The following is a 114,078-nucleotide window of genomic DNA, read 5'->3' on the forward strand; positions in this document are numbered from 1 at the left end:
CACCTTGGCATCGGGCGCCACGGGCAGGCCAAAGCGCCGGGCCACGTCCAGCAGCCTGGCACGGGCTGCTCTGCGACGTGAAAACAGTTGCCACAGCGGCTCGCTGCTCAGCATCACGTTGTCGAGCACACTGAGGTTGTCGGCCAGCGTGAAATGCTGGTGCACCATGCCGACACCCGCCGCCAGCGCGGCCTTGGGGTTACCCGGTGGCAGCGACTGGCCAAAGATTTCGATGTGGCCTTCGTCGGCGGTGTAGTGGCCAAAGAGGATGGACACCAGCGTGGACTTGCCGGCGCCGTTTTCACCCAACAGCGCGAGGATTTCACCGCTGTGCAGTTGAAGCGAAATCGCGTCGTTGGCAACCAGCGGGCCGAAGCGTTTGGTGATGCCGTTCAGCCGCAGCACCGGCGGCTGTGCGTTCTCAGCCGAGGGATGCCCAGTGGTCATGCCGGTCGCGCCGCTCCTGGCGGTAGTTGGTGATCTCCAGACGAAGGCCGTCGGGGTCGGTGAAAAAAGTGGCCCAGTAGTCGGGTGCGTATTCGCCGTGGTTGTGCGGCTCGCTGGCGTTGATGCCGGAGGCCTGCAGCAGCCGTGCGCATTCGGCCACGTCTTCGATGGTGTCTACGCGCAGGCAGAAGTGATGAAGGCCGGGCGAGTATGAGTCGTGCGCGGCTTGCGAGCGGGCTGGCCGCAGCACATAACCAAAGTGGCGGTTGTAGTACTGGATGTGCGGGTCGCCGCCGATGGTGAAGGTGTTTTTGCGGCAGCTGAGTGCCTTGAGCATGAGCTTGTCGTAGAACGCTTCCGACTCGGCCATGTTGCTCACGGCAATGTAGATGTGGTCGATGCCGGTGAGCTCGGGCATGTTATTTCCAGGCCGCGAGAAACGCCAATAGAACCTTGGCCGAGTTGTCGGCAGCGATGTTCATGAAAGTGACCATTTCATTGGCGGCTTCACCGCCGCCGGCCAGGTCGCTGAGCGACCGGAAGGCGATGTAAGGCACGCTGTTGCTGTAGGCCACCATGCCCACGGCGGCGGTTTCCATGTCGAGTACGTTGGCCTGGAAGGTCTTGAAGGCGTATTCGCGGAAGGCAGCATTGTCGACAAAGGCCTGGCCCGACACGCCGTTGCCGCCCACCATCAGCTGCGGTTTGTGCGTGAGGCATACCCCCGCGTTGCAGGCGCCGAGTTCGATGTTGCCCATGCCCCTGGCAACCGCGAGCATCCGGGGGTCGACTTCAAACCAGAACTTGCGTACGGGCGCCGGGTTGGCGGCGGTGCGCGTTTCAACCGGGCGCGGGTGCAGCATGCCGAAGGGCGCCAGGGTCTGCGCCTCCATGCGCGGCGGGATAGTGAAGCGGCCCGGCGAAGTTTCGCGTGCCATCAGCACTTCAAGGTATTGGCTCCATTGGGTGGGTACGCTGACGTCGCCGATGTGCAGGGCCGGGTTGACGCCACCGGCGATGCCGCTAAAGACGATGTGGGTGATGTTGAAACGGTCCAGCACCAGCTGCGTGTTCATGGACGCATTGACCATGCTGATGCCGGAAAGGAACAGCACGACCGGCTTGCCCTGCAGGGTGCCGGTGGTGAAATCGACGCCGTTGATGCGGTGCCTGGCGGGGCCTTGCAAGCGGTTGAGCAACAGGGTCAGTTCGGGCTGAAAAGCCGACATCACCGCGATGCGGGGCGTGGCGTCAAGCCGGACAGGAATGCCCGCAGCTGCGCCTGATGGATTGGATGGGACAGACGCCGGACCCGCACATCCCAACAGGCCAAATGACAGAAAGGCCAGGAAGGCCAGCGGCGCCGCGGCCCGCCAGGCAACAGGCTGACTGAAAAGAAAACGCCGCAGGCAAAACAGGGAATGCATACGGCGCTTTCAGGTGGGGCGGTGAAACGCCGGCTTATTTGGCGGTGGACTTGGGCTGGCCGTCGTCGACCTTGACGGTGAACTTGCCGGCCAGGATGTCGGCTTCTTTGGCCTTGACCTTGGCAACGATGTCGGCGGGCACCTTTTTCTCGAAGGTGCCCAGCGGGGCGAGTTCGGAGCCCTTGTACTTCATCATGGAATACTGGCCGTAGTCTTCGGCCTTGAATTTGCCTTCCTTGACGGCCTTGATCGCGCGGTCGATGCTGGGCTCCATGTTCCACAGGGCCGACGCCACCACGGTGTCGGGGTATTTGTCTTGCGTGTTGATGACGTTGCCGATGGCCAGCTTGCCCTTTTCCTTGGCGGCGTCGCTCACACCGAAGCGCTCGGCGTACATCACGTCGGCGCCCTTGTCGATCATGGCGAAGGCGGCTTCCTTGGCTTTGGGCGGGTCAAACCAGCTGTTGATGAAACTCACGCTGAACTCGACCTTGGGGTTGGTTTCTTTGGCGCCTGCCATGAAGGCGTTCATCAGGCGGTTGACTTCGGGAATCGGAAAACCGCCGACCATGCCGATCTTGTTGCTCTTGGTCACGCCGCCGGCGATCATGCCGCTTAGGTAGGCCGGCTCCTGAATGTAGTTGTCGAACACCGAGAAGTTGGGCTCCTGCACCTTGCCGGACGAGCCCATGAGGAAGGACACTTTCGGGAAGTCCTTGGCGACCTTGCGGGCCGCGGCCTCCACCGCAAAAGCTTCGCCGACGATGAGCGCGTTGCCGGCCGTGGCGTATTCGCGCATGACACGTTCGTAGTCGGCATTGGAGACGTTTTCAGTGGCCTTGTATTCGATCTCCCCGCGCGCTTCGGCGGCTTTGAGCGCCTTGTGCAGGCGGCTGACCCATTGCTGCTCAAACGGCACGGTGTAGATGGCCGCAACCTTGGTTTTGGCTGCCTGGGCAAGGGCCAGGCCGGGCAGGGCGGTTGCGAGGGCGGTTGCCAATAGAACGAGCTGGCGGCGCTTGAAAATCTGAGGCATGGGATTCTCCGGTTGGGTTTTCAGGTGGGTTGGCGGTGTCTGGAAACTGCTATCAATTCAGGAGCTGCTTGCGCACGTCCATAAAGGGCGGAGGCCTTATTTGGTTCCGAAGATCCGGTCGCCCGCGTCGCCCAGGCCCGGCAGGATGTAGCCATGGCTGTTGAGTTCGCGGTCAATGGCGGCGGTGTAGATGGGCACGTCCGGGTGGGCGGTCTGCAGGGCCTTGATGCCTTCGGGGCAGGTCAGCAGGCAGACGAACTTGATGGACTTGGGGTTGAGCTCCTTGAGCCGCTCGACCGCCGCGATGGCCGAGTTGCCGGTGGCGAGCATTGGGTCGACCACGACAATGTCGCGCTCTTCCATGTCGTGCGGCATCTTGAAGTAGTACTCGACCGCCGTCAGGGTTTTCGGGTCGCGGTACAGGCCGACGTGGCCGACGCGGGCGCCGGGCACCACGCTGAGCATGCCTTCAAGAATGCCGTTGCCGGCGCGCAGGATAGAGACAAACACCAGCTTCTTGCCGTCGATGACTTTGGAGGTGGTGATTTCGAGCGGGGTCTCGATCTCGATGTCCTGCATCGGCATGTCACGCGTGACCTCGTAGGCCATCAGCATGCTGAGCTCGTTGAGCAGGGTGCGGAAGGTGTTGGTGGAGGCGTCCTTACGGCGCATCAGGGTGAGCTTGTGCTGTACCAGCGGGTGGTCGATCAGGTGGACTTTGTTGCTCTGGATGGTCATTTTCTTGTGTGCCTCTGTGTTCTGTCTTTGTTTTGTTCGGTTGTTATTTTTATTCTGCTTTTACCTGTGCCTGTGCCCGTCGGGTCCGCGCATCTTTCGGGATCGATGTTCAGAATACGGTGCCGTCGCTTTCGATGTTCAGGGGCGGCAAACCTTGATGCAATTGCTGTGCCAGTGCACGCCCTGCGGCCCAGGTGCCGCCTTCGAGCACGCAGGCCAGCGGCATCTGCTCGGCGGTCAATCCCAGCTGCTCACGCACCAGTGGCGCGAGCTCGTCGAGAAGGGCCACGGTAAGCGCGCGCCACTCCACGATGAGTTCGTCGCCGGCGGCATGCAGGCGCCCAGCCTGGGCCGGGTCTTTCAGCACCAGCACACCGGCGTCGAGGAACAGGCCGCCGTTGCGGTATTCGGGCAGGCCGGTCAGCGCGTCTAGCCCTTTGACCTGCACACCGGCCCACTCGAAAGGCTCCAGCAGTGAATAGGTGAGCCACTGCGACAGCTTGTGGAAAGGCATCCAGCCATGGCTGGGCCCAGCTTTTTCGGATTCATCGTCGCCTGCCGCGCTGTGCTGCCAGCAGTCGCCCAGGGGAATGTTGCCCATGACATTTTGGGCTGGCCAAATAGACGAGAGGCTGGTGAGCAGCACCGACAGCAGCTCGTGCGCCTCGATAGCACTTTGCCCGGGTTGCGCCAGCGCTTCAAACAAATGGCCGGGACGGCCGCGCTGGCCAAAGAGCGCAGGCTGGTCCTGAAGTGCCTGGCCGAGGCGCCGCAGCAGCGCGGCGCGGCCTTCGAGGCCGATCAGCGGGTTTTCGGGCGTGACCTGAAAAGCCAGGGCAAGCTGGTCTGCGGTAATGGTTTTGAGCTTGAGGGCATCGGCCTGCAGCGGTTGCTGTGGATCGCTGGAAAAGAGCCCAGCCATGAAGGCGTGAAAACTTGCCACCCCCAGGCCTTCGGAACGGCTGTATTCGCTGCAGGGATGCTCTCCCTGGGCGGCTTCGAGGTAGTGCCACTGGGCGCCGGCACCGGCGTCCAGCAGCACGCTGATGAGCGCGAGGTCAATCTGCGCGCGGGCGCGCCCGGCAGGCGTGGCGGATGCCAGTGCTGCATTGAGTAAACCCAGGCGGTCAATGCCGCCAGCTTCAAAATGTCGCCAGCGGCTGTGGTACGGAATGTCCAGGTCCGGGTAGCGGGCGCGGGTGATTTCAGCAACCAGCGCAGCGGCGGTGGTCATGGCGCCGTCGTTGACGGTAAACCAGGCGGATTCGCCGCGGCGTGCGCGCTCAAGCAGGGCAGAGGCGCGGGCGCGTATGGTTCTGGTGGAACGCAATTCTGCGGCGGCGCTGATCCCGCGCAGGTTTCCGGCGATGGTATAGGTGGCGTTGGCGGGGTTGCTGGGACTGTCAGGAGCGGGTGTGGTTTCAGACATCCAGCCCCCGGCCCTTGGCTTTTTTCAGTTCTTCGGCGTCGGGCACCGCGCCGGGGGTGAAATAGCCTGCGGCCATCTTGGCGTCCATTTCGACCTGGGCGTCGGCCGGGATCATGTGCTCGGGAATATTGATGCGCTGAACTACCTCGATGCCCGAGCGGGTGATGGCGTCGTACTTCATGTTGCTCATGGAAACGAGCCGGTGGATCTTGCGGATGCCCAGCCAGTTGAGCACGTCTGGCATGAGTTCCTGGAAGCGCATGTCCTGTACGCCGGCCACGCATTCCGTGCGGTTGAAGTACTGGTCGGCGGTGTCGCCGCCCACCTGGCGCTTGCGGGCGTTGTAGACCAGGAATTTGGTGACTTCGCCGAGCGCCCGGCCCTCCTTGCGGAAATAGGACACAAGGCCCACGCCGCCGCGCTGGGCACCCTGGATGCACTCTTCAATGGCGTGTGTGAGGTAGGGGCGGCAGGTGCAGATGTCTGAGCCGAAGACGTCGGAGCCGTTGCATTCGTCATGCACGCGGGCTGTGAGCTCGATGTCGGGGTTGGCGAGGTCGCGCGGGCGGCCAAAGATGTAGGCCGTGAGGCCGCCGATGGGCGGCAGGAAGACTTCCAGGTCGCTGCGGGTGACGAGCTCGGGGTACATGCCGCCGGTTTCTTCAAACAGCACGCGGCGCAAATCGGTTTCGCTGCAGCCAAAGCGCCGGGCAATTTCGGGCAGGTACCAGACCGGTTCAACGGCGACCTTGGTCACCATGGCCGCGCCGCCGGCTGTCAAAAACTTGCCGTCGGCCTTGAGCCTGCCGGACTGCAGGGCTTCGATCACCTCGGGCAGGATCACGTGGGCCTGGGTTACGGCGATGGTTGGCCGGATGTCGTAACCCGCTGCCAGCTCACTGGAAAAAACGTCGGCCACCATCGCGCCCCATGGGTCCATGGCGACGATACGGCCAGGCTCGCTCCATTGCGGGTAGGGGCCGATCACGTCGGTCGGCGAGGTGTTGGTGAGGTCGGCCTTGTGGCTGGCCTTGAGCGCGCCGGAAGCAACGGCGAGCGCGCGGTAGACGCTGTACGAGCCGCTGTGCGTGCCGATGACGTTGCGGTGGCTGCGTTTGGTGGTGGTGCCCACCACCGGGCCGCGTTCGGTGGCAGTGGCGGCGGCCCAGCGGATGGGCAAGGCGCCATAACCTCCTGCGTGAGAGGTCAATCGGATGTGGGAGACCGCAGGGCTGGCCGGAGCTGTGGAGGAGGCAGGCGCAGAAACAGGCGAGGGGGAGGCCGGCCTTGGATCGGGTGATTTGGCGGCAACTTCAGCAGGCATTGCGGATCCTTAAAAAATCCAATGTAGCGATGCGTGCCGGGATTGACAAGCCCGGCAGTTTTGCCGGGTCGTTAATTTGCGACAGGCCCGGCCGAACGCACCGGGTCTGTGCGCAGGCTCAGCGTTTTTTGCCGCCGAAGATGCTGCCGAGGACGCCGCGGATGATTTCCCGGCCCACGGCCGAGCCCATGGTACGCACGGCGGACTTGGCCATGCTTTGCGCCAGGCCGTCGTGTTTGCCGCCGCGCGGGCCCGTGGTGCCGAACAGGACGTCGTTGAGCCCGCCCATGATGCCGCCCGAATCGGTTTGGCCGGCCGCGCCGCCCTGGGGAGCTTTGGCCGCTTCCGTGGCCGCGACTTCCGCGCGGCCTTTGATGGCTTCGTAGGCCGATTCGCGGTCTACGGTCTTTTCGTAGGCACCGGCCACCAGTGAGTTTTGCAGCAGCAGCTGGCGTTGTGGCGGTGTGATGGGACCGATCTGGCTGCCGGGCGGCAGCACGTAAACGCGTTCCGTCACGCTGGGACGGCCCTTGCTGTCGAGAAAGCTCACCAGGGCCTCGCCAACGGCCAGTTCGGTGATCGCGGTTTCGATGTCGAGGCCGGGCTTTTGCCGCATGGTCTGGGCGGTGGCCTTGACGGCTTTCTGGTCGCGGGGGGTGAAGGCGCGCAGGGCGTGCTGCACCCGGTTGCCAAGCTGTGCCAGTACTGAATCGGGAATGTCCAGCGGATTTTGTGTCACGAAATACACGCCGACGCCTTTGGAGCGCACAAGGCGCACCACCAGCTCGATGCGCTCCACCAGCACCTTGGGCGCTTCGTTGAAGAGCAGGTGGGCCTCGTCAAAGAAGAAGACGAGCTTGGGCTGGTCAGGGTCGCCAATTTCAGGCAGTTGTTCGAACAGCTCGGACAGCATCCACAGCAGGAAGGTGGCGTAGAGGCGCGGCGAGTTCATGAGCTTGTCGGCGGCCAGGATGTTGATCACCCCTTTGCCATCAACGGTTTGCATGAAGTCGCTGATGTTGAGCATGGGCTCGCCGAAGAACTTGTCGCCGCCCTGGCTTTCGACCTGCAGCAGCCCGCGCTGGATGGCGCCCACACTGGCGGCGCTGACGTTGCCGTACTTGGTGGTGAACTCGCTGGCGTTGTCGCCGACGTACTGCAGCATGGCGCGCAGGTCTTTGAGGTCGAGCAGCAGCATGCCGTTGTCGTCGGCAATCTTGAACACCAGGTTGAGCACGCCGGCCTGGGTTTCGTTGAGGTTGAGCATGCGGCCCAGCAGCAGCGGGCCCATGTCGGAAATGGTGGCGCGCACGGGGTGGCCCTGTTCGCCGAAGACGTCCCACAGCGTGGCGGGGCAGGCCAGCGATTCGGGGAGGTCGATGCCGCGCTCCTTGAGGATGGTGGCCATTTTGTCGCCGATGGTGCCGGCCTGGCTGATGCCGGTCAGGTCCCCTTTGACGTCGGCCATGAAGACCGGGACACCGATTTTCGAGAAGTTTTCGGCCAGTGTTTGCAGCGTGACGGTCTTGCCGGTACCCGTGGCGCCGGTGATCAGCCCATGGCGGTTGGCCAGGGCGGGAAGGATCTCGCAGTGGATGGAATCGTGCTTGGCAATCAGTAACGGCTCGGCCATGGGGTGTCCTGGAGTGAAAAAGTAAAATGCGGGTTGTAGATTAAATCAATTAATCAGTCTGAAAAGGGATTCTTCGTGGCCGGTCACAGTAAATGGGCGAATATTCAACACCGCAAGGGGCGCCAGGATGAAAAGCGCCAGCGCATCTGGACCCGTGTGATGCGTGAAATCATGGTGGCGGCCCGCATGGGCGGCGGCGACCTGGGCACGAATCCGCGTCTGCGTCTGGCAGTGGACAAGGCCAAGGCGGCCAACATGCCCAATGAGAACGTCAAATACGGCATTGCCAAGGCCACGGGCAGCCTGGAAGGCGTGCATTACGAGGAAGTCCGCTACGAAGGCTACGGCATCGGCGGTGCGGCCATCATCGTGGACTGCATGACCGATAACAAGGTGCGTACCGTGGCTGAAGTGCGGCACGCTTTTTCCAAACATGGCGGCAACATGGGCACCGAAGGCTCGGTGGCTTTCCAGTTCAAGCACTGCGGCCAGCTGATTTTTGCGCCCGGCACCAGCGAAGACAAGATCATGGAAGTCGCGCTGGAGTCCGGCGCCGACGACGTCATCACGCATGAAGACGGTGCCATTGAGGTGTTGACGCCTTACACGGGCTTTGAAGCCGTGAGGAACGCGCTGGAAGCCGCCGGCCTCAAGCCCGAGATTGCCGAAGTCACCATGCGCGCCGACAACACCATAGAACTTGCCGGCGAGGATGCCCGCAAGATGCAAAAACTGCTGGACGTGCTGGAAGACCTGGACGATACCCAGGATGTGTTCCATAACGCCGAGTTGTCTGAATAAGAAAACCAAACACGCAGCCACAATGAAGCAACAACACCACAACAGCAAAAGCAAAGCCAGGCACACAATGAAAGCAGCAGCATGAAAGTTTTAGTGGTGGGCGGCGGTGGCCGTGAGCACGCCCTGGCCTGGAAACTGGCGCAGTCTCCCAAGGTTCAGGCGGTGTATGTCGCCCCAGGCAATGGCGGCACTGCGCTGGATGCGCGCCTTGAAAATATTGACATCACCGACGTGAAGGCGCTGCGCGAATGGGCGCTGACCGAAAAGATCGCGCTGACAGTGGTGGGCCCCGAGCAGCCGCTTGCGGCCGGTATCGTTGACGAGTTCCGTGCGCACGGCTTGCGGGTCTTCGGCCCGACCAAGGCGGCGGCGCAGCTGGAAAGCTCCAAGGCGTTCTCCAAGGCCTTTATGAAGCGCCACGGTATTCCGACGGCTGAATATGAAACCTTCACCGACGCTGCGGCGGCCCACGCCTACGTGGACGAAAAAGGCGCCCCGATAGTCGTCAAGGCCGACGGCCTGGCGGCCGGCAAGGGCGTGGTGGTGGCCATGACGCTGCACGAGGCGCACGAGGCCATCGAATTCATGCTGGCGCCAAATCCCGACTTCAACCCGCTTGGCGTGGCACACAACGAGGGTGGCGCTCGGGTGGTGATTGAAGAATTTTTGCAGGGTGAAGAAGCCAGTTTCATCGTGATGTGCGACGGCAAGAATGTGGCCGCCATGGCGACCAGCCAGGACCACAAGCGCCTGCTGGACGGCGATGAAGGCCCGAATACCGGCGGAATGGGAGCCTATTCACCGGCCCCGGTCGTTACCCCCGAAGTGCACGGCCGCGCCATGCGCGAGATCATCCTGCCGACCATCAAGGGCATGGAAAAAGACGGCATTCCGTTCACCGGCTTTTTGTATGCCGGCCTGATGATTGATGCGGAAGGCAAACCGAAAACACTGGAATTCAACTGCCGCATGGGCGACCCGGAGACGCAGCCGATCATGATGCGCCTCAAAACCGACCTGTATGAGGTGATGATGGCCGCCACCTCGGGTGCGCTGGACCAGATCGAGCTGGACTGGGACCGCCGGCCAGCCCTGGGGGTGGTGATGGCTGCGCACGGTTATCCACTGAGCCCGCGCAAGGGCGACGTGATTCATGGGCTGCAAAAAGGCGCCGATGCGGCCGAAGACGCGATGGTGTTTCATGCCGGAACACGAAAACAGGGCGATTCGACGGTAACGGCTGGCGGCCGGGTCCTGTGCGTGACGGCACTCGGCAGCACGGTGAAGGCCGCGCAGCAACGTGCCTACGAAGTTGCCCAGGACATTGGATTTGATGGTGCGCAGTACCGCAAAGACATCGGCTGGCGCGCGGTCAAGTCTTGATCGCCAAATGAGCGCTGGTTTTTCCCTCCGCCCTTCGGGTAACACTGCAGCATGACCGATATTTCAAGCGTTCGAGACTTTCTGTTGGCGCTGCAGCAGCGCATCACCGGCGCGGTTTCCGGGATCGACGGCCAGTCCTTCACGGCGGACCATTGGCAGAAAGCGCCCGGCGAGACGCTGCAGGGCAATGGCATCACCATGATCCTGGAGCAGGGCCAGGTGTTTGAGCGTGCCGGCTGCGGGTTCTCGCATGTGCGGGGCCCCAAGCTGCCGCCTTCGGCGACGCAGCACCGTCCGGAATTGACAGGCGCACCGTTTGAGGCCCTGGGGGTTTCGCTGGTGTTTCACCCGCGTAATCCCTACGTGCCGACAGTCCATATGAATGTGCGCATGCTGGCCGCGACCCCGGTGGCAGGCTCGGGCGAGGCCGTCTGCTGGTTTGGTGGAGGCATGGACCTGACGCCTTATTACGGGTTTGAAGAGGACGCGGTGCATTTCCACCAGACCTGCAAGGACGCGCTGGCACCGTTTGGCGACGACAAGTACCCCCGGTTCAAACAATGGTGTGATGAGTACTTTCACCTGAAGCACCGGCAGGAGCAGCGTGGAATTGGCGGCGTTTTCTTTGACGACTTCCAGGAGCTGGGGCCGGACCGGAGTTTTGCCCTGATGCAAAGTGTGGCTGACTCTTTCTTGCAGGCCTATTTGCCAATTGTTGAGCGGCGCAAGGACACGCCATATGGTGAGCGGGAGCGCGAATTCCAGCTTTACCGGCGCGGCCGATATGTGGAGTTCAACCTTGTGTGGGACCGCGGCACGCACTTTGGTTTGCAATCCGGGGGGCGCACGGAGTCGATCCTGATGTCCATGCCGCCGCTGGCGAGCTGGTCTTATCAGCGGGGCGTAGAGACTGGCAGCCCTGAAGAGCGCCTGTATACGGAGTTTTTGCCGAGACGGGACTGGGTTTGATGGCAACGCCGTCACCTGCGCAAAAGCGCATCGGCATGTTTGGTGGTGCGTTTGATCCGCCGCACAGCGCACACGTTGCACTGGTTCAAGAGGCGATCAGGCAGTTTGGCCTTGATACCTTGTATGTCGTTCCGACCGGCCACGCCTGGCACAAATCCCGCGCCTTGAGCGCGCCGGCTCACCGGCTGGCCATGGCCAGGCTGGCTTTTGGCGATATTTCCGGCGTTCGGGTGGATGAGCGCGAGGTGCAACGCACCGGGCCGACTTTCACCATTGACACGCTTTTGGCGCTCCAGGAGGAGAATCCGGGCGCCCAGCTTTACCTGTTCATTGGCGCAGACCAGTTTGCCGTCTTCAGGCAATGGCACCGGTGGCAGGACATTCTTGACCTCGCTATAATTTGTATAGCTGATCGCGCACAATCCACGCTGGCTGGAGCTCAATTTGAGTCCTACGAAAGCCGCAGCAACCGTTTTGTCCTGCTCAATCTTCCCCTGATGCCTGTCAGCGCCACCCAGATTCGCCAGTTAATGGCCTCCGGAGCCGCGGTGACAGGGGGAATTACCCAGTTGGTCCCTGAAGCCGTTGCGCGTTATATTTCACTTCACCAGCTGTACGGTTCCCATTAATTTCCCACTTTATCGAAGCAAAACACTGCATGACATCCACCACCGTCAAAACCTCCGCCGCCGCCGACAAAAAGGACGTGCAGAAACTGCAGCGTGCCATCATTGACGGTCTGGAAGACGTCAAGGCGCAGGACATCCAGGTGTTTGACACGGAGCACATCACGTCATTGTTCGAGCGCGTGATCATCGCCTCCGGCAGCTCCAACCGCCAGACCAAGGCATTGGCCGCCAGCGTGCGGGATGCCGTGCGGGACGCCGGTTTTGCCAAGCCGCGCATCGAAGGCGAAGACAACGGTGAATGGATCATTGTTGATTGCGGCGCCGCTGTGGCGCACATCATGCAGCCGACCATTCGCCAGTACTACCATCTGGAAGAACTCTGGGGCGACAAGCCCATCAAACTCAAGCTGGGCGCGCCCGCGCCACTGGTGAAGGCGTCCAAATCCGAGGCCGAACCGGAGGCCAAACCCAAGACTTCCCGCGCTGGCGCGAAAACTTCCGCGAAACCAGGCGCAAAGACCACCGCGAAGTCGGCGGCCAAAGCACCTGCAAAGGCGCCGACGGCCCCCGATTCAAGCTATGTGGGCCGGGTCGGCAAGACCAACGACTGGACCGCCAAGCGCAATGCCGCCACGCCTGCGACCGAACCAGCCGCCAAGCCGGCCCGGGCAGGCGCCAAAGCGGCTCCTGCCAGGTCATCGGCAAAACCTGCGGTTAAGACACCAATTGTCAAAGTGCCCGTAGCCAAAAAGGTGGCGGCGAAGAAAACTGCGGCCAAAACCGCCGCTAAAACAGCAGCCCGCAAACCCGCCGCCAGGAAAACTCCGTCCCGGAGCAAATGAGGCTCACGATCGTAGCGGTCGGCCAGAAAGTGCCCGACTGGGCGCAAACGGCCTATGACGACTACGCCAAGCGCTTCCCGCCAGAGCTGAAAGTCGAGCTCAAAGCCGTCAAGACCGAGCCTCGCGCCTCCAAGACCCTGGAAAACCTGCTGTCGGCCGAGCGCGGGCGCATAGAGGCGAGCATCGCCCGCGGCACCCGCGTCGTGGCGCTCGATGAACGCGGCACGGCCGTCACTACCGTGGCACTGGCTGAACGACTCAAAGCCTGGCAACTCTCCGGTGACGACGTCGCCATCGTGATCGGCGGGCCTGACGGGCTGGACGCCGGCTTCAAGCAGGCCGCGCACGAGCGCCTGCGCCTCTCGGACCTGACCTTGCCGCATGCCATGGTGCGTGTGCTGCTGATTGAGCAGCTTTACCGCGCCTGGAGCATCACGATCAACCATCCTTACCACAGAGAGTGATGAAGCCCCCACGGTCGCTCCCTTCGTGTAGCTTCCTGCCCCCGAGGGGGCCGCTGCGCCTGCGGCCCGGCAAAGCCAGTTCCGCGGCTCCTGCTGGTTTGAATATCCAAATACCTGAATAACCTGCTGTATGCCTGAATTTATCTACCTGGCCTCGCAAAGCCCACGGCGGCGACAACTGCTGGAGCAACTCGGCGTGCGTCACGAACTGCTGCTGCCGGACGCCGATGAGGACGCCGAATCGCTGGAGGCGGTGTTCAAGAATGAAGCGCCTGCCACCTACGTCCAGCGCGTCACCGGCCTGAAGCTGGATGCCGCGGTCACCCGCATGAAGCGGCGCAAACTGCCGCCGGCGCCCATCCTTTGTTCGGACACTACGGTGGCCATGGGGCGGGTGATTTACGGCAAGCCGGAGGACGCGAAAGACGCGGCCCGCATGCTGCGCGAGCTTTCGGACGGTACGCACAGGGTGCTGACCGCCGTGGCGGTGCAGTCCGGGCGCCGTCGTTTCGAGGCGCTGAGCATTTCGCGTGTCAGTTTTGACGCGCTGACGACCGCGCAGATCCGCAGCTATGTGGCCAGTGGCGAGCCTATGGGCAAGGCCGGCGCATATGCCGTGCAGGGCAGGGTGGCGATGCACATCAGCCGTATCGATGGCTCCTACAGTGGCATCATGGGGCTCCCGCTGAGGGAAACCGCCCAGCTGCTGCAGGCCGCGGGTATCCGCCTCTAGCGCCCCCAAGCCAACTCAATCTCCCAAAAGACATGCAACAAGACATCCTGATCAACTGGTCTCCCCAGGAAACCCGGGTGGCGGTGGTCGAACACGGCGCAGTGCAGGAGCTTCACGTTGAACGCACCCTGGAACGCGGCCTGGTCGGCAATGTGTACCTGGGCAAGGTCGCCCGCGTGCTGCCCGGCATGCAGTCGGCCTTTATCGACATCGGACTGGACCGAGCAGCCTTTCTGCACGTGGCCGATCTCATGAGCAGCATCAACAGCCGCCATGCCGACACGGATGCCCAGGCGGCTGGCGGCTTGACGTCACCGGCCATGGCGTCGTTACAGCCGATTGAAAAGCAGCTGTTCGAAGGGCAGGCCGTCATGGTGCAGGTCCTCAAAGACCCGATAGGCACCAAGGGCGCGCGGCTGACCGCGCAAATCAGCATTGCCGGCCGGTTGCTGGTGTTTTTGCCGCAGGACAACCATATCGGTGTGTCGCAAAAAATACCACCCAGGCAACGCGAAGAGCTTCGTCAACGGGTTCAGGCCCTGACTGCGGACATGGGTGGCGGATTCATACTGAGAACCAACGGCGAGGATGCGACAGACGCTGAACTGGCAGAGGACATCACCTACCTGCGCAAGACCTGGGGACGGATCAAGGATGCGTCTGTGCGTTTACCCCCCGCTTCCGTGCTGCACCAGGACCTTAATCTGCTGCAACGCGTGCTGCGCGACCTGGTGGTAGAGGAAACGCAGACCATCCGCATTGATTCACGTGAGCAGTTTGAAAAGCTGAAGGCATTTGCTGTGGAGTTCATGCCGGCAACCGAGCCGAAGCTTCAGCACTACGGTGGCGAACGTCCTATTTTTGACTTGTTCAACATTGACGAGGAAATTGCCAAAGCACTGGGCCGGCGGGTCGATCTCAAATCAGGCGGTTACCTGATCATCGACCAGACGGAAGCGCTGACAACCGTCGACGTCAATACCGGTGGATTTGTCGGCGCCCGCAACTTCGACGACACGATTTTCAAGACCAACCTCGAGGCATCGCAGGCGATTGCCCGGCAGCTGCGCCTGCGCAACCTTGGCGGCATTGTGATCGTCGATTTCATCGACATGATCAAGGAAAACCACCGAGATGCGGTGCTGACCGAATTTCAGAAACAGCTTTCACGAGACCGCATCAAGACCAGTGTCAACGGGTTTTCCGCACTGGGCCTGCTGGAGATGACACGCAAGCGCACCCGCGAATCCCTGGCCCACCAGCTTTGCGAGCCCTGCGCAGCCTGCATGGGCAAAGGCGTGGTTAAAACGGCGCGGAGCGTGACCTACGACATCCTGCGCGAAATCCTGCGCGAAGCGCGGCAGTTCAACCCGCGCGAATTCAGGGTGGTGGCTTCACCCAAGGTGATCGAACTTTTCCTCGATGAAGAGAGCCAGCACCTGGCCAGCCTGAGCGACTTCATCGGTAAACCCATTTCCCTGCAGGCGGAAGCGGCGATGGCTCAGGAACAATACGACATCGTGCTGCTGTGACCTTCATGCCCCTTTCAATGTTCAGCCAGAACCGCCAGCCCATTCCCATCCTGGTCTATCACCAGATCGCCGAGGCGCCGCCAAAGGGCAGCCCTTTTCGCGGCCTGTACGTGGCACCTGCGGCCTTTGCGCGGCAAATGGCCTGGCTCAAACTACTCGGTTACACCGGCCTGTCCATGAGCGCCTTGCAACCTTACCTGCAGGGCGAGCGCAGCGGCAGGGTGATTGGCATCACTTTTGACGACGGCTACCGGAACAACCTCACGCATGCTCTGCCGGCGTTGGTGAAGCATGGCTTTTCGTCTACCTGCTACGCGGTCAGCGGGTTGTTGGGCAAAACCAATATCTGGGACGAGAACATCGGCATTCCGCAGACACCGCTGATGGACGAGGCCGAGATCCGCCAATGGGTGGCGGGCGGGCAGGAGATTGGCTCGCATACGTACCGGCACGTCAATCTGCTGGAAACCGACGAGTCTGGTTGTCGCCAGGAGATGGTGCTCGGAAAAACCGGGCTGGAGGCCGTCATAGCCCGGCCGGTCGAGCATTTCTGCTATCCCTACGGCCATTACGAGGCCAGGCACGTCGAGTTGGTCCGGGAACTGGGTTTTGCTACCGCCACCACCACACAGCGCAGTCGCTGCCATAGCGGCGCTGATCTGCTGCAGTTGCCGCGGGTGCCCGTACTGCGCTCAACCACCTTGCCGGTGTTCTGGCTCAAGATCGCCACGGCCTACGAGGACCGCCGGAAAAAATGAGCCCGCCCGATTCCCCATCCCAGAAACTGCGCGTTGCCGTCTTCAACCGCACTTTTTCGCCGACCGGCGGCGGCGCTGAGCGCTATTCCATCGCCCTGGTTGAACAACTCTCGGCCCGGCACGAAGTGCATGTGTTCGCGCAGGAAATTGATCACCAGTGGCCCGGCGTGACTTATCACAAGGTATCGGCCCCGATACGCAAGCCGCGCTGGATCAACCAGCTGTGGTTTGCCACAGCAACCTGGTGGGCGACGCGCCGCGGCTTCGACGTGGTGCACTCGCATGAAAACACCTGGCACGGCGAGGTGCAGACGGTGCACGTGATGCCGGTCAAACACAGCCTGTTCCAGGGTCGCGGTGGGCTGCGCCGCTTCCTGCGCTGGATCAAGGTTGTCACCAGCCCGCGTCTGCTGGCTTACCTGGCACTGGAGCGCGCGCGCTATACGCCGCACCCAGGCCGGCAGGTGGTGGTGACCTCCGAAAGTCTGCGGCCCATCATGGAGGCCGCCTATCCGGCGTGCCGCGCGGCCGTTTCGGTCGTGACCCCGGGCATCACGCTGCCCAGCTTGCCGGTGACGGCGGATCAAAAACGCGAGGCGAGGGCTCGGCTGGGCTTGCCGGCAGAGGGCCGTTGCCTGCTGTTTGTGGGCAACGATTACCGCAAGAAGGGCCTGGAGGCTTTGCTGCAGGCTCTGATGCAACTGCCGGCCGAGGTTGTGCTGGCGGTGGTGGGCAACCCGGCCCATATTGCAGAATTCCGCGCGCTGGCCGAGACGCTCAAACTCGGTGCGCGGGTGTTCTTCCTGGGTGCGCTCAAAGACGTCAGCCCAGCCTACGAAGCCGCCGATATCCTGGTGCACCCCACCTTCGAGGACACCTTTGCGATGGTGGTGCTGGAGGCCATGGCCCACGGCCTGCCGGTGGTGGTCAGCGGGCCGAAGTATTGCGGCATCGCCGGGCTGCTGGTGCAGGGTGCCAATGCGATGCTGCTGGACGATCCCCGGGATGCGGGCGAACTGGCGCGGGTGCTGGGGGATTTGCTGGGCCAGGCCGCGCTGCGGGAAACGCTGTCAGAGGGCGCGGCGGCCTTTGCCGCGCATTACCAGTGGCGGGAAATCGCACTGCAGCAGGAGGCGCTGTACTTTTCGGCGATGGCGGTGAAGGGCGCGGGTTCCTGAAAACGCCTCAGGCCACCAGCTTGAAATGCTTGCGGCTGAAGTCCAGACCGGTCAGTGTCTCCACCTGCCGCATGAAATGGTATTTGTTTTCCTTGGGCGTGGGCTTGTAGGCCGGGTCGAGGTTCAGGACCGGTTCAGCCTCGGTGGCCAGCCATTGCCGCACGGCCTCGGGGTGCGTGCCGGTAAATGGGGCGAGGGCGCGGCGGTCGAACTGGCTGTAGGTGATCTGCGCCGCCAGGGCTTCGCCCCAGTACTTGCTGACCTGGTCCAGCTTCTTCTGCATTTCCTCGTTGCGGCGTATCCAGCCGTAGTGGTAGATATGCGCGTTGGCCAGTGCGGCCTGCGGGTTGCGCCCGCGCTTGTGTCGGGTGGTCACCAGCCAGTACTGGCCATCGGGTGCATAGCTGCGTATGGTGTTGCGGATCAAACGGCATTCGCGGCGGTACCAGCCGGGGCTGATGGAGATCCAGTCGGGCGAGCCGTAAAAATGCAGGTAATCGAAGACCAGCGCCTCGACGGCCGGGTTGTTGTGGTGGCGCTCGACGCTGGCGCGTATGGCGGCCAGTTCGCCCTCATGCACGACTTCATCGCCTTCAAGGTAGAAAGCCCAGTCGCCGGTGCACGAATATTGCGCGATCATTTTCTGCTGTGCATACACAAAGCCGCGGTCGGCCATGCGCTCGTTCCACAGGGTTTCGATGATGCGGATTTTCGGGTCGCCTATGGCCTTGACGCGCTCCAGCGTGTCGTCCTCGCCCTTGCCCACTGCCACGACGAATTCATCGACCAGGGGCAACAGGGAGCGGATGGAGGCCTCAAAGGGAAAGCCCAGGCCCACGCCGTTGCGAATAAAGGTAAAGCCGCTGATGGAGACTGGCATCGGAAAATGACTTTCTAGGCTGCGCCCTGGAAGCCCAGGCGGTAAAGGTGGGCATAAGCGCCGTTGTTCTGGAGCAGCTGAGCATGGCTGCCCTGCTCGACGATGCGGCCGGCGTTCATCATGATGATGCGGTCGGCATGCTGGATGGTGGACAGCCGGTGGGCGATGATCAGCGAGGTGCGGCCCGCGGCCAGCCGCTGTATGGCTTCCTGCACGGCTTTTTCCGACTCCGTGTCCAGGGCCGAGGTGGCTTCGTCGAGGATGAGCACGGGCGCATCCTTGTACAGCGCCCGGGCAATCGCCAGCCGCTGGCGCTGGCCGCCGGACAACTGCATGGCGTTGTGGCCGAGCACGGTGTCTATGCCCTGCGGCAGTTCATCGAGCAGCTGGCCCAGGTTGGCGGCGGTCAGGCAGCGCATGACCTTGTCCCTGTCGAAAGACTGACCCAGCGCGACGTTGAAGGCCATGCTGTTGTTGAACATGACGACGTGCTGGCTTACGAAGGCGAACTGCGAGCGCAGCGAAGCCAGGTCCCAGTCCCGTAGTTCCGTGCCGTCCAGCAGTATGCTGCCGGCGCTGTAGTCGACAAAGCGCGGAAGCAGGCTGGCCAGCGTGGTCTTGCCAGAACCGGACGAGCCGACCAGCGCCACGGTCTCGCCGGCGCGTATCGCCAGGCTGATGCCGTCCAACGCCGACGGCGTATCCGGCTTGTAGACAACGCTGACGCCTGAAAATTCAATGTCGCCGGCGACCCTGGCCGTGCTGAAGCTGCCGCTGCTTTCGTCCTCGATGAGGTCGACCAGGTCCAGCCCGCGCTCGATCGCTGCCAGCCCTCGCGTGATGGGCGTGGCGCCGTCGGACAAGCTTTTTATGGGGGCGATCAGCAGCAGCATGGCCGTCACGAAGGCCACGAAGCCGCCCACAGTGGTGGTGTTTTCCGAGCCCTGGAGCAGGGCGATGGAGATGACGGCCGATAGCGCCATTGCGGCCAGCACCTGGGTGATGGCGCTCATGCCTGCGTAGGCGACGGTGGATTTGATGGACAGCCGCCGCAGCGTGTTGCTCAGCGCCTCGAAGCGCGAAGCCTGACCGGCCTGCGCGCCATGCAGCCGCACGTCGCGGTGAGCCAGAACGTTTTCTTCGACGACATAGGCCAGGTTGTCCGTGGCCACCTGGCTTTCACGGGTCAACCGGTAAAGGCGGCGCGTCAGTAGCTGAATCACCAGCGCGACGGCCGGGAACAGCAAGGAGACGATCAGCATCAGCTTCCAGTTCAGGAAGAGCAAGTAAGCCACCAAGGCCACCAGCGTGAGAACGTCGCGCGCCAGCTTCATGACCGCATTGATCATCATCGACGAGCCGTTGAACACCTCGTAGACAACGGTGTTGGCGATGGCGCTGGAGGACTGGTCCGCGAACAGCGACAGGCGCGAGCTCAGCAGTTTGCCGAACATCGCCCGGCGCAGCGACTGGAGGCCCTCATTGGTGACCTTGGCCAGGGCGTACTGCGCCAGAAACCCGGAGAGTCCTCGCAGGGTGAAAAGCAGCATCAACGTCAGTGGAACCAGCCAGAGATTGAATGAGTCCCGCTGAAATCCCCGGTCCAGGAGTGGCTTGAGTAATGCCGGTACAAACGGCTCGGTTGCCGAAGCCACGATAGTGGCACCAATGGCCAATGCCCATCCACCGCGTGAGCTGCCGAAATAAGGCCAGACTCTCGCAATCCTGTGCTGCAGGGACGGCTTTGATGGTGAATCCAAGGAGCCTGTTTCAGTGCTGCTGCTCATGCTATTGCTTCGTTTTTAGATCGACCAGCAGATTCTTGCGTCGGGCTGCGAAGCCCTAAAACCAGCAACAAACCGAGCAATACACAGAAAAAATCCCCGATCAGCGCGTCATAAATGGATGCATTGAAAAAGCACGAAGCAGCCAGTGCCAGCAAAGTGGACTGCACCGCCCGGGCACATGCTTTGTTCATCCCGGCGGTATCTTTGAAGATCGAAAACATCAACCCGCAAAGTAGAGCAATTCCGGGAATGCCCAGCTGAACTCCCCACAGCAGGTATTCCTGATGCGGATTTCCGTTTTGTACAGGCTTGTAATCCTGCTTTTCCCGTTGCTCAAGCCGGTTGTATTCGCTTGCCCAGCTCCCGGCCCCGGCGCCCAGAACCGGGTTGTCGCCAATCGACTGCACCGCCCTGTGCCAAAAGTGGAGCCGAATGCCTGAAGAGCTTGATACTGCGCCGTAACCGGTTGCGATATCGGCACCTTTTTTAAAGGAAAAAGACTTTATTTCAGCCTGAGCTTCCACAATTCGCTGGTGCATTTTGGATGAACCAAATGAGAGAGCTACAAGAAAGATAAAAGGCAGAAGTACAGTGACTATTCGATAGCGCTTGGGTAGTTCCCACATGATGGCGCTCGACAGCAAAAGGATTGCCACCACGTGCCCGGTACGGCCACTCAGCACAAAAAAAACATTGCACAGCGCCAGGATCGCTGCCAATACAGCGAAATGTGGGCCAAAGCGCCCGGGGAAGAGGGCGCGTAAATGCCAGCAGACCGCCGCGAACACTCCGCTCATGATGCTCTGGTCCAGGTAGCTGGAGAATACGGCGTAGTTTGTCAGCGCCATATTGGAAGTGGCCCAGGGTACCGGTAGATGGAAAAAAAGCATCCAGGAACCGGCCAGCAAAAATACCTGTGCAGCAACAAATGTGGCAAACGCACACATCGCCTCGCGCGCATCGCGAACAAGAAATACGATCAGGATGATCTCAAGCAGCTTGCCATATTTTCCAACCGAGCTCAATGCATCGGTCAGTGGCGCAACGGTCCATATCAGGCTAAGCGTGAACGCGAACAGTATGACCAGCACGGCGATTGGTACGCGCAACCCTGCAAGCGGATTCTTGTATTGCCCGGTTTGTCGCATGGCCAGCAGGGTAGCGAGCCCGCAAAGCACCAGCAAAAGCTTGGCAATACTGATTATTGCCATAGACAATCCAATAGAGGCCGTGGCTATGCAAATAATGGCGAGCCGAAAATTGAGCGTCTTTTTTAACAAAATGGTCGCAGTGAGTACCTGATGAGCAGCCCGCATTATCGGTGATTCCACACTTGGCGACGAGGGGAAAGCGTACGGGTCCTCTGCTATGCTGTCAGGGGATGAAGCAACGCGACTTCACTGGTAATTCCCCCTTGTGATCTTCTGAGTAGGCATTCGTTGGCAAGCTTGTCCGTCACCATCATCACCAAGAATGAGGCCCATAACATGGAGGCCTGTTTACGCTCGGTAGCTTTCGCTGATGAGGTCGTGGTCCTCGATTCAGGCAGCAGTGATGGAACTGTGGCCATTGCCCGGTCCATGGGAGCTCGCGTCAGCATCGATCATGACTGGCCCGGGTTTGGTGCCCAGAAAAATCGCGCATTGGCCCTGGCAAGTTCCCAATGGGTTCTTTCTCTGGACGCGGACGAAAGAGTTACCCCCGAGCTTCAGCGTGAAATCATCAAAGCGCTTCAGGCGCCGGCGTTTGACGTCTATTCTTTCCCTCGTCTTTCCAGCTATTGCGGGCAATATATGCGGCATTCCGGCTGGTATCCCGATCGTGTGACGCGACTGTTTCGGCGCGAGAGTGCCCGTTTTTCGGATGATCTTGTCCATGAAAAAATTCTTACGTCGAACCCGGTGGGGCAGTTGAACTCCTCCCTGCTCCACGAAAGTTTCACAAACTTTGAGTCGGTTCTCGACAAGGCCAACCGCTATTCCAGTGCCGGTGCCCAAGTGCTGCGCAGCAAGGGTAAAAAATCGTCGATCAGCAAAGCGCTCGGCCATGGTTTTTGGGCATTCTTTCGAACCTATTTTTTGCGCTTGGGTTTCATGGACGGGCGCATGGGGCTCGTGCTTGCCATTTCAAATGCCGAAGGTACCTATTACCGCTACCTGAAGCTTTGGTTGCTGCAACGGAATTCCGGCAAGTGAACGAGCACACCGTGAAGGTCAGCTTTATTGTGCTGACCTACAACCGGACCAATGCATTGCTGGTTGTTTTGAAGTCACTCGCAAATCAATGCGGGTCGGCGCATGAGGTCATCATTGCCGATGATGGATCTCGCGTGGATGAAGTGGAGATGCTCCATAAGCAATGTCCGGACTTCAAATGCTCCGTCCGCCACGTTTGGCACCCTGACGTGGGCTTTACCGCTGCGCAGGCTCGCAACCTCGGAGCCAGTCTGGCTACGGCCGACTATCTGGTTTTTCTCGACGGAGACTGCGTTCCCGGGCCGCGCTTTGTGGCGGAGCACGCCCGCCTCGCCGAACCAGGATGTTTTGTCAATGGAAGCAGGGTGCTCATCAGCCCGCGTCTTACAGAACGTGTAGTCAATGGCGCTATTGATTTACCCAGCCGTCCTGTATCGTTCTGGATTCGCGCCCGGCTGCAGGGTGATAGCAACAAATTATTGCACCTCCTGTCCTGGCCATGGCGTTTATTCAGGGTACAACAAGGTTTTCAGTGGCAAGGCATTCGCAGCTGCAATCTGGGTGTCTGGCGGCGGGATTTTTTTAACGTCAACGGATTTGACGAAACTTTTCAGGGGTGGGGTCATGAAGATGCCGACCTGGTGTTGAGGCTCAGCCATATGGGAATTCGGCGCAAAAATGGTTTTATGGGTACGGAAGTATTTCATCTTTGGCACCGAGAGAACACGCGCGACCAGGAATCCATCAATAAAAACAGGGTGCTCCAGCGCATGAAAACTGCTGTCACGCAGGCGGAGAAAGGGCTGGGCCAGATTGCCCCCCAAACACCCATCAAAATAACGCATTTGCATTGACCTCAAAAAAACCATGAGCATCACACCCCTTATTCGCCGTCGCACCATTGCTGGAATGCTGGTTGCTGCCACGCTCCCGGCAGTGCCGGCTCTGGCGCAATTTCGCGTTGAGGTTTCCGGAGTTGGCCTGACCCAACTGCCCATTGCCATCGCCACGTTTCGGGGAGAAGCGCAGGCGCCGCAAAAGATCGGTGCCATCGTCCGGGCAGACCTTGAACGTAGTGGCATGTTTCGGCCGATCGATACCGCAGGGATCGTCGCAGATGAGAATACCCGCCCGGATCTGGCCGCCTGGAAGCAAAAAGGCGCCGATTCGATGGTGACCGGCAGCATTTCTCCGTTGGCAGACGGTCGTTTCGACGTTCGTCTTCGCCTCTGGGATATCGTGCGCGGACAGGATTTGGGAGGCCAGAGTTACACGGTAGGACCTGCTGACTTGCGGCTGTCTGCACACCGCATTTCCGATTTTGTCTATGAAAAACTCACTGGCGAAAAAGGCATTTTCTCGACGCGTATCGCTTACGTGACCAAGGCGGCCCAGAAATATAACCTCTGGGTGGCCGACTCCGATGGTGAGGGCGCGCAGTCGGCCTTGACCAGCCCCGAACCCATTATTTCGCCCGCATGGTCACCCAACGGCTCGCAACTGGCCTATGTGTCGTTTGAGTCGCGCAAGCCGGTGATCTACGCGCACGATGTGGCTTCCGGCAAGCGACGCCTGCTGGCCAACTTTCGAGGCTCCAACAGCGCGCCGGCGTGGTCACCGGACGGCAAACAGTTGGTGGCGACACTGAGCCGCGACGGCGGTTCACAGCTCTATGCGATCGGCCTCAATGGGGGCGAGCCCAAACGGCTGACCCAGTCTTCCAGCATAGACACCGAGCCTGCCTTCTCGCCCGACGGACGCTACATCTATTTCGTGAGCGACCGCGGCGGCGCGCCGCAAATCTACCGCATGAGCCCCAATGGTGGCAATGCAGAGCGGGTCACCTTTACCGGGACCTACAACATATCCCCTGCGATCAGCCCCGACGGTCGATGGCTGGCCTATGTTTCCCGGGTGGGCGGCGCCTTCAAGCTGCACGTTATGGAACTTGCCAGCGGCACGGTCACTCCAATCACCGAAACCACGGCCGATGAGAGTCCGAGCTTTGCACCCAACAGCCGGTTGATTGTGTATGCCACCCAGCAGCAGGGCAGGGAAGCCCTGATGACCACAACGCTGGACGGCAAGATCAAGGCAAGACTGTCCGGGGCAAGCGGTGACATCCGGGAGCCCGATTGGGGCCCTTTCCAGCGGTGACCGGCAACACCCGGCATTATTTTTGTTTTCCATACGGCCTATTTTTTTGTAGAGGTACCTCATGAAACGCACCGTTTTTTCAATCATCTCCTCCCTTGTCCTGGCGGCCACGCTGACAGCTTGCGGCTCTGGCGTCAAGTTGAACGACGTGCCGGTCGAGGATCGCACCGGCACGACCCAGCAAGGCGGTACACCAGGCGCGACCGGCCGTGCTGTTGCGCCGGTACAGGTTGAAGGTGCCGATGCCTCGCTGGCAGGGCCGGCCAATACCACCAAGGTCATCTACTTTGACTTCGACAGCTATGTGGTCAAGCCCGAGTTCCAGGGAGCCATCGAGGCCCATGCCAAATATCTGACGGCCAACAAGGGCCGCAAGATGGCTATTGAAGGCCATACTGACGAGCGCGGCGGCCGCGAGTACAACCTGGCTCTGGGCCAAAGGCGCGCCGAGGCAGTTCGCCGCGCGCTGGGCTTGCTGGGCGTGGCAGATGCGCAAGTCGAGGCCGTTAGCTTCGGCAAGGAAAAGCCGGCAGCTACGGGCTCTGATGAGGAATCCATGGCGAAGAATCGCCGCGCTGAACTCAACTACCGTTAAACGGAGCCCGAACCGTGAACATGTTTCGGTATGCCGCGGTAGCCGCGGCCTGCGTGCTGGCGTTCAATGCAAACGCCGGCCTGTTTGAAGACGATGAGGCCCGCCGGGCGATCCTCGATTTGCGGCAAAAGGTCGATGCGTCGCAGCTGCGCATGGCCGATGACGTGCGGAAAAACACGGAAGACAATGCCCAGTTGCGCCGCAGCGTACTCGACCTGTCCAACCAGATTGAGGCACTGCGCAGCGAAGTCGCCAACCTGCGTGGGCAGAACGAAAACCTGACGCGCAGCGTGGCCGAGATGCAGCGCACCCAGAAAGACCTGACGACAGGCGTGGACGAGCGTCTGCGCAAGTTCGAACCCGGCAAAGTCAATGTGGACGGCAAGGAATTTGTGGCCGAGCCCGCTGAAAAACAGGAGTTCGAAACCGCACTGGCTACGCTTCGCAAGGGCGACTTCGCAGCAGCGCAGACGAGCTTCCTGGGCTTCCTGAAGCGTTATCCGCAAACCGGCTACCGGACATCGTCCCTGTTCTGGCTGGGCAATGCGCAGTACGCCCTGCGCAACTACCGCGATGCGGTGACCAATTTCCGCTCGCTCGTGACGGCTGAACCCGATCATATGCGTGCGCCGGAGGCCATGCTTTCGCTGGCCAACTGCCAGGTGGAACTCAAGGACACCAAGTCGGCCCGCAAGACGCTGGAGGACCTGGTCAAGACCTATCCCCAGGCCGAGGCGGCTTCCGTCGCCAAGGAACGGCTGGCCAAGCTGAAGTAAGCCGCACCTCGGGCAGGCTATCCGGCCGGCCCGGGGGCAAAGATCATTCGCCCCTAAAATCGGGCGATGGACATCTCCGCACTCAACAGTCTCACGGCCCAGGTTCTCTGGGCCGGTTTCATTCTCGCCATGGTTTTTGGCGCGATTGCCCAGCGAACGCACTTCTGCACCATGGGCGCCGTCAGCGACATCGTGAACATGGGTGACTGGACCCGTATGCGCATGTGGGGAATGGCGATCGGCGTCGCCATGATCGGTTTTTTCACCCTGGCCGCTGCCGGTGTGATTGACCCCGCCAAGACCTTGTACGCCTCCAACCGGTTTATCTGGCTCTCTGCGCTGGTGGGCGGCACGATGTTCGGTTTTGGCATGGTGCTGGCCTCGGGCTGCGGGAGCAAGACGCTGGTGCGTATCGGAGGAGGCAGCCTCAAATCCGTCGTGGTGTTCGCCGTGATGGGCATCGCGGCTTTCGCCACACTCAAGGGCATCACCGCCGTGGTTCGGGTGGCCACGGTCGACAAGGTGGCCGTTGAGTTCGCGGTCAATGCGACCCTGCCGAACTGGGTGGCGGGCGCCATCGGCATAACGCCCGCTGCCGCCGGCATAGGCCTGGCCATCCTCATCGGACTGGGCCTCATCGTCTGGGCCTTGTTCGGCAAAGAGTTCCGGCGCTTCGACAACCTGCTCGCGGGCTTGGGCATAGGCGGCGTCATTGCGGCCATGTGGTGGGTCAGCGGGCATCTCGGTTATGTGGCCGAGCATCCGGAGACGCTGCAGGAGGCCTTCCTGGCCACCAACTCGGGCCGGGCCGAGGCACTGAGCTTTGTCTCGCCGGTGGCCTATACCGTAGACTGGTTGATGTTCTTCAGCGACAAGAGCAAGGTGCTCACCCTGGGCATCGTGTCTGTGTTCGGGGTGGTGGCCGGCTCGGCCGTCTATGCCCTGCTGTCGCGCAGTTTCCGCTGGGAAGGCTTTCGCGACGCGGAAGACACCGCCAACCACCTGGTGGGCGCAACGTTGATGGGCGTGGGCGGCGTCTGCGCCATGGGCTGCACTGTAGGGCAGGGCCTGTCGGGCATCTCGACCCTGAGCGCCACCAGCTTTGTGGCGCTGGCGGCCATTCTCGCGGGCTGCGTGGCGGGATTGAAGTACCAGATCTGGCGGCTGGAACGTTCTGCCTGAGCACGTCCCGGCAACGATCCGCATTTCCAATGACATCCCTCATCGAAGAACTTCCCGCCGACTTGGAGCGCCGGTTCGGCGGCCTGGCGCGCCTTTACGGCGCGGCGGGGGCGCAGCGCATACGCCAGGCGCACGTTGTGGTTGTGGGTCTGGGCGGCGTGGGTTCCTGGGCGGCCGAGGCCGCGGCCCGCAGCGGCGTGGCCCGCCTGACCTTGATCGACCTCGACCACATCGCCGAATCGAACATCAACCGCCAGGTCCATGCGCTGGACAGCACGCTGGGGCAGGCCAAGGTGCAGGCCATGCGCGAACGCATCGCGCAGATTCACCCGGGCTGCCGCGTGGACGGCATCGAGGAATTTGTCGACACCGCCAACTGGCCGGGCATCCTGGGCCTCGAAGAGGGCTTTGACCGCAAGCCGCTGGCCGTCATCGACGCCTGCGACCAGGTGAAAGCCAAAACCGCCATGGCAGCTTGGGCGATTGCCAACAAGGTGAATCTGGTCAGTGTAGGCGCCGCGGGCGGCAAGCGGCTGGCGCACCGCGTGGACATCGACGACCTGTCGCTGGTCACGCACGACCCTTTGCTGGCGCAGCTGCGTTACCGCCTGCGCAAGGAGCACGGCGCGGCGCGCAAAGGCAAGATAGGCGTGGCCTGCGTGTTCAGCCGCGAAGCCGTGCTGCAGCCCGATGCGGCCGCTCAGAGCGACGGTAGCCTGAACTGCCACGGTTATGGATCGGTCGTGAGCGTGACCTCGACCTTCGGGTTGTGCGCGGCCGGCTGGGCACTCGACAAAATTGCGGCCTGAGTTTTTGCGGAGGCTTAAAAAATCACGCTATAATTCAAGGCTTTGCTGCCCTCGAAGCAGCAAATACCGGGATGTCTCGCAAGATACGTTCTTGGGACCATAGCTCAGTTGGTAGAGCAGCGGACTTTTAATCCGTTTGTCGTGGGTTCGACCCCCGCTGGTCCCACCAGAATTTCCGGGTTCTTAGCTCAGTTGGTAGAGCAGCGGACTCTTAATCCGTAGGTCGACAGTTCGAATCTGTCAGAACCCACCAAGTACATCAAGGACCTGGCCGCAAGGCCAGGTCCTTTTTTGTTGTTCTGCTGACAAACTCCCGAAGGCGGGCTTTGCGGGCTCAAGCCGAGTAGCCCAGCAAGGGCAGCTCCATCTCCGCCTGCTTCGCCACCCGGATACAGTCTTTCATGTGCTCTTCGCCCAGGTAGCGTATCGCCGCATAGCCGACTGCGGCCGACACGATCTGGCCAGCCAGTGGCACATACTTGGCAACCTGTTTGGTGGTCAGGCGAACGCCGATCTTGGTGGCAGCCTTGATGACAAGGTCACGGCTGATAAATTTTCCGATGAGCACCGAACCTACCAGCGTGACGGCTTTTTGCACCTGGTCGCGCTTTCTGGGCTCCAGCCTGTCAAGCTGTTGGGGCGTGAGACCGAACTCCCTGTTGATTTCCGGGATGAGCCGGGACAGCATCGCAGCGTCCACCGCCCAGTCCAGCCCGGGCACCGGCACGGCGCTGGCTGCGGCCGCCACCATGGCACGCTTGTTCAGCAGCTTGCGGCTGCGTTTGACGGCGGCTTCAAGTGCCGCGTCGTCCGCGGCCATATGCAAGGCTGAAGGCATCAATCGGGCCCTTTCAAAATGGGGTGACCTCGGCGGCGTGGGGCCGTCAAGGATCCTTTCGCCACTTTACACCGCAGCCGTCTCGATCTGTTCGGTCAGCTCAAGCCACCGTTCTTCCAGCATGTCTATTTCGCCCTCGATGGCCTTGAGGCGCTTGCCGGTCTGGGCGATCTCTGCGGGCGCAGTGGTGGTGGTCAGCAAGCCCTGCAGGCTGTCGCGTTCTGCGGCCAGCGCTTTCATGCGAAGGTCGATTTTCTCGATTTCCTTGCGAAGCGGTTTGGTGGCTTCGGCCTGTTGCTGACGGCGCTGCGCATCAAGCTTGCGCTGTTCGGGCGTCTCGCGGGGCACGGGTTTCTTTTCTTCGGCCGCCGCAGGGGGTGTAACCGACTTGGCAGTGGCAACCGGGGCCGCGCTGCCGGCTTTCTTGGCTTCCTCGCGCTGACGTTTGGCATGGTCGAGCAAGTATTTCTGGTAGTCGTCCAGGTCGCCGTCAAAGGGGGCGACGCCGCCTTGGGACACCATCCAGAATTCATCGCAGACGGCGCGCAGCAGTGCGCGGTCGTGGCTCACCAGCATGACGGTGCCTTCAAACTCATTGAGTGCCATCGACAAGGCTTCACGCGTGGCCAAGTCCAGGTGGTTGGTCGGCTCATCAAGCAGCAGCAGGTTGGGGCGCTGCCAGACGATCATGCACAGCACCAAGCGTGCTTTTTCACCGCCACTCATGCTGCCCACGGCCTGTTTGACCATGTCGCCGCCAAAATTGAAATTACCCAGGAAGCTGCGCAAATCCTGCTCACGCGTAGGCTGGTTGCCCATCTTGCCGGCGGCGGTGACTTCCTTGACAAGGCGGATCATGTGCTCCAGCGGGTTGTCGGCCGGGCGCAGCACGTCCAGCTCCTGCTGGGCGAAGTAGCCGATGTTCAGTCCCTTGCCCTCAATCATCTCGCCGCTGATGGGCACGAGTGCCCGGGCCACGGTCTTCACGAGCGTGGACTTGCCCTGGCCGTTGGCGCCCAGGATGCCAATGCGCTGGCCGGCCAGCACTGACTTGCTGACGTTCTGCACGATGACTGTGGGCGGCGTACCTTCCGGGGAATCTTCAAGCGGTGGGTAACCGAAGTAGGCGTTCTGCATCGACAGCATGGGGTTGGGCAGGTTGGCCGGCTCCTTGAACTCGAAGGTGAAGTCGGCCTCGGCCAACAGCGGCGCGATTTTCTCCATGCGGTCCAGTGCCTTGACGCGGCTTTGCGCCTGCTTGGCCTTGCTGGCTTTGGCTTTGAAGCGGGCGATGAACTTCTGCAGGTGGGCGATCTTGTCCTGCTGCTTGGAAAACGCAGTCTGTTGCAGCGCCATTTGCTCGGAACGCAAATCTTCGAACTTGCTGTAATTGCCGCCGTAACGAGTGAGTTTTGCGCTTTCGATATGCACCGTCACGTCGGTCACGGCGTCGAGAAATTCGCGGTCATGGCTGATGACCAGCATGGTGCCCTGGTAGCGCTTGAGCCAGGCTTCCAGCCAGACCAGCGCGTCCAGGTCCAAATGGTTGGTGGGCTCGTCCAGCAGCAACAGGTCAGACGGGCACATCAGCGCGCGCGCCAGCTGCAGTCGCATGCGCCAGCCGCCGGAAAAGCTGTTGACCGGGTTGTCCAGTTCGCTGACCTTGAAGCCCAGGCCCAGGATCAGCGCTTGGGCGCGCGCCTGCGAGTCGTGCGCGCCGGAGTCGTACAGCTCCATGTAGGCGTGCGCCATGCGGTCGCCGTCACCGCTTTCTTCGGCGGCCGCCACCTCGGCTTGTGCGGCCATCAGCACCACGTCGCCTTCGATCACGTAGTCGGTGGCGCTTTGCTCGGTTTCGGGCATGTCCTGCGCAACCTGCGCCATGCGCCACTGCGTAGGAATCGAAAATTCGCCGCCGTCTTCATGCAGCGTTCCGTTGAGCATCGCGAACAAAGAGGATTTGCCCGCGCCGTTACGCCCCACCAGGCCAACGTTTTCGCCGGGGTTGAGGGTGACGGACGCGCCATCCAGAATCACTTTGGCGCCGCGGCGCAGCACGACGTTTTTAAGGGTAATCATTTAATTAAAGCTTCAGGAAAAGTATTCGGGGTGGCGGGGCGTCGCACACGCTTGCCAAGCAAGCGCTGCGCCAGTCATTCAGGCCGGGGCTGAGCGCCAGCCTGGCCTTCAGGCCAGTTGTTCGCGCGTCAGCAGCAAGACCTGGTCGGCGCCCGAGCTGGTTTCGAACCACAGCGGTTCAAGCGTCGGGAAAGCGCGCTCAAAATTCTCGCGCTCATTGCCGATTTCCAGCACCAGCACAGCATTTTCGCTCATATGGCGTGCGGCGCTTTGAAAAAGGTCTCGAATGAAGTCCATGCCATCGGTGCCGCCGTGCCGGTTACCGTCCAGTGCCAGGCCGGGTTCAGCCCGGAACTCGGCCGGAAGGGCTGCCATGCTGGCAGCGTTCACATAGGGCGGGTTGCACAAAACCAGGTCATACAGGCCCGCGCAGGCAGCCATGCCGTCAGATTCGATCAGCGTGATGCGGCCGTCCAGGTGATGACGGTCCACATTGATACGGGCCACCTCCAGGGCGTCCAGGCTGATGTCGGCGGCGTCCACCAACACATCAGGGTAGGTCATGGCCGCCAGCACCGCGAGGCTGCCGTTACCGGTGCAGAGGTCAAGCACGCGGTGGGGGTGCTCGCCCAGCCAGGGGTCTATGCTGGCGTCGGCCAGCAGCTCGGCAATGAGGGAGCGTGGAATGATCACACGCTCATCGACATAAAAGGGCACGCCCATCAGCCAGGCTTCGTTCGTCAGGTAAGCCGCCGGCTTGCGGGTGCTGATGCGTGCTTCCAAAAGCATAGCTGCTTGCGCATGTTCCTCTTGTGTTACCGGCCGATTCTCTACAGAATCCAGGTCGTCCAGTGGCAACCCAAGCTTCCACAGCACCAGCCACGCGGCCTCGTCGAAGGCGTTGGTCGTGCCTTGCCCGAATCCGTCTGAAAAGTGCAGGCCTGCCGCTTCCAGCCTGGCGGCCATTTGCTCGACCAGCGCCAGCACCGTCAGCGGTGCAGCAGGAGTTGCCGGGCTCGTCATGCTGCCGCCAGCCGTTCCAGAACACCTTTGTAGATGTTTTTGAGCGGATCGAGTGAGCTCACCAGAACATGCTCGTTGATCTTGTGGATCGAAGCGTTGAGGGGACCGAATTCAATGACCTGCGGGCAAATTTTGGCGATAAAGCGGCCGTCACTCGTACCTCCCGTGGTGGATAGTTCGGTTTTCAGGCCGGTTTCAGCCTGGATCGCTCCACGCACCGCATCCACCAGTGTGCCTGGAGTGGTCAGAAAGGGGAGACCGCCCAGGGTCCATTTCAGGTCATATTCCAGCTGGTGCCGGCTGAGCACGGCCTGCAGGCGTTGCTGCAGGCTCTCCGGCGTGGATTCGGTGCAGAAGCGGAAATTGAAGTCCACCACCAGTTCGCCCGGAATGACGTTGGACGCGCCGGTGCCACCGTGGATGTTGGAGACTTGCCAGCTCGTGGCCGGGAAGAAGGCATTGCCTTTGTCCCACTCGGTGGCCACCAGTTCGGCCAGCGCAGGTGCAAACAGGTGGATGGGGTTTTTGGCCAGGTGCGGGTAGGCAATATGGCCCTGCACGCCCTTGACAGTGAGCTTGCCGCTCATGGTGCCACGGCGGCCGTTCTTGATCATGTCGCCCAGGCGCTCGACCGAGGTGGGTTCGCCCACGATGCAATAGTCCAGCGTTTCGCCGCGCGCTTTCAGCTGCTCGCAGACCATGACCGTGCCGTCCACGGCGGGGCCTTCCTCGTCGCTGGTGATCAGGAAGGCGATCGACAAGGCCGGATCCGGGTGGGCGGCCAGGAATTCCTCGACCGCAACCACCATGGCCGCAATCGACGTTTTCATGTCGGCGGCGCCACGGCCATACATTTGTCCATCACGATGGCTGGGGGTGAACGGGTGGCTGTGCCACTGGTCGAGGGGGCCGGTGGGCACCACGTCGGTGTGGCCGGCGAATACCAGTGTTTTGGCAGGCGTGGTTTCAGCGCCATTTGCTATCAATTCAGGAGCTGCTTGCGCTCGTCCTGACTGGTCTGCAGGCCTAAAGTCCTTCAATTTCCCTTCGCGTTTAGCCCACAGGTTGGTGACGCGGAAGTCGGCGGGGCCACTGACGATGGTTTCACATTGAAAACCCAGCGGCGCCAGCCGGGCGATCAGCATGGCCTGGCAGTCGGCGTCGTCAGGCGTGACGGAGGGGCGGGAAATCAGCTGTTCGGCCAGATGCAGGGTTCGGGACATGTCGTTTAGGGCCTGTTAACACCGGCCCGAAAACGAGCGCGGCCGTGTTTTTAGTGTTTCACGTCCAGCGTGATTTCCGTAAAGGACGGTTCGTCATCCGGGTCCTCTTCAGGCTCCAGTGTCTTGGCCTTGATGGCAAAGTCATTTTCCAGCCGCCACATCAGGTTGGTCGGCGAGTCGGCGTAGAGAACACCTTCCTTGCGTGTGACGGTGCCGGCCACGATCAGCTTGGCGATGTCCTGCTCGAAGGTCTGTGAGCCTTCGGCCATGGATTTTTCCATCGCTTCCTTGACGCCTGAAAAATCGCCTTTTTCGATCAACTCGGAGATCAGCTTGGTGTTGAGCATGACTTCCACCGCCGGCGTTCGGCCGCCGTCCTGGGTGCGCAGCAGGCGCTGCGACACGATGGCCTTGAGCGCGGCACCCAGATCACCCAGCATGGTGCTGCGCACTTCCACCGGGTAAAAGCTCAGGATCCGGTTCAGCGCTTGGTAGCTGTTGTTGGCGTGCATGGTCGCCAGGCACAAATGGCCCGACTGCGCATAGGCAATGGCCGCCGACATGGTTTCGCGGTCGCGGATTTCACCGATCAGGATGACGTCAGGCGCCTGGCGCAACGCATTTTTCAGCGCTACTTGCAGCGATTGTGTATCGCTGCCGACCTCCCGCTGATTCACGACAGACTTCTTGTTGGTGAACAAAAATTCGACCGGGTCTTCGATGGTGAGGATGTGACCCAGCGTTGTCTCGTTGCGCAGATCGATCATGGAGGCCAGCGTGGTGCTTTTGCCGGCGCCGGTGGAACCCACCATCAGCAGCAGGCCGCGCTTTTCCATGATCAGGTCGGCCAGGATGGGCGGCACGTTCAGGCTTTCCAGTGGAGGGATTTCGCTGGGGATGTAGCGGATCACGGCGGCGTAGGTGCTGCGCTGCTTGAATCCGCTGATACGGAAGTTGCCCAGGCCGGCAATCGGCAACGCCATGTTGAGCTCACCCATTTCCTCCATCTCTTCGATGCGCTCGGGCGGCAATACCTCGGCCAGCAGGTTGCGCGGTGCCTCCGGCGGCAGGATCTGCGCATTGATCGGGATGGCCTGGCCATTGATCTTGATCAGGGCGGGCGAATGGGCCGACAGGTAGACGTCAGACGCCTTCTTGTCCACCATCAAACGCAGGATTCTTTCCATCGTGCTCATAGTCCACCCTCTTGATTGAAATGAAATACAACGTTGGCCACCCGACTTACGGTTCCTCGCCAGCAGGGGCCGCGGAACCGGCTTTGCCGGGCCGCAGGCGCAGCGGCCCCCTCGGGGGGCAGCGCACTACGCGAAGCGAGAAGCGTGGGGGCCATGTCTAGTCGCGGAGTAAATCGTTCAGGCTGGTGGTGGAACGGGTTTTTGCGTCCACGCGCTTGACGATCACCGCGCAGTACATGCTGTACTTGCCGCCGGCCTTTGGCAGGTTACCCGACACCACGACGGAGCCTGCAGGAATACGGCCGTAGGTGACGGTGTCGGCTTCGCGGTCGTAAATCGGCGTGCTCTGGCCGATGTAGACACCCATAGAAATCACCGAATTTTCTTCGACGATCACGCCTTCGACCACTTCAGAGCGTGCGCCGATAAAGCAGTTGTCTTCAATGATGGTGGGGTTGGCCTGCAAAGGCTCCAGCACGCCGCCCAGGCCGACGCCGCCGGAAAGGTGCACGTTGTTGCCGACCTGTGCGCAGCTGCCCACGGTGGCCCAGGTGTCGACCATGGTGCCTTCGCCAACCCATGCGCCGATGTTGACGTAGCTGGGCATCAGGATCGCGCCCTTGGCGATGAAGCTGCCGCGGCGGGCCACGGCGGGGGGCACCACGCGCACACCAGTTTCGCGCATTTCGGCTTCGCTCAGGTGTGCAAATTTGGTTTTGACCTTGTCGAAAAAGCCGAGGTCGCCGGCACGCATGAGTTCGTTGTCTTTCAGGCGAAAGCTCAGCAGCACCGCTTTCTTGATCCACTGGTGCGTCGTCCACACACCCACGCTTTCGCGGGTGGCCACGCGCAGCGAGCCATTGTTCAGCTGGGAAATCGTTTGCTCCACTGCCTCCAGGATGTCCTTGGGCGCCGACTTGGGCGACAGGTTGGCGCGGTCTTCCCAGGCGGCGTCAATGGTTTGCTGGAGCGCTTGCAGGTTGGCTTGAGTCATGAGAATGGTTTTTCAGTGAACTTTGGATTGGATGAACTGGACGATGCGCTCTGCGGCCTCCACGCATTCGGCCGTTTCTGCCACCAGCGCCATGCGGATTCTGCCGGCGCCGGGGTTGTAGCCCTGCGCATCGCGTGCCAGGTAACTGCCCGGCAACACCACGACATTGTAAAGAGCGAGCAGCTCGCGCGAAAACGCGGTGTCCGAACCCCTGAATGCCTCGGGGATTCCGGCCCACAGGTAAAAGCCTGCATCGGGCAGGGCGACGTCCATCACCGCCGACAGCAGGGGCGTGACTTTGGTGAATTTTTCGCGGTACATGGCGCGGTTGTCCACCACGTGCTGCTCGTCGTTCCATGCGGCGATGCTGGCCGCCTGCACGATGGGACTCATGGCGCTGCCGTGGTAGGTACGGTAGAGCAAAAACGGCTTGATCAGCGCCGCATCGCCGGCCACAAAGCCGCTGCGCAGGCCGGGCACGTTGCTGCGCTTGGAGAGGCTGGTCAGGGAAATCAGGTTCTTGAAGTCATGCCGGCCCAGCTGGGAAGCCGCCTGCAACCCCCCCAAGGGTGCCTCGTCACGGAAGTAAATCTCGCTGTAGCACTCGTCGGAAGCAATCACAAAGCCGTAGCGGTCGCTGAGCTCAAACAGCAGCTTCCATTCGGCCAGCGACATCACCGCGCCGGTGGGGTTGCCGGGTGAGCAGACAAACACCAGCTGGGTTTTGGCCCAGACGTCCGCCGGCACGGCCGCCCAGTCGATGCCGAAGTTGCGCGCCGGGTCGCTGGGCGCGAACCAGGTCTGGGCGCCGGCCAGCAGGGCTGCGCCTTCATAAATTTGATAGAACGGATTCGGGCAGACCACGGTGGCGCCCGGTCTGTTGGCGTCCAGCACGGTTTGCGCCAGTGAAAACAGCGCCTCGCGCGAGCCGTTGACCGGCAGGACTTGTGTGGCCGGGTCCAGTTTCAGGCCATAGCGGCGGGCCAGCCAGTCGGTCATGGCCTGGCGCAGCTTCGGCTCCCCCAGCGTGCCGGGGTAACTGGCCAGGCCGCCCAGGCCGGCTGTCAGCGCATCCTTGATGAGCTGGGGCGTGGCATGGCGGGGTTCGCCTATGCCAAGGCTGATGGGTTTATAGGCCGGGTTGGGGGTGACATCGGCGTGCAACTGGCGCAACCGTTCAAACGGGTAGGGCTGGAGGCGTGAAAGCAGGGGATTCATGCCCTGATTATCCAGCCTTGCCTTGCTGACCCGCCGCCGGTTTGGGTTGCGGCCTGTCACGTCCTGGTCTGATTGCTATCAAACTAATAGCTGATCGCGCTGGTCCTTATTGGGCTTCAGGCCAATTTGATCTAAATTTCTCCGCTAGCCAGCCATTTTCAGGCAGCGAAGGGCCTGGCGTCACCCTGACAGACCGCCGCCGTGCGAAGCAAAGTGTTTCACGCCGGGCCCGTCAAGGGCCTTTTTCCCGGCAAAATCTGCGTCCCGCTCGGGTAACATGGCGGACCGTGCGCTACTGAAAGTGGTACACGGCGTGTGTCAGCGTTTTTCCGTAAAACGCCATAAAAATCAACGAGTTAGGGCTGTAACTCCCTACCTCAAGCTCAAAAAAACAGGGACAGCCGTGCGTCTCAATTCGATCAAGCTATCTGGTTTCAAATCATTCGCAGAGCCCACCAATTTCGTACTGCCGGGCCAACTGGTCGGCGTGGTGGGCCCTAACGGTTGCGGCAAGTCCAACATCATGGACGCGGTGCGCTGGGTGCTGGGCGAGAGCAAGGCCTCAGAGCTGCGCGGCGAGTCCATGCAGGACGTCATCTTCAACGGCACCACCACACGCAAGCCCGCCAGCCGCTCCAGCGTGGAACTGGTGTTTGACAACGCCGACCACCGCGCCGGCGGCCAGTGGGGCCAGTTTGTCGAGATCGCCGTCAAGCGCGTGCTGACGCGCGACGGCACCTCCAGCTACTACATCAACAACCAGCCGGTGCGCCGCCGCGACGTGCAGGACGTGTTTCTGGGCACCGGCCTGGGCCCGCGCGCCTACGCCATCATCGGCCAGGGCACCATCAGCCGAATCATCGAGTCCAAACCCGAAGAGCTGCGTCTTTTCCTCGAAGAAGCCGCCGGTGTCTCCAAGTACAAAGAGCGTCGCCGCGAGACCGCAAACCGCCTGTCGGACACCCGCGAAAACCTGACCCGCGTCGAAGACATCCTGCGCGAGCTGAACGCCAACCTGGACCGGCTTGAAAAGCAGGCCGAGGTCGCCATGCGCTACAACGCGCTGAATGCCGATGCGAGCCTGAAGCAGCACCAGCTGTGGTTCCTCAAACGCGCCGAAAGCGAAGCCGACCAGTCCAAGGTCAAGGCCGACGCCGAAAAGGCCGTGAACGACCTGGAAAGCCGCGTGGCCGACCTGCGCCACATCGAGGCCGACCTGGAAACCATTCGTCAGGCGCATTACTCGGCCGGCGACCAGGTCAACCAGGCCCAGGGCAAGCTGTATGAGGCCAGCGCTGAAGTCGGCCGCCTGGAGGCCGAGATCCGCTTCGTGGTCGACGGCCGCCAGCGCGTCGAGCAACGCCTGGCCCAGTTGAAAGAACAAACCGCCCAATGGGCCACGCGCAAGGAAGACGCCGCCGTTGAGACGGAAAACCTGGCTGCGCAAGCCATTGAAGCCGAGGAAAAAGCCGAGCTGCTGGCTGCGCAAACAGAAGAGCATCAGACCCAGCTGCCCGCCCTCGAAGACGCCCTGCGTCAGGCACAAGCCAAGGCCAATGAGCAGCGCGCCAGCGTCGGCCAGGTGCAGCAGCAAATCCAGGTGTTGGCCGCCGACCAGCGCAACATCGAAGAGCAGTCGCGCAGCCTGGGGTTGCGGCTGGAAAAGCTCACGGCAGACCGCAACGCGCTGAACGCACCCGACGAAGCGCGCCTGGCCAACCTGAACACACAGTTCACCGCCGCGCAAGAAGCCCAAGCTGAAGCCGAGGCCCGCCTGCACGAGCTGACCGACAGCGTGCCGCAGCTCGACGAAGAGCGCCGCACGCTGCAGCACACCGTCAACACCGAATCCGCCAAGCGGGCCGACCTGTCGGCACGCATGGAAGCGCTCAAGGCCTTGCAGGAAAAGGTCAAGACTGACGGCAAGCTCAAGCCCTGGCTGGCCAAGCACGGCCTCGATGGCCTGCAAGGCCTGTGGAGCCGCATCCACATCGAACAAGGCTGGGAAAACGCGCTTGAAGCTGCACTGCGTGAGCGCCTGGGCGCACTCGAAGTCAGCCGGCTCGACATGGTGCGCGGTTTTGCCGGCACCGATGGCCGCGACACGCCGCCGGCCAAGCTCTCGTTTTATTCGCCGCCCAGCGCCGCCGCGCCCGCACGCACCAACGCTGCGATCAACCTCAAACCACTGACCGAACTGCTGCGCCTCAATGATGCCGGCCAGTCGGCATTGCTGGGTGACTGGCTGCAGGGCTGCTATACGGCCCAAGGCCTGGACGACGCCCTGGCCGCGCGCGACAAGCTGCAGGCCGGCGAAGTGATTTATGTGCAAAGCGGCCATGCCGTCACGCACCACAGCGTGAGCTTTTACGCCCAGGATTCCGAACAGGCCGGCTTGCTGGCCCGCGCCCAGGAGATCGAAAACCTCGACAAGCAGCTCAAGGCCCAGGCGCTGATCAGCGAAGAGGCCCGCTCCGCGCTGATACGCGCCGAAGCCGCCTATGCCGACGCCGCCCAGCGCCTGGCCACGGCACGCCGCGAAACCGCCGAAGGCCAGAGCCGTACCCATGAGCTGCAGGTCGAAGTGCTGCGCCTGACGCAACTGGCCGAGCAGACCCGGGCGCGCAGCGAGCAGATCCAGGCCGACATGGCCGAAATCGAAGCGCAGCTCGGCGAACTGCAGGAGCGCAAGGTTACCGCCGAAGGCCGCTTTGAAGAGCTGGACATGCAACTGGCCGACAGCCAGGAACGCCATGCGCAGCTGGACGACCGCGTGATCGAAACCGAGCGCAAGCTGGGCGAATCACGTGAGCAGCAGCGCACGCTGGAACGCCAGGCGCAGGAAGCCACGTTTGCATTGCGCAGCCTGGCGTCCCGCCGCGAAGAACTGACCCGCTCCATTGACATTGCCGCTCAGCAGGCCAGCTCCATCGCGAGCGAGGAAGCGCAAGCCCGCGAAGAGCTCACGCGCCTGACAGACGCCGCCGCGCAGGCCGGCCTGCAAAGCGCACTGAGCGTGAAGCTTGAGCGTGAAGCCGACCTGGGTGCCAAGCGCAGCCAGTACGACGACCTGACCAGCAAGCTGCGCGCCAGCGATGAGCGGCGCCTGCAACTGGAGCGCGAGCTTGACCCGCTGCGCCAGCGCATCACCGAGTTCCAGCTGAAAGAGCAGGCCGCGCGTCTGGGCTTTGAGCAATACGCGCAGTTGCTGGCCGACGCGCAGGCCGACCTGGCTGCGGTGGAGCAATCCATCCAGTCCGGCAATGTGCGCCTGACCGGCCTGCAAGGCGAAATTGACCGCATCAACCGCGAAATCCAGTCGCTGGGTGCCGTCAACCTGGCCGCGCTGGACGAGCTGAGCACCGCGCGCGAACGCAAGCAATTCCTTGACGCGCAGTCTGCCGACCTGAATGAAGCCATGACCACGCTGGAAGATGCGATCAAGAAGATCGATATCGAAACGCGCGACCTGCTCTCGAGCACCTTCGAGACGGTCAACGGCCATTTCGGCCGCATGTTCCCCGAACTCTTTGGCGGCGGCAACGCCAAGCTCATGATGACAGGCGAGGAAATCCTCGATGCCGGGGTACAGGTGATCGCCCAGCCGCCCGGCAAAAAGAACCAGACCATTCACCTGCTGTCAGGCGGAGAAAAGGCGCTCACAGCCATCGCCCTGGTGTTTGCGATCTTCCAGCTCAACCCCGCGCCTTTCTGTTTGCTCGATGAGGTCGACGCGCCGCTGGACGACGCCAACACCGAGCGCTACGCCAAGCTGGTGCGCTCCATGAGCAAGGAAACGCAGTTCCTCTTCATCAGCCACAACAAGATCGCCATGGAAATGGCCGAACAGTTGATTGGCGTGACCATGCAGGAGCAGGGCGTTTCACGCATCGTGGCGGTGGACATGGAAGCCGCCATCGGTTTCGCAGAAGCAGCCTGACCCCAAAATGAGCACTTTGCAGATCAGTCTGGCGGTGGTGGGCGGGCTGGTGCTGGCCGGTGTGGTGGCACACAGCGCCTGGTCGTCGCGCAGGAACCTGCCCAAGCAGGCCACACCGGAAGCCCCCGCACCCGAGCAAGAGCTTGCACCCGCACAAAGTGGCGAAGGTGCCGCTGCTGAACGGCTGGAACCCAGCTTTGACGTGGATTCTGGCCTGGCATCGCTGGCCTCGCTCGCCACGATGAATGCATCCGACAGAAAGCCAGGTCTTGACGTGCTGATTGATGCCGTTGCGCCCGTGGTGATTGAGGGCATGGTGTCGGGCGAAGCCGCGCTTGCCGCCATGCCCAGCACGCGCCGGGCCGGCAGCAAGCCTTTCGGCGTTGAAGGCCTGAGCATCATTACCGGCGAATGGGAATTTCCCACAGCAGGGCATCGTTACAGCGCCTTTCAGTGCGGCGTGCAGCTGGCCAACCGCACCGGTGCGCTCAACCAGATTGAATACTCTGAATTCGTGATGAAGGCGCAGGCGTTTGCCGATGCGGTGGGCGGTGAGCCGGAATTTCCGGAAATGCTGGACGAGGTGGCGCGAGCCCGCGAACTCGACCAGTTTGCCAGCGGCCATGACGCACAGCTGAGCTTTACCCTGCGCGCCGTCAACACCGCCTGGAGCCCGGGTTATGTCCACCAAAGTGCGGCGCGGCTGGGCTTCGTTCCCGGCTCCATTCCCGGGCGCATGGTATTGCCGGCGAACCAGCAGGGGCAGGCCCCCATCCTGGGGCTGGCCTTCGACACACAGGCCGCCATGGCAGAAGACCCGGAGCAGACGGCGCTGCGTGAACTGACGCTGTCGCTCGACGTTCCACAGGTTTCCCGCTCCGAGCAGCCCTTTGCTCGCATGTGCGAAGCCGCGCTGTCCCTGGCTGCCAACATGGACGGTGTGATCATCGACGACAACGGCAATCTGATCCGGCCCGAGGCAATGGAAGTCATCCACGCCGACCTGGAACAGCTTTATGACACGCTGGACAGCCGCGATCTGTCGGCGGGCTCGGTGCTAGGGCGCCGGCTTTTCTCTTGATTTTCCCGGGCTTTTCGCCCGTTTCCGATCTTTTTCATGGCCACCAAAGACCTGTTTGCGCAGCCCGAACCCTCGCCGCAACCGGCTTCTGTTGCGGGGCGTGCTGCCGCCTTGCGCGCCGAGTTGCATGCCCATGCACATCGCTATTACGTGCTTGATGAGCCCACGATTCCTGACAGCGAGTACGACAAGCTGTTCAAGGAGTTGCAGGCGATTGAGGCGGCTCATCCGGAACTGCTGACACCCGATTCACCGACCCAGCGGGTAGGCGGCAAGCCGCTGGATCAGTTTGCCAGCGTGCGCCACAAGGTGCCCATGCTCAGCATTCGCACCGAAACCGACACGGAAGCCACAGGCGCCCAGAATTTCGACACCCGCGTGCGCAAGGAATTGGGCCTGGCGGAATCCGACCCGCCTGTCGAATATGTCGCCGAACTCAAGTTCGACGGCCTGGCCATGAGCCTGCGTTATGAAAACGGTGTGCTGGTGCAGGCCGCCACGCGCGGTGACGGTGAAGTTGGTGAAGACGTGACGCAGAACATCCGGACCATCAACCAGATCCCGCTTCGTTTGCCTGCCGACGCCCCGCCGGTCATGGAAGTGCGCGGCGAGGTTTACATGCGCCGCGCCGACTTCGAAGCGCTCAACGAGAAGCAGCGCGAGAAGATCGCGCAAGGCGCCAAGGGTGAAAAAACCTTCGTCAATCCGCGCAACGCCGCAGCTGGCGGCGTGCGCCAGCTGGATCCAGCGTTGGCCGCGCGGCGGCGCTTGAGTTTTTTTGCTTACGGTTTGGGGGATATCTCTCCGCCGGAAGAGGGCGGTCCGGCGTTCGAAACCCATTTTCAGCTCCTGCTAACACTCAAATCATGGGGTTTTCCGGTCGCAGCCCAAACGCAGCTTGCGCAAGGCGCTCCTGAATTAATAGCATTCCACCAGACCATGGGCAAGCAGCGCGACAGCCTGCCTTACGACATTGACGGTGTGGTCTACAAGGTCAACAGCCTGGCGCTGCAGAAAAAAATGGGCTTTGTCACGCGCGAGCCGCGCTGGGCCGTGGCGCACAAATACCCGGCGCAGGAGCAGCTCACCACCGTGCTGGCCATTGAGGTGCAGGTGGGCCGCACAGGCAAGCTGACGCCGGTTGCCAAGCTGGCACCGGTATTTGTGGGCGGTGTCACCGTGACCAACGCCACGCTGCACAACGAAGATGAAGCGCGCCGCAAGGACGTGCGCGTGGGCGATACCGTGATCGTGCGCCGCGCGGGTGACGTGATACCCGAAGTCGTCAGCGTGCAGCTCGACAAGCGGGTGCAGGATGCGCCGCAATTCACCATGCCGCACAAATGCCCGGTTTGCGGCTCCGACGCCGTGCGAGAAGAAGGTGAAGCCGATTACCGCTGCACCGGCGGACTTTTCTGCGGTGCCCAGCGCAAGGAAGCCATCCTGCATTACGCACACCGGCGCGCCGTCGAAGTCGAAGGCCTGGGCGACAAGCTGGTCGAGCAGCTGGTTGATGCCAACGTGATCCGTACCTTGCCCGATCTCTACAAACTGGGCCTGACGGCGCTCGCCAGCCTGGACCGCATGGCGGAGAAGTCTGCCAACAACTTGCTGGAAGCGCTTGAAAAGTCCAAGCAGACAACTTTGCCTCGCTTTTTGTTCGGCCTGGGCATACGGCACGTCGGCGAGGCGACGGCCAAGGAGCTGGCGCGCCATTTCGGCAAGCTGGACGCCATCATGGATGCCACCGAAGAGCAACTGCTGGAAGTCAGCGATGTGGGGCCGATCGTGGCGCAGAGTATTCGCACCTTCTTTGAGCAGGCGCACAACCGCGAAGTGGTCGAGCAACTGCGCGCCTGTGGCGTGGCCTGGGAGGAGGGCGAACCAGCTGCCCGGGCGCCCCAGCCGTTGTCGGGCAAGACTTTTGTCATCACCGGCACATTACCCACCTTGAGCCGCGACGAGGCCAAGGACAGGGTGGAGGCCGCAGGCGGCAAGGTGGCTGGCTCTGTCAGTAAAAAAACCGACTACGTGGTGGCCGGCGAAGAGGCTGGCAGCAAGCTGGTCAAGGCCCAAACACTGGGTGTTCCGGTCATCGACGAAGCGGCCTTGCTGGCCCTGCTGGCTGGCCCACCCGGATAGTTTCAGGCTCACGGGAGGCAACACACCCATGCAGGCATTCGAAAACCTCAACTCTGCGGACCTCCTGGACTCGCTCCTGAGCCTGTCTTCGGCGTTCGTCTTTGGCGCCTTGATCGGTTTTGAGCGCCAGTACCGGCAACGCACCGCAGGACTTCGCACCAACGTATTGGTGGCCGTAGGCGCCGCGATTTTTGTCGACATGGCGAATCGGCTGACCGGCGCGCAGGGCGCAGTGCATGTGGTGGCCTATGTGGTTTCGGGCATCGGCTTTTTGGGTGCCGGCGTGATCATGCGTGAGGAAGGCAATGTGCGCGGGCTCAACACGGCCGCTACCTTGTGGTGCTCGGGTGCTGTGGGCGCCTGCGCGGGGGCTGATCTGGTAGTGCAGGCAGGCATTGCCACGCTGTTCGTGCTGGCGGCCAATACCTTGCTGAGGCCCATCGTCAACCAGATCAATCGCTTGCCACTGGACGTGCAGTCGGCCGAGGTAACCAACTCGGTCTATGTGGTCACGAACGGGGGGCATCAAAAAGAGGTGCTGGGTGCCCTGGAGAAATCGCTGGAGGAGCTGCACTATCCGACCAACGACCTCAAAGTGTCCGCCTTCGGCGAGGAAGGTGTAAAGATCCAGGCGACGCTGGTCGCCATTGCGGTGGACGGCCCCGCGATGGACCGCCTTGTCCGGCAGCTCGGTGAGTTGCCTGCGGTCAGCCAAGCTTACTGGAGCGCCAGCACCACGGAATAGTGCGTCAAGGAAGCGCCTTACATGGCGTTACCGGGGTTTGCACGCCGGACGTCACGCCAGGCGACTACGCCGGACGTTGAAAAGACCTGTACACACAGGAGTTTTTCATGAATTACAAACGTTTCTCTGCCCTGGCAGGGGCCGCCGGCCTGGCTGTTTTGCTGTCTGGCTGCGTGGTGGCGCCGATTGCCCCACGTCCGGTGGCTGTTTACCCGGCCCGCCCTGTCTACGTGGAGCCGGCCCCCGTGGTGGTGGTTCCCGCGCCCGGCTATTACCGGGGTTGGGGCTATCGGCATTGGCGCTAAAACTTCCCCGATAAGGCCCTGCGCCACGATAATTGGCGCATGACCATTCGCGAAATCCTCAAAATGGGCGACCCGCGGCTGCTGCGCGTGGCTCAGCCCGTGACCGCCTTCGACACCGACGAGCTGCACCTGCTCATTGCTGACATGTTCGATACCATGCGCGCTGTCAACGGTGCCGGCCTGGCAGCCCCACAGATTGGGGTCGACCTGCAGTTGGTCATTTTTGGGACTGACACGGTCAACCCACGCTATCCCGATGCACCGGTAGTGCCCCGCACCGTCTTGCTGAACCCTTTGATCACGCCCCTGGGGCCTGAAGAAGAGGGCGGCTGGGAAGGCTGCCTTTCCGTACCCGGTCTGCGCGGCCTGGTCCCGCGCCTTTCGCGAATTCGCTACAGCGGCTTTGACCAGTACGGTGATGCGATTGAGCGTTCGGTGGACGGTTTTCACGCGCGAGTGGTGCAGCATGAGTGTGATCACCTGATTGGCAAGCTTTATCCCATGCGCATCCGCGACTTCAGCCAGTTTGGCTTTACCGAGGTGCTTTTCCCCGAACTGGACGCGTCGGACGACGACTGACCGCGGGAACGTCGAAGGGTACACTGAGGCTGATCGAGGGCTATTTCGCCCCGCCAGAGCGTGTTGTACGCAAGGAAAACTTCCGGATGTCGCACGCTCCCGTCTCGGGAGCAGTTTCCATCACCGGAGCTGCTTCGCCACCTCCCTACCAGCTGAAATTTGAAACCGTGAGCGGCAGCGGCGACGACCTGCAACTGCGTTCCTTGCTGGACCGCCAGCAATTCCATGATCCCCTCGGCGAGGCTGAACGCGAAGGCATTTCCTCGTCGGCTTGGCCTATATTCGGTTTGCTCTGGCCCTCGGGCCGTGTGCTGGCCCATGCCATGCTGACCTTTGAACTGGAAGGCAAGCGCATTCTGGAGCTCGGTTGCGGCCTGGCGCTAGCCAGCCTTGTTGTGCATCGCCGCGGTGGCGACATCACGGCGAGCGACTGTCATCCGCTGGCGGCGCAATTTCTGCTGGAAAACCTCAAACTCAACCACTTGCCTGCAATGAAATATCAGACGGGCAACTGGTCGCGCGCCAATCCGCTGCTGGAACGCTTTGACCTGATCATCGGCAGCGATGTGCTGTATGACCGTGGCCAGCCGGAGGTGTTGTCGCAGTTCATCGAGCTGCATGCGCTGCCGCACACCGAAGTGCTGATTGTCGATCCGGACCGCGGCAACCGGGCCAGCTTCAATCGAAAAATGGATGCACTGGGCTATTCGCGCACTGAGACGCGCGTGACCAAATTGCCGGCCGGCGGCAGCTACAAGGGGCGTCTGTTGCAATACCTGCGGAAACCAGTCGCCTGAAGCTTCAGGTATTGAGCGCTTCCAGGAGCTCCGTCTCGATCGCGATCTGTGCCTTGTTGTGCTGCAGCTCCGGTCCATCGATCAAAAATGTATCTTCCACGCGCTCGCCCAGGGTGCTGACCTTGGCGAGCTGCAGGTTGATGCGGTGACGGGCCAGCACCCGTGCGATGCGGTAGAGCAGCCCGACCCGGTCGCTGGCCGATACGCTGAGCAACCAGCGCTGGGCTTTTTCATCGGGTCGCAGGTCCACGCGCGGAGCGATCGGGAAACTCTTGACCCGGCGCGACACACGGCCTTTACTCGGAGGCGGCAGAGGCCCGGGGTTCTCGATGGTGCGATCCAGTTCGGCCTCCACCATGGCCGCCAGTTCGCGGTAGTGGTCGGCCAGCGTGGGGCTGACCACCTGGAAGGTGTCCAGCGCATAACCGTTTTTCGCCGTGTGGATCTTGGCGTCCAGGATGCTGAAGCCGGCTTCGTCAAAGTAGCCGCAGATGCGCGCAAACAGATCGGGCGCGTCGGGCGTGTAAACCAGCACCTGCATGCCTTCACCCGCCGACGAGCGGCGCGCGCGGACGATCGCCTTGGCCTTGCCCACATGCCGTGACAGCTGGCGTGCATGCCAGGCGATGTCGGAGGCCTCATGGCGCATGAAATAGCTGACATCCAGCGTATCCCACAGTGCCTTGTGCGCCTCGAAAGGTTCAGCGTGCAGGGCCAGCGTGGTCAGGGCTTCGCGCTTGCGGGCCTCCACTTCGGCATCCGCGTCGGGTGCGCGGCCACCCAGCACGCGCAGCGTGTAGCGGTACAGGTCTTCCAGCAGCTTGCCTTTCCAGGCGTTCCAGACCTTGGGGCTGGTGCCGCGGATGTCGGCCACCGTCAGCAGGTAGAGCGCTGTCAGATAGCGCTCGTTGCCCACGCGTTTGGCAAACGCGGCAATTACTTCGGGGTTGCTCAGGTCTTCCTTCTGGGCGATGCGGCTCATGCTCAGATGTTCGCCCACCAGGAATTCGATGAGTTTGGAGTCTTCGGCGCCAATACCATGCTGGCGGCAAAAAACGCGCACGTCCTTGCAACCCAGCTCGGAGTGGTCGCCGCCGCGGCCCTTGGCGATGTCGTGGAACAGCGCAGCGATGTAAAGAATCCAGGGCTTGTCCCAGCCGGCCGCGAGCTGCGAGCACATCGGGTATTCGTGCGAGTGCTCGGCCATGAAGAAACGCCGCACGTTGCGCAGAACCATCAGGATGTGCTGGTCCACCGTATAGACGTGGAACAGGTCGTGCTGCATCTGCCCGACGATCTTGCGGAAGATCCAGAGGTAGCGGCCCAGCACCGAGGTCTGGTTCATCAGCCGCATGGCATGCGTGATGCCCTCGGGCTGCTGAAGGATGCGCCGGAAGGTGTCGCGGTTGACCGGATCGCTGCGGAACTTGCTGTTCATCAGTCCGCGGGCGTTGTAGAGAGCGCGCAGCGTGCGCGCCGACAGGCCCTTGATGCCCACGGTTGTCTCGAATACCAAAAAGGTTTCCAGAATGGCGTGCGGTTCACGCGCATACAGGTCGTCGCTGACCACCTCCAGCATGCCGGCCTTGTCGAAAAACCGTTCGTTGATAGGCCGCAGCGGGTAGGTGTTGGGGTTGAGCCGCTCTTCGATATTGAGCAGCAGGATCTGGTTGAGCTGGGTGACCGCTTTGGCCGCCCAGTAGTAGCGTTTCATCACGGCCTCGCTGGCGCGGCGCGGCACTTTGCTGCCGTCGTCGGCCTCCGCAGAATAGCCAAAGGACTCGGCCACAGCGGTTTGCAGGTCAAACACCAGCCGGTCTTCGCGCCGCCCGGCGATCAGGTGCAGGCGGGCGCGTATCAGGCTCAGCAGCGCTTCGTTGGCCTTGATCTGCCGCACCTCGAAAGGCGTAGCCAGGCCGTTGCGGGCCAGGTCGTCCCAGGACTTGCCCAGGCCGGCGGCGCGCGCCACCCACAAAATCACCTGCAGGTCGCGCAGTCCACCCGGGGATTCCTTGCAGTTGGGCTCGAGCGAGTAGGGCGTATTTTCGAATTTGTTGTGGCGCTGCCGCAGCTCCAGCGTCTTGGCCACGTAAAAGGCCTGCGGGTCCAGCACGACGGCTAGCCGGTTTTGCAGCTGCAGGAAGTTCTTTTTGGACCCGGCGACCAGGCGGGCTTCAAGCAGCGAGGTCTGCACCGTAACGTCCTTGGCCGCTTCTTCGACACAACCGGAAATCGTCCGCACGCTGGAGCCAATTTCCAGGCCTACATCCCAGCAGGCGCCGATGAAGCTCTCTACCTTGGCCTTGAGGGCCGGGTCGCCGTCGATGTTGGCGCTGTCCGGCAACAGCAGCAGCACGTCTACATCCGAATGGGGAAACAGCTCGCCACGGCCAAAGCCTCCTGCGGCCACCAGGCAGGCGGAAACCGGAAAGCCGGCCCGCTGCCAGAGCAGCTGCAGGGTCGCGTCGGCATGGCGGGCGAATTTTTGCAGCAGGCTGTGGATGCCGCGGGACGAGGCGCCGCTGGCGGCCAGCGTGGCGAGGAGGGCGGCTTTCCCCGCTTTGTATTGCTCGCGGACCGGGGCCAGCTCGATCATCGCGGAGCTCGCAGGGTCAGAAAGTGCGCGGGGCGCCACTGTGCGCCTGGCTCAGGCACTGACAGCGGCTTGGGCAGGGCTGCTTTGCGGGACAAACGCCGGGATCGGCGGGCTGCCGGCGGACAGGGTCAGTACCTCATAGCCGGTTTCGGTCACCAAAATGGTGTGTTCCCACTGGGCGGACAAGGAGTGGTCGCGCGTCACGATGCTCCAGCCGTCTTTCTCGGGGCCGTCCTTGATATCGCGCTTGCCGGCATTGATCATGGGTTCGATGGTGAAGGTCATGCCCGGTGTGAGCTCTTCGAGCGTGCCGGGGCGGCCGTAGTGCAGCACTTGCGGTTCTTCGTGGAATTTTTGGCCAATTCCATGACCGCAAAACTCGCGAACCACGGAAAACCCCTGTTTTTCGGCAAAAGTCTGGATCGCAAAGCCGATATCGCCCAGCCTGACCCCGGGCTTGACGCGCATGATGCCCTGCCACATGGCTTCATAGGTCACATGGCAGAGCCGCTTGGCCGCAATGGAAGCTTCGCCAACCAGGTACATGCGGCTGTTGTCGCCGTGCCAGCCGTCCTTGGTGATGACGGTCACGTCAATATTGACAATGTCGCCTTTTTTCAACGGTTTGTCGTTGGGAATGCCATGGCAGACCTGGTGGTTGATGGAAGTGCACAGCGACTTGGGATAAGGCACATAACCGGGAGGGCCATAGCCCAGCGTGGCCGGAATGGTGCCTTGAACCTGGGTCATGTAGTCATGGGCCAGCCGGTCTATTTCATTGGTGGTGACACCCGGTTTCACGAAAGGGGTGAGGTAGTCCAGCACCTCGGAAGCAAGCCTTCCCGCCAGGCGCATGCCTTCAATTCCTGCGGCATCTTTGTAAGTAATACTCATGGCCCCGATTATCCCACCGCTCCCGGGCACATGCATTTTCAGCATGGGACCAAGGGGCTTTGGCTTTGGCCCGAATGTGGCCCGAACGGATCGCAAAAGTGCCCGGGCGCACCGGCAGCAAACCGGGGAAGGCCTTCAGTCGCTGATAAAATTACGGGTTAACGCTAGCCCGTTAAACCCAACAGCCATGCGCTGCCCACCTCCCATTACAAGGCCACCGCTACCGTGACCCTGCACCTGACGACTTTTGAGGGCGAACCCCACGGGATCAGCGCCCTCAGCGATTTCCGCGTCCAGCAACTCCTTCCCCGCCTGCAAGCCATCCACGACAAGATCGTGGGCATCAGCGCCCGGTTTGTGCATCTGGTTGCCACGGAGGCACCGCCTTCAGACATCGTCAAGGGCCAGCTCTCAGCATTGCTTACCTATGGTGATCCTTGCACTGCAGGCGCCGGCAAAACCGATGATGCACTGACCTTTATTGTTTCGCCGCGCTTTGGCACCGTCTCCCCCTGGGCGTCAAAGGCCACGGACATCGCCCACAACTGCGGCCTGGCCGTCAAGCGCATCGAGCGCATCACCGAGTACCGCATTACCTTGAAAAGCGGCTTTTTCAGCAAAACGGCCCTGACGGATGCCCAGCGCGAGCAGGTCGCCGGCCTGCTGCACGACCGCATGACTGAAAGCGTGATGTTGGATCGCGCGCAGGCTGCCGGCCTCTTCACCGAATTGCAAGGCGCACCGCTACAGACCATCGACGTGCTGGCCGGTGGCAAAGCGGCCCTGGAAGCCGCCAATGCCGAATTTGGCCTGGCGCTGGCAGCCGATGAAATCGACTACCTGGTCAACGCCTTCACCCAGCTCAAACGCAACCCGACCGACGTTGAGCTCATGATGTTCGCCCAGGCCAACAGCGAGCACTGCCGCCACAAGATCTTCAACGCCGACTTCACGATTGACGGCGTTGCGCAGGAGAAAAGCCTGTTCGGCATGATCCGCAACACCGAAAAACTGCATCCCCAGCACACCGTAGTGGCTTATTCGGACAACGCCTCGGTCATGGAAGGTTATAAAACCCAGCGGTTTTATGCCAAAAATAATGCCAAATTGGCCTCTAGCCCAACAGGAGAAAGCGCGAGCAGCTATCAAACTTATAGCGCCACGGATGACGTGTTGATGCATGTGCTGATGAAAGTCGAGACGCACAACCATCCCACGGCCATCTCACCGTTTCCGGGCGCTTCTACCGGCGCGGGCGGCGAGATTCGCGACGAAGGCGCGACCGGCCGCGGCTCCAAGCCAAAGGCGGGCCTGACAGGTTTCACCGTGTCCAGGCTGTTTGACGACGCCGCCACGTCCTATGGCAAGCCCGAGCACATCGCCAGCCCGCTGCAGATCATGACGGAAGGTCCGCTGGGCGGCGCGGCCTTCAACAACGAGTTCGGCCGGCCCAACCTCAACGGCTACTTCCGCGAATACGAGCAAACCGTAGGCGGCCAGCGCTGGGGTTACCACAAGCCCATCATGATTGCGGGTGGCGTCGGCACGATCGACGCGGCACTGACCAAAAAGATTTTGTTCCCGGCCGGCACCCTGCTCATCCAGCTGGGTGGCCCCGGCATGCGCATCGGCATGGGCGGCAGCGCGGCCAGTTCCATGGCCTCGGGGGCCAACGCGGCCCAGCTTGACTTTGACTCGGTGCAGCGCGGTAACCCTGAAATCGAACGCCGCGCCCAGGAAGTCATCAACCAGTGTGCCCAGTTGGGCGGGGCCAACCCCATCCTGGCGATCCACGACGTGGGCGCCGGCGGTTTGTCCAATGCCTTTCCTGAGCTGGTGAATGACGCCGGGCGAGGTGCGAAGTTTGATTTGCGTGCCGTGCCACTGGAAGAAAGCGGCCTTTCGCCCAAGGAAATCTGGAGCAATGAAAGCCAGGAGCGTTACGTGATGGCGATTGCGCCCGAATCACTTTCGCAGTTCCAGGCTTTTTGCGAACGCGAGCGTTGCCCGTTTGCTGTGATCGGTGTGGCTACCGAAGAGAAGCAACTGGTGCTGTCAGACAAGGAGGCCGCACCTCCCGTGGATATGCCCATGAATGTCCTCTTGGGCAAGCCGCCCAAGATGCACCGTGACGTGAAATCCGTCAAGCACATCGTCAAGCCTATAGACCTGACCGGTGTGGACCTGCAGAAAAGCGCGATTGCGGTGCTTAGCCACCCGACCGTCGCCTCCAAGCGCTTCCTGATCACCATCGGCGACCGCACCGTGAGCGGCCTCACGCACCGTGACCAGATGGTCGGCCCCTGGCAGGTGCCGGTGGCTGATTGCGCCGTCACGCTGGCCGACTACAGCGGTTTTGCCGGCGAGGCCATGAGCATGGGCGAACGCACGCCGCTGGCCACCGTCAACGCCGCCGCCTCCGGCCGCATGGCGGTCGCCGAGGCCATTACCAACCTGCTGGCGGCACCGATTGAGCTGCCGCGCGTCAAGCTGTCGGCCAACTGGATGGCCGCATGCGGCGAACCCGGCCAGGACGCAGCGCTGTACGAAACCGTCAAAGCCGTGGGCATGGAGCTTTGCCCGGCGCTGGGCGTGTCGATTCCCGTTGGCAAGGATTCCTTGTCCATGCGCACCGTGTGGAGCGACGGCGCTGACAGCAAGAAGGTGACCTCGCCTGTGTCGCTGATCGTCAGCGCATTCGCTACGCTGCCCGATGTGCGCGGCACACTCACGCCGCAACTGAACCGTGATGAAGCCGACAGCACCCTGATCCTGATCGACCTGGGCAAAGGCCAGAATCGCATGGGCGGCTCCATCCTCGCGCAGACGCTGGACAAGGAAGAGGGCGAGGTGCCCGATCTCGACGACCCGAAAGACCTGGTCAACCTCGTCAATGCGATCAATGCGCTGCGCAGGGAAGGCCGGCTCATGGCCTACCACGACCGCAGCGACGGCGGCCTGTTCGCCGCGGTCTGCGAGATGGGTTTTGCCGGCAACGTCGGCGTGTCGCTCAACATCGACATGCTGCTGGTCGAAGGCGACGGCATTTCCGACAGCCGCATGGACACCGGCGACAGCAAGAACTGGGCAAGCCAGGTCGGTGCGCGCCGCGAAGAGCTCACGCTCAAGGCTTTGTTCAACGAAGAGCTGGGCACTGTCATCCAGGTGGCGACGTCCGCGCGCAACGAGGTCATGCAGACCCTGCGCGAACATGGCCTTTCCAAATTCAGCCATTTCATCGGCAAGACCCGCCCACAGCATGCCTCGCTCGAAGTCGGCAAAGGTGAGATCCAGGTCTGGCGCGACACCAAGGCCGTGTTCTCGGCCAAACTGCAGGACCTGCATCAGGTCTGGGATGCCGTCAGCTGGAAGATCTGCCAGCAGCGCGACAACCCCGACTGTGCCAATACTGAACACGCGGCCGCCGGCAACCCCGTCGATCCGGGCCTGCATGTGCAACTAACGTTTGATCCAGTCAAAGTGCTGTCGGCGCCCGCGCTCAACCTGTCGGCGCGGCCACGCGTGGCGGTGCTGCGCGAGCAGGGCGTCAATTCGCATGTGGAAATGGCTTACGTCTTCACCGAAGCCGGCTTTGAAGCCTGCGATGTGCACATGACCGACCTTCAAACCGGCCGCGCCAGACTGGCCGACTTCAAGGGCATCGTGGCTTGTGGCGGTTTCAGCTACGGCGACACCCTGGGCGCCGGCATCGGCTGGGCGCGTTCCGTGACCTTCAACCCGGTGCTATCTGACGAGTTCAAGGCGTTCTTTGCGCGCCAGGACACCTTTGGTTTGGGCGTGTGCAACGGCTGCCAGATGTTTGCCGAGCTGGCCGACATCATCCCGGGCGCCGAGGCCTGGCCGCGCTTTACCACCAACCGCAGCGAGCGCTTTGAAGCACGCCTGAGCATGGTCGAGGTGCTGGAGTCCCCCAGCATCTTCCTGCAGGGCATGGCCGGCAGCCGCCTGCCGATCGCCGTCGCGCATGGCGAGGGCTATGCCAATTTCGCCTTCCGGGGCGATGCCTCCAAAGCGATTGCCGCGATGCGTTTTACCGACAACGATGGCAAGCCGACCGAAGCTTATCCGGCCAACCCCAACGGCAGCGCCGGCGGCCTCACCGCCGTGACCACGGCTGACGGCCGCTTCACGGCCATGATGCCGCACCCCGAGCGCGTGTTCCGCAACATCCAGAAGAGCTGGACTTCAGGCAATAGCAGCGAGCACAGCCCGTGGATGAGCCTCTGGCACAACGCGCGCAAGTGGGTGGGTTGATCCTTGGGTGTTGACGCGGTACGGCGCATCTCCTACGTCGTTCCCTATGCGCTGGTTGCGCTGCTCGCCTGGCTGGGTAACCTGTCCTGGTGGGCTGTGGCAATGCTGGCTGGTGGCGGCATTTTTGCGTGGGACTGGCTTTGGGGCGACAGAAACCTGCTTGAGGCCGGTCACGGCCTGGCTTTGACCGCGGTGGGCATGCTGTGCCTGACGGCGTCTTTCTTTCTGGCACGCGGCTTGAATCTGTCGCTTGCGGAATTCCAGGAGCTTGCACGCGGCTTGCCGCGCAGGCACAACCTGCCTTATCTCTTGCCTGTCATTGGTGTTGGACTCATCCTTTATGGGCTTCTTGGCTGGAGCCGCGCCTGGCTTTTGCAGAGAGAAGAGCGCTGGTGACTTACCGGTGTGGCGGCGCCACCGCAGCGCCTTCAATGCCATGGCGCGCCAGCGCTGCCGCCACAAAGCCGGAAGCTTTCATCTCCTCGACGAACGCACCCAGGTAACGCGCACCGGCATCACGCCCTTTAGGCAGGCCCATGGCCTGGTTGATCACCATAAAGCGTCCCGGCAGCAAGCGCACGCCCGACACGCGTTTGGCGTCGGCCTCCAGTTGCTGCTTGACTCCCGCCGCCACTTCCACGTTTTGCGCGATCATCACATCGGTCACGGCGGGTGAGGTGGGAGCCTTGACCAGCTTCGCCGCCTTCAGCTCACGGGTCAGGTAGAGGTCATAGGCACTGCCGTTGCCGACCACAATGCGGTTGGCCGCCTGGTCCACCTCTTCATTGCGCCGGATGGGGGAGTCGTTTTTCACCAGGTAAGCACCTTCGATGATGACGTAGGGCGGCGTCTGCAGCATGTCGGCACCGCGCACCGGGTCAATGGCTACAAAAGCAATGTCCACCTGCGCATCCCTGACCGCTTCGACCACCTTGCCAGCAGAATTGAAGGTGACGAGTTCCACCGGTACACCGAGACGCCTGCCCAATTCGCGCGACAGATCCACCGAGACGCCCCGCGGCTCGCCGGTGGCGGGATCTTTCACCGCGAGGATGGGGTTGCCGAAGTTGATGGCTGCCTTGAGCTTGCCCGAAGGCGCTAATTCGGCCGCGGGAGCCGGCGGCGCAGAGACGCAACCCAGCAGCGCAAAAGCAGCCAGCGCCAGCATGGCCAGCGCAACAAGCCACCACCATGTGCCATTGGAGCTGCGCACCTGACCCGGGGACGGTCCCTCGCTCGCGTGCGGTCCGGCGCCCGCGGCATCTACCGCATCCTTGGCCTCCTTGAGACCCAAGCCAGTCAGGTCCCGCAAGCGCCGTATCGCCTCTATCTTGTTGCCCTGGTCCAGCGCTTCCTGCACCTGCGCGGGCAGAGGTGCGTCGGCGGCGAATGCCTTTGGCGCAAATCCCGCGGCAGGCGGTTCGCCACACATCGAGGCTTCCACCGCATCCTTGGCTTCCTGAAGGCCCAAACCTGTGAGACTGCGCAGCCGCTTAACCGCCTCTACTTTGTTGCCTTGGTCCAGTGCTTCTTGCACCTGTGCGGGCAGGGCGGAAGGAGAATCGGGGTTGCTCATGCGGCGCTCGACTGTGCGGCGGAAGATTGAGGGAAAACAATGCGCTTGGACATGGGACCTCCAGAAGAGTGTGAGCCATTGGAGCGGTGCCGGCTGCTCCCGTCAATCGGGAAACACGCCTCTTTTAAGGCGGGGTCACCGGTCGCAATTGCCCAGCACAGAAATAAAAACGCGGCCACATGGGCCGCGTTTGCGAAGGCCGCTTCCCCGCGGCTTATTCCACCTTGGCTTTTTTGCGCAGCTCTTCCTGGAACGCCGCCAGCTTTTGCTGCTGCATTTGCTGGGCGATCTGCGGCTTCACTTCCTCGAAAGAGGGGAGCTGGGCCGTACGGATGTCGTCTACACGAATGACGTGATAGCCGAACTGGGTTTTCACCGGGGTATCGGTGGTCTGGCCCTTATTGAGCTTGACCAGCGCCTCGGTGAACTCAGGCACGTAACTGGAGGGGTTGGCCCAGTCCAGGTCGCCGCCCTTGGCACCGGATCCGGGATCCTTGGACTTCTTCTTGGCGATGTCATCGAACTTGCCGCCCTTTTTCAGGCTGGCAATGATCTCTTTGGCCTCGGCTTCCTTTTCGACCAGGATGTGGCGGGCCTTGTACTCCTTGCCGCCATTGGCTTCGGCAAATTTGTCGTATTCGGCCTTCAGCTCGACATCTGTCACCGGATTCTTCTTCTGGAAGTCAGAAAACAGCTCGCGGATCAGGATGGTCTGGCGTGCCAGTTCCATTTGCACCTTGACGTCATCGCTGGAAGCCAGGCCCCGCTTTTCCGCTTCCTGCATGAACACTTCGCGCGCAATCACTTCTTCACGAAGCTGGCCTTCCATCTCAGGCGTTACTGGCCGGCCGGACTTGGCGACCTGTTGCGCCAGTGAGTCCAGGCGCGATTTTGGAACGGCCTTGCCATTGACGATGGCCACGTTCTGCGCCATGGCGCCCTGTGCGCCCAGTGCCAGCAGCGCCGCTACGGCGGTGCCGAGTAACAGATGTTTCTTCATGATGTTTTTGTAGTCCTTTTGGTAATGCTTGAAAACGTTTGGCAAGACATGCTGACGTTGCCATGGCTCTGTGCCGAGCCCTGGGCAAATCAGCGCAGATTCAGGGTGGCTCGATGACTTCAATCGCCAGGGCGTGGAGGCCCTGATCAATGAAATTTTGCATTGCATCATACACAAGCCGGTGGCGCGCCACCCGGCTCTTGCCGGTAAAGAGCGGGCTGGCAATGCGGATGCGAAAGTGGCTACCGTAGCCTTCGGCGTTGGCGCCCGAATGCCCGGCATGCGCAGCGCTCTCGTCCAGCACCTCCAGCCATGTGGGTTGAAGCCGCGCCTTGAGCTGCTGCTCGATCTCGTGGGTGCGCACGGGCAGGGCGCTGGAAACGCCGGCGTTCATGGTGTGGCACCTGGTTTGATGTGCTTGTTCAGGTACACCGCCTGCGCCAGCACAAACACCACCATCAGACCGAGGCCACCAAACAGCTTGAAGTTGACCCAGGTGCTGGTGGAAAACGTGAAAGCCACCCACAGATTGAGCAAGCCCATCACGGCGAAAAAACCAACCCAGCTGAAATTGACCACGCGCCAGATCGGGTCAGGCAAGTTCATTTGCGCGCCCATCAGCGATTTGATGCCATTTTTCTTCCACACCAGCTGACCCAGCAGCAGTGCACCGCCCATCACCCAATACAGCACGGTAGGCTTCCATTTGATGAAGCTCTCGCTGTGGAAGTAGATGGTGGCGCCGCCAAGCACCGTCACCAGCCCCAGGCTGATCCACAGCATGGTGTCGACTTTCTTGCCGCTTACCTTGAGCCAGAGGATCTGGGCCAGCGTGGCAACGATCACAACCACGGTGGCCAACAGCACGGGCGCCTCAGCCGCGCCGACCACCCCCCCGGAAACCATAAAACCCAGCCACTCGGTGGCTGTGGCGGCAGCCCAGTCCTTGTTGCCTTCGGCGTACTTGAACATGCCGAAGAAAAGGGCAATCGGCAAAAAGTCGAAAAGAATTTTCATAAACAGATTATCGCGGGGTAAAAGAAGCGAAAGAGCTCACTGGCGTTGGGTCCCGAATTAGCAAGCATGAGCCGCGGAACCGGCTTTGCCGGGCCGCAGGCGGGCGGCCCCCTCGGGGGGCAGGAAGCTACGCGAAGCGAGCGACCGTGGGGGCTATTCCTTCTTCTTGAAATCGAGAGAAGCGGAGTTCATGCAGTAGCGCAGGCCTGTGGGAGACGGCCCATCAGGAAACACATGGCCCAGGTGCGCGCCGCAGCTGGCGCACACGGTTTCGGTGCGCACCATGCCGTGCTTGCGGTCCACAATTTCCTCAATCGCACCCGGCACGGCTTCCTCTGAGAAGCTGGGCCAGCCGCAGCCGGCATCAAATTTGGTTTCCGATTCGAACAGCTTGGCACCGCAGCAGATGCAGTGATAGCTGCCGTCTGCCCAAACAGCCTCATATTTTCCGGTGTAGGGGCGCTCGGTGGCGGCGTGGCGCGTGACTTCAAAGGCCGCAGGCTCAGCGCCTTTTTCTGCCAGCAGGGCCTTCCACTCGGCGTCGGTTTTCTGGATCTTGGTGCTCATGTTCTGTTCCTGGCGTGAGTTGGCGGAGGTGTTACGAACTGCAACTGATTTCAATGGACGAGGCCCAGTCTGGGGGGAAATCCGCAAAGCTCTCGTGCCCCGGGTGCTCATCAGATGGGGCCTGCAGCAAGGCAAGCAAGGTGTCGACCCCGGAAAAGTCTTTTAGTTTCGCGGCGCGTATGGCTTCTTCACCCAAATGGTTGCGCAGAACGAATTTCGGGTTGTTCTTGAGCATCAAATCGGCCCGCAGCCCTTGATCCACCTGCGCGAGGCGCTCTGAATACTGTAGCGCCCAGGCGTTGAAGGATTCCCGGTCAAAGAACAGGTCACGCAGGGGTTCATGGCCGCTTTGTGCCGTGAAACCATTCAGGCGCCGCCAGAAGATGGTGTAGTCCACCTTGTTGGCGGCCAACAGTTTGAAGGTGTTGTCCACCAGGGCCTTGTCCTCGGGTTGCTCGTCCGCCAGGCCAAGTTTGCTGCGCATTCGGGCCTGCAATGCCTCAGGGAACAATGTTTTGTAGGGTTCCAGGGCTGCAAGCGCCTGCTCCTGGTCTTCAATCAGCGGCAGCAAGGCCTGTCCCAGGCAGAACAGGTTCCAGTAGGCCATGTTGGGCTGCTTGTTGTAGGCATAGCGGCCCTGGGTGTCCGAATGGTTGCAGATATGGCCAGGATCAAACGCATCGAGAAACTGGAACGGGCCATAGTCAATGGTCAGCCCCAGGATGCTCATGTTGTCGGTGTTCATGACGCCATGGCAAAAACCTGCAGCCTGCCACGCTGCCATAAGGTGTGCGGTCTTTTCGCTGACGGCCTCCAGCAGCGCCGCATAAGGTTGCTTTGCCTCGCGGCAGGCAGGGTAAAACCGGTCGATGACGTGGTCGGCCAGCACCTTGAGCTGCGCATGCTGGTCGTTGTAACTGAAATGCTCGAAGTGGCCGAAGCGGATGAAGCTTGGCGCAGTGCGGGTCACCACGGCGGCGGTCTCGATCTCCTCGCGCCGCACGGCCGCGTCGGAGCCGGTAACGCACAGCGCCCGCGTGGTCGGAATGCCCAGGCCATGCATCGCTTCGGAGCACAAAAATTCGCGAATCGAGCTGCGCAGTACAGCCCGGCCATCGCCCATGCGGGAGTAGGGCGTTTTGCCGGCGCCTTTGAGCTGGATTTCCTGTGGCCCGCGCGGAGTATTGATTTCGCCCAGCAACAAGGCACGGCCGTCACCAAGCTGCCCGGCCCAGACGCCAAACTGGTGACCGCTGTAGACGCTGGCCAACGGCTCGGAGCCGGGCAAGACGCTATTGCCGGTCAAGGCTTCCAGGGCAGCCTGCGATTCAAGCCATTCTGCGCCCAGCCCCAGTTCGCGCGCCATGCTGCGGCTGCGGCCGACCCAATAGGGATCTGGCAGGGGTTGCGGTTGCAAGCGGGTGTAGAAGTCACCACCCAGTTGGGCGAAGCTGTTGCTCCAGGTCAGCGAGGTGCCGACAGAGGAGCCTGCATCGTCGGGCGCCGGAAGGTTTGCAGAGGTCATCGGCAAATTGTCCCCTACCTGACATGAACCCGTGATTTCACGGGCAATCCCGCATGACCGTCATGGTGCGCTGCGGCATGATGCCCACTTGCTGAACACTATTTAACCAATGGAGACTTCCCGATGCTTGGGTTAATGCAAAGCCAGCCGCTGCTGATTTCCGGCCTGATCGAATTTGCGGAGCGCCATCATGGCGACGCCGAAATCGTCTCGCGCCGCGTGGAGGGCGACCTGCATCGCTACACCTACAAGGATGTCGCCCATCGGGCGCGCCGGGTTGCCAATGCGCTGGACGGCCTGAAGCTCGCATTCAGCGACCGCGTTGCCACGCTGGCCTGGAACGGCTACCGGCACCTGGAGCTTTATTACGGCGTGAGCGGATCTGGCCGGGTGCTGCATACCATCAACCCGCGCCTGCATCCGGATCAGATCGCCTGGATCGCCAACCACGCCGAAGACCAGGTGCTGTGCTTTGACCTGAGCTTTCTGCCACTGGTGCAAGCCGTGCACGCCCGCTGCCCGACCATCAAGCACTACATCGCGCTGTGCGACGCCGACAAGCTGCCGGCGGATTCCGGCGTGCCCAACCTGCAAAGCTACGAAAGCTGGATAGGCGCCCAGACTGCCGACTACGCCTGGCCCAGTTTTGACGAAAACACCGCCTCCAGCATGTGCTACACCAGCGGCACCACGGGCAATCCCAAAGCCGCGCTCTACAGCCACCGCTCCAGCACGCTGCACGCCTATGCGGCTGCGCTGCCCGATGTCATGAGCATCTCCGCACGCGACGCCATCCTGCCCGTCGTACCCATGTTCCACGTCAATGCCTGGGGCATTCCGTACTCGGCCGCGCTCACCGGCGCCAAGCTGGTGTTCCCCGGACCGGCCCTGGACGGCAAATCGATTTACGAGCTGATTGAGGCCGAGAAGGTCACTTACGCCGCCGGCGTGCCCACCGTTTGGCAGATGCTGCTGACCCACATGAAGCCTGCCGGGCTGAAATTTTCAAGCCTGCGTCGCACCGTCATTGGCGGCTCTGCTTGTCCCCCCGCCATGATCAATGCCTTCCGCGAAGACTACGGTGTGGAAGTGCTGCACGCCTGGGGCATGACCGAGATGAGCCCGTTGGGCACGCTGTGCTCGCTCAAGAACAAGCACGACGCACTGCCGGAAGCAGAAAGAATGAAGATACGCCTCAAGCAGGGGCGCGCCATCTACGGCGTCGACATGAAGATCGTCAATGCCGACGGCAAGGAACTGCCCTGGGACGGCAAGGTCTTTGGCGACCTTTACGTCAAGGGGCCGTGGATTGTGCGCGAATACTTCAAGGGTGAGGGCGGTGACCCGCTGGTGGACGGCTGGTTCCCGACGGGCGACGTCGGCACCATAGACGCCGACGGTTATCTGCAAATTACAGACCGCAGCAAGGACGTGATCAAGTCCGGCGGCGAATGGATCAGCTCCATCGAGATCGAGAACATCGCCGTGGCGCACCCAGCCGTCGCCATGGCTGCCTGCATAGGCGTGGCCCATCCCAAGTGGGATGAACGCCCCATCATCGCGGTCGTGAAAAAGCCCGGCATGGACGTCACGCGCGACGAGCTGCTGCGCTTCTACGACGGCAAGACCGCCAAATGGCAAATCCCCGACGACGTCGTCTTCGTCGACGCCATCCCCCTGGGCGCCACCGGCAAGATGCTCAAGACCAAGCTGCGCGAACTTCTTAAAGATTACAAATTGCCACAGCCATAAAACAAAAGGGCGGTGACCTCCCTTACCAGTCGGGGCCGCGGGACTGGCTTTGCCAGACCGCAGGCGCAGCGGCCCCCTCGGGGGGCAGCGCATTACACGAAGTGAAAAGCGTGGGGGTCACGTGGGTGACATCGGCTAGGGCATTCCCTGACGCAGTGCAACATCATTTGACCTAACCTTTGCCGGTTCCCTCTGCGGATTCACCGCGCATTCATACAATTTTCAGGAGACAAGGGATGACAACCCAGAACCGATTTTTCGCACGGCATGCAGGCATCGCCCTGGCGGTGTCTTCCATGCTTTACAGCGGCATGGCGCTGGCCCAGGCGCCCGCCAAGGCCGCAGCGCCCGCCAAAGCTGCAGTTGCAGCACCGGCCACCGGTGCCGTCAACCTGAACCAGACTGTCAAGATCGCCTGGCTTGATCCACTGTCCGGCCTGATGGCGGCCGTGGGCACCAACCAGCTCAAGGGCTTCCAGTTCCTGGCCGAGCAGTTCAGCAAGAAGAACAAGGCCGGCGTGAAGTTCGAGATCATCGGCATCGACAACAAGCTCAGCCCGCAGGAAACCACCAATGCGCTGAAGTCCGCCATCGACCAGGGCGCGCGCTACGTGGTGCAGGGCAACGGTTCCGGCCCGGCGCTCGCCATCATGGATGCACTGTCCAAATACAACGAACGCAACCCCGGGAAGGAAGTCGTCTATCTCAACTACGCCGCGGTGGACCCGGACCTGACCAACAGCAAGTGCGACTACTGGCACTTCCGGCTCGATGCCGACACTTCCATGAAGATGGAGGCCCTGACGGCCTTCATGAAGGACCAGCCCGACATCAAGAAGGTCTACCTGATCAACCAGAACTACTCGCACGGCCAGCAGGTTGCCAAATTCGCCAAGGCCAACCTGGCCTCCAAGCGCCCCGACGTCCAGATCGTCGGCGAGGACCTGCATCCGCTGGCGCAGGTGCGCGACTTCGCGCCCTACATCGCCAAGATCAAACAGTCGGGTGCCGACACCGTGATCACCGGCAACTGGGGTTCCGACCTCTCGCTGCTGGTGAAGGCCGCCAACGAGGCGGGCCTGAACAACGTCAAGTTCTACACGTATTACGCCGGCGTCACCGGCACGCCGACCGCGCTGGGCGCAGCTTCGGCCGGGCGGGTCTACATGGTGTCTTACAACCACCTCAACATGGGCGGCGAGATCCAGCAGGTCCAGGCCGACTACAAGAAGAAGTTCAACGACGACTTCTACACCGGCGCGATCTTCCATGCCTTCACCATCCTGACCGAAGCCATGGCGCAGACAAAATCGACCGAGCCGGCCGTCGTGGCCAAGGCCATGGAAGGCCTGCGCTTCAAGAGCTTCAACGGCGATGTGGAGATGCGAAAGACCGACCACCAGCTGCAGCAGGGCCTTTACATCGACAAATGGGAAAAAGCCGGCGGCAAATACCCTTACGATGCCGAGAACACCGGCTACACCTTTGTGCCGGTCAAATACTATGAGCCCTATGTGGCCAGCACGCCTACCTCGTGCCAGATGAAGCGCCCGGGGTGATTCCCGCGTCCCGCTGACGGACACAGGCCCGATCCGAGTTCGGGCCTTTTTTCATCCGGCTTTTTGCAACAGGCGCTTATCGATGAATCTGGAATCCTTCACCATCGCGATGCTCAACGGCCTCAGCTACGGCTTGCTGCTGTTCATGCTCAGTTCCGGCCTGACGCTGATCTTCAGCATGATGGGCGTGCTTAATTTCGCGCACGCGTCCTTCTACATGGTCGGCGCCTATATCGCCTACAGCACCTCGCAGGTCATAGGCTTCTGGTGGTCGCTGCTGGTGGCGCCGCTGCTGGTGTTTGTGATGGGTGCGGCTTTCGAGCGCTTTTGCCTGCGCAAGGTGCACAAGTTCGGCCACGTGCCCGAGTTGCTGGTCACCTTCGGGCTGTCTTACCTGCTGCTGGAACTTGTGCAACTGGTCTGGGGCCGATCGGCCGTCAACTACGTGCTGCCCGAAGGCTTGCAGGGGCCGCTGTTCACGGTGTTCGGTACCAACTTCCCGAAATCGCGCGCCTTCATCATGTTCATTTCGCTGGCCATGCTGGCCGGCATCTGGCTACTGCTCACGCGTACGCGCATAGGCCTGGTCATCCAGGCCGCGCTCACGCATCCTGAAACCGTGGAGGCACTGGGCCACAACGTGCCGCGCGTCTTCATGCTGGTTTTCGGCGGCGGCGCGGCGCTCGCGGGCCTGGCCGGCGTCATAGGCGGCAACACCTTCATCACAGAGCCAGCCATGGCCGGCTCGGTCGGCGCCATCATCTTCGTCGTCGTGGTGGTGGGCGGCATGGGTTCGCTGAGCGGCGCCTTCCTGGCGTCCCTGCTGATAGGCCTGATACAGACCTTCGCGATCCAGATGGACCAGTCGTTGATGACACTGCTGGTGAAATTCAGCTACACCGTGACGCCCGAGACCTTTGGCTATCCGCTGCTCAAGCTCACGATTTCGCAGGTGGCGCCCATCCTGCCGTTCCTCTTTTTGGTGCTGATCCTTATCTTCCGGCCCAAGGGCTTGCTTGGTACACGGGAAGGATGAATCGCCACATGTCTACCGCTTACCACCAATTCAAACCCTACAACGTCGGCCGCTGGCTGCTGTGGTCGCTGTACGCGCTGCTGCTCATTGCCGCGCCCATGATGTTCAAGAGCAGCCTGGCGCTCACCATGCTGTCACAGGCCGGCTACCTGGTCATCATCTGCCTGAGCTACAACATCCTGCTGGGGCAGGGCGGCATGCTCAGTTTCGGCCATGCGGTCTATGCCGGGCTGGGTTCCTTCCTGGCCGTGCACGCGATGAATCTGGCCGCCAAAGGCAGCTTTTACATCCCGCTGCCGCTGATCCCGCTGGTGGGTGGCCTGTCGGGCCTGTTCTTTGCCGTGCTGTTCGGCTACGTCACCACCAAGAAGGCCGGCACCACCTTTGCCATGATCACGCTGGGCGTGGGCGAACTGGTGTTCGCCATGTCGCTGATGTTCCCCGAGTTTTTCGGCGGGGAGGGCGGCATCACTACCAACCGCGCTTACGGCAAGCCGGTGTTCGGCATCAGCTTCGGCCCGCAGATCCAGGTTTATTACCTGATCGCGTTTTATTGCTTCATCTGCACGGCGGCCATGTTCGCCTTCACGCGCACGCCGCTGGGCCGGATTTTGAACGCTGTGCGCGACAACCCCGAGCGCGTGGAGTTCATCGGCTACAACACGCAGCGCGTGCGCTACTACGCCTTCATCATTGCCGGTTTCTTCGCCGGCATAGGTGGCGGTCTGGCGGCCATCAATTCGGAAATCGTCACGGCGGAAGTGGTGAGCGGTGTGCGCTCAGGCAGCCTGCTGCTGTTCACCTTCCTGGGCGGCGCCACCTTCTTCTTCGGCCCCATCATCGGCGCCGGCCTGCTGGTGCTGGCGCTGATCCTGTTGTCGGAACTGTCCATGGCCTGGCTGCTCTATGTGGGCCTGGTCTTCCTGTTCATGGTGATGTATGCGCCCGGCGGCATCGCCAGCCTGATCATGATGAATTTGCGCATAGCCTCCTTCGGCAAGCTCAGGGAGCTGTGGGTGGGCTACCTGGGCCTGGCCGTAACGGCCTTCACAGCGCTCGCCGGCGCGGCCGCCATGGTGGAGATGGTCTACCACCTGCAGCTCAACGCGGCCCTGGGCCCCGAGCTTGGCTTTATGGGCGTGCGCCTCAACGCCACCAACCTCAACAGCTGGCTGGGCGCCGGCTTTGTGCTTGTCACCGGCCTGGGGCTGTTCGAGCTCACGCGCCGGCAATTCCTCACGCAATGGGGCCAGATACAAAATGACATCGAGAAAGAAATCAAGCGAAGGGAATTACTGTGAGCCCCCACGCTCGTCACTTCGAGCCTGCGGCTCGATGCCCCTTTCATGGTGGTTGGGGCGCTGCGCCTGCGGCCCGGCAAAGCCGGTTCCGCGGCCCTGGCTGGTGGGGAGGTTGATATGAACTATTCGCTTGAGCTCAAAGACCTGCGCAAGAGCTTCGGCAAGACCGAAATCATCCGCGGCGCCAACCTCCAGGTACAGGCCGGCGAGCGCGTCGCCATCATCGGCCCCAACGGTGCCGGCAAGTCGACCTTGTTCAATCTCATCAGCGGGCGCTTTGAGCCCACCAGCGGCGAAGTGCTGCTCAATAGCCAGCGCATCGACGGCAAAAAGCCGTTTGAAATCAACCGGCTGGGTCTGTCGCGCAGCTTCCAGATCACCAATATCTTCCCCAAGCTCAGTGTGTTTGAAAACCTGCGCTGCGGCGTGCTGTGGAGCCTGGGCTACAAGTACACCTTCTTCCGCTTCCTGGCCGACCTGGATGACGCCAACGAGCGCGCAGACGAGTTGATGGCCATGATCAAGCTCGACAAAAAGCGTGATGTGCTGGCCACCAACCTGACCTACGCTGAGCAGCGCGCGCTGGAAATCGGCATCACGATTGCCGGCGGCGCGAACGTGATCCTGCTGGATGAACCCACAGCCGGCATGAGCCGCTCGGAGACCAGCCGCTTCATCAATCTGATCAAGGAAGTCACCGTGGGCAAAACCCTGCTGACGGTGGAGCACGACATGGGCGTGGTGTTCGGTCTGGCCGACAAGATCGCGGTGGTGGTCTATGGCGAGATCATCGCCTACGACACGCCGGAAGCCGTGCGCGCAGACCAGCGTGTGCAAGAGGCCTATCTCGGCTCTTCTGTTGCGGACGCCCAAGCGCATGGAGGAGGCCACTGATGCTGCATATCCAGAACCTCCACGCCTTCTACGGCAAAAGCCACGTGCTGCATGGCGTGCATTTCGACGTGCAACCCGGCCAGATTGTTGCGCTGTTGGGCCGCAACGGCTCGGGGCGCTCCACTACGGCCAAGGCCATCATGGGCCTGGTCGACTGCCAGGGCTCCATCCTCTGGAAAAAGCAGGAAATTGTCGGCAAGAAGGCCTACCAGATCGCTCACCTTGGCATAGGCTATGTGCCGGAAAACCGCGACATCTTCCCCAAGCTCACGGTGCACCAGAACCTGTTGCTGGGCCAGAAAGGTTCAGGCAAGGGCTCGCGCTGGTCGTTTGAAGACATGTACCAGATGTTCCCACGCTTGCGCGAACGCCAGCACACCGAGGCCGGCGTGCTCTCGGGCGGCGAGCAGCAGATGCTCACGCTGTGCCGCACGCTGATGGGCGATCCCGACCTCATCATCATCGACGAGCCCACTGAAGGCCTTGCGCCCAAAATCGTTGAGCTGGTGGGGCAGTATTTGCAAACGCTGAAGGCCAAGGGCATCTCGGTACTGCTGATCGAGCAGAAACTGACGATTGCCATGGCAATTTCCGATCGCGCGCTGGTCATGGGCCACGGCAGCATCGTGTTTGACGGCACACCCGACAGCCTGCGGGCCGATGCCTACATCCGCAAAGAGTGGCTGGAAGTGTGAGAACCTGTTTACAGCCTAAACGGGGCCGCGCAAGCCCCTTCTCGGGATGGGATGCAAGGCGCGGTGCGACGCCCATAGCCCAGCTATGGGCTAGCGCCGCAACGCCGCGGACCGCCCGAGAAGGCGCTTGCCCTCCGGGTTGGGGTGAAATCGGGCGATTGAGCCACCCAGGCTCTTGCATGGGCATTAGCCCATGCGGCGTGCCCGAGCGGCCCACTCATCCCGATTGCACCCCAACGCGGCCCCGTTTAGGCTGTAAACAGGTTCTACAAACGGTTTGGATTGTCCCGGGCATGTCGCCGCTGGGACAAAAATAGACTGAACAGTCCATCCGGAGACTTGTGCCGTCACAAACGCCCCCTACAATGGAAAAAGAACGGTCGTACTTTTTTGTGCGCCCGACCAGCGCGTGCCGGGCCGCAGCGCCAGCCGAGACAACCGAAAACTGAAACTCCATCAAGGAAAGAAGCAACGCAATGACCACCCTTTACGAAGTTCACGGCCCCGTCGCGCTCATCACACTGAGCAACCCACCCGTCAACGGCCTGGGTCACGCCACACGCCTGAGCCTGACCGACAACATCCAGAAGGCCAACGCCGACGCCGCCATCAAGTCCATCGTGATCACCGGTGCAGGCAAAGCCTTTTCGGGCGGCGCCGACATCAAGGAGTTCGGCACGCCCAAGGCGCTGATCGAACCCAATCTGCTGAGCGTGATCCGTGCGGTCGAGAATTCCGGCAAGCCCATCGTCGCCGCGATCCATTCCGTCTGCATGGGCGGTGGCCTGGAACTGGCCCTGGGCTGCCACTACCGCATCGCCGCGCCTGGCACCAACGTGGCCTTGCCTGAAGTCAAGCTCGGCCTGTTGCCTGGCGCCGGCGGCACGCAGCGCCTGCCGCGCGTGCTCGGCGTGGAACCGGCCCTGAACATGATCGTGAGCGGCGAACCCGTCAAGAGCGAGCTGCTCGCGCAAATCCCCGGTCAGAAACTGTTCGACAAGCTTGCTGCCTCGCCCGAATCGCTGGCCCAGGAAGCCCTGGCCTTTGCCCAATCGATTTCCGACACCCGGCCGCTTCCGCTGGTGCGTGACCTGCGCGCCAAGCACCCCAATGGCGACGCTTACTTCCAGTTCGCCCGCAACATGGTGAAGGGGATGGCGAAAAACTTCCCCGCGCCGCTGAAGTGCGTGGATGCGGTCGAAGCCGCAACCAAGAAGAAATTCGAAGACGGCATGACTTTTGAGCGCGAGTGCTTCATCAACCTGATGTGGACACCCGAAAGCCGCGCGCTGCGCCATATCTTCATGGCTGAGCGTGCGGCCTCCAAGATCCCCGACGTGCCGGAAGACACGCCCAAGCGCGAGATCAATTCGGTGGCTGTGATCGGCGCAGGCACCATGGGCGGCGGCATTGCCATGAATTTCCTGAACGCCGGCATCCCGGTCAAGATTCTCGAGATGAAGCAGGAGGCCCTGGACAAAGGCCTCGGCATCATCAGCAAGAACTACGAAGCCCAGGTCAAGAAGGGCAAGCTCAAGCAGGACAAATATGACCAGCGCATGGGACTGCTGAGCACCACGCTCAGCTACGACGACCTCAAAGACGCCGACCTGGTGATCGAGGCCGTGTTTGAAGAGATGGGTGTCAAGGAAAAGGTCTTCAAGGAACTGGACCGCGTGATGAAACCGGGCGCCATTCTGGCCTCCAACACCTCCACGCTGGACGTCGACAAGATCGCCGCCTTCACCAAGCGTCCGCAAGACGTGGTCGGCCTGCATTTCTTCAGCCCGGCCAATGTGATGAAGCTGCTGGAAGTGGTGCGCGGCGCCAAGACCGGCAAGGACGTGTTGGCCACCGTGATGACGATGGGCAAAAAGATCAAGAAGACGGCCGTGATCTCTGGCGTCTGCGACGGCTTTATCGGCAACCGCATGATCGAGCAGTACGGCCGCCAGGGCGGTTTCCTGCTCGACGAAGGCTGCACGCCCGAACAGGTCGACAAGGCGATTGAAAAATTCGGCTTTGCCATGGGCCCGTTCCGCATGGGCGACCTGGCCGGCAACGACATCGGCTGGGCGATCCGCAAGCGCCGCTACACCGAAAAACCAGACATGAAGTACAGCAAGACCGCTGACCTTCTTTGCGAAAAAGGCCGCTTCGGCCAGAAAACCGGCGCCGGCTGGTACGACTACGTGCCCGGCAAGCGCGATGCGATCCCGAACGCCGAAGTCGTCAAGATGATTGAAGACCACCGCACCAGCCTGGGCATCACACCGCGCAAGATCTCTGACGAGGAAATCGTACAGCGCCTGGTGTATTCGCTGGTCAACGAGGCCGCGCACATCCTGGAAGAGGGCATTGCCTCCAAGGCCAGCGACATCGACATGGTCTACATCATGGGCTATGGCTTCCCGGTCTACCGCGGCGGCCCCATGCTGTACGCCGACCAGGTCGGTCTCTTCAATGTGGTGCAAAGCATGAACCGCTTCGCGCAGAACCCGCTGGACGACGCCAAATTCTGGAAGCCCGCGCCCCTGCTGGCCAAGCTTGCGGCTGAAGGCAAGACCTTCAACCTGTCCACCTAAGCCCAGCAGACCGCACAGATCAACGTCCCAGAATCCGGAGAATTCCATGACTTCAGCAGTAATCGTTTCCACCGCACGCACCCCCCTGGCCAAGAGCTGGAAGGGCTCCTTCAACATGACACACGGCGCCACCCTGGGCGGTCATGCCGTCGAGCACGCGCTCAAACGCGCCGGCATCGAGGCCGCCGAAGTCGATGATGTGATCATCGGCTGCGCCACGCCCGAAGGCGCCACGGGCGCCAACATCGCACGCCAGATCGCCCTGCGCGCTGGCTGCCCGGTGACGGTATCGGGAATGACAGTCAACCGTTTCTGCTCGTCCGGCCTGCAGACCATCGCCCTGGCGGCCCAGCGCGTGATCGCTGGCGAAGCCGACATCTACGTGGCCGGCGGCGTCGAAAGCATTTCCTGCGTGCAGCAGGAAATGAACACCCACATGCTGCAGGAAACCTGGCTTGCCAAGAACAAGCCCGAGATTTACTGGAACATGCTCCAGACCGCTGAGCAGGTCGCCAAACGCTACAACATCTCGCGCGACCGCATGGACGAGTACGGCGCACTGAGCCAGCAAAAAGCAACCGCAGCTCTCGCTGCAGGCCTCTTTGAAGCCGAGATCGCACCGATCACCGTGACAGCCGGCGTGGCCGACAAGGTCATGGGCCTCTCCACCAAACAAGTTACTGTGAGCAAAGACGAAGGCATCCGCGAAGGCACGACCAAGGAAGGCATCAGCGGCATCAAGCCGGCCATTCCTGGCGGCGTGATCGCGGCCGGCAATGCCAGCCAGTTCTCCGACGGCGGCGGCGCCGTAGTTGTGATGAACGAAACTCTGGCCGAAAAGAAAGGCCTCAAGCCCCTGGGCCGCTTCCTTGGCTTCGCAGTTGCCGGTTGCGAGCCCGACGAAATGGGCATTGGCCCGGTCTTCGCGATCCCCAAGGTACTGGCGAAGCTGGGCCTGAAGATCAGCGATATCGATTTGTGGGAGCTGAATGAAGCCTTTGCCGTGCAAGTGCTGTACTGCGCCGACAAGCTGGGCATTCCTATGGACAAGCTCAACGTCAACGGCGGCGCCATTGCCGTCGGTCACCCTTATGGCGTGACCGGCCAGCGCCTGACGGGCCACGCCCTGATCGAAGGCAAGCGCCGCGGCGCCAAGCGCGTCTGCGTGACGATGTGCATTGGCGGCGGCATGGGCGCAGCCGGCATTTACGAAGTTCTCTAAACCGGGCAGCCACCATGAATGAAACCCTGCTCCTTCAGAAAGGGCAGGTGTTTCCTGCCTTGCCGCCCGCTCTTGTACCGGGGAGCCCGTCATGAGCCTTCGGCCCACGCTGGACTTTCTGCTTTACCGATGGCTGGGCGCCGAGTCGCTGAACCAGCGCGCGCGTTTCGCCGACCATTCGCGCGAGACTTTCGACGCGGTGTTCGACACCTGCGAGCGCATCGCGCGCGAAAAATACGCGCCTTTCAACCGCATAGTGGACACACAGGAGCCGCATTTCGACGGCGAAAAAGTCATCCTGCCGCAGGCCACACACGACGCGCAGAAGGCCTATGCCGCCTCCGGCATGCTCAGCGCCGCGCAAGACTACGAAGTCGGCGGCATGCAGCTTCCCTATACCGTGGAAGCGGCGGCCAATGCCTTCTTCGCCATGGCCTCAGTCAGCATCGGCTCAGGCCTGCTCACTACCGGCAATGCCAACCTGCTGATGGTGCATGGCACCGACATGCAGAAGGAAGTCTTCGCCAGGAACGAGTTCTCCGGCCGCTTCTCGGGCACCATGTGTTTGTCCGAACCGCAGGCCGGTTCCTCGCTCAGCGACGTGACCACGCGTGCGGTCCCGGATGGCGACGGCTTTGAGGCTGACCCGCTGGGCCCACGTTATCGCCTGAAGGGCAACAAGATGTGGATCTCGGCCGGCGAGCACGAGCTGACCGACAACATCATCCACCTGGTGCTGGCCAAGATTCCGGGGCCTGACGGCAAGCTGATCGCCGGCACGCGCGGCATTTCGCTCTTCATCGTGCCCAAGAAAATGGTCGATACCCAAGGCGAACTCACCGGCGTGCGCAACGACGTGGCGCTCGCGGGCCTGAACCACAAGCTGGGCTGGCGCGGCACCACCAACACGCTGCTCAATTTCGGCGAAGGCAAATACCCTGTGGATGGCCAGGCCGGCGCGGTCGGCTACCTGGTCGGCAAGCCTCATGAAGGCCTGCGCTGCATGTTCCACATGATGAACGAGGCACGCATCGGTGTGGGCACGGCCGCCACCATGCTGGGCATGGCGGGTTATTACGCCAGCCTCGATTACGCCAAAAACCGGCCGCAGGGCCGGCCCGTCGGCGGAGGTTCTAAAAACGGCACCGGTGCCGTGGGCAAAGACGCCTCCCAGCCACAGATCCGCATCATCGAACATGCCGACGTCAAGCGCATGCTGCTGGCGCAAAAAGCGTATTGCGAGGGCGCGCTGGCGCTGGAGCTGTATTGCGCCCGCCTGGTTGACGAACACCACACCGCCGAGGCGCAGGCTGCCGACGACGCGCGCCTGCTGCTCGAGGTGCTGACGCCGATTGCCAAGAGCTGGCCCAGCGAGTGGTGCCTGGAGGCCAACTCGCTCGCCATACAGGTGCATGGCGGCTACGGCTACACACGCGACTTTCCGGTCGAGCAGTACTGGCGCGACAACCGCCTGAACATGATCCACGAAGGCACGCACGGCATCCAGGCCATGGATTTGCTGGGCCGCAAAGTGCTGATGGAAGGGGGCAGGGGATTGCAATTGCTGGCAGCGCGTATCAACGCCACGGTTGAAAAGGCGATTCAGGTGCCTGAACTCGCCGCCCATGCCAACGCACTGGCCAAGGCATTGCAGCATGTGGGCAGCGCCACCAAGGCGGCCTGGGCCACGGGCGAACCCGGCCAGGCGCTGGCCAATGCGGTACCCTACATGCAGGCCTTCGGCCACACCGTATTGGCGTGGATCTGGCTGGACGTGGCGCTGGCCAGCCTGGCATTGCAGCAGCCTGCTACTAATTCGATAGCGGCTCACGCAGGACGGATGGGCGCTACACGCTATTTTTATCATTACGAATTACCCAAAATCGGCGCCTGGCTCAAGGTCGTTGAAACCCGCGACCTGACCTGTGCCGATTTACCCGAGGAGGCGTTTTAATGGCTTTTTTCAAACCGTCCGCTGACCCTGTTTCCAACAAGGCCGTGGCTCGCTTGCAGACCCTGATCTGGGTCCTGATTTACGGCGGGCTGCTCACGTTGGTATTGGGTCTGTCGGTCCAGCGGCTGGACGATGCCATCGGCTGGTCCATGGTGGTGCTGGGTGGCATTGTGGCGGCGGTTGGCGCGGTGCTGGTTTACGTGCGCTCCCGCATCAACGTCGGCTCGTAGCGGCCTGAAGTCGCCACGACGACAGCGCAGCCTGCAAGGCCCCTGATGTTGTGCCAATATGGCAGACCGTCGCGCCCGGCATTGAAGCCACGGCCAAAACTGACAGATTATTCGCAACCCATCCTTGCCGGAAGTCCCGATGCGGCGCCCGGCAAGCCCGATGACATCAACAGGAGACTACTTTCATGACCCGCACCATCCAGCAACTGTTCGACCTCAAAGGCAAGACCGCACTCGTAACCGGCGGCTCGCGCGGCCTGGGCCTACAACTGGCCCAGGCGCTGGGCGAAGCCGGCGCTAAAGTCATTTTGAGTTCGCGCAAGGCTGAAGACCTGGTCGAGTCCGCTGCAGAGCTCAAAGCCGCCGGCATCGACGTCGACTGGATCGCCGCCGACTGCTCGAAAGAAGAAGACATCCGCGCGCTGGCCGACGAGGCCATCAAGCGCCTGGGCCACGTCGACATCCTGGTCAACAACGCCGGCGCCGCCTGGGGCGCGCCCGCCGAAGACCACCCGGTCGAAGCCTGGGACAAGGTCATGAACCTCAACATCCGAGGCTATTTCATCCTGAGCCAGCACATCGCCAAGCACAGCATGATCGCCCGCAAGTCCGGCCGCATCATCAACGTGGCCTCCATCGCCGGCCTGGGCGGCAATCCGCGCGAGATGACCACGGTGGCTTACAACACCTCCAAGGGCGCCGTCATCAACTTCACGCGCGCGCTGGGCTGCGAATGGGGCAAGTACAACATCACCGTCAACGCGATTTGCCCGGGCTTTTTCCCGAGCCGGATGACCGTGGGCACGCTGAAAGCGCTGGGCGAAGAAAAACTCGCCTCGCATGCGCCGCTCGGCCGCCTGGGCGATGACGAAGATCTGAAGGGCCTGTGCGTGCTCTATGCGTCCGACGCCGGCAAGCACATCACTGGCCAGTGGTTGGCGGTGGACGGCGGTGTATCAGTGGTAACTGGCGGCTAATCAAGTGAAGGGTTGGGAAGAGCTAATGAACTTCGGCGCCGACATCCCTTTTGTCAACCACCTTGGATTCGAACTCGAACTGTTCGAAGGCGGCGCCTCGGCCATTGGTTATGCGCCCAAGCCAGAGCACCTCAATTCATTTGCCGTGACGCACGGCGGCGCCATCATGACACTGCTCGACGTGACCATGGCGACGGCCGCGCGCAGCGTACAGAAAGACATGGGCGTGGTCACCATCGAGATGAAGACCAGCTTCATGCGGCCGGCGCCCGGTGACGGCGGCCGGCTCACAGCCAAGGGGCGGCTCATGCATCGCAGCACCACCATGGCGTTTACCGAGGCCACGCTGTATGACGCGGAAGGCCGCGCCTGTGCACACTCCACGGGCACCTTCAAGTACGTGCGGCGGGTTGCCACCGCCGCCCAAAACACCGGCGCACCGGACCTACCCGGCGGCGGCATATCAACCGATTGAACTGAATTATTGGTTAAATCACAGCCCAGCCCAATAAAAACCGGCGCAAGCAGCTATCAAATCAATAGCAAATCATCTGCCTTTCCCGACAACACACAGGAGACTTCCATGCCCATCAACCAGCAAATCCTGCTCGACAACCGTCCCACCGGCGAAGCCGTCGCCAGCAACTTCATGCTGGTGTCCAGCGACACGCCGCCCCTGCAGGATGGCCAGGTGCTGGTGCGCCACCATTACCTGAGCCTGGACCCTTACATGCGTGGCCGCATGAGCGATGCCAAGAGCTATGCCGCGCCGCATCCGCTGGGCCAGGTCATGCTGGGCGGCACGGCAGGTGAGGTGGTGGAAAGCCGCTCGCCCAAATTCCAGCCCGGCGACAAGGTGGTCGGCATGGGCGGCTGGCAAGAATACAGCGTGGTCAATGCCGACCAGCCCGGCGCGCTGCGCAAGGTGGACACCACGCACGTACCGCTGTCGCACTACCTGGGCGCGGTCGGTATGCCCGGTGTCACCGCCTGGTACGGACTGGTGAAAATCATTGAGCCCAAAGCCGGCCAGACCATGGTGGTCAGCGCCGCTACCGGCGCCGTGGGGAGCGCGTTCGGCGCACTCGCCAAGGCACGCGGCTGCCGCGCCGTCGGCATTGCCGGCGGCCCCGACAAATGCAAATATGCCGTCGATGAACTCGGCTTTGACGCCTGCATTGACTACAAAGTGCACGCCGATGCCGCTTCGCTGACCAAGGCTCTCAAGGACGCCTGCCCGGATGGCATTGATGGCTACTTTGAAAACGTGGGCGGCATGGTGCTGGACGCCGTGCTGCCGCGCATGAACGCTTTCGGCCGCATCGCGCTGTGCGGCATGATCGCCGGCTACGACGGCCGGCCCATGCCGTTGGCCTACCCGGCGCTGATTTTGACCAGCCGCCTGAAGCTGCAGGGCTTTATCGTGGCCGAGCACATGGAAGTCTGGCCCGAAGCGCTCAAGGAACTCGGCACGCTGGTGGGCACCGGCAAGCTGCGCCCGCGTGAAAGCGTGGCGCAGGGGATTGAATCGGCGCCCGAAGCATTCCTCGGGTTGCTCAAAGGCAAAAACTTCGGCAAGCAGTTGGTCAAGCTGATCTGACCCGACCACGGCGCGGTCAAAAGGAGGTGGACATGACGCATGAAGTCTTCAACCAGCCCGCAGCGCTGTCGGACTACAACCTGTTTGACACCAATCGCCCGCTGCGCGACGCGCTGAAATTTAATGCGCCAGCGCTGGACACGCACGAGCTGAGGCAGCTCGGTGCGAAGCTGGGCAGCACGGCCATGCAGACCCACGCGCGCCTGGCCAATGTGCATGGGCCGGCGCTGCACAGCCATGATCGTTTCGGCCGGCGTGTGGACCAGGTGGAGTTTCATCCGGGCTATCACGAGCTCATGAAACTCGCGACAGGCTCGGGCCTGCATGGCTCTCCCTGGTCTGACGAAAATCCATCTCCTCATGTCCAGCGCGCAGCAGGCTTCATGCTCTTCACCGAGCTCGAGCCCTCCATCCTGTGCCCCATCTCCATGAGCTACGCGGCCACGCCCGCGTTGCGCGGCAACACAGCCATCTACGCCGACTGGGGCCCAAAGCTGGCGAGCCGTGCCTATGACCCCGAACTCAAGCTGTGGCAGGCCAAGGCCGGCCTCACCATGGGCATGGGCATGACGGAAAAGCAGGGCGGCTCCGATGTGCGGGCCAACACCACGCGCGCTGAGCCCGCAGGCCGCGACGGCTGGGGCGAACGTTATGCCATCACCGGCCACAAATGGTTTTTCTCGGCGCCCATGTGCGATGCCTTCCTGGTACTGGCCCAAACCCAAAGTGGCCTTTCCTGCTTTTTCCTGCCACGCGTGCTGCCCGACGGCGGCCTCAATGCCATACGCATCCAGCGCCTCAAAGACAAGCTGGGCAACAAGGCCAACGCAAGTTCTGAAGTGGAATTTGAAGACGCCCAGGCCTGGCTGGTCGGGGGCGAAGGCCGCGGTATTCCGCAGATCCTCGAAATGGGCACCATGACCCGGCTGGACTGCGCGCTGGGCACCAGCGGGTTGATGCGGCAGGCACTGGCCCTGGCGCTGAACCACACCTCGCAGCGAAAAGCTTTTGGCAAGCTGCTCATCGACCAGCCGCTGATGCGGAACGTGCTGTCCGACCTCGCGCTTGAATCCGAAGCCGCGACCGCGCTTGCAATGCGCCTGGCCCGGGCTTTCGACCACACGGGCGATGCCCACGAGGCTGCCATGGCGCGCCTGTTGACACCCGTCGCCAAGTTCTGGATCTGCAAGCGCGGCAGCCATTTCGCCCAGGAGGCGATGGAATGCCTGGGCGGCAACGGTTATGTGGAGGAGGGCGGCGAGGGCGTCATGGCCCGCGTTTACCGTGAAATGCCGCTCAATTCGATCTGGGAAGGAGCGGGCAACATCATGGCGCTGGACCTTTTGCGCGCGCTGCGCAAAGCCGACGCCGTAGCGGCCCTGAACCAGGAACTGGCCGCCGCAAAAGGCGCGCACCCGGCGCTGGACCGGCTGGCCGCTGCCTTGCCAACACGTGTGGAAGAAATGGCGACTGAAGTGGAGGCACGGCGGCTCGCGCAGGACGTCGCGCTGGCGGTGCAGGCCGCCTTGCTGTACCAGACCGCGCCCGCTGCCGTCTTCAGCGCTTTTTGCGACTCGCGCATTGCAGGCAACTGGGGCCATGCTTTCGGTACGCTGGGCGCCGGTACCGATTTCGACACCCTCATCGCGCGGGCCATGCCCCGCTGAATTTCCAGACACCCAGAACACCCGGAGACACCCATGAGCGAGCTGATTCTTCACCACTACCCCACATCGCCATTTGCCGAAAAAACCCGCCTGATGCTGGGTTACAAAAACCTGCCCTGGAAGTCCGTCATCATCCCGATGATCATGCCCAAGCCCGACGTGGTGGCGCTTACCGGCGGCTACCGCAAGACGCCCATCCTGCAAATCGGCGCCGACATTTATTGCGACACTGCCTTGATCAGCGACGTGCTGGAACACCTGCAACCCGAGCCTTCGGTGTACCCGGAACCCAGCAAGGGCCTGGCGCGCACGCTGGCGCATTGGGCCGACAACACGCTGTTCTGGACCTCCATGGCCTACAACACGCAGCCCAAGGGCGTGGCCCAGATTTTTGAAAAGGCGCCACCTGAAGCCGCCCGCGCCTTCGGCGAAGACCGCAAGGCCATGAGCACCGGCATGCCGCGCCTGCGCGCCAGCGACGCCGCCGCGGCTTACAAGTCCTATCTGCGGCGGATTTCGGACATGCTCGACGATCGGCCTTTTCTATTGGGCGATGTTCCCTGCATCGCCGACTTCGCGATGTACCACCCGCTGTGGTTCACGCGGGTGCAAACACCGGTGCTCGCGGGCATCCTGAACCTCACGCCGGCCGTGCTGGAATGGATGGACCGCATGGCCGCCATCGGCCATGGCGGCATTGAAAAATTCAGCTCTGCCGAGGCTGTGGCGCTGGCCGCCGCGTCCACCCCTGCGCCGCTGCCGGGCGATCTGTTCCAGGACGAACACGGCATTCCCTTGGGCAGCCAGGTGCTGGTCAGCGGCGAGAGTTTTGGACCGGAGCCCACCGAGGGCGAGCTGATCGCCGCTACCCGCATGCATTACACGCTGCGCCGTACCGATGCGCGTGCCGGCACCGTGCATGTGCATTTCCCCCGCATCGGCTACACCCTGAAAGCGGCAACTCCGGCATGAGCAGCAACACCGGTATTTCCTGGCGTTTTCTTCCCTTTGGCGCGCTGACCACACGTGAGCTTTACGAGATCTTGCAGCTTCGCAGCGAGGTGTTTGTGGTCGAGCAGGCCTGCAGCTTCCAGGACATGGACGGCGCCGACATGGAGGCCATGCATTTGCTGGGCACAAGCGAAGGGCGGCTGGTGGCCTATGCGCGCTGCTTTGCCGCGGGCGTGAAGTTTGCGGAGGCCAGCATAGGCCGCGTGGTCACGCATGCCTCGGCACGCGGCGGCGGCGTTGGCCATGTGCTGATGAAAGAGGCCGTTGGCCGTTTACAGCAGCACTGGGGCCCGCAACCCATTCGCATAGGCGCACAGGCACGGCTTGAGCAGTTCTACCTGCAGCACGGTTTTTCCAATACCGGCCAGCCCTACATCGAGGACGGCATACCGCACATCGAGATGTTGCGGATTGCCTGAACAGTTGCCTCAAGTTCCCAGAGTGACAGCTGAGACGCCTTGCCTCACGGACAATTTTCCCATTCCAGCCATCAAGGACTCCCCAAAATGATCACGGACTTCAAAGGTAAAACCGCAGTGCTGACCGGCGCGGGCTCGGGCTTCGGCCTGGAATGCGCGCGCCTGGGCGCCAAACTGGGCATGAACCTGGTGCTGGTCGACGTGCAGCAGGACGCGTTGGACAAGGCCACCGAGGAGATGAAGGCCGCCGGCGCCCAGGTGCTGTCCTTCAAACTTGACGTCTCCAGCGCCGCGCAGATGGAGGCCATGGGCAAGGCCGTGTTCGAGCGCTTCGGCGCGCCGCATTTCGTCTTCAACAACGCCGGCGTCGGATCCGGCGGCCTGATCTGGGAAAACAGCGTCAAAGACTGGGAATGGGTGCTGGGCGTCAACGTCATGGGCGTGGTCCACGGCGTACGCATCTTCACGCCGATGATGCTGGAAGCAGCCGCCAAAGACCCATCCTGGCAAGGCCACATCGTCAACACCGCCAGCATGGCCGGGCTGCTGAACCCGCCGAACATGGGCGTCTACAACGTGAGCAAACATGCCGTGGTGGCGCTCAGCGAAACCCTGTACCAGGACCTGGGCCTTGTGACCGATCAGGTTGGCGCCTCGGTGCTGTGCCCGTTTTTTGTGGCCACCGGCATCGGCATGAGCCACCGCAACCGGCCGGCTGAACTCGGCGCGGAAAAGCCCACCAGGAGCCAGATGATCCAGCAGGCCATGACAGGCAAGGCGGTCGGCTCCGGCAAGGTGAGCGCCGCCGATGTGGCGAAACTGGTGTTTGACGCCATTGCAGCCAACCGGTTCTATATCTACAGCCACCCCAAAGCCATCAACTCCGTGCAGACACGGCTTGAAGACGTGCTGCAGGCACGCAACCCGACGGATCCGTTTGCCGACAAGCCCGAAATTGGCCAGCAACTGAAAGCCGCGTTGCGCGGAGCCTGATGCGCCGCGGCTGCCTTGCTTGGGCCGGCCTGCTGCTTGGGCTGGCGGGGGCAGGCGCGTTGGCACAACCGGTGAAGTGCCCCGACGGAAAACTTGCCGACGGCATTGAACGGGCAGGGGACGCCCGGCAATGCCTTGTCATCCGCAAGCTGGCGCCTGGCCAGACGTCCCGCATCACGCCCAAGGTACTGGTCGTCTTTCTGCACGGCGACAATGGCGGGCGCACGGAGTTGAAAGCGGACAGCGGCACAGCAGCCTTGCTTGCCGAAAAGCTCCAGGCCGTCACCGTGGCGATGCAGCGGCCCGGCTACCGCAGCGATCTGGGCGTATCGGACGGCGAGTCCGGCCCCGGGGACGACGACTACACACCCCGCAACGCCGAAATCATTGCTGCCGCGCTGGGCAGCCTGCGCAGCCTCAACCCCGGCAAAAAAATCCTCTTGGTCGGCCATTCGGGCGGCGCGGCCATGGCGGCCTTGCTGGCCAGCCGTTTTCCGGGCAGCGCTGATGCCTATTTGCTGGCCGCCTGCCCCTGCGATGTGCCGGCATGGCGGCAATGGCGCAACAGCTCTGCGGGCAAGTCCGGTGCCTGGAGCCGCAGCCTTTCACCGCTGGCCGAAGCGGAAAAAATCAACCCGGATACGCAGATCAGCGTGGTGGCGGGCAACAAGGACGAGAACACCTTGCCCCAGTTCAGCGAGGCCTATGTCAGGGCGCTACAGGCGCGCGGCGTCAAAACCCGGGTCACGTATGCGATGAACGCCACCCACGTGTCGGTGCAGCGCGCGCCGGAGTTCTTCATGCTGGCCGGGGAATTGGCCGACAGGCTGTCGAAATAGCGCCGCTGCGCTATCCTTGCCGCTCCTTCATTCAACGCTTTTGATGATGTCCAAATTCCTGAACCGCCTTTCCCTGGCTGCCGTTGTCGCGGCTGGCTTGCTGCTTGCCGGCTGTAACGATGCGCCGGGCACCGCGCCCGGCAGCCCGTCGGCAAAGGCTGCCGCCGAACCGGTATCCGTGGCTGCCATCGAAGCCGGCGCCAAAGGCTTTTCGGCCGGCGCTTTAATGAGCAAGCGCACGGTGTATGTGTTTTTTGATGCGCAATGCCCGCACTGCGGCGCCCTGTGGGAAGCGGCAAAACCGCTGAAGTCCCAGGCCAGGTTTGTCTGGATCCCGGTTGGCATGCTCAACGCCGCCAGTACGGCCCAGGGGGCAACCCTGCTGGCGGCCGGCGACCCGGTGGCTGCCATGGACGCGCATGAAACGTCGCTGCAGGCCCGGCGCGGCGGCATCAGTGCGGCCAGCAATATCGACGCGCAAAAAGAAGCCGTCGCCAAAAACACCGAGCTGATGACCAGACTGGGTTTCGCTTCGATCCCCACCATCGTCGGAACCCACGCGCAGACCGGCGCCACGGTGTCACATGAAGGTTCATTGCCAACGGCGGCTCTGGCCACCTTGCTGGGTTTACAGCCGCCGGCAGCGCAGTAATCTGGTCTTTTCCTCGAAAAAAGTGGCTGAAACGCAATAGAGACGGGCGCAACCAGCTATATATTTGATAGCGGTTGCGCGCCGTGGCTCAGGCCCGGTTCAAAACAGAACCCGGCTGCGGATGGTTCCCGGCACCTCTGCCAGCTTGGCCAGCGCGATATCGGAGTGCGCTGCGTCGATGTCGATCACCACGTAACCCACTGCCTCGTTGGTCTGCAGGTACTGCGACGCGATGTTGATGCCGTTGGCCGCAAACACCTTGTTGATTTCCGACAGCACGCCCGGCACGTTGCGGTGAATGTGCAGCAGGCGGTGCTTGCCTGGGTGGGCCGGCAGCGCCACTTCAGGAAAGTTGACGGAAGACGTCGAGGTGCCGTTGTCGCTGTACTTCACCAGCTTTTCGGCCACCTCGATGCCGATGTTTTCCTGCGCTTCCATGGTCGAGCCGCCCACGTGCGGCGTCAAGATCACGTTGTCGAGGCCGCGCAGGGGTGATTCAAAAATGTCCTTGTTGCTGCGCGGCTCCACCGGAAACACGTCGATCGCCGCACCCAGCAGCTTTTTCTGCTTCAGCGCCTCGGCCAGCGGTTCGATCTCCACCACCGTGCCGCGTGAGGCATTGATCAGCACGCTGCCGGGCTTCATCGCGGCAATCTCGGCCGCGCCCATCATCCATTGCGTGGCCTGGGTTTCGGGCACGTGCAGGCTCACCACGTCGGACTGGGCCAACAGATCCTTGAGTTGAGCCACCTGCCGGGCGTTACCCAGCGGCAGCTTGGTCACCACGTCAAAAAACACGACCTGCATGCCCAGCGCTTCGGCCAGCACTGACAGCTGCGTTCCGATGGAGCCGTAGCCCACGATGCCCAGCGTTTTGCCGCGGATTTCGTAAGCGTTTTCGGCCGACTTGAGCCAGCCGCCGCGGTGCGCCACGGCGCTTTTCTCGGGCACGCCGCGCAGCAGCAAAATGGCCTCGGCCAGTACCAGCTCAGCCACGGAGCGGGTGTTGGAAAAAGGCGCGTTGAACACCGCAATGCCGCGTTCGCGGGCGGCGTTCAGGTCGACCTGGTTGGTGCCGATGCAAAAGCAGCCGACCGCCGCCAGCTTGCCGGCCTGGGCAAACACATCGGCAGTGAGCTGGGTGCGGGAACGGATGCCGACAAAATGCGCGTCGGCGATTTTTGCCTTGAGTTCGTCATCGGGCAGCGCGCCGGCCAGGCTTTCGATCTGCGAGTAGCCTGCCGCCTTGAGAACTTCCACTGCGGAGGGGTGAATGCCCTCGAGCAACAGGAATTTGATTTTTTGCTTGTCGACCGAAGTTTTGTTCATGGAAAGCCGCTGCGCCAAGAAGTGGATGAGGAGCAAGTATGAGGGAAGCGAAATACCCGTGCTGGTGCGCGGTTGGGCGGCGGGATTCGAGGCCTCGAATAATGCCAAAAATGCCCGCAGACCTTACTGGACGTGCGCAAGCAGCTATTAAATCAATAGCGGCTGGGTCTGGGGCTCCTGATCGGGTTCGGCGGGTTCACAGGCAACAGCATCCCCCACGCGCAGTAAACCGCCCTGCAACACACGCGCCGTCAGCCCGCCGTGGCCGCGCATGGCGTTGTAGCCGCCCGGGCCCAGCACTTCCTCCATGCGCGAACAGGGTTCGCACGGGCCGGTGATTTCCAGCACCACATCGCCGATGCGCAGCGCCATGGGTTGGTCCCTGAAGAGCGATTTCGCAGCCAGCAGGTTCAGGCCCGACACCACCAGGTTGCGCCTAAGGCTCGCGGTATCCACCGTGCCAAGCCGCATCAGCGCCGCCAGCACAGGCAGGTGCTCGGCCTGGATCAGGGTGACCTGGCGCTTGCTGCTTTCCGGGCGAATGGCGGGCGCCGCAGCGCTCCGGTCGCCTTCCAGCCCACGGCCGGCCAGCGCCGTCACAGTTGCCACGCGGAGCACCGGGCTGCGGCGGGCGGGCCTCAGCAAAATCTGCTCAAGCCGCCCTTGGTGGGGGAATTGCCGGGTGAGCGTGCGCAGGTCACTGATGCCCGTGCCGGCGGTGGCTGTCATTCCAGTACCTGTCCCGCGGAAGGGTAGCTGCGCGACAGCACCTGCTCGTCTGTCAATTCCGGGCCCTGCCACATGGTGACTTCTGAAGCGCCGGCCCCCAGGGCCATCTCATGGAGGGCCCGTATTTCCACCTGGGTGAAACCACCCGCGGGCTCCCCTAGAGGATGGAACACCATGCGGGGCGCGGGAGCCAGCACGTGGCTGGCCTGAAGTTTCCGGACGAATGCCTTCAGTACCTGCTCACCGTGGGTGAAGTCGGACACCATGGAGCGCGGGTGGCTGAAAGGATTGATGACCTGTGCCGACTTGCTCGATTTATGCAGGGCAGCGTCATTGCCCGCACCCAGCACTTTGGGCTTGGGGCTGCGGGAAATCGCAATTTCGGGCACTTCGGAAATGAAAGCGCCCGTTTTCACATTGCGCACCGTCAGCCGGTAAGGCGACAGGCGAATGTACAAAGGTGGCTTGATGAAGTCGAACATGGTCAAGGGCGGCGGTTGAATTCAGTGAGCCTGGTGCTCATGACAATACGGCTTTCAGCGCGGCCAGGAGCCGCGCAGCTGCCAGCTTGACCCGCATCTTGAAACGACGGGCCATGCGCCATGGCAACGACGCCCTGGCCTGGGCCATGATTTTGTCCTTCCAGGCTTTCCAGGGGGTGTAGAGCCGCGCGAACCACGGCATTTGCATGAGTGCAGGCTGGGTCAGCTGAAAGAGGCGTGCGGCCAGCGCGGTTCCGGTGAGTTTGGCCGCCAGTATCAGCGCCAGGCCGACAGTCACATGCCCCAGGCCGAACAGGTAAAGCGCCAGCAGCTTCACCGGTATCAGCGCCAGCACCGGCACGCTGAAGGCGAGCAGGGCAGCCCAGGGCGGCAAGCGGATGATCCAGCGCTCCAGCCGCCCCCACCAGGGCAGGCGCCCCAGTGCTGCAAAGCCGGCGGCCAGCGGCTCCCAGCCCCATTCTTCAAACAGCAAAAACAGCGCGACAGGCGCAAGCAAAACGACCCGCAGCACTTTTTTGAATTTGCCCATATCTGTTTTCCTTAAAGCGCCGAAGGGTAGGCACGGCTCCAGCCGAGCAGCAGCACACCCGCTGCAAGCACCCAGGCCAGTGTGGCGCAGGCGAGCGTGACGGGCAGTGTCGCGCGCACGCTGAGCCAATACACCACCAGCAGATAAACCGCATAGGGGATGAGCGACCACAGGCCAAACAGTGCCGTGGTACGAAGGTCAGCCGCGGAGCGTTCGCTGCCCACGATGTAGTGCGCAATCAATGCAAAGGTGGGAAACAGCGGCACCAGCCCGGCGATGAAAAAGCTGCGCGACCGGGAAAGAAGGGCAATAACCAGCACGGCAAGCGCACCCAGCAGGCATTTAAGAAAAAGTGAAAGCATCGATCGAAAAGAAAAAAGAATGCAGGGACGTGGCCGCAACAGCACGGACCCACAGTTTATCGAAGGGCACTATGGACGCCCCTCGGCCTGTATCGCCTGCATGCCGTTCAGCGCTTCCCTGCGCATGGAAAAAATGCTGTCGTTCGAAAGCTCAGGCACCACTGCAAAGCCGAGGCCTTCGTAGACGGTCAGCGCAGGGTGGTTGTCACGGTACACGCGTAGTGTGAAAGCTGTGGCACCGGTGTTACGAGCCGCTTGGGCCATTAGCAGCCTGCACAACATTGAACCCAGGCCCTGGCCGCGCGCGTGGGGCGCCAGGATGATGCGGGCCAGATGGGCAACACCTGCCTCACGCACCCAGAACTGCCCAAAGCCCAGCGCCTCTGCCGGCCCCCGGCTTATGACAAAGCTGAAGGCGCCGGGTTCAGCCAGCAGTACCGGGAGTCGCTCGGGCTCAAACGGAAACTTCAGCTTGGGGCCGGCCCAGCGCAGACAGGTGCTGGCGTCCTGGACCCAGGTGGCCAGCGCCGCATAGTCGGCGGCCCCGGGCGGCCGCAAGGCCAGCGAAGGAGCGCAGGGCGGTGATTGCGGGGAATCCATGGCGCCATTGTGCGGCAAGCCCGAGGCCTCGCGTTGCCCCGCCTATACGGTGCGCCAGGCGGTAGTCCTTCAGTGGCCGTGCTTTACGCGGCACATTGAAGGCTGACGGCCTGCAGGGTCTTGCCGGTTTGAGGGTCGAACACCACGAGATTCACCTGGCGCTCATGGCCCTGGGTCGCGGCTATGCTGCGAAAGGCCAGTTTTTGCGGCCCGGTTCCACTGCTTTTGTATTCCCCTGCCTGGGTGTACTGGCGCACCACGAAGTCGTGTTGGAGAACTTCGCCGGCGTTTTCGCCGGCTTTCACCCTGGAATTGTGCCCATGCTCGGTGACGGTCCAGTAGGCTGACCAGGACGGTGACACCTGCGGTGCGGGCACCGGGGTGACACTGGCTTCAAACTGGCCCGGCCCGAGTTGCCTGAGTACGATGCTGGCGCGCGCGGGTTCCTTGCTGTCGGCAGGCCTGCCACCCCAGCGAGGCCAGTCTTTGCCGTTGAGTACGGCCTGCGGTGTATAGATGCTGCGCAGATTGCTCCTGGACGCTATTTCGCGTTGCCGGCTGGTGTAGGCGGGCGCGGCAAAACGGTCAACCCAGCCGATGTAGTCCCAGTAGCCGACATGAAAGGCTTGCACCACGGCCCCACTGCCTTTCAGCGACGATGCCCATTTGTCAGCGGGCGGGCAGGAGCTGCAGCCCTCAGAGGTATACAGCTCAACAACCGGCGTGATGGTCGGCCCTGAGCTGATGGCACAAGCGTTTTGTGCGGACAACGCGCTGGACGTCGATGCCATCAGGACGATTGCGATGATCAGCGGGGTGTTGCGGCGGGAAGGCCGTGGGGGCGCGGTGTGCAGCATGAGGGTCTCCGTGGATTTGCAGACCCCCATTGGTCGATGGACTTCGCCGGTTCTTACACCTGCCGGGCTTGGTTAACAAAGACGCGGCACAACCGGTATTCAGGCACTTAAACCAGCGGCATGGTCTCCGAGTCTTTTTCCAGGTGCGGAATGCCGCCATGCCGCTCAAGCCTGTCCTGGAGCTGGCCCATGTGGGCGGCCATGGTGTTGTCCGACTGCTCCAGCCGCGCCAGCAATGCCTGTTGCTGCTGCGAGAAGCGTTCGGCCAGCACAGTGGCGGCGGCGGCTTCCCGGTGCTGTGCGGCCAGGGCCTGCACCTCCAGGTAGCTCCGCAGTTCGGTAAAACGCGAGGCCTCGGCCTTGTCAGCCAGCTCACGCTGCGTGTTCAGCTCGCGTGCGTAGCGCCGGGTTTCCAGCAAGTTGGTGCTTTGCATGTAGAGCGTGGAGGCCAGAAACACCACCGTGGCAACCACCAGCAAGAGCAGCATCACGAAGCCCAGCGACACCTCCACGGTGGTAAAGCCCAGGCTGAGCATGCTCACACGGCTGAATTCATCGACATTGAGGGCCACAAAGCCCGCCAGCAGCAGCATGGCCACCACCAAAAAAATCGTGCGAGTCCGCATGTGTGTCTCCCCTGAAAATGTAAGAAATTGCTTTAAGCCAAGGGCCATTATCAGAAGCAAAACAGCGCTGGTGCTGTGGGACAATGCCGACCCTTGGCGTCAGTTTGTACTCGGCGCACCGATAACGGCTCTCTGCCAGGGCAGGCTGCATCGCCGGGCGGGCATTTGCCCCTTTATCGACCTTCTTTTGCTTCTTTTTCCGAGCTTTTTCGAACATCTCTTTCAATATGCAGAAAATCATCCGCCAGATCGCGGCAGAAATTAAAGTCCAGGAACACCAGATCAAGGCAGCCGTCGAGCTGCTTGACGGCGGCGCCACGGTTCCCTTCATCGCGCGCTACCGCAAGGAAGCCACCGGCGGGCTGGACGACATCCAGTTGCGCGAGCTGGAATACCGGCTGGGGTACCTGCGCGAGCTGGAAGAGCGACGCGAAGCCGTGCTCAAAAGCATTGAAGAGCAGGGCAAGCTCACGCCCGAGTTGCGTGCAGCCATAGAGTTTGCCGCCACCAAGCAGGACCTCGAAGATCTTTACCTGCCCTTCAAGCCCAGGCGCCGCACCAAGGGTCAGATTGCGCGTGAAGCCGGCATCGAGCCGCTGGCCGACAAGCTGTTTGCCGACCCGTCGCTGGTACCTGCCGACGAAGCCGCGGCCTTTGTGAAGGCCGAAAAGAACGAAAGCGGTGACGACTTCACCACCGTGCAAGCCGTGCTCGACGGCGTGCGCGACATCCTCAGCGAACGCTGGGCCGAAGATGCCGGCCTGGTGCAGTCGCTGCGCAACTGGCTCTGGAGCGAGGGGCTGTTCAGCTCCAAGCTGGTGACCGGCAAAGACGAGAACAACGCCGACAACAGCAAATTCCGAGACTACTTCGACTACGACGAGCCGATTGGCCGCGTGCCTTCGCACCGTGCGCTGGCAGTCTTTCGCGGCCGCGGGCTTGAGATCCTGGATGCCAAGCTGGTACTGCCTGAGCAGGCCGAGCCCGGCAAGCCCAGCATTGCCGAAGGCAAGATCGCGCTGCACCTGGGCTGGAGCCACAAGGCGCGACCAGCGGATGATTTGATCCGCAAGGCCGTGGCCTGGACCTGGCGCGTCAAGCTCAGCCTCTCGCTCGAGCGCGACCTCTTTACCCGTTTGCGCGAAGAGGCCGAGAAGGTCGCCATCAAGGTCTTTGCCGACAACCTGCGCGACCTGCTGCTGGCAGCGCCCGCCGGCCCGCGTGTGGTGATGGGCCTGGACCCGGGTATTCGCACCGGCGTGAAGGTGGCCGTGGTCGATGCCACCGGCAAGCTGGTGGAGACCTCTACCGTCTATCCGCATGAACCGCGCAAGGACTGGGATGGCTCCCTGCACACGCTGGCCAGGCTCTGCGAAAAGCATGGCGTCAACCTGATCGCCATCGGCAACGGCACCGCCAGCCGCGAAACCGACAAACTCGCCGCCGACCTGATCAAGGGAATGGCCAAGGTGGAACAGGCCATTGAAAAAGTCGTGGTCAGTGAGGCGGGTGCCTCCATCTACTCCGCCAGTGAATTCGCCAGCCAGGAAATGCCCGACGTGGATGTGAGCCTGCGCGGCGCGGCCAGTATTGCGCGACGCCTGCAAGACCCGTTGGCCGAGCTGGTCAAGATCGACCCGAAATCGATCGGCGTTGGCCAGTACCAGCACGACGTGAACCAGAGCGACCTGGCGCGCAGCCTCGACACCGTGGTCGAAGACTGCGTGAACAGCGTGGGCGTGGACCTGAACACCGCCAGCGTGCCGCTGCTGGCGCGCGTGTCGGGCCTGTCGCAAACGGTGGCCAAGTCGGTCGTGCGCTGGCGTGATGCCAACGGTGCCTTCGCCTCGCGCGCCGACTTGCTCAAGGTGACCGGCCTGGGCGCCAAGACTTTTGAGCAGAGCGCGGGTTTCCTGCGCCTGCGCAGCAGCAGCAACCCGCTGGACATGACAGGGGTGCACCCCGAAACCTACCCGGTGGTTGAAAAGATCATGGCCCACACCGGCAAGCCGGTGGCCGAGCTGATGGGCCGGGCCGAGATGCTCAAGACCCTGAAGCCCGAGCTGTTTGCGAATGAACAGTTCGGCGTGATCACCGTCAAGGACATCATTGCCGAACTGGAAAAACCCGGCCGCGACCCGCGCCCCGACTTCAAGGTGGCCCGCTTCAACGACGGCGTGGAAGACATCAAGGATTTGAAGGAAGGCATGACGCTGGAAGGTACGGTCAGCAACGTGGCCGCCTTCGGCGCCTTCATTGACATCGGTGTACACCAGGACGGCCTGGTCCACGTGAGCCAGCTTTCCAACAAGTTCGTGAACGACGCGCGTGAGGTCGTAAAAACCGGCGACATCGTCAAAGTACGCGTGACCGAGGTCGATGTGGCGCGCAAGCGCATTGGCCTCACCATGAAACTCGACGCCGCACCGGCCCGCCGCGACGGCCCGCGTGACAACCGCTTTGAAAGCGCGCGCCCGCCGGGCGGGCAAAACCGCGGCGGCAACTATGGAAGCCGCCCAGGCGCGCCACAACCGGCCGCCGCGACCGCCATGGAGTCGGCCTTCAGCAAGCTGGCGGCACTGAAGAAATAACAATGCGCACGCCGCCAGGTCGCCAGAAAGACATGAATTGACCCGTTTTTAAGGTTAAATCAGGCCCTGCCGCTTGACTGGCGGGCGCAACCAGCTATCAAAATAATAGCAACCATCTACCCCCATGCAAGCCCTCCGCATTTACGCCGGTCCCAAGGCACGCCGGCATATCGAGCAAAACGGCCTCAGGCCAGCAGACATTGCCGTCGTACCCGGGGCGGCGGGCGGGCCCAAGGGCTTGATCCTTGGCGCACTGGACCGCTTTATCTTTGGTGACTGGCTGGCGCAAAGCAGCCATCCGGTGGACCTGGTCGGCGCGTCCATAGGCGCATGGCGCATGGCCACGGCCTGCCTGGACAACCCTGAGGCCGCATTCCAGCGCCTCGAAACCGATTACATCCACCAGCATTACGAACTCAAGCCCGGGCAGAAGCGCCCGACCGCCGACGCCGTCAGTGAGCAGTTCGGCCAGAGCCTGAAGGTTTTCTACGGGGGCAGGGTGAAGGAAGTGATTGGCCATCCCCGCTATCGGCTGCACATCGTCACCTCGCGTGGCCGCCACATGCTGGGCCGTGAGCACAAGGTGGCCACGCCGCTGGGCTACTTTGGCGCGTTCCTCACCAACAGCCTGCACCGCAAGGCCATGGGCGCATGGCTGGAGCGCGTCGTGTTTTCCACGCAGAACGCCTCCCTGCCGTTTTCAACTGCCGACTACCGGACCCGCCAGGTGCCGATGGACGAAGCCAATTTTCAGCCGGCACTTCAGGCCAGCTGCTCCATCCCTTTTGTGCTGCGCTCCGTGCACAACATCCCCGGCGCGCCGCCCGGCGCCTACTGGGACGGCGGCATCACCGACTACCACCTGCACCTGAACTATCACCGCGGGGGCACGGCAGGGGAGGCGGGGTCATCGCCGGGATTGGTGCTGTACCCGCATTTCCAGAGGGCCGTGGTGCCTGGCTGGCTCGACAAGGGCCTGAAGTGGCGGCACGGAGCCACACATTTTCTGGACAACATGGTGTTGCTCGCCCCCAACCCGGAGTGGATCAAAACCTTGCCCGGCGGCAAGCTTCCGGACCGCGCGGACTTCATGCGCTACGGCCCCGATATCCACGCACGCATACGCGCATGGTCGCAGGCCACATCGAAAGCCGGGCAGCTTGCGGAGGAATATGCCCGGTGGCTGGAACATCCGGACATGAAGCTGGTTCATCATTTATGAACCGGCCATGAACCGGCCGGAATGCGCGCCTCGATGCGGTGTTTCCCCGGCGAGGCGCTCATAAAAAAGCCGCATGACGTGGCACGTCATACGGCGATTCCAGATCGCTGCCAGGCACCTCAGCCTGGAGCGGAAGCCTCAAAACACGTGTGCAATACCCGCGTACAGCGACTTCGGGCTTTGGCCGACCGCCGAGAGCGCCAGGCCAGCCGAACTGCCACCGCCGCCGCTGATGGTGTAGCCTGCGTTGGCCTGGTTGCTGATCCTGGTCGCGCCGCCGTAGATCGTGGTTCGCTTGGACAGCGGATAGTCGTAGCGCAGGCCTATGGCCTTGGAATCCGAATTCGCCGTGGTCTTGTTTTTGAGCTGGCCGTAGGTGGCGATCAGCTTGCCTACGCCGACAGGTGCCGAGGCGCCGATCTGGTAAGCGTCGAGCGCGGGCGCACCAGTCGTGTCGCCGCGACGACGTACAAAGATGGCAGACGGCTTGATGAACCCGAAATCGTAGGAGACGGCGACATCAGTGTATTTATCGGTATTGCCGACTATGTAGATGGTTTTTTCCGTCAGGTAGCTGACTTGCGCCGCAAGCGTGCTGCTGCTGTAGCCGGCTGCGATGTTGAGCACGTTGCCGGTGGACTTGGGTTGGCCGCCCGCGCCGGTCGATTCGCCGAAAGCATAAAACACATTGGCCTTGAAACCGCTCCAGGTCGGCGTTGTGTACTGGATGGAGTTGTCCCGGCGGGTGGTGGCGTCAGAGAGCGAGCCACCGTTGATGCCTACGCCCGGCCCCGCGTAATAGTTCAGGGCGCCGGACATCGTGAATCCGGCGGGGTCAAAAGCCGCCATGGTTCCAAAATGCGGCGTGTACTGGCGGCCGATGTTGACGGCGCCGAAGTCACCACTCAAGCCCACGGTCGCCAGGCGCTGAAACATGTAACTAGCCCCAGTCGGCACAGTGCTGGTGGGGATGGTCGCAGTACCTGTGCCAGTGCCTGTGTCTGTTAAAAAGCCGGCCTCCAGCACGAAATTCGCCTTCAGGCCGCCGCCGAGGTCTTCCGTACCGCGAAACCCGAAACGTGAACCCATGGCACCCCCGCTGGAGACGCGTGTCACATTGCCGTTGCCGGCAGACGCGACTTCCAAATAGGTATCAACCACGCCATACAGCGTGACGGAGCTTTGGGCCTGAGCGGCGCAACTGGCAGCGGACAGCACGGAAAGTGCAAATAGTTTGGTCTTCATCAGGTCTCCTAATGTTGTTGATATAAGCGTGCTTATCGATTCGACGCAGCCCTACAGGTCCCATGCACTGTTGTTTGCGGACAGCAAACACCGCGTGAAATCGCTAATCACTGCATGAGGTTAATGGGGTTTTAGTTATAAAAAATAAGTAAATAGTCTCTTGTCAACAATGACATTTATGGTTATAAAAAGTAATTAAATGATTTTGCGACTGATTCTTCGGCCAGAACGCAGCCTGGCTGCTAGCTACTGATCTGGCCCGAATTGCGAGTGATGCTGCGCGAAGGCAACTTCAGCCCGGCGTCCACCGCATTCCCGGCGCTACGAGAGCGGTGGGACCTCATCATTGCCCGCACTTCGCGATGCTTCTGAACTGATGGGGTGGCGCATACATCGGGTGGGTCCGATTTGGCAGATAGAGACATGGTGGGCGGGTGCGACCTGGCGCACCCCCAGCGGGAGCTCAGCGCCAGGCGGAGCCGGCGTCCGGGCAGTCGCTCGACACGGCTCTGACGGTCGCTGCCGGCAATGTCGCACGCTGGTGTTCGGCTCGCCACAACACATCCCAGACACCAAGATCAGCCAACTGAAGCCGCACCGTGCTGCGGCAATGCCGATTCCAGTCGTAGCCGACCATGAGATTGAGCCGGTCGCTTGCGGCTCGCGAGGCTGGCGCTTGTTCGGCCAGCTCGCGGCGTGTTTTTTCGCTCCAGGCTTGTATGGCCGGAACCTCGGGCAGCAGGTGTGCCGACCAGCGTGTTTCGCCGTAGGCTCGCAACAGCAGGTCGTTCGCCTCATAGACCCGGCCGAGGTAACCGGCATGCGCATCGACAATCAGGTCAACCTCACCGCCGGGCGGCGCCGGCCGCGCCGCCAATGCTTTGACGATGCCGTGCTCCTGCGCGATTCGTTCAAGTTTTTTCCAGTGGCCAGCCATGCCGATCAGGAGGTTCACCGCGATCATCAGTACCAGGGCGCCGCGCAGTGTCGCGCCCGGCACCGTCGCGCGTTGGACCAGTGCGACGCAGCAGCCCGCAAACAGCGCAATGACAACCATCGGTAGCAATAGATGCCGCGCACCCCATTCGCCGTACCAAAAGCTCAACGGCGCCTGGCTTGAGGCCGTCGCGAGCACCGCGGAGACGGAAGTCGGCGACGGCAAATGAACGACAAACAACGGGGAGCCGAGCCCGACCACCACATAGGGGGCCATGGCCGCCAGCGCGAGCAATCCCAGTAGCGCCATCGGCCGCCAACCGGCTCGCAGCGCGGTACCGAACGACTTCTCGCCGGCAGCCCGGCGATGCCAGCTCGCCACGAGGCCGGGCAACAAAGGCAGTAGCAGCAGGAACCAGGTTGCGAACAGTGCCAGATATTTGAGGTAACTCAGCATGCTGCTCAATGCGAGGGGATCGAGAAACTGGTTGTAAGCGATGTACGCGCCGACTGGCCGCCAGATCACCCGCGTAGCGGCAAACGCGGCAATCGCAGCGAACACCAGAATCACCGAGCGGACATAGTTCCAGCGGGACCTGTCACGGGCAAACAGCCAGCGACCGGATTCCAGCGCGATCAAAAAAGCACAGTTCGATGCGAGCTGGAACGACAGCAGCACCAGCAGCAGCCCGAGACTGGCTTGCATGCGTCCGGGCGCGTGGAACAAACGGTAGCCCGCCAATGCGAGAAACACGCAGGTGATATGGCCGAGCATTGGCGTGTAGCTGAAGAAAACATACCAGAGCGGGAAGCTCAATACGACGGCAGGCAACCATGCGGCAACCGCCGGTTCAATGTTAAAGACGTCCTCCCCAAGGCGGCGTACTTCCCAGGCGATACCGAGCGCCATCAAGATGATCCAGAGCTTGAAAAATATCCAGGGTGGCAGCAATGGCTGAAGCGCATCGGCGAGGTAAAAGAGGCCGTAGGTCAGGTACCAGTTGCTGTCGAGCAGCCAGCTTCTGAGCGTGGCCCAGTCGTGATTGGCCAGAGCGTGGGCGCCGATGACACCATCCCACATTTCAGTCGACGACAGCCAGATTGGTGCAGGTCCGAGCAGCAGCGCGAACACGGTCCAGAAAATTACGCTACCGAATGGGGTTGTCGGTCCGGCGCGGCCAGCCTCGGCCGCCTTAATCATCGAAATTAATGCGTTCACGTTCGACGACGAGCGGACGTTTCATGACATGGGTCAGGATCGCGCCGACATATTCTCCGAGCAAGCCTATAAAAAACAGCTGTACCGATGCGAAAAAGAACACGCCTATCAGTACCGGTGCCGTGCCCATCGAAAACTGGTTCCAGAACAGCAGTTTGAGTAACAGATAGACGAGGGAGACCAGCAAGCTCAAGCCCGACAGAGCAAAACCGATCATCGTTGCGAGCCGTAACGGCACGCGCGAGTGAGAGGTGATGCCGAGCATCGCAATATCGTAGAGCGTATAGAAGTTGTTTTTGGTAATGCCCCGCAGGCGCCGCGGCTGGTTATAGGGGATTTGCACCGCCTCGTAACCAACCTCGGAAACAAGGCCGCGCAAATAAGGATATGGATCGTCGATGCGTCGCAGGACCTCCAGTACCTTGTGGTCGTACAGGCCGAAGCCCGTGAAATTCTGGATCAGCTTGACGTCGGCGATCTTTGTGACGGTACGGTAATAAAGGCGGCGCAGCGAGAACATCAGCGAGGACTCTTCGGAGCTTGGTTTCACGCCGACAACGATTTTTTCGCCGTCAAGCCAGTGCGCGACAAAATCTTTCATAAGTGCCGGCGGATCTTGCAGGTCTGCCACCAGCAGGATCGCAGCGTCGCCAGTCGCCTGCAGCAGTCCATAGTAGGGTGAGCGGATATGGCCGAAATTGCGCGCGTTCAGGATGACCTTGACCTTCGGGTCGGCGGCTGCCAGTTTGCGTAGCAGCGCTTCGGTACGATCAGTCGAACAGTTATCGATAAACAGGTGTTCGTAACTGACGCCCTCGATTTCACCAAACACCGCGCGAGTTTGCGCATAGACCTCTTCGACGTTGTCCTCTTCGTTATAGCAAGGGGTGACTACTGTGATTTTTTTCATGGCATGGCGAAGACGAATTTCTGTTGCATCTTATAGGCGATCAATGCAAGCGGGAGCAGGACTATCGCGTTGGCGGAATAAAGATTGAGACCTGCCGCCAGCAAAAGTGCAACCCCGCCCACATTAAGCCCGTAAATCAGGACATAAACCGCGACAAAACGCATGAGCCTGCTGCGGGGTGCGCCGTCGAATACGAGTCGACCGGTGGTCTGAAAGTTAAACGCGATCCCGGCAACGGTCGCCAGTCCGATCGCTACGGGATATGGCATGCCAAGCAAGCTCAGAATTGCGAACAGTCCGTAACCGAAACCGGTATTGAGCAGGCCGACTGTCAAAAAACGCAGAAATTTTGAAATTGGCAATTCAAGCAAACCTTGGAAGCTGGGCAGAACGTATTTTCCCCCCAACCCTGCGCTACATCGATTTTTCGAGCATGAGGCGGTAATCATTCATGTCGGCGATGCGTGGATTGGTCTTATGGCAATGGTCAGCCAGCGCGCCGTCGATGATCCTGCCGAAACTTTGCGGCTGCACGCCCATTGCTGCGAGGCCGTCAGGCAACCCCAGCCGTGCGTTCATCTCGCGGATGGCATCCGGAATGTCGGTGCCCGAAGCAAAGCCCATGGCACGCGCCATGCGGTCGAGGCGCCGGTCCTTCTGCACCGATTCGGCGGCCGCATTGAAGTCGACGACCACAGGCAGAAACATGGCATTCAGCGTGCCGTGGTGCAGGCGCGGGTCGACTCCGCCCAGGCTGTGGCTCAGCGAATGCACGCAGCCCAGTCCTTTCTGGAACGCCATGGCCCCTTGCATGGAGGCGCTCATCAGGTTGAAGCGGGCGTCCCGGTCACTGCCATCGCGCGTGGCCCGTTCGATATGGGCCCAGCCGCGTTCCAGGCCGTCCAGCGCGATGCCGTCGGCCGGCGGGTTGAAGGCGGCTGACATGAAGGTCTCCATGCAATGCGCAATCGCGTCCATGCCGGTGGCCGCTGTCAGTTTGGCCGGCAGGCCCAATGTGAGTTCCGGATCGCAAATCGCCGTTTTCGGCACCAGATGCCAGGAATGAAACCCAAGCTTGCGGTGGTCATCCACAATAATGATGGCCCCGCGGGCGACTTCGCTGCCGGTGCCGCTGGTGGTGGGTACGGCAATCAGCGGGGCCGCGCGGTCCGTGATTTTCAGTGAACCGCCTTCAATGGTGGCGTAGGTCGTGAGCGGGCCTTCATGGGTTGCGGCAATCGCCACGCCTTTGGCGCAATCAATGGCTGAGCCACCACCGACCGCGATCAGGCCGTCGCAGCCGGCGGACTTGTACAGCGCGGCGGCTGCGCGAACGGCTGCCTCGGTGGGATTCGAAGGGGTTTGGTCAAACACCGTCACCTGCACACCGGGCAGCGCGTCAATCGCTTTTTGCAAAATACCTGCAGCCTTGACACCGGGGTCGGTGACGATGAGCGGACGGGTGATGCCGACACGCTCACATTCCTGCTTGAGCAATTTGATCGCGCCGAATTCAAACTGGATCTGGGTGACGTAATAGATAAAGGCCATGGTTTTGCTGTCTTTCGCGTTGTACGATGCTGGGCGGTTTTCCCGTGCCGCCCATCTTGCCCCAATCGGTTGCCCCAATCGGCTTGGCCCTACTTTAATAGCTGGAGATGCCCATGAATTGCAAGCAAACCCTGATGCTGGTCACCTTGGCGATAGCGGCTCTTCAGGCCAGGGCCGAATGTCTGAGCGATGCGCAAGTCGGCGACCTGGCCGAAAAGATCGCCGCCAGACAGCCTGCGGCAAACCCGGAAGGTCTCAACGAAGCCGATGGCGCTTGTACCCGCGCCAAACTCAATGCGCTGCTGGAAAAACGCCACGGCAAAGTGGTCGGCTACAAGGCAGGCCTTACCAACCCGGCGGTACAAAAACGCTTCAACTACGACCAACCCGTGTGGGGCAAGCTGTATGAGGGCATGGTGCTGCCCGGCGGGTTTGTGGTCGATGCGGCCTTTGGCGCGCGTCCGCTTTTTGAGGCCGACATGCTGGTGCGTGTCAAAAGTGCAGCCATCAACCAGGCCCGGACACCCCGGGACGTGCTTGAAGCCGTTGACCAGATCATTCCCTTTATCGAATTGCCCGACCTGGTCGTGCAGGCGCCACCCCGGCTCAATGGCCCGGCGGTCAGTGCCATCAATGTCGGTGCCCGGTTCGGTGTGGCCGGTACGCCCTTGGCCGTGCCCGTGACGAGGGCAGAGCGCTACGCCATGCTGGGCATGCTGGAAAACATGACCGTCGTGCTTGCAGACGGCAGCGGTGCAGAACTGGGAAGAGGCAAGGGCAGCGACATCCTCGGTCATCCCCTCAACGCAGTCGTCTGGTTAGCCGGCGCCCTGGCCAAGGAAGGTCTTGCCATGAAGCCAGGCGATTTGATCAGCCTGGGCTCGTTTTCACCCCTGCTACCCCCCAAGGCAGGGTTGACCGCCACAGCGACTTACCAGGGACTGGCCGGAGCGCAGCCTGTGTCGGTAACATTCAAATAAATGCGCCGCACCTCCCCTGAAGACTTGCTGACTCCCGCGATGCGGAATGTACTCAGCCGCATGGCACGGGCCAGGCGCCCACCGTTTCATACGCTCACCCCCACAGGGGCCAAAGCGGCATACGAGGCAGGTGCCGGCGTGCTGGAAATTCCCAAGCCGGCCTTGACGCGAGTCGAAGACCTGCTCATTCCCGCCAGGGATGGCTACAGCCTGCCTGCGCGCCTCTACGCCTCCTCAACTGACCGCCTGCCGGTGCTGCTTTACTTTCATGGCGGCGGCTTCACCATCGGAAGTGTGGCAACGCATGACGTGCTGTGCCGGCAGCTCAGCCACCTGTCAGGTTGCGCGGTGATTTCCGTGGACTACCGGCTGGCACCGGAGTACAAATTTCCTGTAGCTGCCCATGATGCCTGGGATGCCCTGCAGTGGCTGACGGTACGGTCAACCAGCCTCGGTCTTGACGAAACCCGTGTGGCGGTCGGCGGCGACAGCGCGGGCGGCACGTTGGCAACCATGTGCGCCATCCTGGCCCGCGATGCCGGTTTGCCGCTGGCGCTGCAGCTGCTGTTTTACCCCGGTTGCGCCGCCCGCCAGGACACACCGTCGCACCGGCTTTTTGCCGGTGGTTTTGTGCTCGAGGAAGCTGATATCACCTGGTTTTTCAACCACTATGTGCGAAGCCCTGCCGACCGCGAAGACTGGCGCTTCGCGCCGCTCAATGCGCCGGATGTGGACGATGTGGCCCCTGCCTGGCTGGGCCTGGCAGAGTGCGATCCCCTGATCGACGAAGGGGTGATGTATGCCGACAAGCTGCGCGCGGCCGGCGTGCCGGTCGACCTGGAAATCTACCGCGGGGTCACGCACGAGTTCATCAAGATGGGGCGCATCATTCCCGAAGCGCGGCAAGCCCATGCGGACGCGGCTCGGGCGCTGCGCCTGGCATTCAATCTTTCGGACAATAAACCATGAAACGACAGGAATTCCGATTTTTTCACCCGCTGCGGGTTCGCTGGGCCGAAGTGGACATGCAAAAAATCGTGTTCAACGCGCATTACCTGATGTACTTCGACACTGCCATCACCGACTACTGGCGCGCGCTGGCACTGCCGTACGAGGAAACCATGCACAAAATGGGCGGTGACCTGTACGTGAAAAAGGCCACACTGGAATACCACGGCTCGGCACGCTTTGATGACCGGCTCGATGTTGCGCTCAAGTGCGCACGCATCGGCAATTCGTCCATGACATTCATAGGTGCGGTGTTCAGGGCCGATGAACTGCTCATTACCTGCGAACTCATCTATGTGTTTGCCGATCCCCTGACCCAGACGTCCCGGCCCGTGCCAGATGCGCTGCGCAATCTGCTCGTGGGCTTTGAGGCCGGTGAGGCCATGGTGAACATCAGGACGGGTGATTGGGCCACCCTGGGCGCCGACGCGGCCAGGGTCCGCACGGCCGTGTTTGTGCAGGAGCAGGGCATTCCGATGGAGATGGCGTGCGACGAAGCGGACAACCCGGCCGTGCACGCCGTTGCCTATAACGGGTTGGGAGAGGGCATTGCGACCGGGCGGCTGGTGCGGCAAGCCGATGGCACGGCGAAGATCGGGCGCATGGCGGTGCACAAGGCGCTGCGCGGAGCTCACCTTGGCCAAAATCTTTTGAACGCGTTGATGGACGCCGCCCGGGATCGCGGAGACCACGAGGTCATGCTGCATGCGCAGCGCAGTGCGGAGGGCTTTTACCGGCGCCTTGGCTTTGAGGCCCGGGGTGAGCCTTTCGAAGAAGCCGGCATCTCCCATGTTGAGATGGTCCGGGCACCGTAACGGCGTTGTTGGTGCATGCCGTCGCCTGTGCGTGCGGCCTGTTTCAAACACTCAGAAAGCTGATCGATCTCATGACCCCCAAAAAAACCGGCCCCGATGCGCAGGGGCATCCCACCGTCGCAGGTACGGTAGCCAAGCTGGACCCTGCTGACTCACCCGGCGCGGACTCCATGGCGGCCCTGCCTGCAGAGGTGGCGCAGGGCGGCTGGATCACCGTGCTTCTTGCTTTCATGATGTTTGTGACGCCGGCAATTGGCGTGCCTCATGAAGAAATGCTGCAGGACACGCTGAAATCCATGATGGTGTCGTTTTCGGCGATCAGTGCCGGCCTGATTTTCTTCTGGCAGCAGCGCCACCGGCAGGAGCCCCTGCGTTGGCATGCCCTCATGTGGTTACCCCTGTCGCTCATGTTTTACGCCCTGGCAAGCATGCGGTGGTCACACGCCTATCTCGGTGGCGTGGAGGCCATCCGGTGGTTCGTCTTCAGCCTGCTGCTGTGGCTGGGGCTCAATACCCTGTCAAGGGACCGGTTGCCTCATTTGGCCCTGGGGATTCATGCGGGCGCCCTCGTGGCTTCGCTCTGGACCGCACTTCAGTTCTGGTTTGATTTCACTTATTTTCCGCAAGGCCCGAATCCAGCGTCCACTTTTGTCAACCGTAACTTTTTTGCCGAATTTGCGGTCTGCACCATTCCTTTCTCCTTCTATCTACTGATGCGGGCACGGAACTCGCTGCAAATATCCCTGCTGTCCTTGACCAACGGCTTTGTCGTCGTGGCGCTCATGATGACAGGGACGCGTGGGGCCTTGATGGCGTTATGGCTGCTGCTGATCTTCGTACTGCCGCTCATCGCCATGCGCTACCGCCGGCAACTGGCGATTTCTTCGTGGCACCTCGGTCAAAAATTGTTGGCATGCGGGCTTCTGGCGGCCACCGTCCTCGCTTTGGGTTTGATCCAGACCGGTAATCCGAAACTGACAGCAGAGGCCCGGGGCAACACGGCTTTCGAGCGGGCCTTCAAGCGTACGGCAACAATTTCCGTCGATGACAATTCCTTGGGCGTGCGCTTTGTGATGTGGAAAGCGACATCGCGGATCATCCAGGCTCATCCGCTAAGAGGCGTTGGCGCCGGCGCCTGGGAAGTGGATGTTCCGCTGTACCAGGCCGATGGCACGCAACTTGAAACCGACTATTACGTCCACAACGAGATCCTTCAGTTGCTGGCCGAATACGGCCTGGTGGGCTGGATGTTCCTGCTGGCCCTTCTTGGCTATCTCAGCATCGCCGCGTGGAAAACGCTCAGAAACCGGGGATTCGGGTGGTTGCAGGAGGCCCCGGAACGTGCGCTTGTCCTGTCCAGCTTGCTGGCGCTTTTGATCGTCAGCAATATCGGTTTTCCCTGGCGCATGGCCACTACCGACGCAATCTTTGCACTGGCGCTGGGGTTCCTGACCGCTTCCGACGCCCGCCTGGGCGTTCAAGGCAAGTTTGCCGCCCAACAACTTTCCTGGAAGCCTGTGTACTCGAAGTTGCTGGGCATCACTTTAATGTTTTGCCTCGCGCTGGCGATCTATATATCGCAACAGGCCGCCATGGCGGAAAGCAGGATCGTCAGGTCCGTCAGACTGGCACTAACCATCACGCAGTCCGGGGATGTCAACAACCCGCGCTGGAACGCCACCAAGCTGGAAATATTGGAGCTGGTCAAAGAAGGCACCCGCATCAATCCCCACTACCGCAAGCTGACGCCGATGGTGGCTGACGAATTGGCGCGCTGGGGCGACTGGCCAAACGCCGTCTGGATCTGGGAGTCTGTGGTGTCTTCGCGTCCGTACGTGGTGGCCCTGCTGACGAATATTGCCCGTGGGTATGCCCAGATGGGAGCCATGGACAAGGCTTTCGAATACCTGGAGCGCAGCAAGAACCTCCAGCCGAAAGCGGCTTCAGTCCGATCGCTGGAAGTCGTCCTGCTGAGCCGGTCGGGGAGAACGGCAGAGGCCCAAAAGCTGGCCAAACAATACCTGGCAGAAGGTATTTATGACTATGACCTCCTGGATGCCGGGTGGGTACTGGGTGTGAAAAACGGCGACTTGGATCTGGCCATCCAGAGCATGGAACTGCGTAACAAAAGCTTTCCTGACCAGCAGGTCGACGGGCTGGTCAAACTGGGCTACCTCTATGCCATCCGGAAAAAAGATGACGCGAAGGCGTTGATGTTCTACAAGGCGGCCATGGCCGCATCACCCGAAAAAGACAAGGAAGCCACGCGTCAGCGTATTCCCCCCGACTACCGGTCCAGGCTCTGAGAAGCGGGTGCGGCTTTCTGCCATTGAACAGTGAACCGGTGCGAAACGGGATACGCCGGCTGATGGTGATGGCTGGACTCTTCAGCTGACGGGCTCACGTACGTATGCTCCTCGACCTGGACATCCCATCGCGTTGACAGATCGGCTGGATCTGCTGCTGCCAGCAGCACGGTGCTGCTCCGTGTGCCGTACGCATGGTCCGGAAAATCCACAAAGGCACTGGACAGAGCTTCTTCCAGCGCCAACGGCACACCGGTGGCTGGAAGGTCTTCGCGCGGCGCGCGCTGGCGATTACCCAGAGCTGACCACAGCGATGCCTGAAGCTCCGTTGCTTCCAGGCCTGAGCTCGCCATCAGCGCGGCGTGGAGGGAGCGTTTGAGTTCCAGGGTTTTGGGCCACGGCGTATCCAGTGCCGCATTGGACAACCCATAGAGACCTGGTGGCAGAGCCTGAAGATGCAGGCTTGAAGCGCCAGACACCACGGCCGGCTTGTTCGTCACCCAGGCCCAGACGTTCCGCTGAAAATCGCCAACCACCAGGTTAAAGCCTGCGTAGTCCGCGCCTTCTTCTTCGAGGGCTGAAGCAAAACCTGCCGCATCATCGCGGCTTTCCAGCCAACGTGTTACCAGTTCCCCCCGTGAGCGAGCTCCGGTATCCGCACGGGCTCCGCGCACATTGGTGAGAAAAGCGATCCTGCCGCCCGGAGTCATGCCCATCCAGGTGCCGCCGGCACGCAAGTCGCGGCCTGAGAGGACTTCTTGCCCCGAAGCGGTTTGCCAGCGGGCCAGCGGCAGCGTCGGCCGGTCCAGGAATTCATCGCGGTTGGCCGCAATCAGGAGCGGCCAACGCTCCGACACGCCAATGGCAAACGCGATCAGGCACATGTCATGAGCCCCACGCCCCAGTGCCGCGCATCAGATGTCTTCGAGCAGCGCGTAGGGCAGGGGAAGCAGGCTCAGGGACTCGCCCGTGGCGCTTCCCAGTGTCAACCGGCCATCTCCGGCATCGGCGGCGGCAGAGGTTTGCATCGATACGATGGCGTCAAAGCCGCCAGCAGGATTGGCAGCTGCCGCGGCGACCAGCCCGCAAGGCTGTCCTGCGTCCGAGGCGTGAAACACCTCCTGGCCCACGGTTGGTGTTCCGGCGGTATGGACAAGGTATGCGCGCCGTTTGAGCGTGCCGCGGAACTGGCTGCGCGCAACGATTTCCTGGCCCGGGTAGCAACCCTTTTTGAAGTTCACCCCTCCGACGGATTCGTAATTCAGCATTTGCGGCACAAAGGCCTCAAAGATGGGCTGCGTGATCATCGCGATACCGGACTGCACGTCCAGCCAATGCCACAAGGCGCTGTCGATGCGTGGGCCTTCGGGAGCGGGTGAAGCGGCAGGTGCGCACCAGATCGCACGCGGCTGGCCCGCGCCGGGCTGCAAAAACACCATATTTGCATCACAAAAATCGGCTTTTGACCATACAGGACGAGCGCCACCAGCTATCGAATCCATAGCAGATCCGGTGACGCCGTAGAGCGCAAATTCGGCGCTGGCATCGGTCAGTCTGGCCTTGGCACGCAGCACAAACATCGACAGGCGCTTGAGTGTGGCGGGCAGGATGTCGCGGCTGCACAGCAGCAGCGCGTCCTGGCCGGCATCGCTGCTGCGCTTGAACACCACAAAACTGGCCTGCATCCGGCCCTTGGCATTGCAGAAAGCCGCCAGGCGCGCTTCGCCGGCCCCCATCTGGGCCACGTCCTGGGTCAGCTGGCCCTGCAAAAACGTGACGGCATCTTCACCGGAGGCACGGATGACACCCAGGTGCGCAAGTTCGGTGATGCCGGAAATCAGGTGAGCGGCAGGAGGCAGGGTCATGGGGCGTTCACATTCGATGAGGAGATGGGCTGAATTATCATAGGCTCGAGGTTTTGTGTTCTGTACAGAAAAGGTAGCTGGGTTGTGCGTCGTGTCTTTACAAGTCTGTTGATACTGGTATTTGCCGGCACCCTGCTGTTGTTTGGCGCGGGTTTGTGGTGGCTGCACGAGCCGATTCCCCTGCGGCTGGCCCCCGGCAGCCAGGTCGTAGACCTTGAAATCGAGCCCGGCACGCCCGCCAGCGGCGTGGCCGAGGTCATCGTGGCCAGCGGCGCCGATGTCCCGGCCCTGTTGCTCCATGCCTGGTTTCGCTTTTCGGGCCAGGCCCGGCTCATCAAGGCCGGCAGCTACGAGCTGGTGCCCGGCACCACGCCGCAAAAGCTGCTCGCCATGCTGGTGCGCGGCGATCAAGCCCTCAAAAGCGTCACGCTGGTGGAAGGCTGGACCTTCAATCAGGTGCGCGCTGCGCTACAAAAAGCAGAGCAGCTTGCGCCCGACACGCTTGGCCTGGCGCCCGAAGTCATCATGCAAAAGCTGGGAAGGCCGGGTGTGCACCCCGAGGGCCGTTTTTTCCCCGACACCTACACCTACGCCAAGGGTTCCAGCGACCTGGCCGTGCTCAAGCGCGCGTCACGGGCCATGGACAAGCGGCTGGACGCTGCCTGGGCGCTGCGAAACCCCGACACACCGCTGAAAACCCCTGACGAGGCCCTGATCCTGGCCAGCATCGTCGAAAAGGAAACCGGCAAGCCGTCGGACCGCTCCCAGATCGGCGGCGTTTTCACCAACCGGCTGCGCCTGGGCATGCTGCTGCAGACCGACCCCACCGTGATTTACGGGCTCGGCGACAAGTTCGACGGCAACCTGCGAAAACGCGACCTGCTGACTGACACGCCCTACAACACCTACACCCGCGCCGGTCTGCCGCCCACCCCCATCGCCATGCCGGGCAAAGCTGCCTTGCTGGCCGCCGTGCAGCCGGCACCGACCAAGGCCATTTATTTTGTGGCGCGCGGCGACGGCACCAGCCATTTCAGCAGCAGCCTGGATGAGCACAACCGTGCGGTGAACAAATATATAAGAGGCCAGTAATAACTATGGCCCCCACGCTTGTCGCTTCGCGTACTGCGCTGCCCCCCGAGGGGGCGCTGCGCCTGCGGCCCGGCAAAGCCGGTTCCGCGGCCCTGGCTTGCGTGTCACTTTCGCTCAGTTGGCGGCTTGGCGTTACGCGAATGACATCATGAGTAATAGACCTCTGAGCGGCCTTTTCATCAGCTTCGAAGGCATAGACGGTGCCGGCAAGTCCACGCACATTGCCGGGCTGGCCGATGCCTTCAAGGCCGAGGGCAGGGCGGTGACGCTGACACGAGAACCCGGGGGTACGCCGCTGGCCGAAAAACTGCGCGCCATGGTCCTCAATGACGCCATGGACCCGCTGACCGAAGCCTTGCTGATTTTTGCCGCACGGCGCGACCACCTGGTGAACGTGATTGCACCGGCGCTGCTGCGCGGTGACGTGGTGCTGTGCGACCGTTTCACCGACGCCACTTTTGCCTACCAGGGGGCAGGGCGCGGTTTTGACCTGAAGCTGCTCTCAACGCTGGAGCGTTGGGTTCAATCCGACGAAGGGCTGCTGGGCGACCCCGCCGGCAATTCACCCATGAAGCCCGAGGTGGAAACCGTGATCGAGCCGCATTTGACGGTATGGTTTGACCTGGCGCCTGAAGAAGCGGCCCGGCGGCTGACGGGCGCGCGACTGCCCGACAAATTCGAGGCGCAGCCGGTGGCATTTTTCCGCCGCGTGGCGCAAGGCTACGCGGACCGGCAGAAAAATCATCCGGAACGTTTCGCCCGCATTGACGCATCAAAAAGCCGCGATGAAGTCTGGCAGGCCGTGAAGCAGGTGTTTATTGCCAAAGGCTGGTTGTCATGAGCGTTCTGGATACTTTGCCGGCGACAGCCGGATCCAGCAACCCGCGCCTGGCGCCGTGGCTCCAGGCGCAACTTGAAAGCCTGCTGGCCCAGCGCGGCCATGCGTGGCTCCTGAGCGGACCTTCGGGTTTGGGGCAGTTTGAACTGGCGCTGGCACTGGCGCGGGCCTGGCTTTGCGAAGAAGCCACGCCGCAGGGGGCCTGCGGGCACTGCGGCAGTTGCCACGCGGTAGATGTACACACGCATGCGGACCTTTGCATGCTGATGCCCGAAACCCTGTCGCTGGCGCTCGGCTGGCCGCTCGACGAAAAGACGCAGGACGACCTGGACAGCAAGAAACGCAAGCCCAGCAAGGAAATCAAGGTCGATGCGGCGCGCGAAGCCGTGTCTTTCACCCAGTTCACACGGTCACGCGGCACCACCAAGGTGGTGCTGGTGTTCCCGGCCGAGCGCATGAACAACGTCACGGCCAATACCCTGCTAAAGACACTGGAAGAGCCTCCAGGCGCCGTCAAGTTCATCCTGGCCACCGAGGCCGCGCACCAGTTGCTGCCCACCATCCGGAGCCGGTGCCTGGGCCACACCATGGTCTGGCCGGACTTTGACCAGGCTCTGGGCTGGCTCCAGCAGGAAATCACGCTGGCAGGTGACAGCGCCGGTAGCACCAAAAAAGCCGTGGCAGCGCCAAAAGCCGCCGAATTGCAAACCTTGCTGGTGGCCGCGGGCGGACGACCCGCCGACGCGCTGAGCTGGGCGCAGAACAACCCGCCCGCGGAAGCTGCCCAACATTGGCAGGCCCTGCCCAAAGCCATGGCGCGCGGCGACGTGAGCGCGCTGTCGGACTGGGCGCCAGCGCAGGCTGTGGATGCATTGCAAAAGCTTTGCCACGATGTACTGGCTGTGCGCATGGGTGCGGCGCCGCGTTTTTTTCACGCGGGCGATCTTCCGGCGGCCCTTCCCGCTGCGGCCGGCAAGACGGGTGGCGGGCTTTACGCCCTCGCAAGCTGGTCCAAAGAGCTGGCGGCCATTGCCCGCACGGTGGAACACCCCTACAACCCGGGCCTGATGCTTGAATCGCTGGTCAGCCGCGCCCGCACAGCGCTGAATGCGAAATAAACCTAAACCGTTTCTTTTATGCTGCAATTGCAGACGCCTTCGCAGGCAAACCGATAAACTAGCGCCATGAGCACACCACCGCCCGCCAGTTCGGCCGCCACCGCCCGCCCCAGCGTTGTCCAGCTGGCCATCAAGGAAAAAGCAGCGCTTTATGCCGCCTACATTCCCTTGTTCACGGAAGGCGGCGTTTTCATTCCGACTGCACGCGACTACAAGCTGGGCGACGACGTCTACGTCCTGCTGACGCTTCCCGAAGATACGCAGCGCTATCCGGTGGCCGGCAAAGTGGCCTGGGTCACACCCGCAAGGGCGGCCGGCAACCGCACGCAAGGCGTCGGCGTCCGGTTCCCGTCGGACGATAAATCCCGTCTCCTGAAGATCAAGATTGAAGAAATCCTCGGCGCCCACCTGGCGTCCGACCGCCCCACACAGACCATTTAGGCCCTGCTGGCCACGGCCGGCCACATCGGCAAGCGCCGTGGTTGCTATGGTATTTATAGCTGCTTGCGCAAGACCAATAAGGCTTGCAGCCTTTTTTGATACCTAACTTTGTACCGCGATGTTCACTGACTCCCATTGCCATTTGAGCTTTCCGGAGCTTCAGGCCCAATTGCCGCAAATCCGCCAGGCCATGCAGGCCGCCCAGGTTGACCGGGCGCTGTGCATCTGCACCACCCTGGAAGAGTTCGAAACTGTTCATGGATTGGCCACGGCCTACGACAATTTCTGGGCAACCGTCGGCGTGCATCCCGACAACGAAGATGTCCGAGAGCCCAGCCTGGACGACCTGCTGACACGCGCCAGCCTGCCCAAAGTGGTCGGCATTGGCGAGACCGGGCTCGACTATTACCGGCTGGGTGACCGGACCGTAGCGGACATGGAATGGCAGCGGGAGCGGTTTCGCGTGCACATCCGGGCAGCTCGCCAGACCGGCAAGCCCCTGGTGATTCATACCCGCAGTGCTTCCGACGACACCATCGCCTTGTTGAAGGAGGAGGGCGGTAGCGCTGGAGAAGCGGGCCGCGCCACTGGAGTTTTTCACTGCTTTACCGAAACCCAGGCGGTGGCTCGCGCTGCGCTTGACCTCGGGTTTTACATCTCTTTTTCCGGCATCCTGACCTTCAAGAATGCGGCGGATTTGCGGGAGGTGGCCCGATTTGTCCCCCTGGACCGCATGCTGATTGAGACCGACAGCCCCTACCTCGCGCCCATGCCGTACCGCGGGAAAACCAATAATCCTTCGTATGTTCCCCTGGTGGCCAAGCAGATCGCGGAGCTCACCCAACAACCCATCCAGGCCATTGCAGAGGCCACCAGCCGCAATTTCGAGCAGCTTTTCAGCGGGGTTAAAGCATGAAAAATAACCTCATAAATTACTTTAAGAAAGCAATTATTGCCGTTGTTTTTTATGGGATTTCTTCGGCAAATGCAGGGTCGTACGATGATTTTTTCATCGCCGTCAAGCGCGATGATCCCCGCACTATTCAGGCACTGCTGCAGCGGGGGTTTGATCCCAACACACCTGACCCAAAAGGCGAGCGTGGGCTCTTTCTCGCGCTGAAGGAGCCATCGCTCAGAGTAGCGCAGGTATTGGTTGACTGGCCCAAGACCGACGTCAACACCCTCAACGACAAGGGGGAAAGCGCGCTCATGCTGGCTGCCCTCAAGAACCATCAGGGCCTGGCTGAGAAGCTGGTCAAACAGGGCGCCGACGTCAACAAGACCGGCTGGACGCCACTGCATTACGCCGCCAGTGGCGGGCACCTGGCCATCATCAGCCTGCTGCTGGAAAACAGCGCCTATATTGATGCCGAGTCTCCCAACGGCACTACCCCGCTGATGATGGCAGCCATGTATGGCACAACTGCCGCCGTGAAGCTTCTGCTGGAAGAAGGTGCCGACCCGCAACTCAAAAACCAGCTGGGTTTGACGGCCTTGCAGTTTGCCGAGCAAGGCAACCGGCCTGACGCCGCAGCAGCGATCGTGGCAGCCATTCGCGCAAAAAGGCCTGCCGGAACCTGGTGAGTCGACCTGCCTGACACCAGATTTGATCTCAAGAGAGGTAGGGGAAAGTTGTGGTCCGATGTGGCGGCGCCGTCCGACTTGACGCAACCCACATAAGACATATGCTTTAAGCCACGTCTCTGATCCGGAGCGTGCAGGAGAAACTCATGACCTCTTTGAAATGCGCAATGGCGCTGTCCTTAACGGCCTTGGCCGCGCCAGCCATGGCGTGCTACACCGTTTATAACCCCAGCAACCAGATCCTTTATTCCGGTGAGGCGCCGCCCATAGACATGAGCTACCAGATCCACGAAAAGCTGCCCGCCGTCTTTCCCAGTGGCCATCTGATTTTTGACACGAGCAACAATTGCCCATCGATAGACGTACGCCGTGCCGTACCGCAACTCACTAATGTCGCGCTTGTATCGGCCGCACCCGCTCCCAGGCAAGCACGTCAGATGACGCGCGCCCAGCGCGAACGCGCGCTCGATTCCCAGACGAAATGAGCACGAGCAGTACGCCGCTTTAGTTTGAAGCAGGCTACGCAGCGAACTGCTGAAAAACATCACCCATTGAGGCGTGCGGTGCGCTTCACTTCGCAGGCCTCATGTGATCGGCGAGGCAAAGATACCTTTGCGGCACCCGTAATGTTCTACGATGTATATTATGTTAAGTGATAAATACAGCCAATCAGAGTGGTAGTTACCTTTGGCTAAAAAGCACGCTTTTTTGCCGCACCCCTCTTCGACCTGCGTCTCGAGCTATTGTTCGCCCATCGCTTTTGTTTCCACTCGCGGCAGGCCCACCATAGCCAGGAGAGATTCGATGTCCGCGGGTTTCACCACATGATGATCAAAACCCGCTTGTTGGGAGCGCAACCGGCTTTCGGCTTCGCCGTAGCCGGTCAAGGCAATCAGCAGCGTTGTTTTCGATTCCGGGCGACTGCGCAGCTGGCGGGCAACCTCAAAGCCGTCCAGGCCGGGCAAACCGATGTCGAGGATGACTACGTCCGGCACGAATTCCCGGGCGATATGGAGCGCTGACGCACCATCATTCGCGATCCTCACATTAAAACCTTCCAGTTCCAGCAGCACTTGCAGCGTTTCTGCGGAAGCCGATAAATCGTCGACTACAAGGACTTTTCGGGGAACGGCAGCCACCGGTTTGGCGGCCGCCGGCGCAGCCACCACGGGAAGACCGGCATCGTTGCCTGAAATCCTCGCCGGAAAATAAAGGGATATCCGGCTTCCCATGCCTTTGCCTTCGCTATAAGCCTCTACTTTGCCGTTGTGCAACTCGACCAAATGCTTGACCAGTGTCAAACCGATACCCAGGCCCCCTTGCGCGCGGTCCAGGGCCTGGTCGCCCTGGGCAAAGAGGTCGAATACATGCGGCAGGAATTCGGGCTCAATGCCCTGGCCGTTGTCTGATACGAACAGGGTGACGCCCTCCTCCTGCAGCGAAGCGTTCAGCTCGATCTTTCCATGCTGATCCGTGAACTTGGAGGCATTGTTCAGCAGGTTGGAAAGTACTTGCGACAAGCGCACCAAATCGCCCTGGAGCACCACGGCTTCAGCTGGAAGACGGACAGTCAATTCCTGATTCCTGGCTGCCAGCAGCGGGCTGCTGGCCTCCACTGCATGCTCGCACAATGTCGAGAGCAGGACCGGCTCCATATGAACCGTCACCTTGCCCCTGACGATCCGCGAGACGTCCAGAAGATCATCGATCATTCGTGACATGTGATCGACCTGCCGGGCAATGACATCACGCGCCCATGCAACTTTCGGGTTGACCACATGGGAACTGTGGATGATGTGCACTGCGTTCCTGATCGGAGCCAGCGGATTCCTGAGCTCGTGCGCCAGCATGGCAAGGAACTCGTTCTTGCGGCGATCCGCTTCCTGAACCAGCGTATAGAGTCTGGCGTTTTCCATGGCAATAGAGGCACGGCCCACCACCTCGCTGAGCAGGGCAGCATCCGCCTGCGCAAAACCGCCGACCTTGCCGAACAGGATGAGTGCGCCCAACATCTGCTCACGCGCGACCAGCGGGCAAATCGCCATCTCCTCATGGTCCGCCGGCAGCTCCGGCCAGGCAGGCTGTGGGGCTACCGCGGAGGCCGTGGACGCCGCGCACAGCTCCGTTGCGGGCAGAAACGCTATTTTCCGCGAGAGCATGGCGCTGCGGACCGTCGCCGCCATGGAGGCGCTCAACTCGCGATGGCATTCGAGTACGACAGGGCCCGCAGAGGGATCCGGGCCGCCCGCAATCTTGAGGCAGCGGCAGTGCAGGTCGCCATGGCTGTCCAGCAGGGCGACTGCCGCCATGGCGCCCAGGCCCGGTACGGCGATATCCGCCAGCGCTTGGGCAGTGGCATCGATATTGAGGGACATGGACAGGCGTTGGCTGGCGTCCGACAGGAAGGCGGCGCGCCGCGTGGCATCCTCTGCAGCGGTGCGTGCCGCCTCGGACCGCGCCAGCGCCTCGCGCTCGACGGCCTGCTGCTGAAGCTGCCGGTTCATGCGGTGAAGGTCGACGAAAACCTTGACCTTGGAACGCAGCACGCCAGGCACGACGGGCGACGAGATGTAGTCCACCGCGCCCAGCGCGTAACCCTTGGCGGCCTGTTCCTCGTCCACATAGGCCGTGATGAAAACAATGGGCGTTTGCGCCGTCTTCTTGTACTGCCGGATCATGCTGGCGGTCTCCAGCCCATCGATGTCGGGCATGTTGACGTCCAGCAGGATGACCGCAAACTCCATCTGCAGGATGAGGCGCAGAGCCTCCCGGCCCGAGCGGGCGCTGACGATGTTTTGCCCCAGTTCTTCCAGGATGCTGTTCATGACAACGTGCTTTTCCGGCAGGTCGTCGACGATCAGGATATTGACCAGGTCCGGATTCAGCATGTTTGCCGGCTCCTGCGGCATGAGGACGGCGCTCACCGGGGCAACCAGGCACGCAGCACGGCCAGCAGGTTTTCCGTATTGACGGGCTTGGAGAGATAGTCCCAGGCGCCGGCCTCTATGCATTTCTCGCGGTCCCCCTTCATGGCTTTGGCCGTGACCGCGATCATGGGCAAGGTCTTGCCGGCCGGCAGCTTGCGAATCTCCTGCATGGTGACCAGCCCGTCCATCACCGGCATCATGATGTCCATCAGTACCACGCTGAGCTGCGGATCGGAGGCAACTTTGGCGATGGCATCGTGGCCGTTGTCAGCCCAGACGATGTCCATGCCCTGCCCCTCCAGCACAGTGGCCAGAGCGAAGATATTGCGCATGTCATCGTCGACGATCAGCACCCTTTTCCCCGCGAGTGACTTGTTGGCATCGTGGAAGTTTCTCAAGGTGCTGCGCTGCCTGTCCGTCATGCGCGCCTCGCTTACATGCAGGGCATGCAGGGCCAGGTCTATCACCCGGGGGACGGACCTGGCTTCGCGGAAAAAGTAGCCGTCGTGTGACTGCCAGGCGGGCTGAAGCTGTGCATCGATCATGCCTTCACGCCAGACCACCACCTGCAGCGGCCCAAGCACCAAGGCTGCGGGCGAGGCATTTCGCAAGCGGTCGAACCCGTTCGCCAGTGACGCCTCATCAATCACGGCGCATTCGAAGCGGGCGAAGTCCTCGGGTTTGACGTCCGCCAGTGACGGCACCGCAAGGCACTGAACATGGCTGCCGCCCAGCAGGCTGGTGACCTCGGCACGCAACGCTTCGTCCTTCAGGGCAACAACCACGTGCCGCACCGGGCGCGACACATAACGGTGCAGCTGATCCAGCATTTCGTCGAGAACTTCCCTGGCGGGGATCGGTTTCTCAATGAATGCCATGGCGCCGGATCGATAGGCGCGCTCCTTGGAATCGTCGGTGGAGATCACGCAAACCGGAATGTGCCTGACGCTGAAGTCCTGCTTGATGCGCTCGAGCACGCGCCAGCCCTCCATGTCGGGAAGATGCATGTCCAGCGTGATGGCCGAAGGCTTGAACTCGGCGGCAAGCGTGAGGGCGCGGGCCCCCAGCGACGTCACCAGGCCCTTGAACCCCTTGGCCCTTGCGGCATCAAGCAAAAAGCTGGCAAAGGCCAGGTCGTTCTCCACAATCAGGAGCACAAAGTCGCCCGGCTGGATGGTGTGCCGGTCATCCGCAGCCTCATTGGCCGCAGAGTGCGTGTCCAGAGACAGAACGGAATCATCGAAGGCGACTTCCATCTTCTCGAAACCCAGGCGGCTGATCGGCGCGGCCGGCTCGAAGCGCTGCTCGGCGCTGCTGCCCTGCTTGCGCGCGGCGCGCGTGGAAGCGTAGACCAGCGGCAGGTAGAGCACAAAGCTGCTGCCTTCTCCCGGCGCGCTGGACAGGCGTATTTCGCCGCCCAGCAGGCGCGAGAGTTCGCGACTGATGGCCAAACCCAGACCGGTGCCGCCGTACTTGCGGCTGGTACTGCCGTCAGCCTGCTGGAAGGCTTCAAAGATGATCTGCTGCTTGTCGGCGGAAATACCGATACCTGTGTCAGTAACGGAAAACGCCAGCACCTGCTGCGCGCGGTTGAGTTCCTCGTTGTCCGGACTCCAGCCGGTAAAGGCTTCTTCTATCGCCAGGGCCACATGACCCTGGTGCGTGAATTTGAAGGCGTTCGACAACAGGTTTTTGAGAATTTGCTGCAGGCGCTTGACGTCGGTCACCATGGAAACCGGCAACTGCAGCCCGGTAGTGATCAGGAAATCCACATTCTTGGCTTCGGCCACATGGCGGAAAGTGCGCTCGACGTACATCTGCAGATCGGACAGCCGCAGCTCGTTCACGTCCACCACCACCGTGCCCGACTCGATCTTGGACAAATCCAGGATGTCGTTGATCAGCATCAACAGGTCGTTGCCGGAGGAATGAATGGTCTTGGAAAACTCCACCTGCTTGTTGGTCAGGTTGCCTTCCGAGTTCTTGCACAGCTGATCGGACAGGATCAGCAGGCTGTTCAGCGGTGTGCGCAGCTCATGCGACATATTGGCCAGAAACTCCGACTTGTACTTGGACGTGAGCGAAAGCTGCTTGGCCTTTTCTTCCAGTGCCTGCCGGGCTTGTTCGACCTCCTGGTTCTTGCGCTCCACCTCGTCGTTCTGCTGGACCAGCAGATGGGCCTTTTCCTGCAGTTCCTCGTTGGTCTGCTGCAGTTCTTCCTGCCGGCTTTGCAGCTCCTGCGCCAGGGACTGCGACTGGGTCAACAAGTCCTCTGTACGCATATTCGCTTCAATCGTGTTGATCACGATGCCGATACTCTCCGTGAGTTGGTCCAGGAAAGCCTGGTGGGTTGGGTTGAATCGCTCGACCGAGGCGAGTTCCACCACACCGCGGACCTGGCCTTCGAAGATGATGGGCAGCACCAGGATGTCCATAGGCGCCACTTCGGTGAGGCCGGACGATATCTTGAGGCCCTGCGGTAGCGAGGACGTCAACAGGATCTTTTGTTTGTCGAAAGCGCACTGGCCTATCAGGCCCTGGCCCAAGTCGATTTCCTTGCCGTAAGCGCCCTGCCCTTCGGAGGCGTAGCTGGCCATGAGACGCAGGCGCGGCCTCTCGTGCGTGTAGCTCAGCACATAAAACTCCGCCTGCTGCGCGCCAACCACCGGTGCCAGCTCCGAGAGAATCAGATGCCCCACGGCCACCAGGTCTTTCTGGCCCTGCAGCATCCGGCTGAATTTGGCGAGATTGGTTTTGAGCCAGTCCTGCTCTGTGTTGACCTGGGTCGTGTCCTTGAGGTTGCGGATCATTTCATTGATCGTGTCTTTCAGCGCCGCCACCTCACCGAGTGCCTCGACAGTGATGGACCGCGTCAGGTCACCTTGCGTTACGGCAGTGGCCACCTCGGCAATGGCGCGTACCTGGGTCGTCAGGTTGGCAGCCAGCTGGTTCACGTTCTCCGTCAGGCCTTTCCAGGTGCCGGCGGCTCCGGGCACCTTGGCCTGGCCACCCAGCTTGCCTTCCACGCCGACCTCGCGCGCCACTGTGGTTACCTGATCGGCGAAGGTGGCCAGGGTGTCAGTCATGCCGTTGATGGTATCGGCCAGCGCGGCGATCTCGCCCTTGGCTTCCACGGTCAGCTTGCGCTCCAGGTCGCCGTTGGCCACGGCCGTCACCACGCGCGCAATGCCTCGC

General features: G+C 61.8%; 102 protein-coding genes, 2 tRNA genes and 1 pseudogene (2 of these 105 running past the window's edge). 61 read left to right on the plus strand and 44 right to left on the minus strand.

Features of this window, described 5'->3' with window-relative positions:
• The 8 genes from AC1D13_RS19675 to AC1D13_RS19710 form a co-directional block, all read right to left on the minus strand.
• Positions 1-447 carry the start of an ABC transporter ATP-binding protein gene (locus AC1D13_RS19675; protein ID WP_477690152.1) on the minus strand. It extends 1,290 nt beyond the left edge of the window, so 447 of the gene's 1,737 nt are visible here — the first part of the coding sequence; the start codon lies at positions 445-447; its stop codon lies off the left edge, out of view.
• Positions 422-865 carry a VOC family protein gene (locus AC1D13_RS19680; RefSeq protein ID WP_457280806.1) on the minus strand — a complete coding sequence of 148 codons (444 nt, stop codon included), beginning with the start codon at positions 863-865 and terminating at the stop codon, positions 422-424. The genes AC1D13_RS19675 and AC1D13_RS19680 overlap by 26 nt, the downstream gene beginning before the upstream one ends.
• 1 nt (position 866) lies before the next feature.
• A complete protein-coding gene (locus AC1D13_RS19685; protein WP_457280807.1) occupies positions 867-1,874 on the minus strand; it encodes a 5'-methylthioadenosine/S-adenosylhomocysteine nucleosidase in 1,008 nt (335 codons plus the stop codon).
• 34 nt (positions 1,875-1,908) lie between these two features.
• Positions 1,909-2,910, minus strand: coding sequence for a BMP family protein (locus tag AC1D13_RS19690; RefSeq protein ID WP_477690153.1), 1,002 nt, complete (start codon positions 2,908-2,910; stop codon positions 1,909-1,911).
• Positions 2,911-3,006: 96 nt separating this feature from the next.
• The gene (upp, locus tag AC1D13_RS19695) at positions 3,007-3,648 is read right to left on the minus strand and encodes a uracil phosphoribosyltransferase (RefSeq protein ID WP_457280809.1); all 642 of its coding nucleotides are present in this window, start codon (positions 3,646-3,648) and stop codon (positions 3,007-3,009) included.
• A 109-nt stretch (positions 3,649-3,757) separates the two neighbouring features.
• Positions 3,758-5,077: a URC4/urg3 family protein gene (locus AC1D13_RS19700; RefSeq protein WP_457280810.1), complete on the minus strand. Its 1,320-nt coding sequence runs from the start codon at positions 5,075-5,077 to the stop codon at positions 3,758-3,760.
• On the minus strand, positions 5,070-6,401 hold the full coding sequence (locus AC1D13_RS19705) for a GTP cyclohydrolase II (RefSeq protein WP_457280811.1): 1,332 nt from the start codon (positions 6,399-6,401) through the stop codon (positions 5,070-5,072). The genes AC1D13_RS19700 and AC1D13_RS19705 overlap by 8 nt, the downstream gene beginning before the upstream one ends.
• Positions 6,402-6,519: 118 nt before the next feature.
• The gene (locus tag AC1D13_RS19710) at positions 6,520-8,034 is read right to left on the minus strand and encodes a helicase HerA-like C-terminal domain-containing protein (RefSeq protein WP_477690154.1); all 1,515 of its coding nucleotides are present in this window, start codon (positions 8,032-8,034) and stop codon (positions 6,520-6,522) included.
• A 75-nt stretch (positions 8,035-8,109) separates the two neighbouring features.
• On the opposite strand from AC1D13_RS19710, the gene AC1D13_RS19715 reads away from it, so the two are divergent.
• The 10 genes from AC1D13_RS19715 (at position 8,110) to AC1D13_RS19760 (ending at position 17,323) form a co-directional block, all read left to right on the plus strand.
• Complete coding sequence (locus AC1D13_RS19715) at positions 8,110-8,835, plus strand: YebC/PmpR family DNA-binding transcriptional regulator (protein ID WP_457280813.1); 726 nt, start codon at positions 8,110-8,112, stop codon at positions 8,833-8,835.
• 81 nt (positions 8,836-8,916) lie between these two features.
• A complete protein-coding gene (gene purD, locus AC1D13_RS19720; protein WP_457280814.1) occupies positions 8,917-10,218 on the plus strand; it encodes a phosphoribosylamine--glycine ligase in 1,302 nt (433 codons plus the stop codon).
• 51 nt (positions 10,219-10,269) lie between these two features.
• Complete coding sequence (gene hemF, locus AC1D13_RS19725) at positions 10,270-11,187, plus strand: oxygen-dependent coproporphyrinogen oxidase (protein ID WP_457280815.1); 918 nt, start codon at positions 10,270-10,272, stop codon at positions 11,185-11,187.
• Positions 11,187-11,816 (plus strand): nicotinate (nicotinamide) nucleotide adenylyltransferase, encoded by a 630-nt coding sequence (gene nadD, locus AC1D13_RS19730; RefSeq protein ID WP_457280816.1) that lies wholly within the window; start codon positions 11,187-11,189, stop codon positions 11,814-11,816. The genes hemF and nadD overlap by 1 nt, the downstream gene beginning before the upstream one ends.
• 29 nt (positions 11,817-11,845) lie before the next feature.
• On the plus strand, positions 11,846-12,658 hold the full coding sequence (gene rsfS, locus AC1D13_RS19735) for a ribosome silencing factor (protein WP_477690155.1): 813 nt from the start codon (positions 11,846-11,848) through the stop codon (positions 12,656-12,658).
• Entirely contained in the window at positions 12,655-13,122 is a 468-nt protein-coding gene (rlmH, locus tag AC1D13_RS19740; protein ID WP_436154540.1) for a 23S rRNA (pseudouridine(1915)-N(3))-methyltransferase RlmH, read from the plus strand. The genes rsfS and rlmH overlap by 4 nt, the downstream gene beginning before the upstream one ends.
• Before the next feature lie 130 nt (positions 13,123-13,252).
• Positions 13,253-13,855, plus strand: coding sequence for a Maf family protein (locus tag AC1D13_RS19745; protein WP_457280818.1), 603 nt, complete (start codon positions 13,253-13,255; stop codon positions 13,853-13,855).
• A gap of 32 nt (positions 13,856-13,887) precedes the next feature.
• Positions 13,888-15,387, plus strand: coding sequence for a ribonuclease G (rng, locus tag AC1D13_RS19750; protein ID WP_477690156.1), 1,500 nt, complete (start codon positions 13,888-13,890; stop codon positions 15,385-15,387).
• Between the two features lie 17 nt (positions 15,388-15,404).
• Positions 15,405-16,145 (plus strand): polysaccharide deacetylase family protein, encoded by a 741-nt coding sequence (locus AC1D13_RS19755; RefSeq protein ID WP_477690157.1) that lies wholly within the window; start codon positions 15,405-15,407, stop codon positions 16,143-16,145.
• Complete coding sequence (locus AC1D13_RS19760; RefSeq protein WP_477690158.1) at positions 16,142-17,323, plus strand: glycosyltransferase family 4 protein; 1,182 nt, start codon at positions 16,142-16,144, stop codon at positions 17,321-17,323. The genes AC1D13_RS19755 and AC1D13_RS19760 overlap by 4 nt, the downstream gene beginning before the upstream one ends.
• Positions 17,324-17,330: 7 nt before the next feature.
• On the opposite strand, the gene AC1D13_RS19765 is transcribed toward AC1D13_RS19760, so the two are convergent.
• The 3 genes from AC1D13_RS19765 to AC1D13_RS19775 are packed head-to-tail and all read right to left on the minus strand — an operon-like array spanning position 17,331 to position 21,306.
• The gene (locus tag AC1D13_RS19765; RefSeq protein ID WP_457280822.1) at positions 17,331-18,203 is read right to left on the minus strand and encodes a glycosyltransferase family protein; all 873 of its coding nucleotides are present in this window, start codon (positions 18,201-18,203) and stop codon (positions 17,331-17,333) included.
• A 14-nt stretch (positions 18,204-18,217) separates the two neighbouring features.
• Entirely contained in the window at positions 18,218-19,990 is a 1,773-nt protein-coding gene (gene msbA / locus AC1D13_RS19770; protein WP_477690159.1) for a lipid A export permease/ATP-binding protein MsbA, read from the minus strand.
• A complete protein-coding gene (locus AC1D13_RS19775) occupies positions 19,987-21,306 on the minus strand; it encodes an O-antigen ligase family protein (RefSeq protein ID WP_477690160.1) in 1,320 nt (439 codons plus the stop codon). Before AC1D13_RS19775 ends, msbA begins: the two co-directional genes overlap by 4 nt.
• Positions 21,307-21,429: 123 nt before the next feature.
• Between AC1D13_RS19775 and AC1D13_RS19780 the strand changes: the two genes are divergently transcribed.
• From AC1D13_RS19780 to AC1D13_RS19820, 9 genes are all read left to right on the plus strand, one after another.
• Positions 21,430-22,185, plus strand: coding sequence for a glycosyltransferase family 2 protein (locus AC1D13_RS19780; protein ID WP_477665985.1), 756 nt, complete (start codon positions 21,430-21,432; stop codon positions 22,183-22,185).
• Positions 22,182-23,039, plus strand: coding sequence for a glycosyltransferase family 2 protein (locus AC1D13_RS19785; protein WP_457280826.1), 858 nt, complete (start codon positions 22,182-22,184; stop codon positions 23,037-23,039). Before AC1D13_RS19780 ends, AC1D13_RS19785 begins: the two co-directional genes overlap by 4 nt.
• Before the next feature lie 13 nt (positions 23,040-23,052).
• Positions 23,053-24,342 (plus strand): Tol-Pal system beta propeller repeat protein TolB, encoded by a 1,290-nt coding sequence (gene tolB / locus AC1D13_RS19790; RefSeq protein WP_477665987.1) that lies wholly within the window; start codon positions 23,053-23,055, stop codon positions 24,340-24,342.
• 61 nt (positions 24,343-24,403) lie between these two features.
• Entirely contained in the window at positions 24,404-24,937 is a 534-nt protein-coding gene (gene pal / locus AC1D13_RS19795; RefSeq protein WP_457280828.1) for a peptidoglycan-associated lipoprotein Pal, read from the plus strand.
• A 20-nt stretch (positions 24,938-24,957) separates the two neighbouring features.
• A complete protein-coding gene (ybgF, locus tag AC1D13_RS19800) occupies positions 24,958-25,713 on the plus strand; it encodes a tol-pal system protein YbgF (protein WP_457280991.1) in 756 nt (251 codons plus the stop codon).
• Positions 25,714-25,779: 66 nt separating this feature from the next.
• Positions 25,780-26,895: a YeeE/YedE family protein gene (locus tag AC1D13_RS19805; protein ID WP_457280829.1), complete on the plus strand. Its 1,116-nt coding sequence runs from the start codon at positions 25,780-25,782 to the stop codon at positions 26,893-26,895.
• Between the two features lie 29 nt (positions 26,896-26,924).
• The gene (locus AC1D13_RS19810) at positions 26,925-27,704 is read left to right on the plus strand and encodes a tRNA threonylcarbamoyladenosine dehydratase (protein ID WP_477690161.1); all 780 of its coding nucleotides are present in this window, start codon (positions 26,925-26,927) and stop codon (positions 27,702-27,704) included.
• A 93-nt stretch (positions 27,705-27,797) separates the two neighbouring features.
• Positions 27,798-27,873, plus strand: a tRNA-Lys gene (locus tag AC1D13_RS19815).
• Positions 27,874-27,881: 8 nt separating this feature from the next.
• Positions 27,882-27,957, plus strand: a tRNA-Lys gene (locus tag AC1D13_RS19820).
• An 81-nt stretch (positions 27,958-28,038) separates the two neighbouring features.
• On the opposite strand, the gene AC1D13_RS19825 is transcribed toward AC1D13_RS19820, so the two are convergent.
• From AC1D13_RS19825 to dapC, 7 genes are all read right to left on the minus strand, one after another.
• Entirely contained in the window at positions 28,039-28,542 is a 504-nt protein-coding gene (locus AC1D13_RS19825; protein ID WP_457280831.1) for a hypothetical protein, read from the minus strand.
• A gap of 66 nt (positions 28,543-28,608) precedes the next feature.
• Positions 28,609-30,621, minus strand: a complete 2,013-nt coding sequence (locus AC1D13_RS19830; protein ID WP_457280832.1) for an ABC-F family ATP-binding cassette domain-containing protein — start codon at positions 30,619-30,621, stop codon at positions 28,609-28,611.
• Positions 30,622-30,729: 108 nt separating this feature from the next.
• Positions 30,730-31,644 (minus strand): 50S ribosomal protein L3 N(5)-glutamine methyltransferase, encoded by a 915-nt coding sequence (gene prmB / locus AC1D13_RS19835; RefSeq protein WP_477690162.1) that lies wholly within the window; start codon positions 31,642-31,644, stop codon positions 30,730-30,732.
• Entirely contained in the window at positions 31,641-32,867 is a 1,227-nt protein-coding gene (dapE, locus tag AC1D13_RS19840) for a succinyl-diaminopimelate desuccinylase (RefSeq protein ID WP_477665989.1), read from the minus strand. The genes prmB and dapE overlap by 4 nt, the downstream gene beginning before the upstream one ends.
• Positions 32,868-32,917: 50 nt before the next feature.
• Positions 32,918-34,063 carry a PilT/PilU family type 4a pilus ATPase gene (locus AC1D13_RS19845; protein WP_431096336.1) on the minus strand — a complete coding sequence of 382 codons (1,146 nt, stop codon included), beginning with the start codon at positions 34,061-34,063 and terminating at the stop codon, positions 32,918-32,920.
• A gap of 157 nt (positions 34,064-34,220) precedes the next feature.
• Positions 34,221-35,057, minus strand: coding sequence for a 2,3,4,5-tetrahydropyridine-2,6-dicarboxylate N-succinyltransferase (gene dapD, locus AC1D13_RS19850; protein ID WP_457280835.1), 837 nt, complete (start codon positions 35,055-35,057; stop codon positions 34,221-34,223).
• Between the two features lie 12 nt (positions 35,058-35,069).
• Positions 35,070-36,275: a succinyldiaminopimelate transaminase gene (gene dapC, locus AC1D13_RS19855; protein ID WP_477690163.1), complete on the minus strand. Its 1,206-nt coding sequence runs from the start codon at positions 36,273-36,275 to the stop codon at positions 35,070-35,072.
• 403 nt (positions 36,276-36,678) lie between these two features.
• On the opposite strand from dapC, the gene smc reads away from it, so the two are divergent.
• The 7 genes from smc (at position 36,679) to AC1D13_RS19890 (ending at position 45,864) form a co-directional block, all read left to right on the plus strand.
• Positions 36,679-40,215, plus strand: coding sequence for a chromosome segregation protein SMC (gene smc, locus AC1D13_RS19860; RefSeq protein ID WP_457280837.1), 3,537 nt, complete (start codon positions 36,679-36,681; stop codon positions 40,213-40,215).
• Between the two features lie 7 nt (positions 40,216-40,222).
• Positions 40,223-41,296, plus strand: a complete 1,074-nt coding sequence (locus AC1D13_RS19865) for a cell division protein ZipA C-terminal FtsZ-binding domain-containing protein (protein WP_477665991.1) — start codon at positions 40,223-40,225, stop codon at positions 41,294-41,296.
• 36 nt (positions 41,297-41,332) lie between these two features.
• A complete protein-coding gene (gene ligA, locus AC1D13_RS19870; RefSeq protein ID WP_477690164.1) occupies positions 41,333-43,438 on the plus strand; it encodes an NAD-dependent DNA ligase LigA in 2,106 nt (701 codons plus the stop codon).
• Positions 43,439-43,466: 28 nt separating this feature from the next.
• Entirely contained in the window at positions 43,467-44,183 is a 717-nt protein-coding gene (locus AC1D13_RS19875; RefSeq protein WP_477690165.1) for an MgtC/SapB family protein, read from the plus strand.
• 107 nt (positions 44,184-44,290) lie between these two features.
• Positions 44,291-44,488: a hypothetical protein gene (locus AC1D13_RS19880; protein WP_457280841.1), complete on the plus strand. Its 198-nt coding sequence runs from the start codon at positions 44,291-44,293 to the stop codon at positions 44,486-44,488.
• A 39-nt stretch (positions 44,489-44,527) separates the two neighbouring features.
• Positions 44,528-45,067 carry a peptide deformylase gene (gene def, locus AC1D13_RS19885; protein WP_477690166.1) on the plus strand — a complete coding sequence of 180 codons (540 nt, stop codon included), beginning with the start codon at positions 44,528-44,530 and terminating at the stop codon, positions 45,065-45,067.
• 86 nt (positions 45,068-45,153) lie between these two features.
• Positions 45,154-45,864 carry a class I SAM-dependent methyltransferase gene (locus AC1D13_RS19890; RefSeq protein ID WP_477665994.1) on the plus strand — a complete coding sequence of 237 codons (711 nt, stop codon included), beginning with the start codon at positions 45,154-45,156 and terminating at the stop codon, positions 45,862-45,864.
• A gap of 4 nt (positions 45,865-45,868) precedes the next feature.
• Here the strand turns inward: AC1D13_RS19890 and AC1D13_RS19895 are convergent, their stop codons facing one another.
• Positions 45,869-48,460, minus strand: a complete 2,592-nt coding sequence (locus tag AC1D13_RS19895) for a [protein-PII] uridylyltransferase (RefSeq protein WP_457280844.1) — start codon at positions 48,458-48,460, stop codon at positions 45,869-45,871.
• A gap of 51 nt (positions 48,461-48,511) precedes the next feature.
• Positions 48,512-49,354, minus strand: coding sequence for a type I methionyl aminopeptidase (map, locus tag AC1D13_RS19900; protein WP_457280845.1), 843 nt, complete (start codon positions 49,352-49,354; stop codon positions 48,512-48,514).
• A 225-nt stretch (positions 49,355-49,579) separates the two neighbouring features.
• Between map and purL the strand changes: the two genes are divergently transcribed.
• On the plus strand, positions 49,580-53,629 hold the full coding sequence (purL, locus tag AC1D13_RS19905; RefSeq protein ID WP_477690167.1) for a phosphoribosylformylglycinamidine synthase: 4,050 nt from the start codon (positions 49,580-49,582) through the stop codon (positions 53,627-53,629).
• A 3-nt stretch (positions 53,630-53,632) separates the two neighbouring features.
• Positions 53,633-54,025, plus strand: a complete 393-nt coding sequence (locus AC1D13_RS19910) for a hypothetical protein (RefSeq protein ID WP_457280847.1) — start codon at positions 53,633-53,635, stop codon at positions 54,023-54,025.
• Between the two features lies 1 nt (position 54,026).
• Here AC1D13_RS19910 and AC1D13_RS19915 read toward each other — a convergent pair whose 3' ends face one another.
• The 7 genes and pseudogenes from AC1D13_RS19915 to AC1D13_RS19945 all read right to left on the minus strand — a co-directional run bounded on the left by AC1D13_RS19915 (position 54,027) and on the right by AC1D13_RS19945 (position 59,314).
• On the minus strand, positions 54,027-54,797 hold the full coding sequence (locus AC1D13_RS19915) for an ABC transporter substrate-binding protein (RefSeq protein WP_457280992.1): 771 nt from the start codon (positions 54,795-54,797) through the stop codon (positions 54,027-54,029).
• A gap of 96 nt (positions 54,798-54,893) precedes the next feature.
• Positions 54,894-55,205: pseudogene (locus AC1D13_RS19920) on the minus strand (ribosomal protein L7/L12); the annotation flags it as partial.
• A 214-nt stretch (positions 55,206-55,419) separates the two neighbouring features.
• Positions 55,420-56,205, minus strand: coding sequence for a peptidylprolyl isomerase (locus tag AC1D13_RS19925; protein ID WP_457280848.1), 786 nt, complete (start codon positions 56,203-56,205; stop codon positions 55,420-55,422).
• A gap of 100 nt (positions 56,206-56,305) precedes the next feature.
• Positions 56,306-56,599: a BolA family protein gene (locus AC1D13_RS19930; RefSeq protein WP_457280849.1), complete on the minus strand. Its 294-nt coding sequence runs from the start codon at positions 56,597-56,599 to the stop codon at positions 56,306-56,308.
• Positions 56,596-57,222 (minus strand): septation protein A, encoded by a 627-nt coding sequence (locus AC1D13_RS19935; protein ID WP_457280850.1) that lies wholly within the window; start codon positions 57,220-57,222, stop codon positions 56,596-56,598. The genes AC1D13_RS19930 and AC1D13_RS19935 overlap by 4 nt, the downstream gene beginning before the upstream one ends.
• Before the next feature lie 153 nt (positions 57,223-57,375).
• The gene (msrB, locus tag AC1D13_RS19940; RefSeq protein WP_457280851.1) at positions 57,376-57,789 is read right to left on the minus strand and encodes a peptide-methionine (R)-S-oxide reductase MsrB; all 414 of its coding nucleotides are present in this window, start codon (positions 57,787-57,789) and stop codon (positions 57,376-57,378) included.
• A gap of 31 nt (positions 57,790-57,820) precedes the next feature.
• Positions 57,821-59,314, minus strand: coding sequence for a protein adenylyltransferase SelO (locus AC1D13_RS19945; RefSeq protein WP_477666000.1), 1,494 nt, complete (start codon positions 59,312-59,314; stop codon positions 57,821-57,823).
• 123 nt (positions 59,315-59,437) lie between these two features.
• Here AC1D13_RS19945 and AC1D13_RS19950 point away from each other — a divergent pair, with 123 nt between their 5' ends.
• The 19 genes from AC1D13_RS19950 to AC1D13_RS20040 all read left to right on the plus strand — a co-directional run bounded on the left by AC1D13_RS19950 (position 59,438) and on the right by AC1D13_RS20040 (position 80,700).
• Entirely contained in the window at positions 59,438-61,066 is a 1,629-nt protein-coding gene (locus AC1D13_RS19950; protein ID WP_477690168.1) for a 3-(methylthio)propionyl-CoA ligase, read from the plus strand.
• Between the two features lie 311 nt (positions 61,067-61,377).
• Entirely contained in the window at positions 61,378-62,625 is a 1,248-nt protein-coding gene (locus tag AC1D13_RS19955) for a branched-chain amino acid ABC transporter substrate-binding protein (protein ID WP_477666042.1), read from the plus strand.
• Positions 62,626-62,707: 82 nt separating this feature from the next.
• Positions 62,708-63,661 carry a branched-chain amino acid ABC transporter permease gene (locus AC1D13_RS19960; RefSeq protein WP_477666002.1) on the plus strand — a complete coding sequence of 318 codons (954 nt, stop codon included), beginning with the start codon at positions 62,708-62,710 and terminating at the stop codon, positions 63,659-63,661.
• A gap of 8 nt (positions 63,662-63,669) precedes the next feature.
• Positions 63,670-64,962: a branched-chain amino acid ABC transporter permease gene (locus tag AC1D13_RS19965; RefSeq protein ID WP_457280855.1), complete on the plus strand. Its 1,293-nt coding sequence runs from the start codon at positions 63,670-63,672 to the stop codon at positions 64,960-64,962.
• Positions 64,963-65,079: 117 nt separating this feature from the next.
• The gene (locus tag AC1D13_RS19970) at positions 65,080-65,856 is read left to right on the plus strand and encodes an ABC transporter ATP-binding protein (protein WP_457280856.1); all 777 of its coding nucleotides are present in this window, start codon (positions 65,080-65,082) and stop codon (positions 65,854-65,856) included.
• The gene (locus tag AC1D13_RS19975; RefSeq protein ID WP_074574254.1) at positions 65,856-66,551 is read left to right on the plus strand and encodes an ABC transporter ATP-binding protein; all 696 of its coding nucleotides are present in this window, start codon (positions 65,856-65,858) and stop codon (positions 66,549-66,551) included. Before AC1D13_RS19970 ends, AC1D13_RS19975 begins: the two co-directional genes overlap by 1 nt.
• A gap of 476 nt (positions 66,552-67,027) precedes the next feature.
• Positions 67,028-69,136 carry a 3-hydroxyacyl-CoA dehydrogenase NAD-binding domain-containing protein gene (locus AC1D13_RS19980; RefSeq protein ID WP_477666003.1) on the plus strand — a complete coding sequence of 703 codons (2,109 nt, stop codon included), beginning with the start codon at positions 67,028-67,030 and terminating at the stop codon, positions 69,134-69,136.
• 46 nt (positions 69,137-69,182) lie between these two features.
• Positions 69,183-70,358: an acetyl-CoA C-acyltransferase gene (locus AC1D13_RS19985; protein WP_457280858.1), complete on the plus strand. Its 1,176-nt coding sequence runs from the start codon at positions 69,183-69,185 to the stop codon at positions 70,356-70,358.
• 91 nt (positions 70,359-70,449) lie between these two features.
• A complete protein-coding gene (locus tag AC1D13_RS19990) occupies positions 70,450-72,312 on the plus strand; it encodes an acyl-CoA dehydrogenase (protein ID WP_477690169.1) in 1,863 nt (620 codons plus the stop codon).
• Positions 72,312-72,542 carry a hypothetical protein gene (locus tag AC1D13_RS19995; RefSeq protein WP_457280860.1) on the plus strand — a complete coding sequence of 77 codons (231 nt, stop codon included), beginning with the start codon at positions 72,312-72,314 and terminating at the stop codon, positions 72,540-72,542. The genes AC1D13_RS19990 and AC1D13_RS19995 overlap by 1 nt, the downstream gene beginning before the upstream one ends.
• Positions 72,543-72,727: 185 nt before the next feature.
• Complete coding sequence (locus AC1D13_RS20000) at positions 72,728-73,519, plus strand: SDR family oxidoreductase (protein WP_477672349.1); 792 nt, start codon at positions 72,728-72,730, stop codon at positions 73,517-73,519.
• Between the two features lie 25 nt (positions 73,520-73,544).
• On the plus strand, positions 73,545-73,994 hold the full coding sequence (locus tag AC1D13_RS20005; RefSeq protein WP_477690170.1) for a PaaI family thioesterase: 450 nt from the start codon (positions 73,545-73,547) through the stop codon (positions 73,992-73,994).
• 108 nt (positions 73,995-74,102) lie between these two features.
• Positions 74,103-75,119 carry an NADP-dependent oxidoreductase gene (locus AC1D13_RS20010; protein ID WP_457280863.1) on the plus strand — a complete coding sequence of 339 codons (1,017 nt, stop codon included), beginning with the start codon at positions 74,103-74,105 and terminating at the stop codon, positions 75,117-75,119.
• 26 nt (positions 75,120-75,145) lie between these two features.
• Entirely contained in the window at positions 75,146-76,786 is a 1,641-nt protein-coding gene (locus AC1D13_RS20015) for an isovaleryl-CoA dehydrogenase (RefSeq protein WP_477690171.1), read from the plus strand.
• Positions 76,787-76,819: 33 nt separating this feature from the next.
• Positions 76,820-77,758, plus strand: coding sequence for a glutathione S-transferase family protein (locus AC1D13_RS20020; protein WP_477666006.1), 939 nt, complete (start codon positions 76,820-76,822; stop codon positions 77,756-77,758).
• Positions 77,755-78,216 (plus strand): GNAT family N-acetyltransferase, encoded by a 462-nt coding sequence (locus tag AC1D13_RS20025; protein ID WP_457280866.1) that lies wholly within the window; start codon positions 77,755-77,757, stop codon positions 78,214-78,216. The genes AC1D13_RS20020 and AC1D13_RS20025 overlap by 4 nt, the downstream gene beginning before the upstream one ends.
• 87 nt (positions 78,217-78,303) lie before the next feature.
• Positions 78,304-79,209 (plus strand): SDR family oxidoreductase, encoded by a 906-nt coding sequence (locus AC1D13_RS20030; protein WP_477666007.1) that lies wholly within the window; start codon positions 78,304-78,306, stop codon positions 79,207-79,209.
• The gene (locus AC1D13_RS20035; protein ID WP_477666008.1) at positions 79,209-80,048 is read left to right on the plus strand and encodes an alpha/beta hydrolase family protein; all 840 of its coding nucleotides are present in this window, start codon (positions 79,209-79,211) and stop codon (positions 80,046-80,048) included. The genes AC1D13_RS20030 and AC1D13_RS20035 overlap by 1 nt, the downstream gene beginning before the upstream one ends.
• A 43-nt stretch (positions 80,049-80,091) precedes the next feature.
• Positions 80,092-80,700 (plus strand): thioredoxin fold domain-containing protein, encoded by a 609-nt coding sequence (locus AC1D13_RS20040; RefSeq protein WP_477666009.1) that lies wholly within the window; start codon positions 80,092-80,094, stop codon positions 80,698-80,700.
• A 99-nt stretch (positions 80,701-80,799) separates the two neighbouring features.
• Here the strand turns inward: AC1D13_RS20040 and serA are convergent, their stop codons facing one another.
• The 8 genes from serA to AC1D13_RS20080 form a co-directional block, all read right to left on the minus strand.
• Positions 80,800-82,029: a phosphoglycerate dehydrogenase gene (serA, locus tag AC1D13_RS20045; RefSeq protein WP_457280870.1), complete on the minus strand. Its 1,230-nt coding sequence runs from the start codon at positions 82,027-82,029 to the stop codon at positions 80,800-80,802.
• 147 nt (positions 82,030-82,176) lie between these two features.
• Positions 82,177-82,758, minus strand: coding sequence for an MOSC domain-containing protein (locus AC1D13_RS20050; protein WP_477666010.1), 582 nt, complete (start codon positions 82,756-82,758; stop codon positions 82,177-82,179).
• Complete coding sequence (locus AC1D13_RS20055; RefSeq protein ID WP_457280872.1) at positions 82,755-83,240, minus strand: rod shape-determining protein; 486 nt, start codon at positions 83,238-83,240, stop codon at positions 82,755-82,757. The genes AC1D13_RS20050 and AC1D13_RS20055 overlap by 4 nt, the downstream gene beginning before the upstream one ends.
• 37 nt (positions 83,241-83,277) lie before the next feature.
• Entirely contained in the window at positions 83,278-83,790 is a 513-nt protein-coding gene (locus AC1D13_RS20060; RefSeq protein ID WP_477666011.1) for a hypothetical protein, read from the minus strand.
• Between the two features lie 11 nt (positions 83,791-83,801).
• Positions 83,802-84,152: a GlpM family protein gene (locus tag AC1D13_RS20065; protein WP_457280874.1), complete on the minus strand. Its 351-nt coding sequence runs from the start codon at positions 84,150-84,152 to the stop codon at positions 83,802-83,804.
• Positions 84,153-84,221: 69 nt separating this feature from the next.
• Entirely contained in the window at positions 84,222-84,752 is a 531-nt protein-coding gene (locus AC1D13_RS20070) for a GNAT family N-acetyltransferase (protein ID WP_477666012.1), read from the minus strand.
• Between the two features lie 83 nt (positions 84,753-84,835).
• Positions 84,836-85,609, minus strand: coding sequence for a DUF1223 domain-containing protein (locus tag AC1D13_RS20075; protein ID WP_477666013.1), 774 nt, complete (start codon positions 85,607-85,609; stop codon positions 84,836-84,838).
• Between the two features lie 107 nt (positions 85,610-85,716).
• Positions 85,717-86,235, minus strand: coding sequence for a hypothetical protein (locus tag AC1D13_RS20080; RefSeq protein WP_457280877.1), 519 nt, complete (start codon positions 86,233-86,235; stop codon positions 85,717-85,719).
• Here AC1D13_RS20080 and AC1D13_RS20085 point away from each other — a divergent pair.
• The 3 genes from AC1D13_RS20085 (at position 86,201) to AC1D13_RS20095 (ending at position 90,048) form a co-directional block, all read left to right on the plus strand.
• On the plus strand, positions 86,201-86,500 hold the full coding sequence (locus AC1D13_RS20085; RefSeq protein ID WP_457280878.1) for a hypothetical protein: 300 nt from the start codon (positions 86,201-86,203) through the stop codon (positions 86,498-86,500). The genes AC1D13_RS20080 and AC1D13_RS20085 overlap by 35 nt on opposite strands.
• On the plus strand, positions 86,463-88,826 hold the full coding sequence (locus AC1D13_RS20090) for a Tex family protein (protein WP_477666014.1): 2,364 nt from the start codon (positions 86,463-86,465) through the stop codon (positions 88,824-88,826). The genes AC1D13_RS20085 and AC1D13_RS20090 overlap by 38 nt, the downstream gene beginning before the upstream one ends.
• Positions 88,827-88,950: 124 nt before the next feature.
• Positions 88,951-90,048 (plus strand): patatin-like phospholipase family protein, encoded by a 1,098-nt coding sequence (locus tag AC1D13_RS20095; protein WP_477666015.1) that lies wholly within the window; start codon positions 88,951-88,953, stop codon positions 90,046-90,048.
• Between the two features lie 138 nt (positions 90,049-90,186).
• Here the strand turns inward: AC1D13_RS20095 and AC1D13_RS20100 are convergent, their stop codons facing one another.
• The 5 genes from AC1D13_RS20100 to AC1D13_RS20120 form a co-directional block, all read right to left on the minus strand.
• Positions 90,187-91,293, minus strand: coding sequence for a porin (locus AC1D13_RS20100; RefSeq protein WP_457280881.1), 1,107 nt, complete (start codon positions 91,291-91,293; stop codon positions 90,187-90,189).
• 463 nt (positions 91,294-91,756) lie between these two features.
• Positions 91,757-93,448, minus strand: a complete 1,692-nt coding sequence (locus tag AC1D13_RS20105; RefSeq protein WP_477666016.1) for a hypothetical protein — start codon at positions 93,446-93,448, stop codon at positions 91,757-91,759.
• Entirely contained in the window at positions 93,423-94,358 is a 936-nt protein-coding gene (locus AC1D13_RS20110) for a glycosyltransferase family 2 protein (protein WP_457280883.1), read from the minus strand. The genes AC1D13_RS20105 and AC1D13_RS20110 overlap by 26 nt, the downstream gene beginning before the upstream one ends.
• Complete coding sequence (locus AC1D13_RS20115; protein ID WP_477690172.1) at positions 94,355-94,807, minus strand: GtrA family protein; 453 nt, start codon at positions 94,805-94,807, stop codon at positions 94,355-94,357. Before AC1D13_RS20115 ends, AC1D13_RS20110 begins: the two co-directional genes overlap by 4 nt.
• Positions 94,773-95,909, minus strand: a complete 1,137-nt coding sequence (locus AC1D13_RS20120; protein WP_457280885.1) for an iron-containing alcohol dehydrogenase — start codon at positions 95,907-95,909, stop codon at positions 94,773-94,775. The genes AC1D13_RS20115 and AC1D13_RS20120 overlap by 35 nt, the downstream gene beginning before the upstream one ends.
• A 113-nt stretch (positions 95,910-96,022) precedes the next feature.
• Here AC1D13_RS20120 and AC1D13_RS20125 point away from each other — a divergent pair, with 113 nt between their 5' ends.
• The 4 genes from AC1D13_RS20125 (at position 96,023) to AC1D13_RS20140 (ending at position 101,018) form a co-directional block, all read left to right on the plus strand.
• Positions 96,023-96,889, plus strand: coding sequence for a 2-keto-4-pentenoate hydratase (locus AC1D13_RS20125; protein ID WP_477690173.1), 867 nt, complete (start codon positions 96,023-96,025; stop codon positions 96,887-96,889).
• Positions 96,890-97,858: an alpha/beta hydrolase gene (locus tag AC1D13_RS20130; protein WP_477690174.1), complete on the plus strand. Its 969-nt coding sequence runs from the start codon at positions 96,890-96,892 to the stop codon at positions 97,856-97,858.
• On the plus strand, positions 97,855-98,712 hold the full coding sequence (locus AC1D13_RS20135) for a YbgC/FadM family acyl-CoA thioesterase (protein ID WP_457280888.1): 858 nt from the start codon (positions 97,855-97,857) through the stop codon (positions 98,710-98,712). Before AC1D13_RS20130 ends, AC1D13_RS20135 begins: the two co-directional genes overlap by 4 nt.
• Positions 98,713-98,783: 71 nt before the next feature.
• A complete protein-coding gene (locus AC1D13_RS20140; protein ID WP_477690175.1) occupies positions 98,784-101,018 on the plus strand; it encodes an O-antigen ligase family protein in 2,235 nt (744 codons plus the stop codon).
• On the opposite strand, the gene AC1D13_RS20145 is transcribed toward AC1D13_RS20140, so the two are convergent.
• Both AC1D13_RS20145 and ygfZ read right to left on the minus strand, forming a co-directional pair.
• Positions 101,000-101,902: an NRDE family protein gene (locus tag AC1D13_RS20145; RefSeq protein WP_457280890.1), complete on the minus strand. Its 903-nt coding sequence runs from the start codon at positions 101,900-101,902 to the stop codon at positions 101,000-101,002. The genes AC1D13_RS20140 and AC1D13_RS20145 overlap by 19 nt on opposite strands.
• Before the next feature lie 30 nt (positions 101,903-101,932).
• Complete coding sequence (ygfZ, locus tag AC1D13_RS20150) at positions 101,933-102,883, minus strand: CAF17-like 4Fe-4S cluster assembly/insertion protein YgfZ (RefSeq protein ID WP_457280891.1); 951 nt, start codon at positions 102,881-102,883, stop codon at positions 101,933-101,935.
• An 84-nt stretch (positions 102,884-102,967) separates the two neighbouring features.
• Between ygfZ and mltG the strand changes: the two genes are divergently transcribed.
• From mltG to AC1D13_RS20185, 7 genes are all read left to right on the plus strand, one after another.
• Positions 102,968-103,975 (plus strand): endolytic transglycosylase MltG, encoded by a 1,008-nt coding sequence (gene mltG, locus AC1D13_RS20155; RefSeq protein ID WP_457280892.1) that lies wholly within the window; start codon positions 102,968-102,970, stop codon positions 103,973-103,975.
• Positions 103,976-104,123: 148 nt separating this feature from the next.
• Entirely contained in the window at positions 104,124-104,816 is a 693-nt protein-coding gene (gene tmk / locus AC1D13_RS20160; RefSeq protein WP_457280893.1) for a dTMP kinase, read from the plus strand.
• Entirely contained in the window at positions 104,813-105,931 is a 1,119-nt protein-coding gene (locus AC1D13_RS20165) for a DNA polymerase III subunit delta' (RefSeq protein ID WP_457280894.1), read from the plus strand. Before tmk ends, AC1D13_RS20165 begins: the two co-directional genes overlap by 4 nt.
• Positions 105,932-105,997: 66 nt before the next feature.
• A complete protein-coding gene (locus AC1D13_RS20170; RefSeq protein ID WP_457280895.1) occupies positions 105,998-106,372 on the plus strand; it encodes a PilZ domain-containing protein in 375 nt (124 codons plus the stop codon).
• A gap of 118 nt (positions 106,373-106,490) precedes the next feature.
• On the plus strand, positions 106,491-107,288 hold the full coding sequence (locus AC1D13_RS20175; protein WP_457280896.1) for a TatD family hydrolase: 798 nt from the start codon (positions 106,491-106,493) through the stop codon (positions 107,286-107,288).
• Complete coding sequence (locus tag AC1D13_RS20180; RefSeq protein WP_477666022.1) at positions 107,285-107,956, plus strand: ankyrin repeat domain-containing protein; 672 nt, start codon at positions 107,285-107,287, stop codon at positions 107,954-107,956. Before AC1D13_RS20175 ends, AC1D13_RS20180 begins: the two co-directional genes overlap by 4 nt.
• Positions 107,957-108,102: 146 nt before the next feature.
• The gene (locus AC1D13_RS20185) at positions 108,103-108,441 is read left to right on the plus strand and encodes a hypothetical protein (protein ID WP_457280898.1); all 339 of its coding nucleotides are present in this window, start codon (positions 108,103-108,105) and stop codon (positions 108,439-108,441) included.
• Positions 108,442-108,696: 255 nt separating this feature from the next.
• Here the strand turns inward: AC1D13_RS20185 and AC1D13_RS20190 are convergent, their stop codons facing one another.
• Entirely contained in the window at positions 108,697-110,844 is a 2,148-nt protein-coding gene (locus tag AC1D13_RS20190) for a response regulator (RefSeq protein ID WP_477690176.1), read from the minus strand.
• A 32-nt stretch (positions 110,845-110,876) separates the two neighbouring features.
• Positions 110,877-114,078 carry part of the coding region annotated (locus AC1D13_RS20195) for a response regulator (RefSeq protein WP_477690177.1) on the minus strand (this coding region is incomplete at its 5' end). Its footprint extends 390 nt past the window's final position, so 3,202 of the 3,592 annotated nt are shown.

The sequence above is a fragment of the Polaromonas sp. P1_E12 genome (assembly GCF_056405975.1).

Excerpts from the sequence above, each read along its gene's own strand:
- AC1D13_RS19680 (WP_457280806.1), bottom strand. The coding sequence starts at position 865 with ATGCCCGAGCTCACCGGCATCGACCACATCTACATTGCCGTGAGCAAC.
- AC1D13_RS19685 (WP_457280807.1), bottom strand. The coding sequence starts at position 1,874 with ATGCATTCCCTGTTTTGCCTGCGGCGTTTTCTTTTCAGTCAGCCTGTT.
- AC1D13_RS19690 (WP_477690153.1), bottom strand. The coding sequence starts at position 2,910 with ATGCCTCAGATTTTCAAGCGCCGCCAGCTCGTTCTATTGGCAACCGCC.
- upp (WP_457280809.1), bottom strand. The coding sequence starts at position 3,648 with ATGACCATCCAGAGCAACAAAGTCCACCTGATCGACCACCCGCTGGTA.
- AC1D13_RS19700 (WP_457280810.1), bottom strand. The coding sequence starts at position 5,077 with ATGTCTGAAACCACACCCGCTCCTGACAGTCCCAGCAACCCCGCCAAC.
- AC1D13_RS19705 (WP_457280811.1), bottom strand. The coding sequence starts at position 6,401 with ATGCCTGCTGAAGTTGCCGCCAAATCACCCGATCCAAGGCCGGCCTCC.
- AC1D13_RS19710 (WP_477690154.1), bottom strand. The coding sequence starts at position 8,034 with ATGGCCGAGCCGTTACTGATTGCCAAGCACGATTCCATCCACTGCGAG.
- purD (WP_457280814.1), top strand. The coding sequence starts at position 8,917 with ATGAAAGTTTTAGTGGTGGGCGGCGGTGGCCGTGAGCACGCCCTGGCC.
- hemF (WP_457280815.1), top strand. The coding sequence starts at position 10,270 with ATGACCGATATTTCAAGCGTTCGAGACTTTCTGTTGGCGCTGCAGCAG.
- nadD (WP_457280816.1), top strand. The coding sequence starts at position 11,187 with ATGGCAACGCCGTCACCTGCGCAAAAGCGCATCGGCATGTTTGGTGGT.
- rsfS (WP_477690155.1), top strand. The coding sequence starts at position 11,846 with ATGACATCCACCACCGTCAAAACCTCCGCCGCCGCCGACAAAAAGGAC.
- rlmH (WP_436154540.1), top strand. The coding sequence starts at position 12,655 with ATGAGGCTCACGATCGTAGCGGTCGGCCAGAAAGTGCCCGACTGGGCG.
- AC1D13_RS19745 (WP_457280818.1), top strand. The coding sequence starts at position 13,253 with ATGCCTGAATTTATCTACCTGGCCTCGCAAAGCCCACGGCGGCGACAA.
- rng (WP_477690156.1), top strand. The coding sequence starts at position 13,888 with ATGCAACAAGACATCCTGATCAACTGGTCTCCCCAGGAAACCCGGGTG.
- AC1D13_RS19755 (WP_477690157.1), top strand. The coding sequence starts at position 15,405 with ATGTTCAGCCAGAACCGCCAGCCCATTCCCATCCTGGTCTATCACCAG.
- AC1D13_RS19760 (WP_477690158.1), top strand. The coding sequence starts at position 16,142 with ATGAGCCCGCCCGATTCCCCATCCCAGAAACTGCGCGTTGCCGTCTTC.
- AC1D13_RS19765 (WP_457280822.1), bottom strand. The coding sequence starts at position 18,203 with ATGCCAGTCTCCATCAGCGGCTTTACCTTTATTCGCAACGGCGTGGGC.
- msbA (WP_477690159.1), bottom strand. The coding sequence starts at position 19,990 with ATGAGCAGCAGCACTGAAACAGGCTCCTTGGATTCACCATCAAAGCCG.
- AC1D13_RS19775 (WP_477690160.1), bottom strand. The coding sequence starts at position 21,306 with ATGCGGGCTGCTCATCAGGTACTCACTGCGACCATTTTGTTAAAAAAG.
- tolB (WP_477665987.1), top strand. The coding sequence starts at position 23,053 with ATGAGCATCACACCCCTTATTCGCCGTCGCACCATTGCTGGAATGCTG.
- pal (WP_457280828.1), top strand. The coding sequence starts at position 24,404 with ATGAAACGCACCGTTTTTTCAATCATCTCCTCCCTTGTCCTGGCGGCC.
- ybgF (WP_457280991.1), top strand. The coding sequence starts at position 24,958 with ATGTTTCGGTATGCCGCGGTAGCCGCGGCCTGCGTGCTGGCGTTCAAT.
- AC1D13_RS19805 (WP_457280829.1), top strand. The coding sequence starts at position 25,780 with ATGGACATCTCCGCACTCAACAGTCTCACGGCCCAGGTTCTCTGGGCC.
- AC1D13_RS19810 (WP_477690161.1), top strand. The coding sequence starts at position 26,925 with ATGACATCCCTCATCGAAGAACTTCCCGCCGACTTGGAGCGCCGGTTC.
- AC1D13_RS19825 (WP_457280831.1), bottom strand. The coding sequence starts at position 28,542 with ATGCCTTCAGCCTTGCATATGGCCGCGGACGACGCGGCACTTGAAGCC.
- AC1D13_RS19830 (WP_457280832.1), bottom strand. The coding sequence starts at position 30,621 with ATGATTACCCTTAAAAACGTCGTGCTGCGCCGCGGCGCCAAAGTGATT.
- prmB (WP_477690162.1), bottom strand. The coding sequence starts at position 31,644 with ATGACGAGCCCGGCAACTCCTGCTGCACCGCTGACGGTGCTGGCGCTG.
- dapE (WP_477665989.1), bottom strand. The coding sequence starts at position 32,867 with ATGTCCCGAACCCTGCATCTGGCCGAACAGCTGATTTCCCGCCCCTCC.
- AC1D13_RS19845 (WP_431096336.1), bottom strand. The coding sequence starts at position 34,063 with ATGAGCACGATGGAAAGAATCCTGCGTTTGATGGTGGACAAGAAGGCG.
- dapD (WP_457280835.1), bottom strand. The coding sequence starts at position 35,057 with ATGACTCAAGCCAACCTGCAAGCGCTCCAGCAAACCATTGACGCCGCC.
- dapC (WP_477690163.1), bottom strand. The coding sequence starts at position 36,275 with ATGAATCCCCTGCTTTCACGCCTCCAGCCCTACCCGTTTGAACGGTTG.
- AC1D13_RS19865 (WP_477665991.1), top strand. The coding sequence starts at position 40,223 with ATGAGCACTTTGCAGATCAGTCTGGCGGTGGTGGGCGGGCTGGTGCTG.
- ligA (WP_477690164.1), top strand. The coding sequence starts at position 41,333 with ATGGCCACCAAAGACCTGTTTGCGCAGCCCGAACCCTCGCCGCAACCG.
- AC1D13_RS19875 (WP_477690165.1), top strand. The coding sequence starts at position 43,467 with ATGCAGGCATTCGAAAACCTCAACTCTGCGGACCTCCTGGACTCGCTC.
- AC1D13_RS19880 (WP_457280841.1), top strand. The coding sequence starts at position 44,291 with ATGAATTACAAACGTTTCTCTGCCCTGGCAGGGGCCGCCGGCCTGGCT.
- def (WP_477690166.1), top strand. The coding sequence starts at position 44,528 with ATGACCATTCGCGAAATCCTCAAAATGGGCGACCCGCGGCTGCTGCGC.
- AC1D13_RS19890 (WP_477665994.1), top strand. The coding sequence starts at position 45,154 with ATGTCGCACGCTCCCGTCTCGGGAGCAGTTTCCATCACCGGAGCTGCT.
- AC1D13_RS19895 (WP_457280844.1), bottom strand. The coding sequence starts at position 48,460 with ATGATCGAGCTGGCCCCGGTCCGCGAGCAATACAAAGCGGGGAAAGCC.
- map (WP_457280845.1), bottom strand. The coding sequence starts at position 49,354 with ATGAGTATTACTTACAAAGATGCCGCAGGAATTGAAGGCATGCGCCTG.
- AC1D13_RS19915 (WP_457280992.1), bottom strand. The coding sequence starts at position 54,797 with ATGCTGGCGCTGGCTGCTTTTGCGCTGCTGGGTTGCGTCTCTGCGCCG.
- AC1D13_RS19925 (WP_457280848.1), bottom strand. The coding sequence starts at position 56,205 with ATGAAGAAACATCTGTTACTCGGCACCGCCGTAGCGGCGCTGCTGGCA.
- AC1D13_RS19930 (WP_457280849.1), bottom strand. The coding sequence starts at position 56,599 with ATGAACGCCGGCGTTTCCAGCGCCCTGCCCGTGCGCACCCACGAGATC.
- AC1D13_RS19935 (WP_457280850.1), bottom strand. The coding sequence starts at position 57,222 with ATGAAAATTCTTTTCGACTTTTTGCCGATTGCCCTTTTCTTCGGCATG.
- msrB (WP_457280851.1), bottom strand. The coding sequence starts at position 57,789 with ATGAGCACCAAGATCCAGAAAACCGACGCCGAGTGGAAGGCCCTGCTG.
- AC1D13_RS19945 (WP_477666000.1), bottom strand. The coding sequence starts at position 59,314 with ATGACCTCTGCAAACCTTCCGGCGCCCGACGATGCAGGCTCCTCTGTC.
- AC1D13_RS19950 (WP_477690168.1), top strand. The coding sequence starts at position 59,438 with ATGCTTGGGTTAATGCAAAGCCAGCCGCTGCTGATTTCCGGCCTGATC.
- AC1D13_RS19955 (WP_477666042.1), top strand. The coding sequence starts at position 61,378 with ATGGCGCTGGCCCAGGCGCCCGCCAAGGCCGCAGCGCCCGCCAAAGCT.
- AC1D13_RS19960 (WP_477666002.1), top strand. The coding sequence starts at position 62,708 with ATGAATCTGGAATCCTTCACCATCGCGATGCTCAACGGCCTCAGCTAC.
- AC1D13_RS19965 (WP_457280855.1), top strand. The coding sequence starts at position 63,670 with ATGTCTACCGCTTACCACCAATTCAAACCCTACAACGTCGGCCGCTGG.
- AC1D13_RS19970 (WP_457280856.1), top strand. The coding sequence starts at position 65,080 with ATGAACTATTCGCTTGAGCTCAAAGACCTGCGCAAGAGCTTCGGCAAG.
- AC1D13_RS19975 (WP_074574254.1), top strand. The coding sequence starts at position 65,856 with ATGCTGCATATCCAGAACCTCCACGCCTTCTACGGCAAAAGCCACGTG.
- AC1D13_RS19980 (WP_477666003.1), top strand. The coding sequence starts at position 67,028 with ATGACCACCCTTTACGAAGTTCACGGCCCCGTCGCGCTCATCACACTG.
- AC1D13_RS19985 (WP_457280858.1), top strand. The coding sequence starts at position 69,183 with ATGACTTCAGCAGTAATCGTTTCCACCGCACGCACCCCCCTGGCCAAG.
- AC1D13_RS19990 (WP_477690169.1), top strand. The coding sequence starts at position 70,450 with ATGAGCCTTCGGCCCACGCTGGACTTTCTGCTTTACCGATGGCTGGGC.
- AC1D13_RS19995 (WP_457280860.1), top strand. The coding sequence starts at position 72,312 with ATGGCTTTTTTCAAACCGTCCGCTGACCCTGTTTCCAACAAGGCCGTG.
- AC1D13_RS20000 (WP_477672349.1), top strand. The coding sequence starts at position 72,728 with ATGACCCGCACCATCCAGCAACTGTTCGACCTCAAAGGCAAGACCGCA.
- AC1D13_RS20005 (WP_477690170.1), top strand. The coding sequence starts at position 73,545 with ATGAACTTCGGCGCCGACATCCCTTTTGTCAACCACCTTGGATTCGAA.
- AC1D13_RS20010 (WP_457280863.1), top strand. The coding sequence starts at position 74,103 with ATGCCCATCAACCAGCAAATCCTGCTCGACAACCGTCCCACCGGCGAA.
- AC1D13_RS20020 (WP_477666006.1), top strand. The coding sequence starts at position 76,820 with ATGAGCGAGCTGATTCTTCACCACTACCCCACATCGCCATTTGCCGAA.
- AC1D13_RS20025 (WP_457280866.1), top strand. The coding sequence starts at position 77,755 with ATGAGCAGCAACACCGGTATTTCCTGGCGTTTTCTTCCCTTTGGCGCG.
- AC1D13_RS20030 (WP_477666007.1), top strand. The coding sequence starts at position 78,304 with ATGATCACGGACTTCAAAGGTAAAACCGCAGTGCTGACCGGCGCGGGC.
- AC1D13_RS20035 (WP_477666008.1), top strand. The coding sequence starts at position 79,209 with ATGCGCCGCGGCTGCCTTGCTTGGGCCGGCCTGCTGCTTGGGCTGGCG.
- AC1D13_RS20040 (WP_477666009.1), top strand. The coding sequence starts at position 80,092 with ATGATGTCCAAATTCCTGAACCGCCTTTCCCTGGCTGCCGTTGTCGCG.
- serA (WP_457280870.1), bottom strand. The coding sequence starts at position 82,029 with ATGAACAAAACTTCGGTCGACAAGCAAAAAATCAAATTCCTGTTGCTC.
- AC1D13_RS20050 (WP_477666010.1), bottom strand. The coding sequence starts at position 82,758 with ATGACAGCCACCGCCGGCACGGGCATCAGTGACCTGCGCACGCTCACC.
- AC1D13_RS20055 (WP_457280872.1), bottom strand. The coding sequence starts at position 83,240 with ATGTTCGACTTCATCAAGCCACCTTTGTACATTCGCCTGTCGCCTTAC.
- AC1D13_RS20060 (WP_477666011.1), bottom strand. The coding sequence starts at position 83,790 with ATGGGCAAATTCAAAAAAGTGCTGCGGGTCGTTTTGCTTGCGCCTGTC.
- AC1D13_RS20065 (WP_457280874.1), bottom strand. The coding sequence starts at position 84,152 with ATGCTTTCACTTTTTCTTAAATGCCTGCTGGGTGCGCTTGCCGTGCTG.
- AC1D13_RS20070 (WP_477666012.1), bottom strand. The coding sequence starts at position 84,752 with ATGGATTCCCCGCAATCACCGCCCTGCGCTCCTTCGCTGGCCTTGCGG.
- AC1D13_RS20075 (WP_477666013.1), bottom strand. The coding sequence starts at position 85,609 with ATGCTGCACACCGCGCCCCCACGGCCTTCCCGCCGCAACACCCCGCTG.
- AC1D13_RS20085 (WP_457280878.1), top strand. The coding sequence starts at position 86,201 with ATGGCCACCACCAAAAAAATCGTGCGAGTCCGCATGTGTGTCTCCCCT.
- AC1D13_RS20080 (WP_457280877.1), bottom strand. The coding sequence starts at position 86,235 with ATGCGGACTCGCACGATTTTTTTGGTGGTGGCCATGCTGCTGCTGGCG.
- AC1D13_RS20090 (WP_477666014.1), top strand. The coding sequence starts at position 86,463 with ATGCAGAAAATCATCCGCCAGATCGCGGCAGAAATTAAAGTCCAGGAA.
- AC1D13_RS20095 (WP_477666015.1), top strand. The coding sequence starts at position 88,951 with ATGCAAGCCCTCCGCATTTACGCCGGTCCCAAGGCACGCCGGCATATC.
- AC1D13_RS20100 (WP_457280881.1), bottom strand. The coding sequence starts at position 91,293 with ATGAAGACCAAACTATTTGCACTTTCCGTGCTGTCCGCTGCCAGTTGC.
- AC1D13_RS20110 (WP_457280883.1), bottom strand. The coding sequence starts at position 94,358 with ATGAAAAAAATCACAGTAGTCACCCCTTGCTATAACGAAGAGGACAAC.
- AC1D13_RS20115 (WP_477690172.1), bottom strand. The coding sequence starts at position 94,807 with ATGATTACCGCCTCATGCTCGAAAAATCGATGTAGCGCAGGGTTGGGG.
- AC1D13_RS20120 (WP_457280885.1), bottom strand. The coding sequence starts at position 95,909 with ATGGCCTTTATCTATTACGTCACCCAGATCCAGTTTGAATTCGGCGCG.
- AC1D13_RS20125 (WP_477690173.1), top strand. The coding sequence starts at position 96,023 with ATGAATTGCAAGCAAACCCTGATGCTGGTCACCTTGGCGATAGCGGCT.
- AC1D13_RS20130 (WP_477690174.1), top strand. The coding sequence starts at position 96,890 with ATGCGCCGCACCTCCCCTGAAGACTTGCTGACTCCCGCGATGCGGAAT.
- AC1D13_RS20135 (WP_457280888.1), top strand. The coding sequence starts at position 97,855 with ATGAAACGACAGGAATTCCGATTTTTTCACCCGCTGCGGGTTCGCTGG.
- AC1D13_RS20140 (WP_477690175.1), top strand. The coding sequence starts at position 98,784 with ATGACCCCCAAAAAAACCGGCCCCGATGCGCAGGGGCATCCCACCGTC.
- AC1D13_RS20145 (WP_457280890.1), bottom strand. The coding sequence starts at position 101,902 with ATGTGCCTGATCGCGTTTGCCATTGGCGTGTCGGAGCGTTGGCCGCTC.
- ygfZ (WP_457280891.1), bottom strand. The coding sequence starts at position 102,883 with ATGACCCTGCCTCCTGCCGCTCACCTGATTTCCGGCATCACCGAACTT.
- tmk (WP_457280893.1), top strand. The coding sequence starts at position 104,124 with ATGAGTAATAGACCTCTGAGCGGCCTTTTCATCAGCTTCGAAGGCATA.
- AC1D13_RS20165 (WP_457280894.1), top strand. The coding sequence starts at position 104,813 with ATGAGCGTTCTGGATACTTTGCCGGCGACAGCCGGATCCAGCAACCCG.
- AC1D13_RS20170 (WP_457280895.1), top strand. The coding sequence starts at position 105,998 with ATGAGCACACCACCGCCCGCCAGTTCGGCCGCCACCGCCCGCCCCAGC.
- AC1D13_RS20175 (WP_457280896.1), top strand. The coding sequence starts at position 106,491 with ATGTTCACTGACTCCCATTGCCATTTGAGCTTTCCGGAGCTTCAGGCC.
- AC1D13_RS20180 (WP_477666022.1), top strand. The coding sequence starts at position 107,285 with ATGAAAAATAACCTCATAAATTACTTTAAGAAAGCAATTATTGCCGTT.
- AC1D13_RS20185 (WP_457280898.1), top strand. The coding sequence starts at position 108,103 with ATGACCTCTTTGAAATGCGCAATGGCGCTGTCCTTAACGGCCTTGGCC.
- AC1D13_RS20190 (WP_477690176.1), bottom strand. The coding sequence starts at position 110,844 with ATGCTGAATCCGGACCTGGTCAATATCCTGATCGTCGACGACCTGCCG.